Below are 98,624 nucleotides of genomic sequence, written 5' to 3' on the forward strand. Positions count from 1 at the left end.
AAATGGTTGATAAACTAATCTCAGTTGCACTCAATTTAATAAATCCTCAACATTTAAGAAACTGGTTTGCTAGTTGCTGCTACTGTACCTCATAAAAGCCGTAAATGCTGTAATATTTTTATTTTCATATATGAGGCGATCGCTCAGTTCGCCCCCGTATCCACAAAGCTAGTACACTCATTAACAACACCCCCATCACTCCTTGTAGGGGATTATTATTCACACCAGTTATCCAATCAGGAACCTGACCAGAATATTTCACTAATTTACCCACATTAATAATGTAGTAACCCCAAACTAAACCACCATGTAGACCAATTGGAAAACCCAAGCGTCCCCTACGCCAACGCTTTCCCCATACTTGCGTTAACCCCAGCAGTACTAAAGCTGGAAATTGCGGCAGTGTATGAATAATTGCCTCCAAGGGTTTAATAAAGTGCAATGTAGCAAACGCAGTTGCATCTGTCCACAGTGCCACACGCGGGCTGTAATCTCGTTGTAATTCATCTAACAACCAGCCTCGGAATAACAACTCCTCAGCAAATCCAACACCTAAGCCAACAAGTGAACCCTCTAAAACAACTTTCAGCAAAAAAACTTTCGGTTGTTGCCACACCAACCAACCCAACAAACTTTCTACCCCAAAAAGTATCAGAATATTAATTATCCCCAGAGCCAAGCCACGCAGTAAATTCACACCGTTTTGCCGCGTAAATTCTAAACCATAATGCCGCAGAATTTGGGGCTGCTGGTAGATATATTTACCCCATAGTCTCAGGAGGAAAATAAATATTGCATATAACAATACCAATGTCAATATACTTTCTAAGTTTGAATCATGCACTAGTAAGTATATTGGTGTAGCCAATGGCAACCATAGCAACAATAAAGTCAAAATAAAACAGCCCAGCCTAATGGGGGCAGGGCGTTCGGCTAAACGGAGAAAGTTTTTTTTCATACCAAGTAAGTCACCAATCACCAGTCAATGCTCTATATTTCGACAAATGACCAATGACAAATGACTAATGACTATTCATCAGGTTCAATTGTGCTACTTAAACCGTGACTTATCAATGTTTCGCAATAGAACTCAGCGTGTTCCAGAGCGCAAGTAATGACTAAAGCTAGCCCGTTAGTATGGGCTTCCATCATGATGCTCACAGCTTGGGGTTGGGTAAGGCTTGGTACAGTAGCGATTAGTGACTGTACAACATGCTCCATCGAGTTGTAGTCGTCGTTATGGAGCAAAACGCGATACCGAGGCGCGAGCTTGCGGGTTGTGGAAGGCTTTTGAATAGTTTCAACTGACACGGCTCTTTGCTCTTTTCTCGTTACTTCACTACAACAAAGTCTCTGTTTTGCGATCGCTCAACAGTTGTTTACCTATTCTATAGTATTTCTGCTCAGATACTATGCGAGGAAAACCCTTTGCTGGCAGGGATTGGTTGTATTAGTTTTGCGTAGCCACTTGATAAGGCACACGTCTAAGACATGGCTGCCGTAAGAGTGCTACCCTAATCTTACAGAAGCTTTCCTTAAACGTAGCGCATTTTCACTTTTAAGATTAAAGAAGTTGCAAGCAAAATAATCCTTGCCCCTGCCCAAGATGGACATGAGCCTAGATTTTCTTCAACCGGGACAAATTGTGTCTCTAGAGTATGGCGACAGGAACCTGTATGCAGAAGTCATTCAATTTGTAGTTTCCCGCCAGTTGTGCTGGGTGCGTCCTTTATTAATGGTTACTTTCATAGAAGAATCACCCCTAATTACTGATTTGCGAGATGCATCTGACTTACTTTGGCCTGCAAATTTATTTCGCCCAGCATTAGACACAGAAGTAATTACCTTCTTGAGCCAACTTTTAGCGAAAGAACCAAAAACTGAACCTGATTCAGTCGCAAAGCAGCAACTGAATCAGTTTATTCACCAACTTTGGCAAGCCTATCAAGAGGGATTGGTGATTGGGGATTAGGATGGGGCATTGGAAATAGACAACATAGAGACTTCTTGAATAATTCTTCCTTATCTTCCTTGTCCCCCTTGTCTTCCCAGTCCCCAGTCCCTAATTCCCAACATTTTTCATGCGTTGAAGACTGTGAAATTCGATTGCTACATCCTTCGCACCCGAAATTATTTTGTCCCTTCGTAAGGTGGATAATTCTGGTTAGCAGCGTGGTCAATCGCCTCATCCATCACCTGAAGGATATGACTATAAATCAGTTTCTCTGGCTCGTCAGCAGCCATATTGATGATATCAACTCCCTTAGCAACAAGTTCATTCCGCTTGTGGACAATTTCAGCAAACAGATTGGGAGGAATTTTTTTAGGCGTTTAGCGAACTGTATGGAAATTTTCGATGAATGCATAATGTAGAGGTTCACCAGCACAGTTTACGCCACCTTAAGTATTTAAATAATCAACCTCATAGAAAAAGACTAGCAATCATATCGCTCTTGTATCCCCCTGCTAAATTTAATTACGAATTACGTTAAGGAGTCATTGTAACCTTACAGAGAACCGAGCTACACACAACTTCTGTCTACGACACGCTGTTCGCGTTCGTAGAAAGCGTCATTATGAATTATTTTAAAATCCCAGGCTAGGAACCAACTGGATTCGTCCAGCATCCATCTCTGCCATTAATAATTCTAGGGCTTCGTAATCAACATCAGAAATGTAACCTAGTTCCGTCAGTTCTGAGTTGATTTCATTCTCTATCTCAGGAGTTAGTTTTTTAATGTCAAGAGCTTTTTCTACCAATTTACGAATAGCATACTGAGTTCTCATAAGTAATAACCCAACTGTAATATGACACTAATCATCCCAGATCAGCCTCAGTATAAAGAGTGATCCAAATACTAACTTAGTAGTGATATATATCACAATTTAACTAGTTAGATAGATAATTCACTATGACTTTGCCGTATGCCATCAGCAACGCTAAAGTGGGAGACTTAACCTAACGTTAAGGCTTGGCTAAATTAGCTTTAGTTATAGACTAAGCAAGGTTTATCAGCATAGTTACTGATAATTTGTCTGCTCTATGGCCGTCTATAGTTGATTGTTTTTGAAGTGACATAAAAAAAAAGTATATATAAACACATTTTAACCTGGAATTATAACAATCTTTAAACAGACATACTAAAGCAATAAAGATTCAGCAAAGAGAGCTCAGACGTATGGTCGATGCAACAAAATAGAGTTTATGTTCAAATAATCCTTAGCTTGACGCTTCAAAATTCTTAATAGGATGTAAATATGCAGGCAGTGCTTAACTATCCCAAAATTGCAGTTATTCGCCCCCAAGGGTGCTTAAATGCTGCAAACGCCTTGGAATTTGAACGAGATATGGCTACAGCGTTGGCGCAAAATGGTATTTCCACCTTGGTAGTAGACCTCGCAGCAGTAGAATCGTTAGACAGCGCGGGGTTGATGGCATTGTTATCTACACACAAGCTGGCTCTTACTTTAGGAAGAAGTTGCCAACTTAGCGCTGTTGCCCCACAAATTAGAATGATTTTTGAACTGACGCAACTTGATAGGGTATTTGAAATATTAGACGCTGAAGCCAAATTGGCCCAAACATAACTTTATGTAAAAGCACAAAGGTTCGGGCAATAATAAGTCGACTTTATGTAAAGGAGTTGTAAGTTGCAACGATAAAATCTGTTAGAAGACCTAATTCAATGCTAATGTTGGGTTTAGGTAGCTGTAATTAAGGTAGCTAGAAGATAGCACAGTGGTTGTTGCAGTTGAAAAATTAATAACGTCGGATATTTTAAAACCAGCACGTTACCTGGGTAACGAGCTATTAGCGGTACACAAACCTTGGGATACGGCAGCAATACGTTGGGTTTTAACCTACCCAGAAGTATATGAAGTCGGTGCATCTAATTTAGGGCACATAATCCTTTATAACGTCTTGAATGCCCAACCGCGTCAATTGTGCGATCGCGCCTACCTCCCAGGAAAAGACCTGGCAGCCAAACTACGCGAGACTAATACGCCATTGTTTGCGGTAGAGTCAAAGCGATCGCTGACAGAATTCGACATTTTAGGCTTTAGCCTCAGTTACGAACTGGGTGCAACTAATATCCTCGAAATGTTGGATTTGGCAGGAATTCCTTTGACGTGGCGAGAGAGGCAAGGGAGCAGCACTTCTCTACCAGAGGCTGCGCTCTGTTACCGAGGGGCAGAGGAGCAGGAAAGCAGAGAATCTACTGATACCCAGTCATCCTTTCCGTTGATTTTCGCTGGTGGGCAAACAGCGACATCAAATCCTGAGCCTTATGCTGACTTCTTCGACTTTATCGCCCTTGGAGATGGAGAAGAACTGCTGCCAGAAATTGGTTTGGTATTAGAAGAAGGCAAACAAGCAGGATTAAGTCGGGAACATCTGTTACTTGACTTGGCACAGATACCAGGCGTATATGTGCCTCAGTTTTACGATATGGCAGAGGATGGCTCAGTTCACCCTAATCGCCCAGATGTCCCGAAACGAATTCTGCGACGGGTTGCAACTCCCATACCAGCATATTCTATTGGTTTGGTTCCCTACGTAGAAACAGTGCACGATCGCTTAACCATTGAGATTCGGCGTGGTTGCACTCGTGGCTGTCGCTTCTGTCAACCAGGAATGCTGACTCGACCAGCACGGGATGTAGAACCTGAAAAGGTTGTAGAAGCAATTGAACAAGGTATGCGGGCAACTGGTTACAATGAGTTTTCCCTGCTATCTCTGAGTTGTTCTGATTATTTGTCCCTACCAGCAGTGGGGATGGAAATCAAAAATCGCTTAAAAAATGAAAACATTTCTCTGACTCTACCAAGCCAACGGGTAGACAGATTTGATGAGAATATTGCCAACATCCTGGGAGGTACAAGGCAAGGTGGACTGACTTTTGCTCCAGAAGCTGGTACTCAGCGGATGCGAGACATTGTGAATAAGGGGTTGACGAATGAAGAATTGTTGCGGGGAGTAAAAACCGCTTGGGAGCAAGGCTGGGATAAAATCAAGTTGTATTTTATGATTGGCTTGCCGGGTGAAACGGATGCTGACGTTGTGGGCATTGCGGAAACGGTAAGCTGGTTACAGCGAGAATGTCGAGGTAAGGGTAGAAAACCCCTAAACTTTAACCTGACAATTTCTAACTTTACGCCCAAGCCCCATACACCATTCCAGTGGCACTCAGTTTCTACCACTGAATTTAAGCGAAAACAAAACCTGTTACGGCAAGAATTCCGCCGAATAAAGGCAGTGAAGGTAAATTTTACCGATGTCCGCATTTCGGCAATGGAAGATTTTGTGGGACGAGGCGATCGCAATTTGAGCAAAGTAGTCCGCCTTGCCTGGGAATTGGGTGCAGGTATGGATTCTTGGTATGAAAATTTAGATCGAGCTTTTGGCGCTTGGGGATCTGCGATCGCCCAAGCTGATTTAGATTGGAAATACCGCCAAGTAGAAAATGGCGAATGGAATTTGTTTCACGCAGAAGCGTCCAAGGGCATAGAAGTAGAGGAGAATAGCCCACTCAGTACTCCCCACTCCCTCGATATTCCCCTACCTTGGGATCATATTGATACCGGGATTGACAAAAAGTGGCTCCAAGAAGACTTGCAACGCGCTCTAGAAGCTGCAATTGTACCAGACTGCTCTTTTGAAGGTTGTTCTCATTGTGGCGTCTGTGGCACCGATTTTGGGCATAACGTGGTGATTGAATCACCTGCTATCCCAAAATTTGCTGGCGAATTTGTCCCCAACACAACTAAGGCGCAAAGACTGCGAGTTTGGTTTGGGAAACAAGGTAATATGGCTTTAATGAGCCATCTTGATTTAATCCGTCTGTTTGACCGAGTTGTGCGACGAGCAGGCTTACCAATTGCTTTTACTGGTGGGTTTCATCCAATGCCACGCATTTCTCTAGCAACTGCTTTGGCTTTAGGGGCTACTAGCAGCGGTGAAATTGCAGATTTTGAGTTAACTGTGCCAGTGGAAGTTGATACTTTCCAAGAAAAGTTGGCTCGTGAAATGCCCACAGACATACCTATATATAATGTGGAGCAGATAGATTTAAAAGCTAGTGCCGCTACCCAACTGCTAGAGTCCGCAGAGTATTTAATTACTGTAGCAGCACTTGCAGAAACAACACCCATACAATGGCAAAACTGGATTGATACAATCAAAGCAAAAGAGGAACTTTGGTACGAGCAAATAACTAAATCAGGCAAGAGCCAGTTAATAAATCTGCGCGATCGCTTATTTGAACTGGAATTAGTAGAAAACTACAATTGCGTTGCAGAATCTATGTCATCTGTAATCCGTTATTTAGGTAGTTATCGTCAGGACGGTTTGCTGTTGCGTCCCGAACAAATCCTGTTTATGCTAGAGACAGTGGCTGGTGTAGAATTCCAACTTCTGCACATCCACCGCAATCGGCTAATTTTAGGGGTATAATCCCTGTAGGACAACTTGCTAGTAGTTGTCCTAAGATGGCAGCTCACAGGAATTGATTTTTAGCAAGGTTGCGTTAGAATAGGGTGAAGAGAAATTTTCTGGCGCTGCATTGAATTAGCTGGTTCACTACCCTGGTATTCAGGGGGCGAAAGCAAAGATATTAGAGTGCAACTTCTAGGATTTTATCCTAGACAAACAAAAAGCAGATTAAAGAATGCACACTCTCTCTATAGCTACCTTGTGAATCAGTAACTAACAGCAGGCTCGGTTAGCTTCTCTAAATCCATGCTTTTAAACAACTGCTGAATGTCTAATCCAGGTAGTGCCCAAGAGCTAGTGCATTACTTTTTTAGAGTTAAAGCAACGTACTGTCGGTTATGCCGACTTGTTGTAGACGTTCACGAGACGCGCAAAGCACTGTTTGTCTTAGGCTAGAGCGGCTCAAGGCAGGTTAGCAACTGGCGCAGCTGAGTATAACCCTAAGATAAATCCGGGGAATGGAAAATAGAAATAGTTTCTTTTTCTTAACCAATTCAGTAGGTTACTCTCAAATAAAGCATCCTGAGTTAGAATGCTCACTCAGGATTTAGAACTTTCAACTCAGAACTCTCAAGATTTGAGGGTATTGCATCACAAATCAACCACGGACGGTTGATTTAATTGCTTAAACGATATACAGCAGTTCTGGAATAATCAGCCGTAGAAACGCTCTTAAGAGCGCCAATAGCTATTTAACTTAGAAGCTCAGATTTGCGATTTTTATTATCAGTAGCGCCTTTTGAGGGTTGCGAGGGCAGCAAAAGTATAATATCAAACCGAGAAAACACTGGTAATTAAAACTGACGCGGAGACGCAAGTAGTTTTGAATTATTAAGTAATTAACCGGACTTGATACAACAAACCTCAAACCTGTAAGTGCTGCCAATTTTTGAGGAAATTGAATGCCGAAACAAATTATCATCGCGGAGCAGCACCAAATTGCTGCGGTTTTTTCTGAAGATCAAATACAGGAACTCGTTGTTGCTACGGGGCACCATCAAATAGGTGATATCTACTTAGGAGTAGTAGAAAACGTATTGCCTGGGATAGATGCAGCTTTTGTCAATATTGGCGACCCAGAGCGCAACGGTTTTATTCACGTTACCGACTTGGGGCCATTGAAGCTCAAGCGTACCGCAGCGGCAATTACAGAACTACTTGCACCACAACAGAAAGTTTTGGTGCAAGTAATGAAAGAGCCAACGGGGACAAAAGGTCCCAGGCTCACGGGTAACATTACCTTACCAGGACGCTACGTAGTACTGATGCCCTACGGTCGGGGCGTAAATTTATCCCGACGGATTAAAAGTGAAAGTGAGCGCAACCGCTTGCGAGCGCTGGCGATTTTGGTCAAGCCGGCGGGAATGGGTTTGCTTGTGCGTACAGAAGCAGAAGGCAAACCCGAAGAAGCGATTATGGAAGATTTGGAATTGCTGCAAAAGCAATGGGAGGCGATCCAGCAGGAAGCGCATTCCACCCGCGCTCCAGCACTGCTCAACCGAGACGATGACTTTATCCAGCGCGTATTGCGGGATATGTACGGCGCGGATGTAAATCGGATTGTCGTGGATTCCAGTACTGGTTTGAAGCGCGTCAAACAGTACTTGCAGAATTGGAGTGGCGGCCAAACACCGCAGGGATTGTTGATTGACCATCATCGCGATCGCTCTCCAATTTTAGAATACTTCCGCATCACTGCCGCGATTCGAGAAGCCCTGAAACCAAGGGTAGACCTACCTTCTGGCGGTTACATTATCATCGAGCCGACGGAGGCATTAACCGTAATCGATGTTAACTCAGGTTCGTTTACGCGATCGGCAACAGCTAGAGAAACAGTTTTGTGGACAAACTGCGAAGCGGCAACAGAAATTGCTCGCCAGTTGCGTCTGCGAAATATCGCCGGGGTGATCGTGGTTGATTTTATCGATATGGAATCGCGACGCGACCAACTACAAGTTCTGGAACACTTTAATAAAGCACTCAAAGCAGACAAAGCTCGTCCCCAGATTGCCCAACTTACCGAACTGGGTTTAGTAGAACTGACCCGCAAACGTCAGGGTCAAAATATTTATGAATTGTTTGGTGAAACTTGTCCCACCTGTGGCGGTTTAGGACATACTGTACGTCTGCCTGGAGAAATTGAAAACCGATTGCCAATACCGGCAGAGACACCAGAGCGCGAACGTTTTGTATCCTTACCTCACCGAGAACCACGTCAGCCATCTGCTCGTATCCCGGAACCACGAGAAACTTATGATGGATTTGGGGAAGCATTTGAGGGCGATTCGGAATTGAGCAACCTAAATCTGATCAATCATCCTAGTTATCAAGAACTTAATGATAAGCGCCGTACCCGCACTCGCCGCAGTCGAATTGGTGTCAATGGGTTAAACGGGAAAGATGAAGCTCGGATTGTTCCCAGCCCCCTAGCTTTTGTCAACGAGCCAGATTTAGACCTGGATGTAGAACCAGAACTAGGAGTTGCACCAGAAATTCCCTCACCCACCCTTGGTAAACCAGGCTGGAGTGAAAGAGTAGAGCGCACTAAAATTATCAAGGCAGAACCAATTAAGCCAGTGGTAGAACCACCGGAGATTAGAACTGTAGAAATGAGCCTCCAAGAACAGGATATATTTGCCTTGATGGGAATATCTCCCTTGGTGAAGTTAGAGCAAGAGGTGAAAAATACCAAGTCTGTGATTATTAATGTGATTCAGCCCGGTCAACAGCCAACGGCCCCAATTGAATCAACCTCAGAATCAACTATTGTCCAAAAAGCAACACCTGAAATAATCACTATTGCCCAAAAGGCAACACCTGAAATAATTGCAAGCAAAATACCGACACCAAAAGTTATTGAGCCAGAACAAAAATCTTTGATCGAAGAGACAACTGAACCACCATCGGAGTTAACTGTGAATCCTTCGGGACGCTTGTCTGCGAAAGCCGCCGCGAACGAGATCGCAGATGAAAGTGAAGCTAATAGTAGCGCCACAGCCAGCCGCCGCCGCCGCCGCCGTTCCTCAGCAATCGAAGATAATTAATTTGCTTTATGGTAGAAACATCACCAACGCCTTTGGAACAATCCACTTGGCTGGAGTTTTCTACCTTGTCAGAGATTCTAGGGTTGGTTGCAGGTGTGGATGAAGTAGGGCGAGGTGCTCTATTTGGGCCGGTCGTGGCGGCAGCAGTGATATTACCAGATCGGGCTTTGCCAATACTGATGGCAGCTAAAATCAAAGACAGTAAAAAGTTGTCTATTTCTCGGAGAACTGAGCTAGCGCAGCTAATTTGTGAGCTGGCTATAGACTGGAAAATTGGGTTTGCTTCTACTGCCGAAATTGACAAGATAAATATTTTGCAAGCGACGTTGTTAGCAATGAAGCGGGCTGTGCTGAAGTTAAAGGTACAGCCTGCACTTTGCTTAATTGACGGCAATCAGTCAATCAAAGATTTGCTATTACCGCAACAAACAATAGTCAAAGGGGATGAGCGATCGCTCGCTATTGCCTCTGCTAGTATTGTTGCTAAGGTTTGGCGTGACGATCTGATAATGCGTCTAGCATTAAAATACCCTATGTACAACCTGGAGTGTAACAAGGGTTATGGTAGCCAGCGACATTTGCTGGCTTTGCAACAATATGGGCCGTCGCCTCTGCATCGTCAGTCTTTTCGTCCTTGCCAAATCAAAGGTCTGAATGTTGAGTGATTGAAGAAGAATTCAGAATTCAGAATGAATTAGTGGGAATTCAGTCGTGCCACTAATTACAGAATTCAATTCTGTAGCTTGCTTCCCTGAAAGGGTATTCTGGCTCTTGAATTCTGTTTGTTAAAATAATTACTCAGCATTCAGAATTGGGAATTCAGTACTATCACTGTCAAGTCCTCTATCTTTGGTTTGTGATATCACCCAGTAGCGATAATCCGTCAAAAGTTGATTCAATAACCGTTGCTTGACCGACAACAGTACGCTTTTAAGCAAACCATTGCCAGTAGCTTCTAAAATCGGCTTAGGAGTAAAGGAAAATGGCGGTGGGAAATCCACCACCACTTCTAAATCAGCTTTTCCTTGCAGGCGAGTGCCAGTGCTAAACTCTTTGGGAGACAAATAGCCTTTTAAATTGAGAGCAAAGCGCTGGTTAATATACTCGAAACCTAAAATTTCACAGTTTAGCGATCGCAAATAAATTATTCCATTTGATTCGGCCCAGACTCTCATGTCTACAGTAGGTTGAATACTCAGTGACATAAAAGTCAGCGGACGCATTTTCAAGCGAAATACTTCTTCAGAAAGCTGCTGAATTCGGCTATTATCAACCAAGGCCTTAACCAGGCGTTGAGGCTGACGCAAGTAGTGCTGAATGGGAATAGGCTGCTCTGGAACAGCGATTTCCACTGATTGGGAGGCAGTAAACTTGGTAGCCATGAATTGAAGGAAGTAATTGTTTGATACTTCTATTATTGATTAATTTATTATGTTTATTTTTTTTAATTTAGTTTACATTTGGCTAGCAATTTCAACAATAATTCCATCCAAATCACGGACATAAGCTACTGTTTGTCCCCAAGGCTTAACTTTGGCATCTACAACAATCACAGCACCAGCTTCTATGGCACGCGATAAAGCTGCTGTTATATCGTCTGTTACAAAAGCAATCTCCATACCAGCAGGTAGATTTGAGAGACTGTTTTCTTGGAATCCTTGGGGAAGGTTAGATTTTGCAAGTTCATTTGAGGCGAAAGCAAGAGTTGTTCCACCCGTTTCCATCTCGGCGTATTGTTGACTCTCGTGAATAAACTGCTGTTTCAGTCCAAACGCCTTTTCATAAAAAGCGACCGATTGAGCAACATCCTTTACATAGAGAATTGTGTAGAGAACTTCATAATCTTTATTTCTCACTGAAATCAAGCTAGTACATTTGCTCTACTTAGTCAAGTACCCACAGCGTTGTACAGGTATAAAGTGTATAATTACACTATCTAAAAGATTGATACTTAATTAAATGAATCAAATTAAACTAATATTCTTGGTCAATAAAGAAAGGCTGGGTCTACTCACGATATAGTCTATAAATTGAACAGATAGCTACTAAACACATGACTATATCGATCGCACATTTAGGACCTCCCGGCACTTACACAGAGCAAGCAGCTGTTTTTTATGTCAACTGGCTAACTAGAACTACGGGAGTTGAAGCTAGGTTATGTCCCTATCCCACCATCCCTCAATCACTGCACGCCGTTGCTGATGGTCAAGCTCACTTGGCTGTTGTGCCAGTAGAAAATTCTATTGAAGGAAGTGTGACTACAACAATGGATACACTATGGCAGTTGGACAATTTGCGAATTCAGTTGGCTTTGGTATTACCCATTGCCCATACATTAATTTCTTGCGCGTCTAATTTAGATAAGATTAAAACTGTTTATTCTCACCCGCAAGCTTTGGCACAATGTCAGGGATGGTTAGAGCGGTTTCTCCCAACTGTACAGATTATTCCCAGCAATTCCACAACCGAAGCACTACAGCGATTGGAGCAAGAGACAACAACAGCAGCGATCGCTTCTAGTAGAGCTGCTCAACTCTACAATCTGCCGATACTTGCTAGTGGTATCAACGACAATCCAGAAAACTTTACTCGTTTTTGGGTAGTAAGTCAGGGTGAGGTGGACGCTGGATACCAAGCAACAAAAGCACCTGCTAGTCACACATCGCTGGCTTTTAGTATGCCTGCCAACACACCCGGAGCATTGGTCAAACCTTTGCAAATATTTGCTCAACTAGGGATTAACCTCAGCCGGATTGAATCTCGTCCTACGAAGCGATCGCTAGGCGAATACTTGTTTTTCATGGATTTAGAAGCGGATGCCAAGGAAGCACAAATGCAATCTGCTTTAGCAGAATTAACTATCCACACAGAGATTTTGAAAATTCTTGGCGCTTACAATGTTTTACCGATCGGCACCGTTACTTAAGAAGTTAGGAGTTCTCATTTAGGATTTACAAATTATCAGCCAGGAAATATAAATTATAAGTTGTCGATCTTTTATTTTTGTTTTTTCTTCCTAACTCCTCACTTTTAACTCCTAACTCTTAACTCCTCACTTTTCACTAAATGTATCTTTGAGAACAGCGCGAGCTGCCAAGTGATTCCGAGTAGAAGTTAAAATTTCTGCTTCTCGCTCTAGACGAGTTACAGTATCTTGCATTTCTAATAATAATTGCTGCTCTGCGGCGACACCATAAAGGTTACTGGCTACCCAATAAGATAATTCTGTAGGTAGATCGGGCAAATCTTCTGGCAATTCGATATTTTGTTCGGTTAATTTAGCTGATAGACGCACAACATCTCGCAGTAGTTGTTCTACTTCAGAAGATAAAGGTCGCAAGTCTTTAGTTGGTGGTTGATCTTCAATCCACTCCACTAAACCAACGCGGTATGGCTTTTCACGAACATACTCTAAGACACGAAATCTTTGCTGCCCTAAAGTCATCATCTTGATCCGATCGTCTGGCAGCCTTTGGTGATGAATGATTTCGGCACAGCAACCAGTGTTTGCAATTGTACCTTTGACTGGATCAAACATTAAAACACCAAACCTGCGATCGCTCTCCAAAATCGTGTTCATCATGATTCGGTAGCGAAATTCAAAGATGTGCAGGGGTAATGGCCTGGTAGGAAACAGAACTACTTCGGGTAACGGGAACAGAGGTAGTTCGCGAACTGCAATTTTAGAAGATGATGTCATTGTTACTTTGGTATAAACTTAATCTTTAAAATTTCTTTTTCTCTGCTTTTCCCGTACTTTATCTACATTCTATCATTTGTTTTCTAGCTAAATAAAAGCCCTGAGATATATTTCTTCAGGGCTGTGTAAATATTCATACTAATGTCCTTTGTCCTTCGTCCTTTGCTAATGACAAATGACCAATGACTAATGACTAAATTAAAGTTTGACTTCAATATCTACGCCTGATGGTAGATCCAATTTCATCAGGGCATCAATAGTCTTAGAGGAGGGCTGGTAAATGTCAATAATCCGGCGATGAGTACGGGTTTCAAAGTGCTCCCGTGAATCTTTATCTACGTGGGGCGATCGCAGTACACAATAGATTCGGCGTTTTGTTGGTAAAGGAATTGGGCCTATGGCTGTAGCGTTAGTGCGGTTAGCGGTGTCTACAATCTTCTCGCAAGATGTATCTAATAAGCGCCTGTCAAAGGCTTGTAAGCGAATTCTAATCTTCTGCTGCTGTAGAGTTGCCATCTTTAATTTTCCAGGTTCTGCGTAATTAGGGGAGTATTTATTGGTTAAAGGTTACAAGTTATAGGTTACAGAAAACTATGACCTGTCCCCTGTAACCTATTACCTTATTTATAGAGGGAAGAGAAAAGAGCAGAGAGGCACAATAAATACCATCTACTGCTCCTTTGTTATGAGCAAAAAGGTGCTACTTGATAATTTTGGAGACGACACCAGCACCGATGGTGCGTCCACCTTCGCGGATAGCGAAGCGCATTCCTTGTTCAATCGCGATCGCGTTGATCAATTCTACTGTCATCTTGATGCGATCGCCTGGCATCACCATTTCTACTTCTTTGCCTTCATCGGAGGTGTAAGCTTTGATGGTGCCAGTTACATCAGTTGTCCGCACGTAGAACTGGGGACGGTAGCCAGCGAAAAATGGAGTCTTACGACCACCTTCTTTTTCTGTTAGGACATAAACCTCACCTTCAAATTCATTGTGAGGTTTAATCGAACCAGGTTTGGCGATGACCATACCCCGTTCAATATCAGCCTTCTGGATACCCCGGAGTAATACACCAGCGTTATCTCCAGCCATACCTTGGTCGAGACTCTTCTTGAACATCTCAATACCAGTTACGGTAGTGGCGCGAGTATCTCTGATACCCACTAGTTCAACGTTATCGCCAACTTTGACTACACCGCGCTCAATCCGACCGGTGGCGACAGTACCACGACCTGTAATTGAGAAAACGTCTTCTACAGCCATCAGGAAGGGTTTATCAACATCCCGCTCAGGAGTGGGGATGTAAGAATCTACAGCATCCATCAGTTCATAGATTTTGTCTACCCACGGATTTTCACCGCGTTTGGTCTTGGGATTCTTAGTCATTGCTTCTAGAGCTTGCAAACCAGAGCCTTTGACGATGGGGATATCATCGCCAGGGAAATCATAGCTGCTTAACAGTTCTCTCAGCTCTAGTTCTACTAGTTCCAAGAGTTCTGGGTCATCCATCAAATCTTCTTTGTTCAAGAAGACAACCAGACTGGGAACGCCTACCTGTTTTGCCAACAGGATGTGTTCGCGGGTTTGGGGCATAGGGCCATCGGTAGCAGCAACTACGAGGATACCTCCGTCCATTTGGGCAGCACCGGTGATCATGTTCTTCACATAGTCAGCGTGTCCTGGACAGTCTACGTGAGCATAGTGCCGACTTTCGGTTTCATACTCTACGTGAGCCGTATTGATGGTAATACCGCGTGCCTTTTCTTCTGGGGCATTATCAATTTGGTCGTAGCCCTTAGCTACAGCTTGACCAAGAGCTGCCAATGTCAGGGTGATGGCTGCTGTCAAGGTAGTTTTACCGTGGTCAACGTGGCCAACTGTACCGATATTAATGTGGGGTTTATTCCTTTCAAACTTTGCGCGTGCCATGAATGCTCATTTCCTTATTTTAACTAAGCGTTCCCTTTGCTTTTTGCAATGATAGTTTCAGCTACGCTGCGAGGCACCTCTTCGTAGTGGCTGAACTCCATCGTGAAGGTACCCCGACCTTGCGTTTTTGACCGGATATCAGTGGCGTAGCCAAACATACTCGCTAGTGGAACTTTTGATGTTACCTTAGCAAGTCCCTTTTCGGTGCTTTGGCTTTCAATCTGCCCTCGACGGGTGTTGAGGTCGCCAATGACGTTACCCATATAGTCTTCAGGAACTTCAACTTCAACTTTCATCATAGGTTCTAAGATGACAGGTGAAGCTTTTAGCACAGCCTCTTTCATCGCCATTGAGCCAGCGATTTTGAAAGCCATTTCTGAAGAGTCTACATCGTGGTATGACCCATCAATTAGCGTCGCTTTAACGTCAATCAATGGATATCCAGCTAGAACACCGGATTCGCAGCTTTCTTTCATTCCTTGTTCTGCGGGGCCAACGTACTCTTTAGGTACTGTACCGCCGGCAATTTTGGAAACGAATTCAAAGCCAGTACCGGGTTCTCCAGGCTCCAAATTGATCACAACGTGACCGTATTGACCTTTACCACCACTTTGGCGGATGAATTTGCCTTCAACTTTGTTCACAGCTTTCCGAATTGTTTCTCGGTAAGCTACTTGTGGCGCACCTACATTCGCTTCCACCTTGAATTCTCGTAACATCCGGTCTACTAGAATTTCTAGGTGTAGCTCTCCCATTCCCGCGATCACGGTTTGGTTTGTTTCGGGATCGACGCGGACACGGAAGGTGGGGTCTTCTTCTGAGAGAGATTGCAGAGCCTTGGACAGCTTGTCCATATCGTTCTTGGTTTTGGGTTCAACCGCCACCGAGATCACAGGCTCAGGAATGAATAGGGATTCCAGAATTACTGGCGATCCATCATCACAGAGCGTGTCACCTGTCAAGGTGTCTTTCAATCCCAGAGCTGCTCCCAAATCACCCGCTCGCAGTTCATCAACATCTTGCCGATCATCTGCCTTCATTAGAACTAAGCGGGAAATCCGTTCTTTTTTATTCTTACTAGCGTTGAGAACGTAGCTGCCCTTTTTCAGGACACCAGAATAAACGCGAACAAATGTCAGGCGACCGTAAGGGTCAGCCATAATCTTGAATGCCAGAGCCGCTAGGGGTTCGTTGTCATCAGCCCGCCGCTCAATAGTATCGCCATTGGGCAGTAAGCCTTGAATTGGCGGTACTTCACTTGGCGCTGGCAGGTAATCTACAACGGCATCCAGCATCAACTGTACGCCTTTGTTTTTGAATGCCGAACCGCAAAGTACTGGTACAATTGTCCCCGCAATTGTGCCTTTACGCAGGGCAGTCCGAACTTCCTGTTCTGTAAGTTCTTCGCCCTCGAAGTACTTAGCCATCAGAGCATCATCGGTTTCTGCCGCAGCCTCTATTAGCTTGGTACGGAATTCGTCTACCTGCGCTTGTAGTTCTTCTGGGATATCAGTTTCCTGAATATCGGTTCCTTGGTCATTAGCGTAAATATACGCACGTTGCCCTACTAGGTCAACGATACCTCGGAAGTCGTTTTCACTACCAATTGGTAGTTGAATGGCGATCGCATTCGCCCGCAGGCGATCGCGAATTTGCTCGTGAACTTTATAAAAGTTCGCTCCGGTGCGATCCATCTTGTTGATAAAGGCGATCCGAGGAACTTTGTAGCGTTCTGCTTGCCGCCACACTGTCTCAGACTGCGGTTGCACGCCGCCCACAGAACAAAATACTGCGATTACGCCATCCAACACGCGCATGGAACGCTCAACTTCAATCGTGAAGTCTACGTGACCCGGAGTATCGATAATGTTAATTTGATGATCTTTCCAGCTGGTACTGATAGCAGCCGCAGTAATGGTAATTCCCCGCTCCCGCTCTTGCTCCATCCAGTCTGTGACGGCAGTTCCTTCATGAACTTCGCCAATTTTATGAATTATCCCAGAGTAAAATAATATTCTCTCTGTTGTTGTTGTTTTGCCCGCATCTATATGCGCCGCAATACCAATGTTGCGTACTTTGTCTAGCGGGATCGTGCGTGCCACAGCTACCTCCTATAGTTTTTGCCTCATGATATCTTGTATATTACTCTTTGTTAAGATTCTATACTTTTACGGAAAACCGTCTTTGTTTTTGTAAATCCACGATATACCGCTTCGGCAAGACGATATATCGCTTTTTTACTTAATAACGATAGTGAGCAAATGCTTTGTTAGCTTCTGCCATCCGGTGCGTTTCTTCGCGTTTCCGAATCGCATTGCCAGTTTCGTTAGCAGCATCCATTAACTCATTTGCCAATTTACTTGCCATTGTCCGCCCTGGTCTAGACCGGGAATATTGCACTAACCAACGCAGTGCTAGGGTAGTGCCCCGTTCTGTACGCACTTCCATTGGTACTTGGTAGGTTGCTCCACCTACTCGCCGAGCTTTTACTTCTACTAAAGGCGTGGCATTTCGCACTGCTCTTTCAAAGGTTTCTAAAGCACCGTTACCAGTGCGTTCCTCAATAGTTTTCAATGCTTCATAAACAATTCGGGCGGCAAGTGATTTCTTGCCATGACGCATGATCCGCCTGATAATCATGCTCACAAGGCGACTGTTATATACAGAGTCAGACGGAACTGGGCGCCTTTGAATAACACCACGACGAGACATACTTCACCTTTAATTCGGAATTTGGCAACGAAATTATATGCTATCAGACACCGGAAACCAAAAGCTGTGGAACCCAACCCTCAGACTTTTTCAATTTTGTTTTCGACTGTTGCAGTAAGGCTGACCTATTGACTGCCAATTTTGGATTAGAATTTTTGGTAGACGTTCCGACCACAAGGATTGGAAAAAATCAAAAGTCTGTAAGCCTCATCCCTTGTGGGTTCGACCAATCCAAAATTGCAAATCTAAAATCTAAAATTCATTGACTTGCTACTTGCAACTAAATACTCACGGTGACAAGATTCTAAACCTTAATGTTCAGATGAGAATTATGCTGTGGGTTACAGCCTTCTCCTCAGAACTTCTACACTTGCTCGCTTAGTGTAGGTGTAGCTTGCTTGATTTTTTTTAACAGACTTGAGCAGCTTTCATAACTGCTCTTAGAACACAGACCCTGATAGTTTTGTTTTTGTCCTTGAGCGTTTTTAAGGTAAACGATTAATCGTGTTGGGTGCGATTAATCGCCTAATCCTATTTTTTCGCTGCTGCTTTTGGACGCTTGGTTCCATACTTGGAACGCCCTTGCTTGCGGTCTTTGACTCCGGCTGTATCTAGGGTGCCACGGATAATGTGGTATCTCACGCCTGGTAGATCCTTAACCCGACCGCCACGAATCATCACAACTGAGTGTTCTTGTAAGTTGTGACCAATCCCTGGAATGTAAGCTGTGACTTCAAATCCAGAGGTAAGTCTGACTCTTGCTACTTTACGTAGGGCTGAGTTAGGCTTTTTTGGTGTGGTCGTGTATACTCTGGTACAAACTCCCCGACGTTGGGGACATTGTTTCAGAGCAGGGGACTTGGTTTTCTGACGCGCTTGTTCGCGCTCATTTCGTATTAGCTGCTGTATTGTTGGCATGAGTTACAGCGCGTAAAGCTGCTTATGGTCTAAGTTTTAACAAATCCTGATTATATCTTTTTTTACGGCTTTATGTCAATTGTTATTTTTACTTAGGGATCAAACATCTGTTTTTTGACTAATTGTTCAATCATTAAGGACTCAAGGAGAAGGAATTGCCACAGCCACAGGTAGCGATCGCTTGGGGATTGTGGAAGCGAAAACCACCACCCATTAAGTCTTCTGAATAATCAACTCTCAAACCGTTGAGGTAATTTAAGCTTGCGGCATCTATGACCACTTGAATCTCATCCAAGTCGAAAACCTGGTCGTCTACTTTTATTGCTTCATCGAAGGACATATCATAAAAGAACCCGGAACAACCACCTGGTTTTACTGCCAATCGAAACAAAACATTTGACTGCTTGGACTTTATTCGCCCAATCTCACTTACGGCTGCTTGACTCAGATGAATCATGGAACTCGTTTTTTGCAATTGAATACCCCATCTTCCATTTTACAGATAGGTTGACCCTTGCTTGTGCAAAATTCCAAATCACCAAAGGCATGAGCGCGATCGCTATTACTACATTTATAACACTAACATATTTCAGTCCCCACCTTAACTAGGTAGGGACTTCTGGGGTGTAGTAGTTGGTTTACAAAGATGGTTTACACAAAAATGTATTCAGCTTTGGGATTAGAACTTTAATAGCTTTCTTTTGGTTTTAATCTTTGGTACGGGCATAGTCATCTTGGTAGCGAATAATATCATCTTCTCCCAAGTATTCGCCATTTTGGACTTCAATCAATACCAAGGGGATCACGCCAGGATTCTCTAAACGATGAGATGTACATTGGGGTACATAAGTTGACTCATTATTGCTCAGTAGTACTTCTTTCTCACCACAAACTACTCTAGCTGTACCAGAGACAACAATCCAATGTTCGCTGCGGTGATGGTGCATTTGTAGACTGAGGCGGTGTCCAGGCTTAACTTCGATGCGCTTAATTTTGTATCCGCGCCCTTCTTCTAAAACTGTAAAAGCACCCCAAGGACGTAATTCAGTTGCAGCAACGCCCCTGGAAGTTATGGTTGGAGGGAGGTGTAGAGTTTCAGTCTGTGTAGTTTCTTGATATCGAGCCATAGTTACCTCATTTGAAGACATAACAAACCGTTGGTACTCTTAATTATTGATAAAAAATCTGGCGCTATCTTGCAACCTTGAAAATCAGCAATTTTGTCGCACTTTGATAAACATAGCAAAATCAAACCTTATGGTGTAAACCATCACTACTAAAATTCTGATGTCTACACCAAGTCTTCATCAAGCAAAATGACAGCTTGTTCTAAACTTTAAAAAGTGACTGGGGATTTGGGACTGGGGATTGAGTTTTTTTCTATTACCTCATTTTCGTGGTTGTAGGAAAATACCAATTCCGTTGTGAACACGAGCAGCGGTACTGGGCGATCGATCGAGTAGTTGCCCTCCTAAGTAGAGGCTGGTAGAACTACCACCATCCAAATTTAGGGCATCTACACAGCCCATCTGTTGCATCAATTGGGCGTGTTCTGCCAAATTAGGCCCATAACCGCCGACACGATTATGTGTGGCAGTAATCATCAGCGTGCCTGTTGCCGTTGTGCAAATACCGCTACGAATAGCTTTTTCGGCAATAAAGGCATTGCTGAATTTTTCGGTTTTGGCATCAAGGACAACTTGACGATTTTGGATTAGTAGCGGCCCAGCCCCGATAATGTGGGGATAACGACTAAAATCAGCTGGAGTAGTGGCGCTGGAAATGCTTACTGTGTTTCCAATAGGTAGCTGGGAGGCAGCACTAGTAGCGTTAGCGCGTAAAGTTAGCAGGTAGCCATCCTGGGGAATGGGAACCGCAGCTGCACCAACTTTGCCGCCTGGTAACTGTTGAGTAATTTGGTCTTTCTGTACCACTAAAATAATTTCGTTATCTGTTAGGGGCGTGTAAGTTGATCCCCAAGCTTGGGTATAACGAGCAATGCCACTCTGGACGTAACCACTATTGAGAAACAGAATTGGTAAGCGCTGGTCATTTGCCGTGATTAAAGTTTCTTCTAAGGTGAGACGACCGAAGTAAAATTGGCCTGAATCATTCCAAGCGATCGCACCCCGGTTCAGAATCGGGCCTGATAACCATTGACTATCTCGACGAATCGCACCCAATGGCAATTTATTATTACGGTTAAAATAACCACCATTAATTCCAGCGACAGCTAAGTAACGTTGTGCTGTTTGAATTAAGGGAGCAGTACCCGCAAGCCCATCAAGACTAGCCCACATAGGTTTCAAGGTTAGCCCAAATTTGCGGGGATTAACTTCTAACCAGACCACTGGAAAACGTTCTGTGCCTAAGCTGACATAATGCTGTCGCCAGCGCAATCCTGGGGCCCAAGTAATATCCCGTTCTTCTAAAGGATCGGGTCGAATATCGATAATCAGGCGATTGGGGTTAGTGACAGTACTAACTTGGGGCGATAGACCAAAGGGAACGCTCAGACTGATAATCGTTTGGTTTTTCACCACCTCCACTTTTTGAATCAGTGGTTCAGGGGCTGGTGGTATTGGTTCTGTTGGTGTAGCTGGTGATAGTTGTTTGAGCAGGTTTGGCAGTAATGTTGGTGGTGTTACTGGTGGCTGGGGGGTATAGCGTTCTATCAAAACGGGATCGGCTATTCCATCCAGGGTAATTGTCCACTGTCTATTTGGCGGTGTGGTGGCTTTGGGAGTTGGCGTGTCTGGATCGGAAGATGGAGTTTGCAATTTTGCGATCGCTGACCCTTGTGCAACTTGCCAGGGAGTAGGACGATCTAAATCGACAAGAATCCGAGACTGTTGCAAAGGGGTACTCGCTTCTGGAGGTTCCTGACTCTGAACAATATTTGTGATTTGTGTTTTTGGGGTAGCAATCACCAAAGTGTTGCCATTAGCTTGAATTTGCCAGCCAGATGTTTGAGCAAAATTAGTGATATCCAGATAGCGATATGCTCCTAGTAGGCTGGTGGTCAGTACCAGTGGCTTTGTCGCCGATGAAAACCACTGTATTGGTTGCTTCGCTGAATTACTACTGTTTAAGAAATTTACTCCAATTAATTGCCTAAATGCCCCATCACTAATATTGGTTGTCACTTGGCCAGATTTTCCAGGTCGCTGTAACCAAGTTCCTGGTAAAGTACGACCATTGAGGAAAATTTGATTCCCAGAGGATGCTACACCTGTTAAAGGAGGTGCAGGTGACTGTGAGATCAACCTGGGTATAAATTTGGTGGTTTTCGGGGACTCTTGGGCGTTGGTAGCAAAAGTAGTCGTTAAGCACAGTACTGTTAAAAGTATTGGTGACACAGTAGCCCGGAAAAATCTGCAAACGCCAAGGGCGATCGCAGAGCCATCGCTAATCTCTGATTGGCAACAATTCGGCATTTTTACCATAATTTACTAGGTACTTTGGAAAACTATTACCCAAGGTTTAAACTAACCAATTATTTGGAAATATAAAGGAAACATGACTTTATTTTTGAATAAATATGGTAATCTATATATTGGCTAGTTATCTCTTTTAGACACACACTAATTTATTTAGACGCTAAAGCCACTGCAACCAAGCTTTTTAACTCTCACTAATTCTAACCACACTATATACGGTAGTTTTAGTTATCAAAATTGGATTAAGATATTTAATCCTAACTGAATTTTGCTACTGTTATTACTTAAGAAATGTCTAGTTAATAGTAATACATGCGGCAACTGGTAAGCGGCAAAATTCTAGACAACAACAATATTTGGGAATTGTCAAATGGGTATATATTGTAATACGCTGATTTTATTGCTGGATCGGGATAACTTTGGCTTTAGAACATAGTACAGCGTTTAGTTTTAGTTTTGTTTGTTTCAGGTGAGCCAAGAAATAGGCTCTATGAGTAGCTAGTGTGCATCTGGAAAAAAGGGATTGAGAAAATACTTAACTTCAAAATATAAAAAAGAAACTGTCAGGGCAAAAATAATGTCTTGGCGGAGGTAACTTGTCTAACACCGCATAAACACATAAAAACACGCAAGTATTTTAACACGGGGTAACTGATAAAGTAAAACCGAAGTTAAAATTTTTTTTCCCTAAATTTCGGTGCTTATATATTTTTCCATCGCTGAATTTAGAAATTTTTTCCCACAATGTAGTGGCAAAATTGGTAACTCAATACTTCAGGAACAGGGTATGAATAATAAACCGATGAATCAAGGCCAGAAAATCACAGCGGATATCAACTCAAGAGATACCTATCAAGGGCAAAAGTGGTTAGTAGAAGAACGAGATGCCTGTGGTGTAGGTTTTATTGCTCATCGCCAAAATCATACCAGCCATGAAATTGTCGAAAAAGCCTTAGCTGCTTTAACCTGCTTAGAACACCGAGGAGGTTGTAGCGCCGATCGCGACTCTGGTGATGGTGCTGGAGTATTGACAGCAATTCCTTGGGAGTTGTTCCAACAAGACTTTGCCCAAAGGGGGAAGGAATTTCCATCTAGCGATCGCATAGCTGTGGGGATGATATTTCTACCACAAGACCAGCAAGCTGCACAACAAGCGAGGGTGACTGTCGAGCAAGTAGCTGCTGAAGAGAAATTAATTGTATTGGGTTGGCGAGTAGTGCCAGTGCAATCTGATTTGCTGGGGGTACAAGCAAGAGAAAATCAGCCCCAGATTGAACAAGTTTTGTTAGCTTCCGTTGACAAAAGCGGTGATGAATTAGAACGACAGTTGTACATTACCCGCCGCCGAATTAGTAAAGCTGCAACTAACATCTCAGAAGAATTTTATATCTGTTCGTTGTCAAGTCGCACAATTGTCTACAAAGGCATGGTGCGTTCCGCTGTCTTGGGCAGCTTTTATGACGATTTAAAAAATCCAGCTTACAAAAGCGCCTTTGCTGTTTATCACCGCCGCTTTAGTACCAATACCATGCCCAAATGGCCCCTAGCGCAACCGATGAGGCTTTTGGGTCACAACGGCGAAATCAATACCTTATTGGGTAACATCAACTGGATGATGGCACGAGAAGCTAGCCTGAATCATCCTGTATGGGGCGATCGCATCCAGGAACTTAAACCATTAGTTCACATTGATAACAGCGACTCAGCTACCCTAGATAACGTAGTGGAATTGCTGGTTTGCTCTGGACGCACCCCCTTGGAAGCTTTAATGATTATGGTTCCAGAAGCTTACCAAAATCAGCCTTCTTTACGTGAATATCCAGAAATTGTTGATTTCTACGAATATTACAGTGGTTTGCAAGAAGCTTGGGACGGGCCAGCACTTTTAGTATTCAGCGATGGCAAAAAAGTTGGTGCAACACTAGATCGTAATGGTTTAAGACCAGCTCGCTACGCGATCACCAAAGATGATTACATTGTTGTAGCTTCGGAAGCTGGTGTGGTGGATTTCCCAGAAGCCGATATTGTCGAGAAAGGTAGACTCGGCCCAGGGCAAATGATTGCCGTGGATTTAGAAAATCATGAAGTGCTGAAGAATTGGGATATAAAGGGGCGCATCGCCAAGCAGTATCCTTACGGGGAATGGTTGCAACAGCACCGTCAAGAACTCAAAGAAATTGTCAGTAGTCAATCGTCAGATGTGAATGGAAATGGACATTTGGCTGCTGAAAATGGTAACGGGCATAGTCCAAGTGGCAAAATTGACAAGCAAACCTTACTTCAGCGTCAAACTGCCTTTGGCTACACCACAGAAGATGTAGAAATGGTGATTCATCCAATGGCGATCGCAGGTTCGGAGCCGACTTTCTGCATGGGTGATGATATTCCCTTAGCGGTGCTGTCACAAAAGCCCCACCTGCTTTATGACTATTTCAAACAGCGCTTTGCTCAGGTGACGAACCCAGCGATCGATCCCTTGCGGGAAAAGCTAGTGATGTCTCTGAAAGTCGAACTGGGTGAACGAGGTAACTTATTAGAACCCAAGCCAGAATATGCTCGGAGATTGAAACTCGAATCGCCAGTGTTAACTGATAGTGAATTAGAGGCGATTAAGCTGTCAGGATTTGCCACGGCTGAGTTGTCAACCCTATTTGCGATCGCCAACGGTCCAGAAGGATTGAAAGCCGCAGTGCAGTCTTTGCAAGCACAAGCAGCTGAGTCAGTGCGGGCAGGTGCAAGGATTTTAATATTAAGCGATCGGGATCGGGTCAATGACAGTATCAACACAGAATATACCTACATTCCTCCCTTGTTAGCAGTGGGTGCGGTGCATCACCATCTGATTCGTGAGGGGTTGCGAATGAAAACATCCCTGATTGTCAATACCGCCCAATGCTGGAGTACCCATCACTTTGCTTGTCTGATTGGCTATGGTGCTGGCGCAGTTTGCCCGTACATGGCTTTAGATACGGTGCGTGATTGGTGGTCCGATCCCAAAACTCAAAAGTTAATGGGTGTGCAAAAAATTCCCACCCTCACCCTAGAACAAGCTTTAGGAAACTATCGTAAAGCAGTAGAGTCGGGTTTGCTGAAAATTCTCTCCAAAATGGGAATTTCTCTGCTTTCCAGCTATCAAGCAGCCCAAATATTTGAAGCTATTGGCATCGGTGGAGATTTAATCGATCTGGGATTCCGTGGGACGACTTCCCGCATCGGTGGTTTGAGTGTTACCGAACTTACTGATGAAGTGCTTTCCTTCCACGTCAAAGCTTTCCCAGAACTAACGACCAAAAAGTTAGAAAACTTGGGTTTTGTGCAGTACCGTCCTGGCGGCGAGTACCACATGAATAGCCCCGAAATGGTTAAGGCGCTGCATAAGGCTCTAGATGGCAAAAACTACGACCACTACGAAGTTTACAAAAAGCACCTCCAAGGTAGACCAGTAACAGCTTTGCGAGATTTACTAGATTTCCAAGGCGATCGCCCGTCGGTTCCTCTAGAAGAAGTGGAATCGGTATATGAAATAGTCAAACGCTTCTGCACAGGCGGTATGTCTTTAGGCGCTTTGTCAAGAGAAGCCCACGAAACTTTAGCGATCGCCATGAACCGCATTGGCGGTAAATCAAATTCTGGAGAAGGTGGCGAAGATCCAGTGCGCTACACAGTTTTAGATGATGTAGACGAGTCTGGTCACTCGCCAACCCTACCTCATTTAAAAGGTTTACGGAATGGCGATCGAGCTTATAGTGCCATTAAGCAAGTTGCATCGGGACGCTTTGGTGTCACCCCAGAGTACCTAGTTAACGCCAAACAAATTGAAATCAAAATTGCCCAAGGTGCAAAGCCTGGGGAAGGTGGACAACTGCCAGGGCCGAAAGTGAGCCAATACATTGCGATGTTAAGACGCTCCAAACCAGGTGTGACGCTGATATCGCCACCACCGCATCACGATATTTATTCGATTGAAGACCTAGCACAACTGATTTTTGATCTGCACCAAATTAACCCCAAAGCAAAGGTGTCGGTGAAACTAGTTTCAGAAGTTGGCATTGGCACGATCGCGGCTGGTGTAGCGAAAGCAAATGCTGATATTATCCAGATTTCTGGACATGATGGTGGTACAGGTGCATCGCCACTCAGTTCGATTAAACATGCTGGTTCACCGTGGGAACTGGGTTTAAGCGAAGTGCATCGCGTCTTGATGGAAAATAGCTTGCGCGATCGCGTGATTTTACGCGTAGATGGCGGACTCAAGAGTGGTTGGGATGTGGTAATAGGTGCATTGATGGGCGGTGAAGAATTCGGTTTCGGTTCTATTGCCATGATTGCCGAAGGCTGTATCATGGCGCGGATCTGCCATACAAATAATTGCCCCGTCGGTGTTGCCTCTCAGAAAGAAGAACTCCGCAAGCGGTTTACGGGAATACCGGAACAAGTTGTCAACTTCTTCTACTTTATTGCCGAAGAAGTGCGGAGTTTGTTAGCCCGACTTGGCTACCGTTCTATGTCAGAAATCATTGGACGTGCAGATTTGTTAAAACTGCGCCCAGAGGTAAATCTTGCCAAAACGCGATCGCTAAATCTCGACTGTTTACTTCAGCTACCAAATAGCAGAGACAATCGTAGCTGGTTGGTGCATGAACAAGTCCACAGCAACGGCGTAGTTTTAGATGACAAGTTCCTTGCCGATCCTGACATTCAGGCTGCTATTAGGGATCAATCTACTGTCACCAAGACTTACCCAATTATCAATACTGACAGAACAGTAGGCACAAGATTAGCGGGTGCGATCGCTTCTCAATACGGTGACAGTGGCTTTGAAGGACAAATTAATCTCAACTTCACAGGTAGTGTTGGGCAAAGCTTTGGTGCTTTCAACCTCCCAGGCATAATTCTGAGCCTAGAAGGAGAAGCAAACGACTATGTAGGTAAAGGGATGCATGGTGGTGAAATAATCATCAAACCTCCAACGGATGCTACCTATAACGCATCACAAAACGTGATAGTTGGCAATACCTGCCTCTATGGTGCTACTGGCGGCATATTATTTGCCAATGGTCTAGCAGGAGAACGCTTTGCTGTGAGAAACTCCAAAGGCATCGCAGTGATTGAAGGCGCTGGGGATCACTGTTGTGAATACATGACTGGTGGTGTAATTGTCGTCCTCGGCAAAGTAGGACGTAACGTAGCTGCTGGCATGACTGGTGGACTGGCATACTTCTTGGATGAAGACGACTCATTTCGTGAGTTAGTCAACCCAGAAATTGTCAAAATTCAGCGGGTGATTACCGAAGTAGGTGCAAAACAACTGCAAGAATTAATCCAAAATCATGCAGAACGCACTGGTTCACCAAAGGCGAAGAAAATTCTGCAAAACTGGCAAGAATTTTTGCCGAAATTCTGGCAGTTAGTTCCGCCTTCTGAAGCTGATAGTGCAGAAGCTAATCCTGAAAAAACAACTGAGTTCAGTTTAGTGACTAGTCATTAGACATCGGAATTAAAATGAAGTAGGCACAATTCATTAATTGTGCCTACCAAGGATTTACGGCAGCGTATGCTTGATAATTTTAATTAAAAACACTCCTGTAATAGCTCCGTCGAACATCCCAAAGAATAATCCAAAATATCCATAATAATGAATTTTAGTTTTTAGCCGCTTACTATTAACTAATTAACCATAATTAATAATTATTGCTTTTTGTTAGCAATCAACTTTTGGTCTGCATCTTCTATTTCTAAAAGTTCTGGAATAGTAACAAAGCGATAGCCTTGCTTTCTAAAGTTGCTAATAATTTCTGGTAAAGCTTGCACAGTTCTAGAACGATTACCACCACCATCATGCATTAGCACAATTCCACCAGGTTTAGAATCTTTAATGACGTTATCGATCAATTTTGGTACAGTTGGTAACTTGTAGTCTGTGGAATCAGCCGACCACATCACCACAGCATACTTTTGCCCTTTAGCATAACCAGCTAATCCATTGTGCATGATGCCACCAGGCGGCCGGAATAGATTTGTTTTGACACCTGTAACTTGATAAATTAAGTCTGTTGTGCGCTCAATTTCAAAAGCAGCTGCTTGTTGATTAAAGAAGTGATACCAGTGATGCCAAGTATGGTTGGCAATGACGTGACCTTGAACGACAATCTGCCTTCCTAACTCTGGATAATTTTTTAGGTTCTGCCCGACTACAAAAAACGTCCCTTTGATATTATTTGATTTCAGAATACTTAGCACTTGCTCTGTAGTCTCAGGCCAAGGGCCATCATCAAAGGTGAGAGCAATCACTTTCTCACCCTGAGTAAGTTTTGCAGCCTTAATGATTTCCCCTTGAAAACGTGATGGTATAGGGTAGGCTAGACCCTTCGTTTGTGCTTCTTGCTGCCAACTTGTAAGCATCGCCGCCTTTAATTTCTCAAGCCGCTGCTGAGTTCCTACGTTTGCAGATACATCCTTGATATTTATAGGTCTACTCTGAGCATCCGAAGCATTTGGTCTTAGAAGCATCATAAACGCAAGACTAAAAACACCACCTAAAGCAAGTAGTGCAATTAATATTCCTTCTGGCCACAGAAATGACTTATTGTTTTCCACCTCAAAGCTCCTTCAAAGATCGAACCATCACCACGGTTATGACGGTACGTTATAGCACATTTTTATTAGATATTTAGATACCAGTTGCTTTCTGGTAATCATGAAAATTAGAATTGGTACTAACGGGAATTCAGAATTGATAAGACAGACTATATTGCTTTAACTAAAATCTATATTCTCTAGATTTGGACAGCGTTGAATATACAATACTTGGTACTGTTTAATTTCAACCCAGTCACAAAAGGGAAGCTCTGCGCTTCCACATTCTTACCGCTAGCTCTAAGAAGGAGAGGAACACAATCAGATAATTAACCACACCCCAAAATCCTCTTAAATAGGAGTTATGAATTAGTTGCTGTTTTTCAGTTCACCGCTAAGGCAGCATTACAGCGCTTCCGGCTATTATGCAATATAGTTTTATTCTCGCCCCTCTCCTATCATCGCTTTCAGCTTTTAGGACGTACCTCATAGCTGCCGGAAGTGCTGTATCTTTTCAAGTTTTATAGCTTTTCAAATAAGATGAACTCAGTTGTCATACCTATAATTTGCACTTTTAGCCAGACTTTCTGACAGTAAAACTGTATAATTTACAACTTAAGCGAATTGTTTGATTAACATACAAAACTACTTAAAAGGGCGGTATCTCTTTAAAAAAGAGTCTGGTAAACTATTAGTTCTATTCTTGATAGGATATATTTTACTGCCTGTTGCCATTGTTTCCTTTTTAAGAAAAAGTTAAATTTTAAACTGACAGAATGTTACCTTGTACCTTCTATGAAATAGAGCAGACGAAAATTGATTCAATATAGTTTCTTCTTGCCAAGGGGCATTTATTCTTTAAATCTAGTCACCTTTGACTCATTCAACAAAAATAATTCTATCAGCAGCTTACTTCTCTTTCGGATGCTGATACTTTAGCCGAAATTGCTAGTAGCTTTTTATCTGTGAATGTTTTTCTCGATCGTTAAGTATGTTTATATCTTAATTAATAGTACAGTTTAATATGCACTGTCACCGTGTAATTACGGAAATTAATTTCGTATATATAGGCCAGTGATTAAAATCACAATAGCATGGCATCTATCTATTGAACAATAAAGTCTATATTTCATCTTTAAAAGTAGTATATTTTACTAAAAATGCTTACTTTAAGCAAATTTGTGCATTTAAACATACATTTATATTTTGGTTAAATTTATGTAATATCACTTAAGAATACAGACCACAATATATTTTTTTGCAACTCAATCTCCAGCAAGACTGCCTCTGCCTTTTTTCAGTAAAGTGAGGTACATACTGTCAAACATGAGGTATATCTATTTTGCAACTCTACGACCAATTTTCTGTTTAAAGAAAAAACCTACTGCTTGTATCGCTCTAGCAGTCTGTAACTAGCTTCTTTAGCAGTAAAAAAAATTATAATCGTCTCATAACTTGCCTTATAATTACAGCAATTAGAATTTTTATTTTTAATAATCTATTTAGCAATCCTAATTATTAGCTTATATTACCTTAGACAAGTCATAGTTTATTTACAGTACTTTTGCTTATCTTTGGTAAATGGATAAGTGTATTATTTAATGTCTGTATAGGTTGAGCCTAAACCCTGTTTTCCTATTAATATACCTTTTGAGTCAAAATAATCAAAGTATTTGTCTCACTTCTGAAACTGGCTAGAAACTTTTATGATTCCTCACGAAAGTGATGCAAAAGAAGAGCGTGCGTCGTTAAAAGTATGGCGTAGTTGGCAAGAAAATCTGATTTTAATTGCGATCGCACTGTCTTTGGCATTCTTAATCAGGACTTTTATCGCCGAACCGCGCTATATACCTTCTGACTCGATGTTACCCACCTTACATACTGGCGATCGCTTGGTAGTTGAAAAAATCTCCTACCATTTTCACCCTCCCATAACTGGCGATATTATTGTTTTTCAGCCACCCGTAGAACTACAACGTCGAGGATATCCTAAAGACCAAGCGTTTATCAAGCGAGTTATTGGCCAGCCTAGTGAGGTAATTAGTGTTGCTTCTGGCAAAGTCTACCTTAACGGTCAACCCTTGGCAGAAGACTACATCGCGGAACCTCCAAATCAGCCATACCAACCGGTAAAAGTCCCAGAAGACGAATTTTTTGTTATGGGAGATAATCGCAACGATAGTAATGACTCTCGCTATTGGGGCTTTTTACCCAGAAAAAATGTCATCGGTCGGGCAACGTTTCGCTTTTGGCCTCTCGATCGCATTGGGTTCATTTAATCAGTTTTAGATTTTGGATTTTTCTTTCAATCCAAAATTGCCAGAGTTAGGAGTTATTTTAAGACTTCTAACTTAAAATCTCAAATAATACATTATCTGGGCGATCGCATCACCAGTTAACTCCAGCCGCCGCTGGAAATCAGCCAGGTTGCGGTAAGGCCCGGCTGATTGCCGATTTTGCACCACTGCTTCCGCTAAAGACAAATCTATAAATGGAATTTGTGCTAATTTTTCAACGGTTGCTGTGTTCGGGTTGAGTAAATGGGTAGGATTTTCTAAAGATTCGTGGTCATAGTAAATAAAATTCAGCAGAGGCTTTAATGGCTCTAAGCGCGGCGCTGGTATACCCAAAGCCGCAGCGATATCTTCAATACAGTAAAATTTCACACCCGAATGTGAAAGTTCCACAAGCGATCGCGCTTGGTGAATTGACAAACCTGGTAGGCGTAACCAATCATCTACAGTCGCTTGATTGGCATCAATGCGGATACCTAATTGAGCCGCTATTTGAATTTCTTCCCCAGATTGTAGGCGATAGTAGGGATCGTTGAGAAGCTTGGCGCGAAGTTTTTGCAGTCTGGAATTTAAAGGTAGCCAATTATTCATGATTGTTGCTTACCTCAAGAAATCTGGTCTAGCAATTGGCGGCGCTTTTGCTCAAATTCATACTCTGAAATCAGTCCATCCTGGCGCAGAGCATCTAATTCCCGCATTGCGTCAGCGATCGCTCCTACCTGATTAATCGCTTTTTGTGAGTTTCTTGCCGCTGACTTGCCTAGATTAAAATTACGATCGAAAGCTTCTTCATCCTGAGCTAAATACCAAACTCCCTCAATCGCACTAGCTACCTTGGGAATCGGCGTCCAGGAAAGCAACACATACAAAACACCCCACAAAGGCTGTCCCAGGTAGAATTTATGTAATCCTGAAATTGTTAGCGTCCCAGAAAAAGCTAAAACAGCGGCAACACTTCGACTTTTGCGCTTAGTTAACATATTTCTAATAAATATACGAATACCATAGTTCCTACAATAAGACAGCCAAAAGGCACACAGACAATTCAAAACTCACTCATTTTAGTCAACCACCCTGTTTTGTCCTTCCGACTTTTGGGTGGTAAGCCCCACAATTTAATATTTGAAGAAATTTGAGTAAGTTTCACATGACTGTGCATTGAGCTTTGATGTTAATTTTAAGTTTTTAACGGATCAGATTACTGCAATGTCACAGACCTTCCTACCGCCAGAATGGTTTAAACAGCTTTGCGATCCTTACGCTGTGCTAGGAATTTCTGTGAGTGCTGACGATCGCCAGATTTTTAAACGCTATCATACTTTAGCGAAACTGCTACATCCCGATCGCTATGCTAAAAGCTGCAATCCAGACCAAGAATTAGCAACGGCAATACTTAGCCATTTAATCAATCCAGCTTACGAACAAGTCAAAAATCGACACAAGCGTTTAATTGCCATAGCCATGCTGCGATCGGACGCAAGAGTATTACAGCAGGAAGCTTTGTGTGGGAAAAGTGCCATAGCTCAAGAACTTAGAGAAATGTCTGCACCCCAAGCAGAATTGTTTTATGAAGAAGCGATCGTCTCCTATGCAGAAGCTCAATACAAATCACTCCATCAGTTTTATCAAGTTACACAACAAATTAGTATACTGAATTTAGTTTATTTACAGTTGCATAAACCTGACCTGTTTCTACCGCAAAAAGCTGTTCCCATCATCCCGGAAGTAGAAGTCAAGCCAGTTGAATTGACATTAAATGAAAAAACTAATGTCGAACCAGTTTTGACAAACTACGCTCAACGTCACTACCAGCGAGCGATTGAGTACGTCAGGCTAGCCAATTGGGCCCTAGCTGTGCAAGAACTGCGCGATGCTATCAAGTTAGAGCCAAATAATAGCGACTATTATGCCTTATTAGGTTTAGTACATCTCAAACAGAAATTTATTGGGATGGCCAGGGTCTACATCCGTCAAGCATTAAAACTTAACCCGCAAGATTCACTAGCTTTGAAATACGCTATCAGACTGAAAATTGAACCGGGTGAAAATACCAATCCGAAATCAATGGCTAAAGCTCTGAGTATTGCGACTTTATTAAGTCGATTTAACAAGGGGAAAAGTTCTCAAGTCAAGTGTTGAAATTTCGGTAACAAACCGTACCAAAACCGAAGCTTCGTGACTAGATTACTCCCCTAGACTAAAATAATAAATAGAAGTAAAACTATTAAGCTACTGAGTCTGGGCGCTCAGTTTAATATAAGCAATATGGGATTCTTCGATTCTGAAATAGTTCAGCAAGAAGCAAAACAGCTGTTTGAGGATTATCAAGCGCTGATCAAGCTTGGCAACAGCTACGGCAAATTTGACCGCGATGGTAAAAAGCTGTTTATTGAGCAAATGGAAACCATGATGGATCGGTACCGCATCTTTATGAAGCGCTTCGAGCTATCAGAAGATTTCATGGCACAAATGACAGTAGAACAACTGAAAACGCAATTAGGTCAGTTCGGTGTCACCCCGCAACAAATGTTTGACCAAATGCACCTCACTTTAGAACGGATGAAAGCCGAGCTAGAAAAACAGCCCTAGTCAATTTTAGATTTTGCGGAAAGTCAGATCGCCGGAAATCGACGTTCCAACTTTCCCAGACAGATATTGGATTCATTGGCAATCCAAAATTCAAAATCTCAAATTAAATTATTGTGACTTGGGGCGAGAAAACTGGGAAGGTGGCTTGAAGTTTTCTACTGGCGTGTTCTTAAGCGCCTTCTCCATAAAATCTTTCCAGATGGGAGCGACCATAACACCACCTGTTGCATGGTCAGCTAGTTGTCTGTTGTCGTCTCTTCCTACCCAAACCGCAGTTGTTAACTGTGGCACAGTACCAACAAACCAAATATCTTTTTCTGATGATGTTGTTCCCGTCTTACCCGCAGCTGGACGACCGATAGCAGCACCTTTACCAGTACCTTCAGAAATTACCGATCGCATCACATCTAGAATTGCGGCTGATGCCCAAGGATCGAGAACTAGCTGTGGTTTAGGCGTATTGTCTAGCAATACGTTACCACTACTATCGGTGACACGGGCAATTACAGTTGGTGGTGACTGCCACCCATAATTAGCAAATGTGGCATAAGCACTAGCCATTTCCAGAGGTGTAACACCAATTGCACCAAGAGGCAAGGAAGTAACAGGTTCCATCGGACTCATAATACCCAAGGTACGACAAGTTTCGATCACTCTATTCATCCCCACAGCCTTACCAATCTTGATTACAGGAATGTTTCGTGACTGGGCTAAAGCTGTACGAATTGCCATCGATCCCCTAAAACTCCCATCATAATTTCTGGGGAAGTACCAACCGTTACCATCTCGATAGCTAACTGGAGAATCATCCACCGTTGAGTCTGGCGTATATTTACCAGTAGCGAAAGCAGTATAATATACAAATGGTTTAAAAGAAGATCCAGGCTGACGTTGAGATTGAGTCGCACGATTGAATTCACTGATCTTTGGATCTATACCGCCCACTAGTGCTTTGATAAAATGTGTGCGCGGATCGATAGACACCAGAGCCATTTGGTTCTTAGATAATCCTTGATCTAAAAGTGTTTTATGCCACTTAGTGACGGTTTCTTCTGCCATTATTTGGAACTTGGCATCAACTGTCGTTTGCACGCGCATCCCACCTTTGAGTAGTGTCTCACGCCCAAACTTTTTAGCCAATTCCTGCGCTACGGTGTTGGTTACATAAGGTAGGGCACTACCTTGAAAGGATTTGATTCTCCCAAGTTTGATTTCCTGCTTGAGGGCATTGTCATACTCTGACTGGTTAATCCAGTTTAATTCCAGCATCCGCCCTAGCACTTCTTTTTGTTTCTGTTTTGCCAGCTTCATGCTCACAAAGGGGCTGAATTCTTCTGGTGCTTGAATCAAACCCGCCATCATTGCTGACTCGCCCAAGGTTAAATATTCTGATGACTTATTAAAGTAACTGCGGGCTGCCGTTTGTACACCATAATTGTTATGACCCCAATAAACTTGATTGAGGTACATTTCTAAAATTTGGTCTTTGGTAAGAATTTGCTCTAACCTGATTGCTAGCACTGCCTCCGCTAACTTGCGGGTAAAGGCACGCTTTTGAGATAAAAACAGGTTTTTTACCAATTGCATAGTAACAGTAGAGCCACCCTCTTTGACTCCACCTGCTACAGCGTTAACTACTATAGCGCGGCCAACACCAGTGGGGTTAATACCGTGGTGATCGTAGAAGTGACTATCTTCACTTGCTAATACTGCCCGTTTTAGGTTCGGGGAAATTCTATCCAGGGGTACGACTTCTCGGTTAGCTTCCCCGTGGATACTCGTTAAAAGTTTACCCTTAACGTCATAGATGTAAGTTGTTTCTGAGGGAAAGAAGTTACGTAGCTGTCTTACATCTGGCAAATTACGGAAACTAATGGCTAAACCAACCAGTCCTCCGGCTACAATGGAACTTGCCAACATGGTAATTGAGAGCAGAGTACCGCCAGTTACCTGACCAACTCCTTTCAAAAACTCAAAACCTGATGAAGCCCGACGTTGTGGCTGTTTATCTTCAAAAGTCCTAGAAGACGACACGGCGATTTCACTTCCTCACTTATAAATTTAACTGTAATTGATTGGACGAAGCAAGGCGGTTAATTTTTTGCAATTATAGTAGTTTGGCAGATGAGAAAGCGGATAAATTGCAAGTGTTTATAACCAACTTAACTTCTAGTGTGCAAAACATAGCTAATAATGAGTCTCTTAGTATGACGCAAGATTTTGCTTGGTTGCATCGTGGTGTAGTAGAAGTTTTCCCACAATCAACTGATGTTAACAGCGAAAGTCTAGAAAGGCTCTTACTAACTACAGACAAACCTTTAAGGGTCAAATTGGGAATTGACCCTACAGGTACTGATATTCATCTTGGTCATAGCATACCAGTACGAAAACTGCGAGGATTTCAAGATGCAGGTCATACAGCAGTTTTAATTATTGGCGATTTTACAGCCCGTATTGGCGATCCAACTGGTAAATCTGAGGTGCGCCGCCAGCTTACAGAAGCAGATGTCGCCCAAAATGCCCAGACTTATCTTGACCAAGTACGTCCTATCTTGGATTTTGACACACCAGGAAGGTTAGAGGTGCGCTATAACTCCGAATGGCTCTCTAAGCTCAACTTAGAGAAAATTTTAGAGTTACTCTCTACGATGACGGTGGGGCAGATGTTAGCTAAAGAAGGATTTGCCGATCGCTATAAAAAAGAGAATCCGATTTTTATCCATGAGTTCCTGTACCCGTTAATGCAAGGTTTTGATTCGGTTGCAGTTGAGGCAGATGTGGAATTAGGTGGCACCGATCAGAAATTTAACATTGCTGTAGGTAGAGATTTGCAGCGCCATTTTGGTCAAAAGCCCCAATTTGGTATGCTGCTGCCAATTTTGATTGGCACAGATGGCGTGCAAAAAATGTCTAAGTCTTTAGGTAATTATATCGGATTGTCAGAACACCCAGGACAGAAGTATCAAAAGTTGCAAGGAGTTCCCGATCAACAGCTGGAACAGTATTTTGAATTGTTGACAGATTTACCTTTGGATAAACTGCCAGAAAATCCTCGCGATCGCCAAACACTCTTAGCATGGGAAGTTGTCAAACAGTACCACGGTGAAACCGCAGCCCAAGAGGCAAAAGTTGCAGCCCAAAGCGGCGGTAAGGAAGGTGCAGTTCCAGAATTCTCTCTAGCTGGCGTGCAGCAGTTCCCTACGAAGTTAGCGTATATTCTCAATGTCACTGGCTTGTGCAAAAGTACGGGAGAAGGAAAGCGGAAAATTCAAGAGGGTGGAGTGCGCCTAGATGGCGATCGCATCACTGATGTTGATACTACTTTCGCTGCTCCTAGTGAATTACAAGGTAAAGTTTTACAAGTTGGGAAAAATAAGTTTGTGCGCTTAGTGCCTTAAATGGGGAGTGGGGAGTAGGGAATGGGCAATAGAGAACAGTTAGAACAACGAGTTATTGTGGCTTTGGATGTGCCGGATGAGCAAAGTGCGATCGCTCTTATAGATCAACTCCCGCAAGTGGTTTGGTGGAAAGTCGGTTTAGAGTTGTTTACCAGCACTGGCCCGAAAATTCTGGAAGTGTTAAAGTCTCGGCAAAAGCGCATTTTCTTGGATTTAAAGTTTGATGATATCCCCAATACCGTTGCTGGTGGTTGCCGGAGTGCAGCTAGATACGGAGTGGATTTACTGACAATTCATGCTACTGCTGGTAGAGATGCCCTGAAAGCCGCAACTGAGGCGGCACAGGAAGGGGCTGCAAAAGCAGGTGTACAGCCACCAAAGTTAATTGCGATTACTTTGCTAACGAGCATTTCTGCTCGGCAGTTGGCATTTGATTTAAAGATTCCCCTAGAATTGCCAGAATATGCTCTAGAAATGGCCCTGCTGGCTCAGGAATCTGGTTTAGATGGGGTAGTTTGTTCGCCTCAAGAGGTGGCACAGCTACGACAAACTTGTGGAAATGACTTTTTACTTGTTTGTCCGGGAGTTAGACCAACTTGGGCTGATATTGGCGATCAAAAGCGATCGCTCACTCCAGCCCAAGCAATTATTGCTGGTGCAGATTATTTAGTGATTGGGCGTCCCATCACCACTGCTACTGAGCCTGAGTTAGCCTGGAAGAGGATTTCTGAGGAGTTAACCACGGTGGCATGAAGCTAAGAGTTAGTGAGACACTCAGAGTGCAGGGCGCAGGGGAGAACAATCTTGCCTCTTCGCTCAGTCAGAAAAATTATAGTTTCCTGTTTGCTTGTGGCTTCTGGGTTGTAGTATCAAATAGCTTTGCTTACCCAGCCTTCTCGATAAACCCCACCCCTAAACCCTCGACACTAGCAGAAAGGGAAAATGTCAAGAGTGGCGCGAGGTCTTTGTGTTCTGAGCAAAATTTAGAAACATTAACTATACAGCTACTACAAAAATTACCTAGTTATACCAATCGTGCTACTCAACGCGCCCGCCGCCTCAGTAGAAGCAGTCAGGTTTACAGTTATATGTTAGTGGCAGGAAGACCTGAGTTTATTCCTCTGCCCCTTAACCTTGAAGAATATAGTGCAGATGCATTTAAAAGCGCTGCATCAGGAGTTGAGCAAGTTTTCTTTACTACCTTGGAGCGGCAGTACATAAGTAAGAAAGTTGTAGAATTGCAACAATTTCACTGGCTGTTATTGACTAAAACTCAAAGTGGTTGGCAACTAGTAATGATGTTTTCTCAAGTTGGTTCCCATTCAGAACAGCAGCCACTATCTCCGCCACGCGATAGTAGTAACGGCACTGTTGCCCAAGGAGTTAAAACTTGGTTGCGCGATTGTGAAGCTGGAAGTTTACGTCAATAAAACCTAATTCCAAATCTTCGTAAATTAGGAGAATATTAAATAATGTCTAAAATACTTACTCAAATTCTCTATAAACAGGATTACCACTTGTGGTTAGAAACTACATTGAAACAATTGCAAGAAAGAGATTTAGAGTATCTTGATTGGGATCATTTGATTGAGGAGATTGAAAGATTGGGTAATGAACAGAAGCACAAGCTCGAAAGTTATTTACTGCAACTTCTCAAACATTTGCTTTTGTATCAACATTGGAGCCTGCCTGAATGTAAAAATCATTGGGAAGTGGAAATTGATAATTTTCGGGTGGAACTCAGGAAATTAACTAAATCTAAAAACCTCTACAACTATCTGCTCACAGTGCTTGAAGAAGTCTACATTGATGCGCTACGACAAGCAAAAAAGAAAAGTGGATTGAATTGTTTTCCGCAAACTTGTCCTTATAGCATTGAGCAAATTTTAGATGTAGATTATTTACCACCATTTGAATTTTGAATTCCGTTTTGCGGTACTAGTCTCTTTACATAAAGATAAAAATACATCATCTAACTAGCTTGGATCAGCCGAATTACACCTGTATCTTTAGGAATATTTTTAGGAAAAATAGCTGATAAATAGCTAAAAGAAGGAGACATTATTTAAAAACCTACACTGGCTTGAATTTAAGCGTTGTAACTCCTGTTTTTTGGCGATAACATGGAAAGAAGTTTATTTCAAGCTTTATCAAACCGCGTTTAGCGTCAGTTTTTTTATGGACATTCAGTTAATAAACATCGGCTTTGGTAACATCGTGTCTGCCAACCGAGTAGTTGCCATTGTCAGTCCAGAGTCTGCCCCGATTAAGCGGATTATTACCGATGCACGAGACAGAGGTCAACTGATTGATGCAACTTACGGTCGTCGGACTAGAGCTGTAATTATCACCGATTCGAGCCACGTAATTTTGTCAGCGATTCAGCCGGAAACGGTAGCGAATCGCTTTGTGATTTCTCGCGAGCATCAAACTGTAGATAATTGACTAGCAGTGGATTTTTCCCACTCCTCTTTGCACCGTATCGGTAGTACTATGTGAATTAGACAAATTTTCTGTCACTCTTGCTACAAATTCTTTAGTCACTAGTGCACTAGACCAGGAACACAAGACTAATGAATAATATGTATTGATTGATTCACAGGTTGAAGGGATGATGCCAGTTTTACCCATCCAGAGTAGTGCGACTACCGAAGAATGCTTACATTTAGGCAGGTTAATTGTTTTAACTGGCCCCAGTGGGGTCGGTAAAGGCACTTTAATGCGATCGCTCCTAGAGCGTCATCCAGAACTCTATTATTCCGTATCCGTGACAACTCGTTCTCCCCGTCCAGGGGAAATCGATGGCAAAAGTTATTACTTTATCAGCCGCAGTAAGTTTGAGCAATTAGTTGCTGAAGGTGAATTTTTAGAATGGGCAGAATTTGCTGGTAACTATTACGGCACACCCCGTGAAGCTGTACTTAACCAAATTCATTCTGGTAAGTTGGTGGTGCTGGAAATTGAACTAAAAGGGGCAAGACAAATTCGTGCTTCTTTCCCCAGTGCCCTCAGCATTTTTATTTTACCGCCTTCCTTTGATGAATTAGAGAAACGAATACGCTCTCGTGCCCAAGACTCTGAAGAAGCGATCGCCCGTCGTCTGCTCCGCGCCCAAGAAGAAATTCAAGCCGCAGATGAATTTGATATTCAAATCGTTAATGACGATTTTGAAACTGCTTTAAATGATATTGAAGCTGTTTTGTTTAAATAAGTTAGGAGTTAAGAGTTAGAAGTCATGAATTTAAACTCCTAACTCCTAACTCCTAACTCCTAACTCCTAGTAATTAACCAAATAGACCTTGAATTAGTGCCAAATTACTAGTCAAAAAGTAAGCAACTACTGCACCACCAATACCACCAATCAAGAAAGAACTACCGAAGTTGTTCCAGCTTTCTTTAGAGTTAAAAGCATCTGCTGGAGGCTTGGGTACGGTAACACTGGGAAGTGCTTTGGGTGGATTGCTATTTGCATACAGCGATAGAGCGCCTGTGAGAACTACAACCAAGCCAATGGCTGACAGTAACCCAGCTAAGTTAGCATTATCTGTGTCCCGCAGTGGACCTAATTTGGCAAAGGGGCCAAATAGCCAGTAACCATGAGCCATACCAACTTCTAAACCGCGTCTAGCAGGAGCCAGACCTGGGCGATAAGCAGGTAAATTATTAATAAACCCCTTGACCAAGGGAGAAGAATTAACCGGGGTTTCTAGGTTGCCTATCTGTGGATCGCCAAATGCTGGAAAAACAACTTCCCGATTTCTAGGATCGCTAGGAAGATTCTTTGATGCATCTACTGCTTGTGCCATATTTTATGTTCGCCTCTAAATTAAAATGGTGGCATTTTTATATTAATAATAATTGTCGCTCAAGAAGCATTTTGTTTAGGAAGTTTAGAAAAATTAATTTAGCTTATTTTAAAACCGTGAAACTCGCGATCTGTAAACAGTATCACGAGTTTCAAAAAACTATTTTTGCCGGCTATTTTAGTGATAATTCTGCCTAACTAAGCTGAAAAAATCAACTACACAATATTAGGCAAAAAACAAGACATTGATTCAACAGTCCTAAATTCCATTTGACACTTATGGTAGTGGGTGGAAAAGTAGGTCGGGGAAAAAGCGGTTGAATTCAATCAATATACCTGCTGTGATGAACAGCCATATCGTAGCGGCCACGGGCGCTGTGGAAATGAATTTAATCAAATAAGCTGATTGATCGCCTTTGTCTGCCATGAATTTAGTCTCCAAAACGAATGAATTAGTTAAGCTGATTTAGCGTGGGGAAATGGGGATTTCTGTATCCTTGGCTGCTAATTTTCCAGAGAGAAGTTCTTGGACTGCTGCTACTGGCCAAGTAAAGCCTGACGCTATGATAGGTAGTGCCAAACCAAGATCGATTTGGATTTCTTTTAGTTCAGTGTCAGATTCCTTTTTAATTGCTTGCAGATAGGCACGACCTACCCAACCAATCCAACCAGCAATATATAGAAACAAAATGCTAGGGATCAGGAAGTCACCAGCATGATCTAGACGACCATCAACAATCAAGTGGGGATATCCCTCAGGACCACACAGTTCTTGAGAATAACGCTCAAACCGCTTTTTCCCTGATTGGGGATCGGCGGTGGTGTTACGGGCATTAGCTGCTAGCTCTTGAAAAGCGGCATTGTCTTTACACGGTGTCAAATTAGCCCCTAAAGCTTGTGCTGGGGGGGCAAAGTTGAACCAAAGACTAATCGCTAACATCAAAGCAAACAATCGTCGCATAGAGTTGTTTCCTTTTATTACAAAACAAGAAGTTCTTTGTACAAAACGAAGCGGCTTGTACAGTTGTTTATTTGCATAACTAGGAAGTCATCATACTCTTGGGTGGGAACCGAGTAAAGTTTAAGTCAATAAAAGTTAAAGCTTCTCAACCAAAATTAGTGCTGAGTGCTGAGTTATGAGTGCCGAGTATAAGAATTGTTGTTGTAGGGTAGTAAAGAAGCAAGATTTTTTCTCTACTATTCAGGACTCAGAACTCAGCACTCAGAAACTCAGAACTCTCAATGACAACCGTTTTAGCAATAGAAACCAGTTGTGATGAAACAGCCGTCGCAATTGTTAACAATCGTAAAGTTTGCAGTAGTATCGTAGCCTCGCAAATTCCAGTCCACCAGCAGTATGGCGGGGTAGTGCCAGAAGTAGCCTCTCGCCAACACCTGGAAACCATCAATGAAGCGATCGCACAAGCCTTAGAGCAAGCCCAACTAGATTGGGGACAAATTGACGCAATTGCCGCAACTTGTGCCCCTGGACTTGTAGGAGCGCTATTGGTGGGGTTAACTGCTGCCAAAACTCTAGCGATGGTACACAACAAGCCATTTTTGGGAGTTCATCACCTCGAAGGTCACATTTACGCAACTTACTTGAGCGAATCAACTTTAAATCCCCCTTTTCTTAGCTTACTGGTTTCAGGCGGACATACAAGCTTGATTTATGTCAAAGATTGTGGTATCTACGAAACTCTGGGACAAACCCGTGATGATGCTGCGGGTGAAGCCTTTGATAAAGTGGCGCGATTGTTAAAGCTGGGTTATCCGGGTGGGCCAGTGATTGACAAGTTGGCACAGCAGGGTAATGCTCAAGCCTTTGCTTTACCGGAAGGAAGAGTTTCTTTACCCGGTGGAGGGTTTCATCGTTATGATGCGAGTTTTAGTGGGTTAAAAACGGCTGTATTACGTTTAGTGCAGCAGTTAGAGAAAGATGGGGGACAAGTACCAGTGGCAGACGTAGCAGCTAGCTTTCAGGATACGGTAGCGCGATCGCTAACCAAAAGAGCGATCGCCTGTGCCCTAGACTATGGTCTAGATACAATTGCCATTGGTGGCGGTGTAGCAGCAAATAGCGGGTTGAGAAAAAACCTCCAAGCCGCCGCCGTTAAACATAACCTACGCGTCCTATTCCCACCTCTAAAATTCTGTACCGATAACGCCGCCATGATTGGCTGTGCCGCCGCTGACCATCTATCCCGTGGTCATACATCCCCCCTTACACTAGGTGTTGAGTCTAGGTTAGGGCTTACTCAGGTAATGAAGTTGTATCACTCTATTGAGTAGTCATTGGTCATTGGTCATTTGTAATTACCAATGCCCAATGGAACTCAGTAGTGCTGAGTGGGGAATTTTACTTCCTTACTCAGCACTCGGAACGGGCTAAAGGCCCCGCTACCGCTAACGAAACTCAGAACTATTTTGCCCTATACCCTATAACTATTGACTATCGCCCGGATGTGATCGGCCACTGCATCCGGCTGTTCCAACATAGCCAGGTGTCCACAATTAGGAATTTCCAGAACATTGTCACCACAATATTGAAAAAGCTTGTGAAAGCTGGCTAAATGGCGCACATACTTGGGTTCCATAACCTTGTCTTCCGCGCCAGCCAAAAAATAAACTGGCTGCTTCAGTTGTGATACTAGCTCAGGTAAACGATTGATTTCTTCTTCAGTTGTGGAGTCTAACAGAGTTCCCAGAGCCGCTTCTGGGTCAGCCACAACGAAATCTATTACTCGCTGACGTGCCCAATAGCGCTCTAAAGGACGAGCCACACTAGCTCTGGTAAACAGCAAATCAATCAAAGGCACTTGGGACAGCCAGCGCGGACGGACTTGCAAAAATTTCTGACCCGCCGAGCGAAACTGCTCAAAGGCTTCTTTGAGGTAAATACCACCGCCAGCGTTGATACAGATAACTCCCTTAACACACTCAGGCATTTGATCTGCTCCCCAAAGAGCGATCGTCCCGCCTAATGAGTGACCAATTAGCCAAGCACTCGTAATATTTAGCTGTTTCAGGAGAGCTGCTAAATCCTGAGTATACGCAGCAGGAGTATAAAGAGAATCGAAAGATGAGTCAGCCGCACTACTGGAGATGGGCGTCAGACTCAAAGACGTTTGTGCTCGACTAAAATCAGTTTTTACCTGGGATTGGGATTCACCAAAACCCCGCAAATCATAGGACAGGCACTGCAAATCATCTGATAGGCGGGAAATCACAGGTTGCCAATATCCACGGCTATTGAGCCAACCGTGGATAAATACTAAAGCATGGGGGCAGGAAGTGGGAGCCGTTAGCTCGTATGCGTGTGGAACGCCCAAGATTTCGATAGTTGCCATACTTGTATCGTACCCTTAAGGACGGGTGCGACTAAATACTAAAGTGGAAAGAGTTAGAAGTTAGGAGTGAGGAATTTTTAACTCATAACTCATAACTCATAACTCATAACTTCTCACTTTTTTCATTTACCCAGCAACCTCTGTCGCACCCCTTCAGCAATTTTGTGACCCAGATATTCAGGAATCAGACTTTCATTTGGCCCCAACAAGTAGAGAATTAGCCGTGTACGTCCGCGCCAAACCAGTAAATTGGCATTGACTACCAGCAGGTCTTCCTGCCAGATAGCGTACATCACTTTGTAGAATAATCCTGGTTGATTATCAGCTTCAATCACTAAGGCAGGGAGATGAAAGACCGGATCGACATAGAACTCAGTTTGTACCTGCTCTAAGCCAGTGTCAAGATTGAATTCTACTGCCAGCATCTCTTCTACCTCAAACCGACCTCCTAAAGCCTCGCGAATGGCGCGACAAACATTTTCTGCGGTTTTCTCGGTCAAGGCTTTACTACCACGAGATACCAACAGTTTGATAAAAACTAACATTGGCGGACGGATTTGACCGTATAGACTTAAACCGTGGATAGTCAACCCATAAGCTGCTAGTACACCAAAAATATCGCTGAGGAGAAAAGACTGGTTGCGGTAAGCAAAATGCAGGGCACTTTTGCTACCTTCCGGTTTCAGCTCAATAACAGCGCGTCTAGTTTTATAGAGACGGTAGGCTAACCGCAAATTTTGTAGTTGAATTTCACTACTGACGAATTGCTCATAAAACTGGGGAAACGCTCGGTTAAAGCGCTTTAGGAGTTCCAGTGTCGAAGATTTTAAACCAGAAGCCATTGTTAAGGGTAAAACTCGCTTGCTTTCGTCATCTGGGGGCTGGGTGTTGGGGGTTGGGTGTTCAGGACTGGGGACTGAGGATTGGGGACTGAGAGGAGGGAGGAGGGAGTAAGGGAGAAGAGTAGTTTTACCCTCTGCCCCCTACACCCCGCCCCTCTGCATCAATGTCCAATCCTGTGTATACAATTCATTCCTAAGCTAACGTGCATTTAAGCTCTATACGAGCAATTGCCAGGATTAGGTTTTTCCATTATGAATTTTAAATTTTGAATTGTTTATATCCTTACCCTTTTAGTGAATTTCTCCTAGCCTTTACAACAAAATGCTAAAGTTGAAAATGATTGGTGTGAAACACGCTCTAACTGGCTGCTACCATTGCAAATCCCGAAAACAACCGAAAAACTTTGAGTGTAAAGGGTAGTAAATGGGGGTAGCGATGTTAAAAGTGAATCAACACTCCTGAGAGTGGAAACCAATTCAGTTATACTACCCGAACCGCGTTGGCATGGGTTTTTGGAAATCTTGGTTTAGTACTCCTGAATCTGTAGGGACAACTAGGACAAACCTCTTTGAAGAGCATACAGCGGAAACTGCGGGCAACTCCAGCCCCAGTAGTATTAGCGAAGCTGCTTCAAAGGAGGCTCGGATCGTCTTCAGTACGGAACGAGATATTGACCTATATGAGCTAGAAGAACTCTGTGATGCAGTTGGTTGGTCGCGTCGTCCTCTAAGAAAAGTAAAAAAAGCTATTGAGCATAGTTTTCTCGTTGCCTCAATGTGGCAAGTGAGAGGAAACCAAAAGCGGCTCATTGGTTTTGCCCGTGCTACCTCAGATCACGCGTTTAATGCCACTATCTGGGATGTAGTGGTTCACCCAGACTTTCAAAGTCAAGGACTGGGCAAGGCGCTGATGAAATACGTTCTCAAAAAACTTAGGAGTGAAGAAATTAGTAATGTCACTCTCTTCGCTGACCCCCATGTTGTAGATTTCTACCGAACTATGGGGTTTATGGCTGATCCAGAAGGCATCAAAGGTATGTTCTGGTATCCTCACTAATGCTCAATCCAAATAAAACCCGATTCGCACAATAAAATCAGGTATAGTAGTACAAATCTATTATTTAAATTTGGTTTGACAAGGTTTAGCCGACGAACGCACAAGTAATATCTCTTGTAAAACTAAGTCGGCAGACAAACCTTTAACCTTTATCAGTTTAAATATCTAATGTAGCTAGTATTTGCAGAAGATATAAATATATTAGGCATGAGCGGTGTTATGTGATATGATTGCCTTAACGCTTTTGTGAAAGCGCGATCGCTTTGATGGAAACTAAAACTAAACCCAAAAAAGCGGATGAGTATAACGGGATGTAGCGCAGCTTGGTAGCGCGCCTGCTTTGGGAGCAGGATGCCGCAGGTTCAAATCCTGTCATCCCGATTTAATTAATATAGTTAACAGTTAGGGTAGTTAGTTAAGTTTTATTTACTAATATCTGCAATTTAATTGGATATTTTTATGGAGAAGACCAATTAAGCTGTTCTGCTGTTGAAGCTTAACAGGTAAATTTAGTAATTAAGTAGTAAGGTAATTTTTAACACTGAGCTTTGTATAGATTTGAGAAGATATTAAACCAATCGCAGATGGAACGATTGATTAACTAATAGCGTCAACTGATATTAGCAAAAGCCGATAAAATGGCATTTATCATCTCCAAGGTTGGAGAGATGTAGAGACTTTTTGCTGTTTGAGAAGACATATAATAAGCATCTACGGCATTTCGCGGTCAATAGCGAAGCGAAACCTAGAATAACACAACGTTAGCACAGCCAATTTGTGAAAACGATACTACAGCAACTCTCAATAGTTAGGGAACATTGGATTTTGACCGTTGACCCTCCGGGTTCGGCAGTCCCTCTTTGTTGGAACAACAAGACCGGGCTGTCTCACGCTTAACACTCAACCTCAACGCGCACAATGAATTTTTCACAACTGAAATAGATTGCTATATAACTAAAGCTAGTTGGTGCTGTGCAAATCCAACCATTTGTTTAATTTAATTGGACTATTGATGCGAGGAGCAGTCATGAAATCATTTATTCGCTTAGGCGCAACATTGGGTATAGCTGGTAGTGTATTTTTAACGGGGCTTTCAGGAATAGGCAATCTACCAGGAATGGGTAATCTAGAGGCGATCGCTCTGCCACAAGATCAGATAGTGAAAAAGCTCCAAGAAGTACCTGTATTCACGCTCACCAATCCTAAAGGCGAATTCGTAGTTCTTTCGAGAAACAACGCATCCAAGCCAGTATCACAAGTGGGATTTTTTATTAGCAAGCAAGATGCTCAAAAATTCCTTGACAATCGACTCAAAAAAGAAAATCCCCAGTTGGCAAGCACTCTACAGGTTAGACCTTTGTCCTTGGCAGACTACTATAAAATAGTCCAAGAAAGCAAAAAGAAATCAGATTCTGTGATTTATACTTTAGTTCCGACGCAACAGCAAGTAGCTTCGGCAACAAGTATGCTCAATCAAAATGGTAAAAAGGGAGAGCAATTCAATGGTATTCCCTTATTTGTACCAAAATTTAAGAAAGATAATAGCTATCTGACTATTCCCCTTGCTAAAGGTAATGAGCGATACATCCCTTTCTTTTTTGAGAAAGAACAAGCAGTGGCTCTGTTAGAGGAATTCAAAAAAGCCGTGCCAAAGGAAGGAGCCAATACTGAAATTCAGGTGGTAGATTTGTACGGTGTTATGGAAGCTCTCAATAGCAGCAGCGACCCTAGTATCAATAAAATTGTTCTATATCCATCACGGGAGTCGATCAATTTTATTCGCTCCCTGGCGCCAAATCAATCACCAGGGGCCAAGCCAGCTCCTGCCGCCGCTCCGAAAAAATAACGGATATGCGCTCCAAGGTTGAGCTATGGGGGAGAAACATCTGATAGTCTCTGGTTTACAACTTTGGCAGTGGCGGAATGCAGCTCTCAAAGCAGCGATCGCCACTGATGTCCCAGCAATAGAGGTAGATTGGCTACTCCTGGAAGTTGCTGGGTTAGACCGTTTGGCACTACGTTTGGAGTCTTTTAAAAACTGGCCGCAAATTCAACTGCAATTGCCGCTACAAGAGTTAGAAGAGTTATGGCAGAGGCGATTAAACGATCGCTTACCAGTGCAGTATATTGCGAGAGCTACAACTTGGCGTCAGTTTAAAATTGCGGTGTCGAGTGCGGTTTTGATTCCTAGACCAGAGACAGAGTGTTTAATCGATTTAGCTGAAGCATCTGCTAGCAATGCTTCAGGACATTGGGTAGATTTGGGTACTGGGAGCGGTGCGATCGCCATCGGATTAGCAGATGCCTTGCCAAAAGCCACAATTCATGCTGTCGATTACAGTTTAGAAGCTCTAGCGATCGCTCGAACCAACGCTGATAATTTGGGTCTTGCTGACCGGATTCAATTTTATCAAGGTTCCTGGTGGGAGCCACTGACATTGTTAAAAGGTCAGTTCAGTGGCATGGTGTCGAACCCCCCTTATATCCCCACCAGCATCTTACCGACTTTACAACCAGAAGTAGTTAACCACGAACCACATCTGGCTTTGGATGGTGGCGCTGATGGCTTAGATTGCATTCGCCATTTGATCGAAGTCTCCCCTAGTTATTTGCAATCGGGTGGCGTGTGGCTAATTGAGATGATGGCTGGACAAGCGGATGCAGTGCGAGAACTTTTACAAAATCAAGGTAGCTATTGTAAGATTCAAATTCACGCTGATTTAGCTGGAATTGAACGTTTTGCCTTGGCCTACAAAAGTTAGGAGTGATGAGTAATGAGTTATGAGTTATGAAATTCCTCACTCCTAACTTCTAACTCCTATTTTTGTAAACATGACCCAAGTTTCTCTAACAAATCTAATTAGTGGCGCACGCGCTGGTCTTTTGGTAAGCTTTCCTACTGATACTGTTCCGGCACTTGCAGCGATACCAGAAAAAGCAGCATTAATTTTTGCAGCGAAGCAACGCAGTCAAGATAAACCTTTGATTTTGATGGCGGCTAGTGCTGAAGATTTGTGGCCGTATGTCAAGGGTAGTGAGAATGAATATAAAGTTTGGCAAGAAGTAGCAGATAAATATTGGCCAGGAGGGCTGACATTAGTTTTGCCAGCGAGTGAACGCTTACCAAAAGTTATGAATCCCATCGATCCAACAACAATTGGGATTCGAGTACCAAACAGTGCGATCGCTCAAACTATTTTGGCGCAAACAGGCCCTCTTGCCACCACTAGCGCCAATTTTTCTGGTCAGCCACCTTTGCAAACAATGACAGAAATTGAGACTCAGTTTCCCCAGGTTTTGACTTTAGCAACGACAGAATGCCAGGGTGGAATGCAGGCGATAGGTGTACCTTCCACCGTTGCAAAATGGACAGGGAGAAATTGGCAAATTTTGCGACAAGGTGCGATCGAGTTAGAGATTTCGAGTGATAACCAAGTATAGGTAGCTATAATGTTGTTTTCGTGGTGTTAACAACAGAGAAATCTGAAACTTTAGTTTGCGCTGTTGTACTTAATTAGCAAATTAATAATTGCCAGATATGAATTGGAGCAACTGGATATATCTAGGAGCAGGAATAGCACTAGGTATGGTTTTCCGTCAGATATTTGGGCGGTGGCTACGCCCAAAGCAGGCATCGCCAAATGTTTCATCTAGCTCATCCCCAGTAGCGCCATTAGCTCAACAGGATATGTCACTAATATTACAACAGCTACAGCAAACGCAGCTGGCATATCTGATGGCAAGGGAAATGAGCCAGTTTAAAGCTGGTTTTTTGGCGCGGACTACCCATGAATTGCGATCGCCTTTTAATGGTTTGATTGGCTTACATCAATTAATTTTGTCAGATTTGTGTGAAAATCCAGCTGAAGAGCGAGAATTTATTGCCCAAGCTCACGAGCGAACGCTGAAGTTGCTGAAGCTAATGGATGAAATTCTCAATGTTGCTAGAGTTGAACACGGCACCAATAAATTAGATATTCAGCCCAGACCCTTAGCCCAAATTTTAGATGAGGTTCATGACTTAACTTATATGCTGGCGGCAAATCGCAATTTTCCCTTAAAATTATTACCCGCCGACTCAGAAATTTATGTTTTGACAGATTACCTCTGGCTCCGCCAAGTATTGATAAGTTTAATAGATACTGCCATTACTCAGATGGAGGAAGGGAGCATTTGTATTTCCACTAGCACCCTACCTACAAATAATTTTGTAACCATTTGGCTAGATTTACCGACCCATGCTGTATCTTGGAGCGAACCGATTGATTTGCTCAAATTTGAAGATCGGTTGGCCCAGATTGAACAAAAGAAGGCTGCTCTTTCCCCAGGAATGAGGCTATTAATCAATCAGACTCTGGTGGAAGTTATGGGAGGAAAGTTAGAAATCTTGCCTTTGACCATTGTGAAGGAACCACTTCAACAGCTTACCAGACTACAAATCTCTATCCCCCTAGTGAGTAGTGCTGAGTGCTGATGAGTAGTGCTGAGTGCTGTTAGCGGTAACGGGGCGTTTAGCCCGTGCTGAGTAGTAGAGACGAAATCTTGGTTCTTGACTATTTTACTACTACAACAGTTCTTATACTCAGCACTCAGCACTCATTGCTCGGAACTGCTGCGGTGATTCTTGCAGATGAACTTCTGTAGCAGAAACGAAAGCACGATTAGCTTGATTGTGTAACACCATCGTAGTGGTAGTGTTGGTTTGAAAACCAATCTTTTCGTAGAAACCCTGCTGGTGAGTAGTCATCAGGTAAACACGCTCAACCGACCTCATGCGGGGATGTCTCAAAACAGTTTCTACTAAATTGCTTCCCAAGCCACTATGTTGATACTCTGGATGAATCACAACATCCCAAATTGTGGCGCGATAGATGCCATCGGATGTTGCTCTCGCAAAGCCAATGAGTCGATCGCGATCGCAAACAGAAATTACTGGCTCACTATTGGCAATCGCTATACCTAAATCCTCAATACTGCGTCCCTTTGCCCAAAAAGCGGAAATGTTTAACAGTTCTTGCAGTTGATAAAGGTCAATTTCAGACTTGTGTTCGCCTCCGGCGCAGCGCAGATGTTCGCTAAATTTAATCTGAAGATCGTTCATGTATGGCATCCACTTTTAGCAGTATCTTTGAGCAGACATTTGGTGTTAAATATGCACCTACTACATCTCTACATTCTTTTTCAGCAGATGTCTCGTACAATGTCTACAGCTAGTAATGAAAAGTTTGTAGTAAGCACTTTAGTGCTGAGAAAATTAAGAACTAAAGCCCTTACTACGAACTTGCTTACCCATCAATTTAAACTTTGAGTTAAGTCATATTTTGCTATAAATTACTGTACGTGTAGAGAAAGAAAATTTAATGACAAACCCATTTCCATAGAGGATGAGTTGCTCCCTGCTGACGTATCCGATAAACTTGTTTTTCTAAACGTTGTTTTTCCTGTGGTGGCAGTCCGAGTAGAATATTCCGACTTTGCCAAACTAAAACAGCAGCAGTCATCCCCAAACAAAAGGCGAGACCGAAGGTAGACAGTGGATGGTAAAATAATCCAAATCTCACTGCCACCCAGGTAAAATATTGTTGCCACAGAGCAATTTCTGTACGTAGACCCCACAAAGAGATAGGCGCAATGGTCAGCCATAAACAGCCCACAAATAGCCACCTGCCATATACTGTTAGCTGATGTAGCTTTTGTACTTGTTGAGCAAACGATGGGTCAAATTTCTCCGAGTCTGGGACAGAATTTAATGTTTCTTCTGGTTGATCCATAGGGGAATAAAATTGCAAGGCGTGGGTGAGCAATTCAAAATGCTTTCACCCAATTGTGAAATATACACTCTTTTTAACTATCCTGGGAACTGGGAGATGTATCAATCGAATCAGGGTTGTCTAACACCTGCGATTGCCCTTTACGCTCTCGCCACCAAGTTAGAAGAGTACTGGCGATGAAAATACTCGAATAAGCTCCCATTGTGAAGCCAATAATCAAAGCGAGGGAAAAGTATTTCAGTGTTTCCCCGCCAAATAGAAAGATTGCAGATAATGTCAGTAATACGGTTAAGGTAGTGTTGATCGATCTTGTCAATGTTTGGTTAACCGCATCATCTACAATTTCGGCAATCGACTGTTCGGGATGGATTTTAAGGGTTTCCCGAATGCGATCGTAAATTACCACTGTGTCGTTGACTGAGAAACCTGTGATCGTAAGTAAGGCAACGATAAACAGGCTATCGACTTCGATGCCCGCCACCAAACCCAAAAATGAAAAAGCCCCAACTGTGATCAAGATATCGTGGAATAGGGCAACGATCGCAAACACAGCATAATCCAACTGGAAGCGGAAACTCATATAGATAGTAATACCAATGAAGGAAACTATCAGAGCTAACATCCCAGATGTAAACAGTTCTTTTCCCAAGGTGGGGCCAACGGAGTCAATCTGGTTCTTTTGTGGGTCAAAAACGCCGATTTCTTCGCTCAAAGCGTTTTGTAATTTGGTACGCTGATCGACACCCAAATCTTTCGACCGAATTAGTACACCATTTTCTACACCATTTTCTGAGACAAGTTGGATACTGCTATCACCTAGTCCCTGTGCTTTTGCTACTTCCCGGACAGCGTTGATATCAATTGGTTTGTCGCAGTTACCAGGTTTGGTGCAATCTCGGACAAACTGCAACCGCGTACCACCGATAAAATCTAAACCGGGACGTAAGGGGGAATGAATATTCGGTTGTTGCCAAGAAATCACCATTGAGATGATACCAGCGATGATGATAGCGGCAGAAATACTCCACCAAAGCGATCGCGATTTATTAATACTTAGTTTCATGGAGTCACCTCTGCCTTATTTGATGCTGGCAGGTTTGGACAGAAAAGTTCTGTCTTCCGCAAGGAGTGAATTGAAATTGCCAAAAACAGCAATGTCCGACTACAGGTAATTGCGGTAAACATACTCACAGCTACCCCCAAAGCTAAGGTAAGAGCAAAGCCTTTGACTAAACCAGACCCCAGCCAAAACAGGGCAGCGCAAGCAATCCATGTCGTGACGTTGCTATCTAAAATACTAGAAAATGCCCGATAAAAACCAGATTCCACAGAACGATACAGAGATTTACCTGCCCGCAATTCTTCCCGCGTCCTTTCAAAAATTAGCACATTGGCATCAACTGCCATCCCAATACTGAGAATAAAACCAGCAATTCCTGGCAAAGTTAGGGTAACACCCAACAAAGCAAAGGTTGACCAAGTTAAGAGGGAGTAGATCACTAGTGATATATCCGCAATCAATCCTGGTAGTCGATAGTAAACCACCATGAATATTAATACTAAAGTCAAACCACCGACTCCAGCATAAATACTACTTTGAATGCTATCTTTACCCAAGGTTGCTCCGACTGTCCGCCTTTCTGCGATTTCTACTGGTACGGGTAATGCGCCACCGCGTAACTGCACGCCTAAGTCATTGGCTTGCTGGGCGGTAAAACGTCCTGTAATCACAGCAGAACCACCAGTAATGCCAGTAGCGGCAAATTCTATACCCACAGTGGGAGCGCTAATCACTTCATTGTCCAGAAAAACACCAATGCTACGCCCAGTACCAGCGAGATTTTTCGTCAAATTGGCAAAGAGTTCGCCACCCTTTTGGTCGAAGCGAATGGCAACATTCCAGTTGTTACCTTGAGTGGGTTCACCATAGGCATCCTTGAGGTATTTGCCAATTAGCGGTGGATCGGTGCTTTCAAACAATTCTGCGATCGCTTGATTATTTTTTTGTAAGTCTTCTTGATTCTTGACAATTGCCGCTTTGTCTGTATTCTTTCTTAATTCTTCTTGCTTGAATTTCAATTCGGCTCTTGATGCTTGAAAAGCCAGCAGTTGAGTTTCTGTATTCGCCTTTTGAGTCCGAAATTCTAACTGTGCTGTACCTCCTAGCACCCGTTCAGCTTGCTCTGGATCGTTGACTCCTGGTAGTTGCACCAATATTTTATCTGCGCCGACTGTTTGAATTACTGGCTCAGAAACGCCTAGACCATTAATCCGGCCTTCGACAACTTTCTTCACACCTTCCAATTCTCGGTCGGTGATTTTGGGAATATCCGCTGATGGTTTCACCTGAATTGTGAGCTGTGAACCTCCGCGCAAGTCCAGCCCAAGGGGTATCGGAATTGTGGCAATCACCGTAATAGCGGCGATTGTCAGGACTAAAATCAAAATTAATAGCGATCGCTGTCTTTGCATACCATAACTCGCAACTGACAAAGGCTATAATAGCGCTCTTTTATGGAGTTATGAGCAAGTATTGGGTACTGGGGATCGGGGATTGGGCATTGGTTATTTTCTTTGTACCCAGTCTCCAGTCCCCAATCCCTAATCCCTAAACTCGCAAGGCTACCATTTTTTCCACAGCTTCGACTATTTGCTCTGGTTGGATGATTGTTAGCCGTTCCAGATTGCCGTTGTAAGGTGTGGGAATATCTTGGGAAGAAAGCCGCAGTACTGGCGCATCCAATTCATCGAATAAGCGATCGTTTATTGAGGCGATGACTTCTGCTCCAATACCCGCAGTGCGCATCGATTCTTCCACAACAATAACTTTATGGGTTTTACGTATTGATGCACCAATGGTATCAAAATCTAATGGCTTGAGGGATATTAAATCGATAACTTCTGGATCGTATCCTTGTTTTTCAAGAGTTTTTACCGCTTGTAGCACATGATGGCGCATCCGCGAGTAAGTAATAATGGTTACATCTTTCCCTTCACGCACAATTTCTGCTTTATCCAGAGGTAGCAGATATTCTTCTTCTGGTAAATCTTCTTTCAAGTTGTAAAGCAAAACGTGTTCAAAGAACAATACTGGATTATCATCGCGGATAGCGGATTTCAGCAGTCCTTTAGCGTTTCTTGGTGTGGAGCAGGCAACAATCTTCAATCCTGGCACAGCTTGGAAGTAGGTTTCTAGTCGCTGGGAATGTTCTGCGCCTAGCTGCCGTCCTACACCTCCAGGGCCGCGAATTACCATCGGAATTTTAAAGTTACCGCCAGAAGTATAGCGCAGCATCCCAGCGTTGTTGGATATTTGATTGAAGGCGAGCAGTAAAAAGCCCATGTTCATGCCTTCAATGATCGGACGTAACCCAGTCATTGCGGCTCCCACAGCCATCCCAGTAAAGCTATTTTCAGCAATGGGGGTGTCTAGAATGCGGAGTTCGCCATATTTTTGGTACAGGTCTTTGGTAACTTTATAGGAACCGCCGTAGTGTCCAACATCTTCACCGAGAACGAATACGCTGGAATCACGCGCCATTTCTTCATCAATGGCTTCCCGTAAGGCGTTGAAGAATAGTGTTTCTGCCATTTAGACCTTTTAGTACGATTATGGTTTTAGAATTTTATCGTGCTGCTGTCGCAAATACAGTGAGCGATCGCACTAGTTAGAGTTTAGGTTTTTTAAATAAACGGCCCCTAGCATAGAGCGAGTGATTGCCATAACTATATCAAAGCTATTTAATTCCGATTTTAGATGTTTTATGAGCTTTGGTGTTTTCATTTAGATTACCGTAAGTAGTGGCGATCGCATCCCTAAAACACCCGCTCAAAAGGTTTTTTCCGATAACGCCGATAAATATCAAAATCACTGTCCAAAGTAGCGTAGGCGTAGCCCGCCGCAGGCATCGCAGCAATATCTAAGCGTTCTGAAATGACAATCAAGGATAAATCTGCAAAATCCCCTGGTAAATCTCTATACTGAGTATTCAACTCAGCAATGCGCGAAAAATCTTGCGGTAATATTTGCTCACACTCATAGAGTTGTTTAGCAACATCTAGAAGAAACTCGTTTTGTGTACGCCAATCAAAGTTGAGCAACCACACCACTTCTGCAATAAAAATGGGCGTAGTCACCAGCCTAGAAGTACAGTTTTCAAAGAAGCGACGCACCTGTTGGTGATACTGATCTCTGGCACTGTAGTACGCAAACAAAAACCCGCTATCTGCGAGTATAAGCGGATAATAGGTCATGAATGCCGCTTGTTGAGATATTGAGCGATCGCTTTTTTACGGTTTGAGCGTTCCGATAAATCCGTTGGTGCATCTTGTAGCAGATGTTCAGGGTGTCCACCCCGTCTCTCTAGCAAAGTTTTACCTGCTTGTAAGGTTAGCCAGCGTTCAGCAATCAAGCGTCGGATCAATTCACTCTTTTCCGTTTGCTCGTGAGCTAAAATATCGGCTAGCTGCCGTTCTGTTTCTTCATCCAGTCTGACACTGAGTATAACTTTTATTATCATTGTCATACATATATTACAAGGATAACGCGGATTAGTTAAATTTTGCTTGATTTCGCACCAGCCAAACCCAAAATACAAAGAATCTCACACCCAAACACCAAAACACAACTGTGCGTCTTCGCGCCTCTGCGTGAGATTTCCCCCTAAATTACTATTCAATATGCCTAGCCTACTTTAACCATCTCGCCGCATCTTTGGCATGATAAGTCAAAATCAAGTCTGCACCAGCGCGTTTAAACCCAGTTAAAGTTTCCATAACCACCCGCTCCTCATCAATCCAACCATTGAGAACCGCAGCTTTCACCATCGCATACTCACCAGAAACATTGTAAGCTGCAACTGGTAAATTACTCGCTTCCTTCACCCGCCAGATAATATCCATGTATGCCAAGGCTGGCTTAACCATGAGCATATCAGCACCTTCAGCGATATCTAATTCAATCTCTTTAATCGCTTCGCGGGCGTTACCTGGGTCCATTTGGTAAGTTCTTCTGTCCCCAAATTGTGGTGTCGAGTCTGCTGCATCCCGGAATGGGCCATAATAACCCGAAGCATACTTAGCAGCATAAGATAAAATCGGCGTATCTTGAAATCCTGCTTCATCCAAACCCTGACGAATTGCTTGCACAAACCCATCCATCATTCCCGAAGGCGCGATGATATCAGCACCAGCTTTCGCTTGAGAAACCGCTGTTTTCTTCAACAATTCCAGAGTTGGGTCATTTAAAACTCGTCCTGTTAAATCACCAGTTTGTAAATAACCACAATGACCGTGACTGGTATATTCACATAAACAAGTATCAGCAATTACAACCAAATCTGGCACTGCTGCTTTTACCGCCGTCGCTGCTTTTTGGACGATACCGCAATCATGCCAAGCGCCAGTGGCATCTACATCTTTATCAGCCGGAATCCCAAATAAAATAATCGAAGGAATTCCTAAGTCGTAAACTTCTTTTGCTTCTTCAACAATTTTATCTACCGAAAGTTGGTAGACTCCGGGCATCGATTTCACCTCATTAGCGATTCCCTCACCCGGTACAGCAAATAGTGGGTAGATTAAATCGCTTGTTGTTAAAACAGTTTCACGAACCATCCGGCGCAGTTGGGGATGAGTACGCAGACGACGGGGGCGATGTGTAGGAAACATAAAATTTTATGAAGAAAAACAACGCAAATAGACACAAAACAAAGCGTCACAAAAGCAGGTTAAAATTTTCCTGCCGTCAGACAGACTACAAACAGTGCTTAACTGTCCTTTGCCCTACTCTTAATCAAGTTGTGGGGCAATTTTGTATTCTACAGCTTGGTTGCACCTATCCGACGGACTGGAAAAAAAAACAACATTATGAAGCAATTCAAAATTATAAGACTCTCTGTTGGCAAAATTGTGGGTAATTGAGGGGTGAAATTTAAACGCAAAGTGGCGCATTCGCAAAGCGTCTCGAAGAGAAGGTAAACGCAGAGGTACGCAGAGAATTTGCTACGAATTAATTAAATTTTTTGTGTATTTGGTAGCAAATAACTGACAATTACCAATGCCGAATGCCCATACTCATAATCTATGCTAAAAAACTCGGAAAATATAGGGATAACGGAAGGGTATATCAGGATTGCTAAAAACTCCAATGAGCGCCCAAATTGTTAATCCCCAGTGTAATAGATATCCCAGACCGGCTAGTGGCCCCAGCAATAATAGAGGTAATACTAACCAACCGAATAGAAAAAATAACGCTCCCAGAACTGCACCATAAAGCCAGACATTAAAATGGAAATTGATGGATTCTTTGGCGTTTTCTTTAACAACAGGATCGTCAGATACGAGCAGTATGGCGATAGGTATACCTACAGATACCACTGTTGTGCTGAAAAAAATCGCTCCATGAGACAAGGCAGATAGAAGCTTTCGCTTGTCTGTGTCGTACATTGCTTTCTCCTATTTAGTCAGATTGTTGGTTATACTACGACCCTATCATGAGCATCGTTGTCTTAAGATTAAAAGACTTGCCAGAGTCAAAAAAATTAAGCTAGCTAACAAACAAATACATTTATGTCTACTGAACTTCAGTCTGAACTTATTCAAGCAGTTGAACTTCGCCGCAACTTTGCGATTATATCTCACCCCGATGCAGGTAAAACGACACTAACTGAAAAGCTACTCCTGTACGGGGGTGCAATTCACGAAGCTGGGGCGGTTAAGGCACGACGGGCACAGCGCAAAGCTACTTCTGACTGGATGGCGATGGAGCAACAACGGGGTATTTCCATTACCTCCACAGTGTTGCAATTTGAATACCGGAATTGTCAAATCAATTTATTAGACACTCCCGGACACCAAGATTTCAGTGAAGATACTTACCGCACCCTCGCCGCCGCTGATAATGCAGTGATGCTGATTGATGCGGCAAAGGGTTTGGAACCGCAAACCCGCAAATTGTTTGAAGTATGTAAGTTGCGGGGTATCCCAATTTTTACATTTATCAACAAGCTCGATCGCCCAGGAAGGGAACCTCTGGAACTGTTGGATGAAATTGAGCAAGAATTGGGATTGCAAACTTATGCAGTCAACTGGCCGATTGGTATGGGCGATCGCTTTAAAGGTGTTTTTGACCGACACAAGCAACAAATACACTTGTTTGAACGCAGCGCCCACGGTAGCCGAGAAGCCCGCGATACAATAGTGGAGTTAGGCGATCCGAGAATAGAAGAACAGCTAGAACAAAGCCTGTACCACCAACTGAAAAATGATTTAGAACTGTTAGAAGGAGTTGGGCCAGAGTTAGATTTACAGTTGATACACGAAGGCAAAATGACCCCTGTGTTCTTTGGTAGCGCCATGACTAACTTTGGGGTAGAGTTATTCCTCAAGTATTTCCTCGACTATGCCCTTAAACCCGGTTCTCATGTCAGCAGTGTTGGCGAAGTTCCCCCTACATACCCGGAGTTTTCGGGGTTTGTCTTCAAACTGCAAGCGAATATGGACCCGAAGCACCGCGATCGCGTCGCATTTATCCGGGTTTGTACTGGTAAGTTTGAAAAAGATATGATGGTGAATCACGCCCGCATTGGTAAACTCATCCGTCTCTCTCGCCCGCAAAAACTCTTTGCTCAAGAGCGAGAATCGATTGATGTGGCTTATCCTGGCGATGTGATCGGTTTAAATAATCCCGGTGTTTTTGCGATCGGGGATACAATTTACACGGGACAAAAGCTCGAATATGAGGGGATTCCGTATTTCTCGCCGGAACTGTTTGCATCTCTGAGGAATCCCAACCCCTCGAAGTCTAAACAATTCCAAAAAGGCGTTGCGGAATTGCGAGAAGAAGGTGCTGTGCAAATTATGTATTCAACTGATGAAGCCAAGCGCGATCCAATTTTGGCGGCGGTGGGTCAGTTGCAATTCGAGGTAGTACAGTTTCGCTTACAAAACGAGTATGGTGTAGAAACCATATTAGATGTATTGCCCTACAGTGTCGCCCGTTGGGTTGAGGGTGGTTGGGAAGCATTAGAAAAGGTGGGACGAATATTCAATACCACTACAGTTAAAGACAGTATGGGACGACCAGTGTTGCTATTCCGCAATGAGTGGAATTGTCAACAGTTATTGGGCGACCATCCAGAGTTAAAATTAAGCGCGATCGCTCCAGTATTTTCTAGTCAACAACCAGTGGAGGAATAATTCACTACGAATTTTAGATTTTAGATTTTAAATTTTAGATTTTTTTGTTCATGCCTTGCCCCTAGTGGGTAGAACAAATCTAAAATCTTTAATTTAAAATCCTTGAGCCAAGTAACCTTGTGGTCAGGCTCAATCCAAAATCCAAAATCCAAAATCCAAAATTAGTTGACAAACAAAACTTGAGCGCGGTTGATTTCCACGGCATCCGAGGTTCGCGCTTTTGCACAAACGTGGATCATTTAGAAGAGATTGGAGTGCCAGAATTTGTATGCCTTCACACGCCAAACCGTCTTTGGAGGCTGGTTTAGTTGCCCTCAAGCAGGGGAATTACCAAACAGCGATCGCCCAACTAGAACCTATTGCTAGCAGCCAAAATAATGGCACTGCTAGCTTACAAGCTCAGGTTGGTTTAGTGATGGCTTATGCTCGCACTGGCGAAGTTCCCAAAGCGATCGCTATTTCCCAGAATCTCATTGAGAGTAACAATCCGCAAGTTCAAGAGTGGGCAACACGCGCTCTCGAACACCTGACAAAACGTAAAAAAACCGAGCGAGAATCAAAAAAAGTCGAAACTGGATTTGTTCCCTTTGAAAATTCAACACCAGATTCAATACCAGATTCAACCCCCATTACTCCCCTGGAAACTGCTACATCAGAGGAAAAACCGAACGAGCAAGTAATAGAAACCAAAAGCGACGACATCCCGCCGATGGTGCCACTAGCTAGACTCAAAGCTACATTAGCGACACCGCCACCACCACTGGCTGCACCTTTAAGCGGCTTCATGGGTTCTGTTACGCGCACCCAAGCCAAATTATTCGGTGTTATTTACTGGCGACAAGCACAACGTGCCAGAGCATGGCAACCACTACGTAAACCAAAATTAATTCCCTTGCGGCTACTTTCAGCCGGAACATTTATCGCCCTGTTTTGGGCGATCCGAGAAATCCTCAAGTTAGCATTGGGATTAATCAACCAGACTTTAGTTAAACTACCTTATCTAGAGCCGATACAGTTTTTATACCAAGATCCTACTCAACTGTTGCTAATCGCATTGGTGATTTTAATCGGGGTATCACCTTGGTTGCTGGATTTGCTACTGGCGAATTTGTATGGTCAGCGAGAATTTCCGAAAGATGTATTGAATACCCACAGCCGCGAAGCTGTTCGGGTGCTACAACGTTGTTCTCAACAGCGGCACTGGCCGTTACCCAAACTGCGGGTTTTACCAACGGCTGCACCAATTATTCTGACTTATGGTAGTTTACCACGTAATGCCAGGATTGTTGTCAGTCAAGGGCTATTAGAGCAGTTAGCAGATGATGAAATCGCCATTATTTACGCCACGCAGCTAGGGCATATTGCTCACTGGGATTTTGCTGTAATGTCTTTGTTGCTGCTGGTGACACTACCAACTCATAAGCTATATCAGCAAATGTCGGAGTTGGGAGACAAAATATCAGCGAAAATTTGGCGCTGGCCGGTGACAGTTCTGGCGAGTCTAATTTATGGAATTTGGTGTTTGCTGACTGGAACTGCATTGTGGTTGTCGCGGTTGCGGCTTTATTATAGCGATCGCGTCGCCGCTGAAATTACTGGTAATCCCAATGCCCTGATTCGCGCTTTACTCAAAATCGCCATTGGCATTGCCGCTGATATCCAAAAACAAGAACACACCAGTTGGCAACTAGAAAGCTTAAATCTTTTAACACCAGTCAGCTACCAACAGAGTTTATCTTTGGGTACTATTGCCAGTAATTTATCTTTTGAATCCTTTTTGAACTGGGATACTGCCAATCCCTATCGCCGATGGTTTACGATTAATAATACCCATCCTTTAATGGGCGATCGCATCGAACGCCTCTGTCAAATAGCCCGTCACTGGCATCTAGATACCGAACTACATTTTGCTAGCGTTCCATCAAAGGTTAAGCGTCAGTCTTTTCTATTACAAGTCGCTCCCTGGTTGGGAATTCCTCTAGGGGTTCTGTTTGCAGCTTTCGTCTGGCTAACCTGGCAACTAGCATTCACACTCAAGTTTTTAAACCTAAAGTGGATATATGAAGATTGGTCTTTCATTACAGGCTGCCTTCTGATTGGCTTTAGCATCGGTACTGTGATGCGGATTAATTCTTTCTTCCCCGATATTAAACCTGCCACCGTACAAACTGACGACAGCTTACCCAACCTGTTAGCTGACCCTTCTGCCTTACCTATTGATAGCGTCAGCGTGCGTCTTGTGGGTAAATTATTAGGTCGTCAAGGTACTAGTAACACTCTAGCGCAAGATTTAATTTTGCAATCCAGCGCAGGTTTGGTGAAATTGCACCACATTTCTTGGCTAGGACAGTCAGTCAATCACCAGGATCTAATCGGGCGGCAAATTATTGTCACAGGTTGGTTCCGGCGAGGAGCAACACCTTGGATCGATATCCAAACCCTAGAAACTCAAAGTGGTAAAACCATTCATAGCCCTCATCCCATTTGGTCTACTTTTTTAGCTGTTGCAGCACAGGCTTGGGGCGCATACGTCTTTCTAACTGGTTAGTCATTGGTCACTTGTACTGAGTTTCGACTGCGCTCAACTACCGCGTAGTCGTTGGCGCAGTCTCTCGTAGAGAAGTATTAGTCACATTAGTCATTGACAAGGGACAAAGGACAAATTGGAATGTAAACAAAAGTTGCAGGTTTTCTTAAAAAGTGTTACATTTATTTACACAAACAATAGCAACCGACATAACTCAGTATCACCACTTAGTTATAGATTTAGGTGCTTTTTCCCCGCTCTATACCTTTTTATCCTCCCAACACAGCAGCAAATTAACCAGCCAGTGGCTGGTTTTTGTTTCAAAATATGCTCACTTGAATAAAAAAATGTGTTTTATGTTACGATGCAGTAATACTAATGCCAACAAGATATGCGCTAAACTAGCTACGTAGAAAATACCGTGGTAATGTAAGGAATGGTATTTGATTCTGCGAAAAAGGGCATAGAAGAAAGCGTGTACTTTAGCAGGCAATAGGCTATTAAATTTACAATTCTTAGAATTAAGGTGTTATTAGCTCACCATAGTGTGAGCCTTTGGATTAAACAAGCTTGATCCCGACGAAAAACTGTATTGTTGTATAAGTTGACAGTTTCGAGCAAAAAAATTGGTTTATGGCAGTCTTGGTCAATAGCATCTATTTAAAAGCCAAAGCTAAGTGATTGTTTTCTTGCCTTGCCATGTTCATTCAACTCTGGAGGTATAGTTCATGTCCGTTCGCCTATATATAGGTAATTTGCCTAAAGATGAAATAGATCGTCAAGATCTGCAAGCCGTTTTTGCAGCAGAAGGTGATGCTGTAACTACTAAATTAATTAAAGACCGCAAAACTGGCAAATGCCGTGGTTTCGGTTTTCTTACAGTCAACAATGACGAACAAGCTGACGAAATTATTGAAAAGTATAATGGTCAGATGTTCAAAGACACTCCCATTAAGCTAGAGAAGGCATTACCTCGGACAAAGGGTGAAGAGGGCGACGAGCAAGCTCCTAAACCAGTTACTCTTGCTAGTACTAGTAATAGTACCCCGACTCCTAGCCCTAACAGAGAAGGTAGCCGTCGTGAGAAAAGCTCTAAAAAGCCTCGTCGTGGCGGCGGTGGCGGAGGTTCTCGCGAAACCAGCACTACAACCACCGATTCAGACGCTATTCGTCCAGATCCTCGTTGGGCTTCGGAATTAGAAAAGCTGAAGCAGATGCTAGCTGCACAAACTACGAATTAATCCTTAAGGGAGAGAAGTTAAAAATTAAAAATCAGAATTTTTTTTTGATTTTTAATTTTTAATTGTTGATAATTATCTAGCTGCTTAGTTTAATGAACTTGCAGCTAATTTTGTAAATAAGTAGGTGCAGCTAGACGTAGGCATCGAATTGTCGAATCGTGGAGAATTGAGGGTTGAAATTTAAACGCAGAGGAAGGCAAAGGTAAGCGCAGAGGCACGCAGAGAATATGCTACAAATTAATAAAATTTTTACTTAGAAGAAAATTAAGTTTTTGTGATTAGACGCATGAAAAAATCTGGACGATGGGGATGCGATGCCTACGGCGGGCTACGCCTACGCAGTCATTATCTAGATTTGACGAGTTATAGTCAATAATGGCAATTATGGCTAGCTGAGATCGCAAGGTGAGACGGAGGCGCGATCGCTTTCAAGATAATCTACACTCAAGGTGATACCGATCGTTTGCAGCTTCTGTTATGTCCTCAATTCTAGATTCTTTGCCACCTGCGCTCGCTAAAATTGTCCAGCGCTTTCAACGCGCTTCCGAACCGAAGCGACGCTACGAACAGCTAATCTGGTATGCTCAGAAGCTCAATGAGTTCCCAGAAGTTGATAAATTACCCGAAAATAAAGTTCCTGGTTGCGTGTCTCAAGTTTATATCACAGCAGCCTTGGATGACGGTAAGGTTGTGTTTCAGGGCGATTCCGATTCCCAGTTAACAAAAGGATTAGTAGGGCTTCTGGTTGAAGGACTGTATGGACTAACGCCAACTGAGATTGTCCAACTTACCCCAGATTTTATTCAAGAAACAGGTTTAAATGTTAGCCTGACACCTTCCCGTGCTAATGGATTTTACAACATTTTTAAAACCATGCAAAAAAAAGCATTGGAATGTAAGTTAGATTTACCTAACTAAACTTGGTTATTTTAGTCATTTGTCATTAGTAATTGGTCATTAGCAAAGGACAAATGACAAATAAGGTACAACTACCAAAATTTAGTCTTATGTCAACAAATTTATTATCTACCCCTGCTACTGGCTTTGGTGGAGTGGTTCAAGAATATCTCTGGAATTGGGAAAATCAGCAATTGCGCGTTGTTTATGAAACCCTTGGTAAAGGTTCACCGTTATTGCTACTACCATCTTTCAGCAGTGTTTCGACGCGTTTGGAAGTCGGCGAACTTGCCAAGTTACTAGCTCCCAATTTTCAAGTTGTAGCTATAGATTGGCCTGGATTTGGTGAATCTTCTCGCCCTAGTTTGGATTACCGACCGGAAATATATCAGCACTTTTTGGAAGATTTTGTCAAAGCTATTTTTAATACTCCTGTTACTGTGATCGCGGCTGGTCATGCTGCTAGTTACGTTTTACAACTAGCTGTGAAGCGAGCTGCTTTTTCACAAATTTTGTTGTTAGCTCCTACTTGGCGTGGTCCTTTGCCGACAATGGGGGCAAGTCAGCAGATAGCTGGTTTTGTGAGAAGATTGGTGCGATCGCCTATACTTGGTCAAGCTCTCTACAAACTCAATACTGCCCCATCTTTATTAAGTTTTATGTATCGCCGTCATGTCTTTACTGACGCGGCTAACAATTACACCCAGTTTCATTGAGAAGAAGTGGCAAACAACTCAACAACCAGGAGCGCGATTTGCTTCTGCTGCCTTTGTAACTGGTAATCTTGATGCTGTACACGCACAATCTGATTTTTTGGAACTTGTGCAGTCTTTAACCGTACCGCTCATGGTAGTAATTGGGGAATCTAGCCCTCCCAAATCACGAGAAGAAATGAACGCTTTAGTAGCCTTACCAGGAGTGAGAAGCGTTGTCATTGCTGGTTCTCTGGGGCTGCATGAAGAATACCCAGCAGTTGTTTTAGAAGCAGTTCAAGATTTTTTGTTATCCCCAGAAAATTAAATTTTCACATTGCACTTTGATGCGAGACTAAGATTATATAACTAGCCCTTTCAAGATGGGTAAAAATATTGGTCAATAGAATTCTTTTAAACCGCAGAGGCGCAGAGGACACAGAGAGAAGCAAATGCAGTTATCGCACTTTTTGCTCTCTGCGATAGCCTGCGGCAAGCCGCTTTGCGTCTACGTAAAAAAATGACTTTGACAAAGAGTGCTAACTTTAACCCAACCGTATTGACCGCAGTGTGGGTTGGCTTGTATGCAATATTCCTATCAGGCTAGTTCAACTTGTGAACATTTATTACTTATTACAGATGCATAAAAATCAAATGTTTGGTGATTAAATTATGTGATTATTTTGCTGAAATCCAAAATAACAGCAAGTTCGCACAAAAATATAAAAAGATTTATCATAGGCGAAAATGATTATCCATAAGGTGAGACAAGAGGAATTTAGAGTATGGTGGCTGACGTAATCAACAATTCAGTTCCCGTTACTGTTCTTACAGGCTATTTGGGAGCAGGTAAAACGACTCTACTCAATCACATCCTCACCTACGAACATGGCAAAAAAGTTGCTGTGATTGTCAATGAATTTGGGGAAGTGGGTATTGATAATCAATTGATTATCGATGCAGATGAAGAAATATTTGAAATGAACAATGGCTGTATCTGTTGTACAGTGCGCGGCGATTTAATTCGCATCATTGGCAATTTGATGAAGCGACGCGATAAATTTGACCATTTAGTAATTGAAACAACTGGACTAGCCGATCCTGCGCCAGTGATTCAAACATTTTTTGTGGATGAAGATTTGCAAAGTCAACTGTCTCTAGATGCTGTGGTGACAGTCGTAGATGCCAAGCATATTTGGCAGCACTGGGATGCAGACGAAGCACAAGAACAGATTGCTTTTGCCGATGTAATTTTACTTAATAAAACAGATTTGGTAGCGCCGGAAGAGTTGGATGAATTAGAAAAGCGGATTCGGGCGATGAATGCGATCGCAAAAATTTACCGCACCCAAAATTCTGAACTAGGAATGGATGCTTTATTAGGTGTCAAAGCCTTTGATTTAGAACGCGCATTAGAAATCGATCCAGATTTCTTAGGCGAAGATGCCCACGTACACGATGAAACTGTATTTTCTGTAGCTTTAGTAGAAGCGGGTGCAGTTGATGAAGAAAAATTAAACGCTTGGCTTTCGGAGTTACTGCGTACTCAAGGGCCAGATATTTTTCGGATGAAAGGCATTTTAAATATTGCTGGAGAAGATAATCGATTTGTATTCCAAGGAGTACACATGATATTTGATGGCAAACCCGATCGCCCCTGGAAAGCAAGCGAAACCCCTAAAAACGAACTAGTTTTCATCGGTCGCAACCTTGATGCAGCCAAACTCAAGCAAGATTTTCTCGCTTGTCTAGTTTAAAAGAGTATTGGGGACTGGGGATTGGGTATTGGGTATTGGGAAAGATTCACCCCCTAGTTCCCGTCCCCAGTCCCCGTCCCCAGTCCCCGTCCCCAGTCCCTACGGTGTACACACAAGTCTGAAATAGCTGATTAACCAAGATTTTACCCCACCCTAACCCTCCCCTTATAAACCTATCCATTAGTCACATCTTTATTTACAATCTTGAAACGCTTGTTCTGTCGGCATCTTGAACACTGAGGTGTCAAACATACTTGACAGATTGGCTCTTAGCCTTATCGCTAAAATTAGGTTTTTATTGAGAATTGATGACGAACTAATCAGGGTTAGAAAAAGCGTGAGTGAATACTCTCGCAAATGTTAAGAAAGATCCGGGTAATGGATAGCCTTTATAAGGGGGGTAATTTGATTTGTGTGTACACCGTAAGTCCTTAGTCCCCAGTACCCAGTACCCAATAAATATGAACTCCACAACCAAATCTAAGGAATTTGAACAACACTATTCGGGGACACTTTCAGATTATGTAACTGCGATCGCTTGGTCGCCACAAGGTCAAACTTTAGCAGCAACTTCTGCCGTCGGCGAAGTAGTTCTGTGGAATGATGGCGAACTCACAAGCTTACAAACTGGTAATGGTAAATCAGTAGACTGTCTCGCCTTTTCACCAGATGGCAAATTTTTAGCCGTTGGTGGACAAGATGGACAGGTGAAAATTTGGCGCGATACTGAATTAATCGCCACGTTAGAAAATGCCCCTGCATGGGTTGACAAGCTAGCTTGGAATTACACCAGTAACCAACTGGCTTTTAGTTTGGGGCGTTACGTTCAAGTTTGGGATGCAGATACTCGTGAAATTGTTGTAACGCTGAATTTTGACAATTCTTCAGTATTGGGTATAGATTGGCGCATTGATGGACAATACTTAGCCATTAGTGGTTACAAAGGAGTCAAGATTTGGCATAGTCAAAACTGGGATGAAGAACCATACAGCTTAGATATGACTACTGTCAGTTTAGCGATGGCTTGGTCGCCCGATGGCAAATTCCTGGCTTCTGGCAACATGGATCGCAGTGTTACCGTTTTAGAATGGAACAACCCCGATCCTTGGGTAATGCGTGGCTTCCCCGGTAAAATTCGCCAATTGGCATGGTCAGAAGCTATGACCAAAGTAGGTGCGCCAATACTCGCATCTTCTAGCGTTGAAGGGATTGTCGTGTGGGAAAAGTTAGAGGATGATTCTTTAGGTTGGGAAGCACGAGTATTAACAAATCATGTGGGTGTAATCAATGCGATCGCCTTTGCACCCAAAAGCTTCCTTCTCGCTTCTGCGGCGGCTGACGGTTGGTTGTGTTTGTGGAACAAAGCCAAGGAAGTATCCCAAATTATCACAGGTGTCTCAGCAGGATTTTCTAGCCTAGCTTGGCATCCCCAAGGTAAGTTATTGGCCGCAGGGGGTGAACAGGGCGAATTACTTGTATGGTCAAAGGTTTTGCGGGGTCAAGGATTCGGGCGTAGTTAAGCAATATTTGGTAATTAAAATTGAAGCTGGGCAATTTATTAGCTATGCTGTATCAGCAAAGCTATCTTTGTGTGAATTATGAAAATTGTCAAACTGATTTTACTCGCCTGTCCCGCATTTCTGGTATCCATGCTGCTGGTAGTCAATCCAGCAAACGCATCTAGCCTAAAATCTACATACGCTACCCAAATTCTGATGGTAGTATCTACACAACAAATTCCCGATCTGGCAACACCAAATTTGATTCAAACATCTCATCCGATTATCGATCGAGTTGGTTGCAATTGTGCCAACTGTGTTCAGTCTAAATTTCAGTCGCTACAAGGCAAGCTGCCATCAGTCGGTTTTTAATAAAGTTAGGAGTTATGAATATTCTTGGGGCACAGCAATGCTGTGCCCTTATTAATTTTATAAGCTTTTTGTACGTAACTATTGCACTGGTTGCAGCATAATTATTGATCGTATTCGCTAAAGTTCACGCCTGAAAAACGAAGTAGGAAGGTTGTTAAGTGAATCCCTGGATACTGAGAAAGCTGCTGGTAAAGTAGTAAGGTTGGTGCGATAGTTATTTGCATCCAAGCTGTTAAGCTCTTGTTAAAAGAGCTAGTCCGGGGATTAGAAAACTTGCTAGAGTGAACAGAGTTAGCCTTAATGTCTAATCGCCAAAACCTATACATCTCATGGATTTTGCTAATATTGCATCCCAGCTAAACGCTGGAACGATTTTACCAGAGGGGATTGTTATTCTCACCCTCTTGGGGGTTTTGATAGTTGATTTGATTTTGGGGCGTACATCCGCACGCTGGATTGGATATCTAGCGATCGCAGGTTTATTTGCTTCGATTGTCGCCCTATATTTTCAATGGGACTCTCCTAATCCCATCGGTTTTACCGGTAGCTTTAACAGTGACGACCTGAGTATTGTCTTTCGCGGTATTATTGCCTTGTCTGCGATCGCCACTATACTGATGTCAATTCGCTACGTTGAGCAGAGCGGCACTGCTTTAGCCGAATTCATCGCTATTTTGCTGAGTGCTACTTTAGGAGGGATGTTTTTATCCGGGGCTAGTGAGTTGGTGATGATTTTCATCTCCCTAGAAACCCTGAGTATTTCCTCTTACTTGTTGACAGGTTATACCAAGCGTGACCCCCGCTCCAATGAAGCGGCGCTGAAATACTTGTTAATTGGGGCTTCCAGCACGGCAATATTTTTGTACGGTGTATCACTGCTGTATGGACTATCGGGAGGACAAACCGAACTTAGTGCGATCGCTAATGGTATTGCCACAGCGAAAGTCGGTCAATCTTTAGGTTTAGTGATTGCCCTGGTTTTTGCGATCGCGGGTATTGGCTTTAAAATCTCCGCTGCACCCTTCCACCAGTGGACACCAGACGTTTACGAAGGCGCTCCCACCCCAGTCATCGCCTTTTTATCTGTCGGTTCCAAAGCAGCTGGGTTTGCCTTAGCCATCCGCTTGCTGACAACAGCCTTCCCACTTGTTGCTGACGAGTGGAGGTTTGTCTTCACAGCTCTAGCCGTTCTCAGCATGATTTTGGGTAACGTAGTCGCCCTAGCCCAAACCAGCATGAAACGGATGCTAGCTTATTCATCCATTGCCCAAGCTGGGTTTGTGATGCTTGGCTTGATTGCTGGTACACAGGCGGGCTATGCCAGTATGATATTTTACCTACTGGTTTACCTGTTCATGAACCTGTGTGGCTTTACCTGCATTATCCTATTCTCACTACGCACCGGAACCGACCAGATTGCCGAATACTCTGGGTTATATCAAAAAGACCCACTCCTAACACTGGCGTTGAGTATCTCCCTGCTTTCCTTGGGTGGTATTCCACCATTGGCTGGGTTCTTCGGCAAAATTTACTTATTCTGGGCTGGTTGGCAAGCAGGACTTTATTGGTTAGTTTTGTTGGGCTTAATTACCAGCGTCGTCTCCATCTACTACTACATTCGCGTAGTTAAGATGATGGTAGTCAAAGAACCCCATGAAATGTCCGACGCAGTGAAGAATTATCCCCAAGTGCGTTGGGATTTGCCTGGGTTAAGACCTTTGCAGGTTGGGTTGGTGGTAACATTAATTGCCACCTCCATAGCAGGGATTTTGTCAAATCCACTGTTTACATTGGCTAACAATTCCATTTCCCATACCCCATTTTTGCAAGCAACAATCAACAGTAATGTAAAAGCACAAAATCTCCTGCTTTTACCAAAATCAGATTCGGTTAGTCAGTCTCAATCCTCAGTTGATTCTACTGCCAAGATATAACCGAGTATCAACCATACTTTGTACTCAAAAACACGCCTGTTTGCAAATTAGCAGACAGGCGTTGTCATATCTTTATAACTGAAATTTTATGAGACTAATTGAATAGGTATCTTAATTACAAATTCTGCACCTTTTCCTGGAACAGAAAAACAGTTAAGTTGCCCGTTATGTTTTTCAACTATAATCTGATAGCTTATATATAGACCTAATCCAGTACCTTTGCCCACAGTTTTAGTGGTAAAAAACGGATCGAATAGCTTTGAGCGAACTTGTTCATTTATCCCCAAACCATTATCAGCAATACTAACCACTATCCATTTTTCATCGAGTAGCTCAGTTTTAATTTGAATTTGGGGATTATTATTTATCAGTTTTTGACTTTCAGCTTTTTGTGTATTTACTTCTGAATACTGGCTGTTGAGTGCCGATGCTTCCAATGCATCAATCGCATTAGCAAGAATATTCATAAACACTTGATTGAGTTGACCAGGATAGCAAGTTACATTTGGTAGTTGACTATATTTTTTGATGACTTTGATTTCTGGATACTCATGCCTGGCTTGCAGGCGATGCTCCAAAATCATCAAAGTACTATCAATTCCTTCATGGATATTGACTTGCTTAAGTTCTGCTTCATCCAGCCTGGAAAAATTACGTAGTGATTTAACAATTTCCTGAATGCGTTCTGCTCCCACTTGCATTGATTGGAAGAGTTTGGTTATATCTTGAATCAAAAAATCTAAATCTATTTCTTCTACTTGCTGTTGGATTTCTGGAAGAGTATTTGGAAAAGCTTGTTGATAAACTTCCACCAATTTCAGTAAATCTTGAGTATATTTATGGGCGTGGTGAAGGTTCCCGTAAATAAAACTCACAGGGTTATTAATTTCATGGGCGATACCAGCGACCATCTGACCTAAACTAGACATTTTCTCAGCTTGGATAAGCTGAGTTTGAGTAAGCTGTAGTTCATTTAGTGTGTCTTGTAAAGCAGTTGTACGTTCCTCAACCCGAATTTCTAGCTCTTGATTCGCTTTCTTAAGCGCTTCCTCTGCTTGTTTTCGTCTCTGAACTTCTTTGGCTAACTCATCAATTTTTTCGTTCAACAGAACGAAATTACTACTGGCTAAAACTCTATTTTCCAAGCGTAAGAGAATTAAAGCTGAAGATTCAGGAGACCACGGTTGAATAACTGCTCCTTGACTACGACATATTAACGTTTGTCCATCATTCATTCGTAAAGTCAAAGAGCCAATCACCATTGCCCTACTACTAGAACAAGCTTGTAAATACTTTACAATATCGTTGCTAGACTCAGTTACGAGTTCAAAGAGCATTCTTCCCCGCAGTTCTTGACGGCGTAACCCCAGCATATCTGCTACTGGTTGATTCGTCGCTAACAACTGACCCTCTGCACTTACCAGAAGTAAAGGTTCTGGTAAAACTCTGGCAAATTCAAGAAATTGTTCAGGAGTCATGGAACTTCCACTTTCACGGTTTGACTCTACTTTACATATCTGCACTAAGCTTAATCCTGGAGTTATTTTGTTTGATGGTGAAGGATTTACACAGATTCTAGTCCCCTAAAGTATTCTCGACCTTCTGCATCTTCTGCTTCTTCTGTAAGTTTTAAGTAAACAATAACTCTACATCCAGGATCGCCCTGTGCTATGGTTTCTTGCAATTCTACTTTCGCATATCCCAGATTATTAGCTGCGATCGTTCCAAAAACGTTTGAAGTCATCATGCACATGGCGGGGCGATTAAGTACTTTGTCGCCAAATGGGCAAATACGGTTGCCAAAGACAATTTTTTCATCATTCTGCTCAATAACATAAAAATCGCCCTGGATTCGTTTTTTTAAATCAATCAAGACATCAGCTACCTGCTTACGAGAAAGGTGAGAGATTTCCAAGGCAGATTTATAATCTTGGTTAATCTGCCTTCCCATTCTTTCACCAACAACGCTAATAAATCCCGAAGCTTCTTCTAAACCAACTACATCCTGCAAAGTACCAGATAATTCTCTGATTAGTGTACGTAAAAATATATCGCGTTCTAAAGAAAGATTAAGCGTAGCTATTGACTGCTTGGGTACATCGATCATAAATTTGGAGGATACAATCTAAGAAGTACAGTTATAAGTAGAGCGGTGTGAATAATTCAAGGTTTGTAGTGTTCGGGAAGCGTCTCGCAGAGAGCGCTGCGCGAGCACTACGAACTAATCTCAATATTGTTTACATTACTTAATCTAGTTTGATTTATTCTCACCGACTTACTTAGAGTTCCCCAAAATGTCCCTAAAGTAACTACTTAATATTTTTAATATTTTTATTCTGAGAATTTAATGTTTCTTTTGGTTCTAATTAAAAATAATCTCCATAACAAATTCTGAGCCTTCTCGTTGTGACAGTTTACGGTTTTGCATACTTTCTTCTAGGTTAAGTCCCCATTATCCTTTCTAACCCTCCTTAAACAGTGGGGAATTAGCTCGATTCTTAAAAAGTTAGCCAGCAAAATATTAAGTGTTTTCCCCATGAATAGTTCGTCTGAACAAAACAACATCAATGTGATTGAGTCTTGCTGAAACTCTAAGACTGAATAAATTTCTCCATCTGTTATTCCACCAATCAACTCAATCCCTGAAAAAACCCGATCGATTTGCTGCAGAGAGAATGATCAAAATCAATTGCAGCAAAAATAATCCTAGCTTTTGGTATATCTCCTGCAAGAGAACTTCTTCAACTGCTGCTAGAGAATCTGGATCGTTACTGTAACCTACTACTGCCTTGAACATAAATTCATTTATTATGTTGATAAACGTAAATTACTATAATTATTAAATGGGAAGTTTAATGATAAACTCTGAACCTTGATCTATTGATGAACTTACCTCTAGAGTTCCTCCATGTTTTTCGACAACAATTTGACGAGCAATTGATAACCCTAATCCTGTACCTTGACCCACAGGCTTGGTGGTGAATAAATAGTCAAAGATTTTTTGTTGGACATCAGCCGACATTCCTACGCCATTATCTTTAATCCTAATCAAGATATAATTTTTATCTTCAGTAAGAGTAGTTTGAATCAAAATTTGATTAGGATTTGCTTCAATCTCCATATAGGTAAGTCCTACATTAGATTCCTCTAAAGCATCAATAGCATTAGCTAATAAATTCATAAACACCTGATTGAGTTGTCCGATAAAGCATTCTAATTCTGGCAATATATCATAATCTCTAATTACTTGAATATCGGGTCGATCTTCGGATGCTTTTAAACGGTGTTTGAGAATCATAATTGTACTGTCTATGCCATCATGAATATTGCAATAAACTTTGCGATCGCTATCTGCTCGAGAAAAGGTTCTCAAGCTGGTACTAATGTTACGAATGCGCTGAACTCCCTCTTTCATTGAGGAAATTAAATTAGGTAGATCGGCAAGTACATACTTCAAATCTATCGCTGCAATTTCCTCTTGAATTTCTGGAACTGGATTAGGATAGTGCTGCTGATAGAGGTCAATAATCTTAATCATGTCTTGGAAATATACTGAAGCGTGTCCAAGATTGCCATGAATGAAACCAACTGGATTATTAATTTCATGAGCAACTCCTGCTACTAATTGACCAAGGGCAGACATTTTTTCTGTCTGTACAAGCTGAAGTTGAGACTCTTGTAGGTCTTTTAATGCCCTAGATAATGCTGATGTCCTTTCTAAAACTCGTTTTTCTAAAGTTTTTGTGAGATTTCGTAATTGAATATGGGTTTTAATTCTAGCTAATAATTCTTCTTCATGAAAGGGTTTTGTAATGTAATCAACTGCTCCTATATTTAGACCCTTTACCTTACTATGAGTATCCGAATTAGCTGTCATAAAAATTACGGGTATATCACAAGTAGCTGAATTTTCTTTCAGTCTTTTACAAGTTTCAAATCCATCTATTCCAGGCATCATCACATCTAATAGAATTAAGTCAGGAAGCTGGAATTCGACCTGCTTAATTGCTCTTTCTCCATCATTTTCTGTTATAACTTTAAAGCCGATATTAGTTAATATATCAAAAACAATTTCTAAATTAGTAGTAGTATCATCTACCACTAAGATTAAACTATCTTCTGGGGTATAAAGCATTTTTACATCTGGTTGTTCATTCATATATTTAAATTAATTTTATTCATTGTTAGTTATTCCCTATTTGCCCTGCGATCGCAGCTAAGTCCCCTATATTTTATTGGCAGACTGACTGATAAATTTCTCGTGTGACAACCTTATAGTTCCCAAAAACCCTGATAACACCAACATTTTCAGACTAAATTGCCCTATGCAACCAACAGACCTATCTATCGCTACAGCATGGAAATTAACCACTCATCTGTACTTTCACTAAAGTTGAAAATCCTCTTTTATGAAGCGAGTGCTTTAAAATTAGTTATTCTTACCCTTGCCTTTTTATAAAAGTAGCGCTATCAAAGTTCAAGATTGTTGATGCCATAAGTTAATTTTTTCAGTTAGTCAACAGTATTTATCATGAGTATTTCTAGATATAAATTTTTTATCAAAAAATAGAATTCTGGATAATTTCAGTAAAGTTACGGTTATGCTTTTAAAGAAAACATTGAAGAATACTGTTTAAGTTAGGAAAGATTCAGATAGATTTATACACCACTAACAGTGATGCCAATATGATTTACACACTATATAGCATCTCGTGTTTTAGCTAATTCTTTTCAAGGAATTGTCATAGGCTCTCTATGAGTCTATTTATTTTTTCCTTTGTAATTCATGTTACTCACTTTTAACCAATATATTTCTATGAAGGAATTACTTTCCTCTGATTTATACTGTCCATTTTCATCCCATATCAATAAGCATGTTGATGTTTTGGAAGAGTATGCTTTTGAATGGGTACTACGCTTCAATCTGCTGGCAAATGAATCGTCTTATCAGCGTTTCTGCAAGGCAAAATTCTTTTTATTAGCCGCAGCTACTTACCCTTCCTGCCAGCTTGAAGAACTGAAGATTGCAAATGACTTATTGAGCTGGTTATTTATTTGGGATGACCAATGCGATTTGTCAGATTTAGGAAAACAACCTGAACTACTAAAGGGTTTTCATAATAGATTTTTGGAAATATTAAATGGGGAAGAACTTACAAATCAAGATGTACCCCTTGCTCATGCCTTAAGTAACTTAAGATATCGAATACTCGAAAGAGGAAATACGAAATGGTTTTATCACTTCCTCCATAGCTTTAAAGGCTACTTCCAAGGATGTGTCGAGGAAGCAACTAACCGTATACAGGGAGTTATACCTGATATTGACACTTATATGGCGATACGTATATTAGCCGGAGGGGTGGAGCCTGTTATCGAGTTGATTGAATTTTGCGACCATTTAATAATTCCTGATTTTGTCCGAGAACACGACATAGTGAAAGAACTAAAACTGATAGCAAATAAGGTTCTTTGCTGGGGTAACGATATTTTCTCGGCACTCAGGGAAATGGAAGATGGCGACGTTCATAATTTAGTCTTGGTACTGCATTATCAACAGAACTTGCCTTTAGTACAAGCAATCCAGCGTGCTGCTGAAATCCACGATCAAGATGTGCTAAGTATGATGAAATTAGAAGCATCTATTCCAAATTTTGGAGAAGAGGAAGATGCTGAACTCGCAAAATATATATCAGGATTGCATAGCTGGATAAGTGCCAACCTTGCTTGGTGTGCTCAATCTACTCGCTATCAGACTGCTGAAAAGTTAGAGGTAATTAAATGTTAAAAAAATTGCAAATTTCTAAGCAAAGTAGGAAACTGTTGCATTTTATTTGTACTTTTTGCTGCTTGTAGTTCTGAGATTTGAGCATTTGAACATAAAAGTGGAATAGCCACTTATTACTCTAAAAATAAGGGCGAAAAATTAGCAAATTTTCAGAATTAAACATTAAATGCAACTACCTAATCCTCTCAAAACTCCCTCTTTGCTACAAAAGCTTCAGTGGGTTACTGACCCTGTTAGCTATATGGAAAATGCAGCTCAACAGTATCCCGATATTTTTACTGGTAAAATAATCGGTTTTGGTGACACAGTAGTTTTTGTGAACCATCCCAAAGCAATCCAAGAAATTTTAACTAATGATAGAAAGAAGTTTGCTGCTGTTGGGGAACTCAACGAGATTTTGCAGCCGCTTTTGGGGAATTATTCAGTGGTAATGCTGGAGAGCGATCGCCACAAACGCCAACGACAACTGGTGACACCCTCTTTTCATGGAGAGCGGATGCAAGCCTATGGTCAGTTAATCTGTAATGTGTCTGAAAAAATCTTTAGTCAGTTACCACTAAATAAGCCCTTTTTAGCACGTAATCTAACACAGGATATATCTCAGCAAGTCATTTTACAGGCTATCTTTGGCTTGTATGAGGGAGAAAAAATTCAAAAACTTAGGCAACTATTGCCGTTGCTGTTAGAGCTTTTCCAGTCACCTTTCACTTCTAGCTTATTCTTTTTCTCATTTTTGCAACAGGATTTAGGAGCTTGGAGTCCTTGGGGAAAGTTCCTACGCAATCGAGAGCAAATTAATCAATTTCTCTACACTGAAATTGCCGAGTGTCAGCAACAACCCGATCCAGAACGCATCGATATTCTCTCTTTGCTGATATCATGTCGGGATGAAGCGGGCCAACCGATGACGGTTCAGGAGTTGCGCGATCAGTTAATAACCTTAATACTTGCCGGTTATGAAACTACAGCATCGGCAATGGCTTGGGGATTGTACTGGATTCACCAAAAGCCTTTAGTCTATGAAAAACTGCTCCAAGAACTGGACACTCTCGGTGATTCTCCAGACCCTATGAGCATTTACCGACTGCCATATCTCACAGCTGTCTGTAATGAAACCTTGCGAATTTACCCCGTTACAATGTTTTCGTTTCCCAGAGTAGTGCAAGAACCCGTTGAATTATTGGGACATCCTTTAGAGCCTGGAACTGTGCTACTTCCCAGTATTTATCTTACTCATCAGCGAGAGGATTTATATCCCCAGCCTAAGGAGTTTCAACCAGAGCGCTTTGTTGAACGTCAATTTTCTCCCTATGAATTCCTGCCTTTTGGCGGTGGTGCCCGTCGTTGTATTGGCGAGGCTTTGGCTCTATTTGAAATGAAGCTAGTATTAGCAACCGTTTTGTCACGCTATCACTTGGAGCTAGTTGATCAGCGTCCAGAGCGACCTCAGCGTCGAGGTTTTACCCTTGCGCCTTCCAGTGGAGTCAAGATGGTAATTACAGGGCGGCGGGCGCGTCAAGAGTCTTTAGTTAATATGACAACTGCACCCATACCCTAGTAGCTTGCCAGAGTTGTTTTGATCAGTCTTAGAAATCACCTAGTTTTTGTGACAAACTGGGTTTTTAAAATTGTATGTTGGGTAGAGCGGAGCAAAACTCGACAAACTTCCAAATGTTAGGTTTCGCTTTACTTAACCCAACTTTGTATTTTCAAAGAAGCGTTACTAGTCTAAATATCTGACTGTTGCATTGGGATCTCAATCACGAACTCAGTCCCCTTTCCTAATGAGGAATCACAGGTTAAACTACCCTTGTGTTTGTCCACAATAATCTGATAGCTAATCGACAACCCCAACCCCGTGCCACTTCCTACCGACTTGGTGGTAAAAAATGGGTCAAAGATTTTCTGCTGCACTGCTTTTGTCATACCAGAACCGTTATCGGCAATCCGAATTATCGCCGTATTAGAATCTGTTAGTTTAGTAAAGATGTGAATTTGTCCTACCTTAGGAGATGCTACTGAAGCGTCTATGTCGTTTGTTATTTGTTCTTTGTCATTTATCAATGATCGATGATCAATGACAAATGACTCTTCTAAAGCATCAATCGCATTACTCAGGATATTCATAAACACCTGATTTAGTTGACCAGGGTAACAATTAACTTCCGGTAATTTTCCGTATTCCTTAATAACTTCAATTTCAGCAAAATTGCTCTTTTCTTTAAGTCGATGCTGCAAAATCATTAAGGTGTTGTCTATTCCCTCATGAACATTTACAGGTTTCATCTCAGATTCATCTAGGCGAGAAAAGTTGCGTAAGCCTAAAACAATATTCCGAATCCGTGAACTCCCCACTTTCATTGAATCTAGAATCTTTGGCAAGTCTTCTGCTAGGAAATTTATATCAATCTCCTCAGCTTTCTCCTCAACTAAAGGCGAAGGAGAGGAATATTCCTGCTGGTAAAGAACTACCAAATCCAGCAAGTCTTGGACATACTCACTAGCATGATTAATATTGCCATGAATAAAGTTAATAGGGTTATTGATTTCATGGGCAATTCCCGCTACCATTTGTCCCAAAGAAGACATCTTTTCACTTTGAATCAATTGGATTTGGGTTCGTTGCAATTCTTGTAGAGCTTCTTGTAAAGAGTGATTTTTATCGTTGATTTCCTGCGTCCTTTCCTGGACTTTTTCCTCTAGCGTATGGTTGTATTCTTCCAAGCTTTCTTTAGCTTCTGCCAAATTTTTGTAGAGGATAGCATTCTCTAGGGATATTGCTGCTTGAGTAGTGAGGAGTTTGAGGACTTCCACGCGATCGCGTGTAAATGCTCCTGTCGTCAGATGATTTTCTAGGTAAAGAATCCCAATTAATTTACCTTGATTTAGAAGAGGTATAGACAATAAACTCTTAGGTTCTTCACTAATAATGTAGCTATCACCTACTAGAAAAGAAACAGCCATTGCATCATCAATAACCAAGATTTCTCTAGAGCGTTTAACATAGTTAATCAAAGTAATGGGAACATCGTAGCTTGACTCCAGACAAGTTGATGGAAACTCAGTGTAGGTATGTTCCAAATTTGAACTTGAACAAACAGCCGTGACAGTTAATGCTAAATTATCACCTTCGCTCAAAATTAAAGCGGATTTAGAGGCTCCTGCATTCTCCATAACAACTTCCATCAAAGTAGAAAGCAGTCGCTCAAGCTCGATTTCCCCAGAGAGTGCTTGAGATGCTTTGATGAATGCGGCTAAATCCAGAGAGTCAGAAATACTTGTCTTCGAGCCAATAACAGTTTGTTGATTACTCAGGGTAGATAAAGATGATATAGATGTACGATTGAAAGAAGTGCTTTCCTCGCTGGAATGGATACCCAGTTTTTCTTGCTTAAATATGGGAGCCAGTAATTGAGGATAGCGTTTTGCCAAATCGTCAACCTTGGCTAACGCTCCCCAGCGAACGTAGCTATAGTAGGCATCAGTTAGGTAAGTTTGGGCAATCTTATCTTTGTCCCACTCTAGATAAAATTTAGCCGCAAGTTCATTAGCCAGAGCTTCTTCGTTGATATACTCATGTTTTTTCGCGAGGGAGATAGCACGATCATACGATTCCATTGCTTCAATATATTGATCTCCAATTCGATGCCGTTCAGCTTCTACAAGATAATATTTATGTAAATAATTCATCGGGGCATGATGCGCCCATTTTCGCATCTTATTCTGATTGGCTTGTACTTTATCAAGAATAAGCTTTTGCTCAGAAGCAGATGCTTCAGAATACACCGCAAGTCTAGCCAATGAATCGTAAAAATGGAAAAGAGGGAAAACTAGCTGTCCTATACCACCATCTAAATACTTTTCTGCCAAAGTAGCATTTTCAACCGCTTGAGGGAACTCATGAAATGAGTAGCATAATTGCAATTTATTGTAATATAAATATAAAAGTCCTATAGCATCCTTCGTTTGAAGGTGAAGCGGTTGTATTATCTCTTCATTATATGCTTTCCCGATCAAATAACAGGGATTTACAACATTTCCTAGCAAGTTTAAAGTACTCTGCTGATATATGCTATTCCAGTTAAATACTGTTTCCTGCTTGATTTGTCTGATAGCATTGCTGTAAGTTCCTATCTCCCGTTCCAGCTCTGTCAATTCTTTACCGATGAAATATGTAGAGTAGCAATAATTGTTAAGACAGTAGGCTGCATATTCTAAATCTCCAGTTTCTAGCCCGACAGAATAAGCCTCAAGCAAAGGTTTTAATATTTCCCTACTATGCTCCTTCCAATGCCAGATAGATGTATAGAATACCATCATGATCTTAGTTTTAACTTCTTTAACATTGGATTTAACTAAAAGGTTCAAAGCTAATTTGCCAAATTGATAGCCAGATTCAATATCTCCCACTATCCCGCAGAGAATTACCCCGTAAGCAACATAGGCATAAGCAGACGAGGAAGTATTACCATATTTGAGTGACAAGTTGATTTGTTTAATAACAATCAGCGGAAATAGTTCAGGAGTGACTGAATAGGTAACAGCAGTTACAGCCGATAGAATACGCATAGCTGCTATCTGCTGGGATTGTGTCATCTCTGGTAGATTCATTAAGTCATCAATGGGTCTACCATTGAGATTTGATGTTAATTCTGCCATTGCTAACTGAATATCAGACTGACTTGGATGTTCAGGAAACTCCACTCCCAAAAGTTTCAAAAAGGTTAGGGCAGTATTTACAGCGTTCAGTGCTTGGTTCTGCGCCCCATAAGCCTGAATTTTGACTTCATAAACTTTTACTTTTTCTAGCAGTGGTTTACGTACCAACACCACTTCTGCTAATTTCTCCATCTGTTCAAAGTTGCCAGCTAAGTATGCTGCCTCTGTCGCAGTCTCATATAAAGCCAGGGTGAGATAATGTTTCGTCTCCCAACTATCACCTGCCAGCAGTTCGATGCCAGTAGTTAAATACTTCACAGCAGCGGGATAAGCTGTTGATGCTAAAGCTTTACGTCCAGCAATTAGATTCATCTGGGCTAGTTCATCTCGTTTAGCTTGAGAAAAGATGAATTCCACTGCGATATTAAACTGATTGACAAGCTCAAAAATCTTTTCTTCCTGTTCTGCAACTGGAATATTGTTCAATAACAGTAGCCCAATTTTTAAGTGAATTGGCTTTTTTTGTTCTTCGGGAATCAAAGAATAAGCGGCTTGCTGCACTCTGTCATGTACGAATTTATATTTAGGTAGCTGTAAATTAGAATTTGAAAATTGTGTAGATTCTATTCCATGAACAATGAATTCTTGATTAGTATTATCTTTTGAAAAGATGTTATAGTTCTCAGTCTGTGGTAAAACTAGCCCATCAAGTAATGCTTGCCACAAGTCTGATGCTGTATCTACTACAGATTTTTTATTGACGATCGCCAGAGTTTTTAAGTCAAACTGATTACCAATACAGGCAGCCAGCTTGAGAACTTTTTGGGTATATATTGGTAACTTTTCTATTTGCAGTCCGATAAACTCTACTACATCATCTGTAAGAACTAATTCTTTGATTTTTGAAATATCATACTGCCAATAACCAACATCTAAATTTAATACAATTAGCCCATCATCATATAAAGATTTAAGAAATTGAACGGAAAAGAAGGGGTTGCCTTTAGTTTTAGCAAACACCATCTGCGTGAGAGAAACAGCAACTACTTCAGGGCAATGAAGAGTATCAGCAATGAGATGATTCAAATCACCTTGATTTAAGGGTGCTAGAGCGATTGTATTAATAATTGCTCCTGCTTGCTCAATCTCCTGTAGTGTAAAATAAAGCGGATGTGCCTTGGAAACTTCGTTATCTCGATAGGAACCAATTAACAATAAACTCCCCTGAATTTCATACATTTGTTCTGTCCCTTCTGAAACAGAAGACAACGTGTTTTCACACATTAATAGCTGAATCAATTTCAAAGATGCCGTATCTGCCCATTGCAAGTCATCGAGAAATATAACCAGGGGATGTTCTTTCGTTGTAAAGATTTGGATAAATTTTTGAAACAGTAAATTAAACCGATTTTGGGCAGCACTGCCAGAGACTTCTGTAACCGGAGGTTGCTTGCCAACAATCTGTTCGAGTTCAGGAATGACATCAATAATCACCTGAGTTTGTGTACCCAACTCTTGCATAATTTTGACTTTCCACTGTTGAATTTGGGCATCAGTTTCTGATAGCAGTTGCCCGATTAAGTCCCGAAAGGCTTGCACTAATCCTGACAAAGGAATATCACGTTGAAACTGGTCAAATTTGCCTTTAATGAAGTAACTACGCTGCCGCACAATAGGTTTGTGGACTTCATTGACCACGGCAGTTTTGCCAATGCCAGAGAAACCTGCGACTAATATCATTTCTGTTGCCCCTTCTGTTACACGCTTAAAAGCAGCGAGTAGGGTTTCAACTTCACTTTGGCGACCGTAGAGTTTTTCGGGGATTATAAAACGGTCTGAGATGTCTCTCACACTGAGTTCAAAGGGTGCAATATTTCCTGTTTCTTGCCACTGGCTTTGGCACGCCTCCAAGTCATGTTTTAACCCCAAAGCAGTTTGATAGCGGTCTTCGGCATTTTTTGCCATCAGCTTGCTGATGATGTCAGACAAAATTGGCGGAATATTGGAGTTAATCTGACTGGCTCTTAGCGGTTGTTTGGCAATGTGAGAATAAACTAACTCCGTGGGATCTTTGCTGGTAAAGGGTAACTGTCCGGTGAGGAGTTGAAAGAAGGTGACACCGAGGGAATAAAAATCAGTGCGGTAGTCAATACCTCGGTTCATCCTTCCGGTTTGTTCTGGGGAAATGTAAGCCAGAGTGCCTTCTAGGATGTTGGGGTTCGTGAGAAACTGAATTTCTCTTGGCAGAAGGGTGGCAATACTAAAGTCGATAAGTTTGATTTCATCTGTGGTAGGGTTTATGAGGATGTTGGCAGGCTTGATATCTTTGTGAATGATGCGAGCGCGATGCAGTCTTTCCAAGGTAGAAGCAATTTTAATCGCAATGTGGAAAAACTCGTTCAGGGAAAGCCAGTTTTCCTTTTTTCCCTTGTCCTCTATTCGGCAGTTTTGGAGGGAAATACCGCCAAAATCTTCCATCACTAAGACATAGCTGTTACGGTAATTTTCTAAGCTATAGGTTTTGACTATGCCAGGAATATCGAGGTTTTTGGTGATGATATATTGATTTCGGAACTGAGCTATTTCCGCAAAGGTAGGATATTCATTCCGCATCAATTTGAGAACGACTGATTTTTGGTCTTCTTCTCTAATACCCCGATAAACCAGGGTTTTGCTGCCTGAGTAGATTTGTTCAGTAATGCGATAGCCAGGAAACGAATATAATGTATCCAATACTATTAACATTGCGGATTATGCTCATAATTATTGTTTCTATGGCTTATTATTCCCGCGCCAAGACTATCCTCATCATAAAATAGGATTTTTTGTTGAATTTGTTTGTATTATAAATATGACTTTTAATATATTTTTTTACTAAATATCTGAATCTTGAATTGTAGCGTTTCTTCGTCAAGTTAAGTACATATTAAAACCTCAACCAGAACCCCTCTCCGAACTTACGAAGAGGGAAGATAAAGTACAGCTTGACCTTAGCCCGGTAAAGCTGTACCTCACTAAATAATGATGATTTGTCAACATAAGTGTTTTTGAACTAACTATTTTTACCCGCTTTTAATCGGACACCAGGATATATGGTGTATTTTTGGCTGCGATAATAATAACGAGCACAAATACTACTTAATTTTTTGTTTAATAAAAGTCACAACCTGAGTTAGCTGTTTCTTCAAACCATCAATTTCTGCTTGCATTTTGACAATTTTCTCATTCAATGCATTAATTTCTGCCTCGGAGACTCCTCCAGTACTGGGGGTTGCGACGCTAGAGGTTGCGACGCTAGGGGCTACTACCGTACTATTGGCGATACTAGAGGTTGATAACGTGCCATTTTTGACAGTAACTCCTGCTCCTACTGGGACTAGTTCTGGGCGTGGCTGTTTCGCCTTAGCCATAGCTAACTTAATAGCGCCAATTAGTTGTTTCTGATCAAAAGGCTTGCCCAAAAATTCAAAATATTCAAATGGTTCTGTGATTTTCTCAGTCACCTCTTCCTTGCGACCAGACATGATCACTAAAGGAATTTTCCTTAACTCCGGATCGGCTTGAACTTTCTGGAAAACCTCCCAGCCACTCATTTTAGGCAACAGGAAATCCAGCATAATCAGGCTGAGTTTTTCCTGAAGAATGAAATTTAGTCCTTCCAAACCGTCTTTTGCTTCTAGTACCTCAAAATTGCCCGGAGGCAACATTTCTCGTACTTTTACCCTGACAACTGTAGTGTCATCGATAACTAAAATCTTGTTGCTTGCCACGACTGTTTGCTCTAACAGAAACTATAAGTGTAAATAGCGACTTTGCCGATTGTCCTTGAGAATCCTCCCACTATATACATAATTTCTAGCAATTGGGGGATAGTATATTTCGGTATAAATGACATTGTTAAAGGTGTTTTGCAAAACTTTTGCTTGCGCTCTTTTAAATTTGTGTCATTGTGATATTTAATCAACAGACCACTACATCTATATCCGCATCTTGCTTGGATGTCTATGATTTCGTCACAACAAGCCGAACTAAAGTCTGAAATTAAGGCAATGCCTAGCTGGTTACGTCGCCCAATTGGCAAAGCCAGTGAAATCTCTACCGTACAACGCATTATTAAGCAGCGCCAAATTCACACAATTTGTGAAGAAGGACGCTGCCCTAACCGTGGAGAGTGCTACGCCCAAAAAACTGCAACTTTTTTGCTAATGGGGCCTACTTGCACACGCTCTTGTGCTTTCTGTCAAGTAGATAAAGGTCATGCACCAATGCCTCTTGATTTAGAGGAACCTGAAAAGGTTGCCCAGGCGGTGCAGCTTTTAGGATTGCGTTATGTGGTGCTGACTTCTGTAGCCCGTGATGACTTGCCCGATCAGGGTGCAGGGCACTTTGTAGAAACGATCGCGACTATCCGCCAATTAAATCCAGAGGCTCAAATTGAAGTGCTGACCCCCGATTTTTGGGGTGGTGCTGGTGTTGGAGAGTCAGGTCAACGCCAGCGGATAGCGATGATTGTCAAAGCCAAACCAGCTTGTTTTAATCATAATATTGAGACAGTGCAACGGTTAACTAGTCCAGTGCGCCGGGGAGCCAAGTACGATCGCTCGCTCTTGGTGCTGGCTATGGTTAAAGAAATCGATTCGACAATTCCCACCAAATCAGGTTTGATGCTGGGACACGGAGAAACAGTTGATGAAGTTATCGAAGCAATGGCTGATTTAAGGGCTGTGGGATGCGATCGCTTGACTATTGGGCAGTATATGCGTCCTTCTTTAGAACATTTGCCAGTCCAAAAATATTGGACTCCAGAGGAATTCGATCGACTTGGCAGATTAGCATGGGAAATGGGATTCAACCACGTTCGTTCTGGGCCTCTGGTTCGCAGTTCCTACCATGCTGGAGAGGAGTGAAAAAGGGAATAGGGTAAAGGTTACAAGGTACAGATTATTCCCTGTCACCTGTCACCTCTCACCTCTCTCCTAATCCCAATTCCCAACTTCACACAAATATTCTTAAAGAATTTGAGTATTTGGTACACCAGTTTGGTATTTCTTTAAAAGTCATGACATAAGGAGAATCGCATTATGACCGCTAAAAACAAAGATTTACCAGTTGCAGACAGTGGAGCTAAACCTCCCTACGCCTATCGCACAGGCTGGGCACTGTTCTTGTTAGCTATCAATTTCCTGGTAGCAGCCTGGTATTTCCACATTATTGAATAATTAGAAGTGGAATGGTGCTGCTCAAATCGTTCCTTTGAATAAACCTTTGGGGCGAATGAGCAGCACCAAAATCATGATCAACAGTGCGACACCTTGTTTATACTGGGAACCCAGCCAAGGAGTACTGATTTCCTGGACGATGCCAATGATAAAAGCTGCTGCGATCGCACCGTAGGGGTTGCCAATCCCACCAAGTATTACTGAGGCAAATAATGGTAATATTAGGAACCATCCCATGTTTGGGCGCACAGCTGTAATTAATCCATACATACTGCCGCCCAAAGATGTAAGAGTACCAGCTATTAGCCAAGTCCAGAAAATTACTCGGTCAACATTAATACCTGAAACCCTGGCTAAGTCCAGATCGTCCGCAACTGCTCGCATCGCCTTACCAATTTTGGTATTTTGCAGCAGATAATGCAGCGCCAAAATTGCTAGTACTGCCAACCCTAATACCAATAATTGATTTTGCGGTATCTTTAAACCCAAAATATCTAAAGCCGGAGTAACAGGTAAATTATAATTTTGGTTCTTGCCACCCCAGATAAAAATAATCCCATTGCGAAGAAATAAGGCAAGTCCGATAGAAATAATAATCAGCGTAGTGGAAGTAGCACGGATAGAGCGCATCTTTGACCACAGTAACTTTTCCGATAACAGCATTGCTGCTACTGTTCCCGCCGCCGCTAGGATCATCGACAGCCAAATATTGACTCCAATGGTGTTTATCAGCCAAGTCAGATAGGCTCCTAAAGTGAGAAAGTCACCATGAGCAAAGTTAGATAGCCGTAAAATTCCATAAGTAAGAGTCAGTCCGACTGCGGCTAAAGCAATAATGCTCCCCACCGCAATCCCATTGACGATTAGTTGGGCGAATTGTGTATCCATAAGTCTTAAGTTGGGTTTAAAAAATTTTAGGTTAGTGGTTCATACAATAATTTTTTTTGGAGTAGCTGCTAAACTCGACATCATAAGTTATGGTTTATAACAACATAAGTTGTAATTTAAAAATAAAAAAGAATTGTCCGCTAATATACATAAAATCCTGTTGGGATTTTTATGCGTAGCTAAACTTGTTCAACGGTCTAGTTGACCATGCAGCAGTATTCAAGCTTACCAGACCAGAACTCACTGATAGATGCAACGCCAAAACTTTTGACAACAATTGAGCAACTTCGCGCGCAACTGTGGCTGGAGAGCAGCTTAAACCAGTTGCAAAGTCGCCTTAATGATTGCTTGCTTTCTGCTTGTAACACTGTCCCACAGCCAGAAGCAGCACAAGCGGAAATTTTCCAAGCCGTGGTTAACGAGATTAACAGTGCTGTTCATAGCAGTAATCTGGCACTTACAGAATGTGCCGTAGGCATCGCTATGTGTCAACCACAAGAAACTGTTGCCACAGTTTGCTATGTTTCCCGTTCTTCGTCCCCAAATTCAGCGCCTTTATTTCTAGAAGTGCTGACAGCAGAAAACAAGCTGCTGTTGAGATTGCAAGAGGTGATAAAACTTGAAGATTTGCAACAGCTTGAGAATCAACAACTACCGAGCGCTTGGCGGTTAGCGGATGATTCTGGCAGCGTTATAGGCTGGCTAATTATCGCCACAGCGCCCCTAAGTTCTCATCATGAGTCACTCATAGAATCGCAAGCTCAACTCAGATCGCAATTGATGGCAAGGTCTGCCAAGCAGTGTACTACAGCCTTGGTACAACTTAGACACATCTTGTCTTGGCCGCAACGGTGTCAACAGTTAAGTAACTCTAATCAAGAATTGGAGCGCACTAATCAACTGAAAAATCAGTTTCTGGCAAACACCAGCCACGAAATTCGCACACCGCTTAGTTCCATTATTGGGTTTACCCATCTGCTTTTAGCTCCAGGGTACGAACCAAGTAAAGAACGTCAGCAAGAGTATTTAAATATCATTCAGTCTAGCGGTAAACACTTACTAGCTTTGATTAATGATATTTTGGATCTCTCTAAAATTGAAGCAAATCAGCTAGAAGTACAGTGGGAAAAAGTAGATGTGCCACTGTTGTGTAACAATGTTTTGGCACTGGTGAAAGAGAAAGCCGCTAATAAGGGCTTGAAACTGTGCCTAGAACTTGAACCCGATATTACAACCCTAGTAGCTGACCCCTTACGACTCAAGCAAATGTTGTTGAATTTACTCTTCAACGCCCTAAAGTTTACTACTAAAGGAAGTGTTGGCTTACAGGTTGCTTCCAAAGATGTATTTGTGCATTTTACAGTTTGGGATACTGGCACTGGCATTTCCCAGGAAGACCAAGTTCAACTGTTTGAGCCATATTTCCAAATTGCTAAGGCTGTAGCAGATGGTATTGAAGGTACTGGTTTGGGTTTAGCAGTGACTCAGAAACTCGCCCAAATTCATGGTGGTTCGGTGAAAGTTGAATCTGAAATGGATCGTGGCTCCCGTTTTACTCTTGTACTTCCCCTTAAGCAAGAACTGGGAGTAGGAGGACATGAGGGTGGAGAGCAAGATGAGGAAGCAGGGGAAGCAGAATTTTCCTCATTTCCTCTGCCTTTGACACCTAGTTATTCTGTAGAAGTTTTGCTGGTAGAAAATGATTTACCCAATGCCAATTTGATGCAAATTTATCTACGTAATTTGGGATATCAAGTGACTTGGGTTAAGAATGCTGCCGAGATGTGGGAGGCTCTAACTGTGTTAGAGCCAGCGGTGATTTTAATGGATGTTTGTTTGGCAGATGAAAATGGTCTTAACTTGGTGCAACAACTGCGAGAAAATCAGCAATATGGGAAGATTCCGGTAATTGTTCAAACAGCAATGGCGATGAAAGGCGATCGCGAAACTTGTCTAGCTGCTGGAGTAAATGACTATATTTCTAAACCGATTGATTTACCGCTTTTAGCTAGTCTGGTGGCCAAGTACAGTAAACCGCCAATAGCAACTGAAGAGGAAATAGAGTAGGGAACATCTCAGTAAATATATTTAGAAATTAGAAAGCACGGCTATAAAAACGTAAGCGTTCACTTAGCGTTTCCTAGTTTGCTTACCGTACTCCTACGGGGAAGCAAGCTATGCATAGCGTGGTTAGTCTGTTTCCTGAACTCTAGGAATTTGAAACCCGCCTACGCGGGTTTTGTCTGTATAGCCGCGAATTCCATGATTCTGTTGGTGAATTCATGGAAACCACATTTTACGCAGTCAGTTGCTACGAACTTTCAAGACTGTCTAAAGCTTAAGCAAATTTACGTATAATGTGAGTTAGTGCAACAAAGCAAGTCATGAATAATGCTGATCCTCAAGCAAGAGCAGTTGAAATTGAAAACTTAGTCGCCTCAAATGAACTCAATCAAGCAACAAAGCGATTAATGGATTTTGTAGCAGACTTTTCCAATAGTAAAAAGCATAGGCGAAACATTATTAATATTAGAGCTTCATACACTAACTTAAATGACGAGCAACGTCGTTTGGGAAAAACAAATGCTAGCGAGATTAGGAAACTCAGAGTAGAAATTTTGGAGTTTGCCGACTTAATTTTACAGGAGTATCAACCAATAAAAGAAGAAATTATTAGACCAGAAGATACCAATTACAGTAACTTAGAGCCTTTAAAAGTTCCAATTGATGTTTATGTTCCGCCGCAAAAGATCCATAAGATAGACGAAACTAAAACTAAATATGAAATAGCTAGAGATAACTTTAAAAAGCAGCGAGAATTAGTTATAAATTCTACTTATTCAAGCGTATTTGAATGTAACGGAATTTTTAAGAGCTATAAAAGCCGCGCTGTCAAATTTCAACTGTCTAACATTGATATAAATTTAAAATTAGGTGAAATAACGGCTGTTGTTGGTGAAAACGGAAATGGGAAAACTACTCTCTTGAAAATAATAGCGGGAGAATTGGCAACAAATACAGGAAAAATAACTTATCCATGTTTGTATTTAAACAGTAAACCAGATTTTTATTATATAAAACAACAAATCGCCTATATTCCTCAAGAATTACCAAAATGGTCTGGTTTATTGGCTGATAATCTACATTTTGCAGCATCAGTTCATGGCATTACAGGTGAAGATAATCAAGATATAGTGGATTTTACTATTAGTCGGCTAGGACTAGAAAAGTACAAAAAAGCGTCATGGAATGAAATATCTGGTGGTTTTAAAATGCGATTTGTACTAGCAAAAGCAATTATCTGTAATCCTAAACTAATTATTTTAGATGAACCTTTAGCAAATCTTGATATTAATACTCAAGTTCTTTTCTTGCAAGATTTAAAAGATTTTTCTCGGTCTAAAAAGAATCCTATCTCAATTATTATAAGTTCACAGCATCTATATGAAGTTGAGAAGATTGCTGATAATATTCTTTTTCTTAAAGATGGGCTAGCTGAATATAATGGCTCAGTTAAAGACTTAGGTAAAGATAGAGATAATAACTCTTATGAAATAAATTGCAATTTATCGAAAGAACAAATAACGGATTTACTTGAAAAGCTTAATTATAAGACAGTCGAGCAAGCAGGTAATAACTTTATTATTCATACATCTAAAGATGTAACTAATAATGACTTGCTAAAACTTTTTGTAGAACATAATATTTCGTTGGAATACTTCAGAGATATTAGCCAATCTACTCGCAATTTATTTGAAACACAATTATGATAAAAAAAGTAATTGAGAAAATCCAAAAATGGTTGTTCAAGATATTACTTCCTGAATTTTTAGATAAAATAAACCATTCTTGGTTGCTTGAGCGACCAAGACTATGGTTACTCAGACTACATTATATTACTTATTATGCACTGGTAGTAAATGTAATAATTTTTTTTATTGTTTTTATTTTTCCGATTAAACTATATCATTTATCTAGTTTTTTGATAGGAGGAATTGTTATTATTGCTATTTGTGAACTAATAGCGCTTATTTATTGGTTATACAAGCAATCTTCTTATAATATTGAAAAACAATATGGTAATCTTTGTAAGAGTAAAGGTTTTTTAGAGTTATTTGGTTATAGTGTCTGTATAATGCTAATTGCTTCAGCAACATTAGTATTCTATTTATCAGTGGCTTTGAAAAGCGCAATTGTTATTCCTCAAACCGACTTAAGTATTGATTTATTAATATTAAACTCAATTAGTCGTAATTTTAATAAAAATTCAATTTATATAGATATAGAGGGAGCTAAAGATTTTGCAACATAAATAGAACAAAATCAATTTAAAACATTAAATGAATATTTAGAATTATTAATTAAGTATGAGAGTCGCCTCATGCAAAAACAGGGAAGAAAGAGCATTTTCTCTAGTAATATTCAAGAGTATTCAAGAAAGGAAGAAATGCGTATTTCCTACTCAAAAAGAGAATTTTTGTATATTCAATCTTTGCAAGATTTGCACTTATTTTTCTTAAAGAATGAAAAACTAAAAGATTTTTTAAAAAGTTCAATTAGTCTCGAAACTTTGAAATTTATAGAATATGATGAAACACCTTCTCTTGATCGAACAGCAAAGATATTTAATTATTTACTAAATAAAAAAGAATTTAAATCTATTAAAAATAGTATTCTTGCAAATTTAGTAGAATCAATAAACAAAGGCAATACACAAGATATTACTCTTCTACTAGAAAATTATAGGGGATCAAATATATCTAATCAGCAATCGAAATCTCCAGATACTACAGATATTTTTGGTATACAAAAAGCTGAAGATATTGCCTATGATATTTATCAAAATTTTTATAGCAATGATTTTATTATAGTAATTTCATTAATTAACTATTTAATTTTGGATTTAGTTGTTCTACTTTTATTTTTATTTAAAAATACCTATTGGCTTGACTTTATACTTGCTATAATTTATCTTTTTATTCTTATAGTAGTACTTACTTTTACTGCTTCTTTGTCATCAGTCAATGACTTATCCTTAATAAAAAAAATAATGATTTTCGTCTTTTTACCAACTCTATTTTCTTATTTTCAAACACTAAATTTTATCAAACCAAATAAATATTCACGCTTTAAGACACTTAATATTATAATTTTCCCATTTGCATTAATTATTGTTGCTTACTTTATTTTATACATTTTATATGATAAAAAAATACTTGTGAGTGAAGACGATAATTATATGTCTAATTTTATAAAAATTACCATTATTAGTTTAATATATCTACCGTTTATCCCTTATATAAAAAGTCAGTTAACTAAACAATTATCTTTACCCAAGGATTAAATTATGAATAGCAAGTTTACTAGTATTAGAAACCTAATTCAGCAAGGTGATTTACAAAATGCTATTTCAAACCTCACTGAAATTACTAATGAATACTCATCTCGATATCATAATGAAGCGATTTTACACACAGCTAATTTAAAGGAATTACTAGAAAATGAGCGTAAAGGTATCCTCACCACAGAAGAAATCAGACGTGAGAAGAATCGAATCAGATATGCACTACTAAATTTAAATAATGAAATTGAGCAAGAAAATGCCACAAAAAAGATTATTAAGATTCTGTTTCTAGCTGCAAATCCTTTAAAGACTACTCATCTCAAATTAGATCAAGAGAGCCGCTCAATAGATCAAGCATTACGTAAATCAGAATTCCGCGATAAATTTGAGATAATTCAACATTGGGCTGTTCGTGTCAGTGACTTACAGGAAATTTTGTTACGTCATAAGCCTGACATCATACATTTTAGTGGTCATGGAAGTCCATCAAGTGAAATTCTTTTAGAAGATAACTCTGGTAACAGTCATCCTGTTTCAGTTAGAGCATTAAGTCAACTATTTTCTGTATTAAAAGATAATATTCGATGTGTTGTTCTGAATGCCTGTTATTCGGAAGCACAAGCAAAAGCGATCGCACAACATATTGATAGCGTGGTTGGGATGTCTAAAGCAATTAAAGATGATTCAGCTATTAGTTTTGCAACCTCATTTTATCAAGCCTTGGGCTACGGGCGTGATGTAAAAACAGCCTTTGACTTAGGTTGTGTACAAATCGATATGGAAAATTTAGATGAGCAAGACACGCCACAACTACTCGCTTTAAAATACAGCCCAACTACCATTTTTTTTACAAACAATATTTGAATACCACAATCTGTATCTTGATATATTGCACCATTCTCAATAACCGTAGGATGGACACTACCTACAATGTAAAAACAATAGTTTGAGCGAACGGTAAGCAGTACCCACGCTACAAAAATTGTTTAGCCGCCTACAATAGTATTTGTTGGGTGCTGTAAGGTTTTGGCAGGATTGGGAAATGATGCTGACAGAAAAATTTGAGCAATTAAGAGCTTTATTTAGAGAAATGGAGCAGGCATTGATTGCCTACTCTGGTGGTGTTGATAGCACTTTGGTTGCCAAAATTGCTTATGATGTGTTGGGCGATCGCGCTTTGGTTGTCACGGCTGTTTCTCCTTCACTGTTACCAGAAGAATTGGAAGACGCGAAAATTCAAGCTGCAACCATTGGGATTCCTCATAAAATCGTCCAGACTCACGAGATGGAAAATCCCAATTACACTTCTAACCCGGTTAATCGCTGTTATTTCTGTAAAAGTGAGTTGCACGACACTCTCAAACCCTTAGCTTTACAGTTGGGTTATCCTTATGTAGTTGATGGGGTGAATGCTGATGATTTGCATGATTATCGCCCAGGAATTCAGGCGGCTAAGGAAAGAGGAGCGCGATCGCCTTTAGCAGAAGTGGGTGTCACCAAAGTTGAAGTTCGCCAACTTTCGCAACAACTTGGTTTACCTTGGTGGGATAAACCTGCTCAACCTTGCCTCAGTTCCCGGTTTCCTTACGGTGAAGAGATTACTGTCGCTAAGTTGCAACGAGTCGGCAGAGGAGAAATTTATCTGCGAAAGCTAGGTTGGCAGAATTTACGCGTGCGATCGGAAGGAGATACAGCACGTATTGAATTACCACCAGAAGAAATCAAAGAGTTTGTGTTAACTAACGATTTACAAACATTAGTTTCGGCATTTCAAGATTTTGGATTTATCTACGTAACCTTAGATTTAGAAGGTTATCGTAGCGGTAAGTTAAATCAGGTTTTAAATAGGGAAGCCTTGGGCGTTAAAGTATCGGATTTTAGTTTTATAAAATAGAGTTTATTTACCTTCTAGAGCAACTAGAAAGCAACCGTTAATTCTCCAGATATGATTGGCCTGTTTTTCCATAAAATATAAAGCCCTCAAGGGAACTCCATCAGGAGCAAGTAGCAACACTGGTTGAGTTATGTTTCCCTGGATGGTTGTTATTTTTTCAAAAAAGACAGAACGAGGACGGTATACTGCTGGATAGCTTGTCTTTACCATCTGGATAAAATTTTCTGGGGTTACGAATTGCGCCTGAATTGCTGGACTGGCAAAGGCAAAAGCGCCTTGGGCATCATCTTTTTTAAAAGCTGCCAATTGGTATTCAATTACAGAACGTATGTTGATGGCATCAGTATGAGTAACTTCCATAAATTTAAAAATTGCGTAGGCGCAGCCCGTCGTAGACATCGCTCCAAGTGTTGGCAAAGCGATCGCTCAATTCTCACGCTGAGTGAGTGTGTATTCTATCTGCTGTAGTGCCGTTCGCCACACATCATATCCCTCTTGAGACAGGTGCAACCCATCTGTGGTTAATTCTGGGCGCAAATTGCCTTCCATATCCGTAAACCAGCTATAAATATTGAGATAATTAGCGCCTTCTTGTTTGGCAATCACGGTTAGTTGGATGTTGAGATGACGAATACGGCTATTAGAAATTTTTGGTAGACGAGTAGGCAAAATTGATTGGACAATGATTTGAGCTTTGGGGTGAGTCTGGCGTAAACGCCGGACAATCCGGCGATAATTATACAAAATTGTTTCATCACTAGCGCCTTTTCGTAGGTCGTTAATTCCAGCCATGATGTAAATAACATCTGGGCGCGTTGCTGAAAATGCTCCCAATCTTTTTAAAACGCCACTAGAAGTATCTCCAGATATGCCTTGATTCAGCCACAATTTACCAGCAGGCAGTTTTTCTCTCGGAAACCACATGCTCAAAGAATCACCAACTAAAATACTTAGATGATTGGCGCCTTGACCTTGAGCGATCGCTCTAGCTTCTAAAGTTAATAAACTTTTCCAGTCATCATAAGTTAGCTGACGTTTCTTGATCGACTCCCACAATGATTGCAAATTATCACTATTTACGCGTGTATAAATCTGACCTGTTTTCAGAGCTGCCAATCTTTGGTAGTAAAGTTGATTTCCAGATGTCAATAAGAGGCTAGTTGCTTGGGTGCTGGGGTTGAGTGATGACTCTGTTGATACTGGTAATCCCTGACTGCTGAATTCTGGTACGCTAGGGACGCTTTTCTCACTTACTATTGGCTGCGAACTTTTTAGGGATTGGAACGCTTGGCCGCTGAGTTCGGGTAAGGAGAGATCAACGCTCTTGATAATTTTTGTACTGACTATTGTCTGCGAACCTTGTTTTAAATCCCACAGGAATCTAGAACTTTCTGGCAGGACAATTGACAGATGTGGAAGAGCCGATGCTGGTATTGCTAATCCTGTTAACAAGCCTGCTGCCAACAGATAAGGGTCCCTCATCGCTTTCTCTCTCCTCTACTCACTGCTTTTCCTTATGACGGCATTAATTGCCTGTATTCAGGAAAATTTTACTTCGGTTAAGTTATTATTCTTATTTACGCTGTATAGTTCTGTAAAGCGTGTTCATGAGATTATATTTGACAATTTACGATCTCTTTAAAGTACGGTTTTCCCGCTGGTATACAAGTCTCGTTTATGCGAATACTTCTACTGAGGGCACTGTTTTCTTTAGCCGACTACTTTTCATAACTCAGTTGTCACAAATATTGCAAGTTTGCAAACTAGGCGATTAGTGAGTGATTTTGAGGCTCTCAGGACAAAGGTTTTTGCTTTTGATGTTGCTAATATGTGAAATAAGCATCAAATTTTAGGTTTCTAGATTTTAGTCAATTGTCGCGATCGCGTGAGAGTTGATCGACAAGCCGTTTCTCTACAAGACACTACGCGAACACGTCTACATTTTTCACTTTGTAATGTGAAATTAAGCAGTGCAAATGCACCAGTTATTAAAAGATGTGATTAGTTCAGATTAACGATTGGAGAACTAGCACAAGTAAAATGATGGTCAAGCAAAGAACTTTCTGACCGTTCTGGGATAATTTGCAGCCCAGTTATAAGTTATAAGTGTCGTCGTAAAATGGCAACAGTTGACTTTACAGTTATATACAAATTAGCTCATGCCTTTAATTTTACAATTGAGGACTTGGTGGAAATTTTGGAGAAATAGGCAAAATTATAACTGTTGAGAATATTGATATCATACGATGATATGTCTTCAATGAGCAAGTACGACGTTTGCCATACTGAGAATTTGAGAACTCACTATACATAATTCAAAATTTATGTTTACTCATTGAAGTATGAGTTGAAACACATTTAAATTAAGTTTTAACTCTAGAAAATAACCTCATTGAAAGTGCTAAGATTTAGGCTTAATCATTAGTGTTTTCCTTTTCTTCTGTGGCTAGAGCTAGTACAGCGATTGGTGTCAGTCCCATTATTAAAGAGATTGTGCAAAAACAGGCACATTCCACACGTTTGACCCTGAAAGAAGTTATTCTCATGGGGATGTTAGCTATTGATAAACTAGATGATCGAGGTCGTCAAGAGCTAGCAGATCAAGTTCATCAAATGCAGGTGAATGGAGAAATTTAATTGAGTAGTTATGAGTTAAAAGTTATAAGCGATGCCCTGAGCCTGCCGAAGGGTTATAAATTTTAACTTTTCACTCCTGACTCTTTACTTAATTTGGTTATTGGCTAAATCTATAACGACTTCCCATTACATAATTTTCATTAATTTCAAAAGATATCCATCGGCGTTGCAGAGTTTCAGCAACAAAGCCTGTTGTATTAGAACCCGCAAATGGATCTAATACTATATCACCTTCATCAGTTAAGAATTTGATGAAGAACTCGGCGAACCCTTGAGGAAAACGTGCTGGATGAGGTTTAATTTCTGCTGTTTTGCAGCGTCGTAAATAAGCACTATTCGATTCAGTATTAGCAATTTCTAGTAAATTTGGTGGAATTGCGCCTTGGTTATCCTTTTGGAATTTATCAGAAATATCATGTCCGCTAGGACGTATTTTTGCTTTATAGCCATTTTTGAGTAATTGTTTCATACTTTGGCTATATGGCTTTAAAACTTTTCTGTTATCTGCTTTAGGATTCGGTGTTTTAGACAACCACCAAACTGTGTTTACTGAGTCTTTCACACGAATTCGCCTAATTGTCACCCACTCAGCAGGGGTTGGCAGTCGAGCCGGATTATAGTGGTAAAATTCTTGAGCAAGAAAGAAACCTACTTCTTTGCATAAGCTCACTAAAAGTTCGTATTGGTAGATACTCCGCACTGGATTACCAGGCAGGTAAGCGCCGCCTAAATCTAATACGAATGAGCCATTATCTGCGAGAACTCTTTTAAATTCATAGGCAAAAGGTAGAAACCAATCAATATATTTTTCAGCGGTTTCATTACCGTATTCTTTTTTTCGGGTTAGTGCGAATGGAGGTGAGGTGAGGATGAGATTAATACTGTTGTTTTCAATAGACTTAATTAGTTCTAGGCTATCACCTAGATATATTGCGCCGTGATTTTGGGTGTAATATGATTTTAAATTTATTTGTTGTAAGTTCAAGAGTTATAAAATTATTCCGGCTTTGGGGACTTCCAAATCAAAAATAGTATCCAATAATTTCTTGTGGGGTGGGCATCTTGCCATTGGTGTCAAGTTAAGAAAATTAGAGTTTTGTCAAGTGGGTAAAACTCAATGGTTAAACTGAACACAATGGTGTTGAGAATAGCCATGAC

Annotated in this window: 82 protein-coding genes, 1 tRNA gene and 3 pseudogenes; 44 read left to right on the forward strand and 42 right to left on the reverse strand. The window is 41.7% G+C overall.

Annotated elements, in window-relative coordinates; genetic code table 11:
• Nucleotides 1-124 precede the first annotated feature (124 nt).
• A complete protein-coding gene (locus tag V7K44_RS30280; protein WP_334937348.1) occupies nt 125-958 on the reverse strand; it encodes a CPBP family intramembrane glutamic endopeptidase in 834 nt (277 codons plus the stop codon).
• Between the two features lie 71 nt (nt 959-1,029).
• Nucleotides 1,030-1,311 (reverse strand): ATP-dependent Clp protease adapter ClpS, encoded by a 282-nt coding sequence (clpS, locus tag V7K44_RS30285; RefSeq protein ID WP_012410249.1) that lies wholly within the window; start codon nt 1,309-1,311, stop codon nt 1,030-1,032.
• 295 nt (nt 1,312-1,606) lie between these two features.
• On the opposite strand from clpS, the gene V7K44_RS30290 reads away from it, so the two are divergent.
• Nucleotides 1,607-1,972: a hypothetical protein gene (locus tag V7K44_RS30290; protein WP_334937468.1), complete on the forward strand. Its 366-nt coding sequence runs from the start codon at nt 1,607-1,609 to the stop codon at nt 1,970-1,972.
• Nucleotides 1,973-2,586: 614 nt separating this feature from the next.
• On the opposite strand, the gene V7K44_RS30295 is transcribed toward V7K44_RS30290, so the two are convergent.
• Nucleotides 2,587-2,787: a hypothetical protein gene (locus V7K44_RS30295; protein ID WP_094349495.1), complete on the reverse strand. Its 201-nt coding sequence runs from the start codon at nt 2,785-2,787 to the stop codon at nt 2,587-2,589.
• Nucleotides 2,788-3,258: 471 nt separating this feature from the next.
• Here V7K44_RS30295 and V7K44_RS30300 point away from each other — a divergent pair, with 471 nt between their 5' ends.
• From V7K44_RS30300 to V7K44_RS30315, 4 genes are all read left to right on the forward strand, one after another.
• Entirely contained in the window at nt 3,259-3,588 is a 330-nt protein-coding gene (locus V7K44_RS30300; protein WP_334872143.1) for an STAS domain-containing protein, read from the forward strand.
• Nucleotides 3,589-3,739: 151 nt separating this feature from the next.
• Nucleotides 3,740-6,454, forward strand: a complete 2,715-nt coding sequence (locus V7K44_RS30305; protein ID WP_334937351.1) for a TIGR03936 family radical SAM-associated protein — start codon at nt 3,740-3,742, stop codon at nt 6,452-6,454.
• A 941-nt stretch (nt 6,455-7,395) separates the two neighbouring features.
• Nucleotides 7,396-9,537, forward strand: a complete 2,142-nt coding sequence (locus V7K44_RS30310) for an Rne/Rng family ribonuclease (protein WP_334937353.1) — start codon at nt 7,396-7,398, stop codon at nt 9,535-9,537.
• Nucleotides 9,538-9,545: 8 nt separating this feature from the next.
• A complete protein-coding gene (locus tag V7K44_RS30315; RefSeq protein WP_334937355.1) occupies nt 9,546-10,202 on the forward strand; it encodes a ribonuclease HII in 657 nt (218 codons plus the stop codon).
• Nucleotides 10,203-10,331: 129 nt separating this feature from the next.
• Here the strand turns inward: V7K44_RS30315 and V7K44_RS30320 are convergent, their stop codons facing one another.
• Nucleotides 10,332-10,919: a DUF1997 domain-containing protein gene (locus tag V7K44_RS30320; protein WP_334937357.1), complete on the reverse strand. Its 588-nt coding sequence runs from the start codon at nt 10,917-10,919 to the stop codon at nt 10,332-10,334.
• 72 nt (nt 10,920-10,991) lie between these two features.
• On the reverse strand, nt 10,992-11,393 hold the full coding sequence (locus V7K44_RS30325) for a VOC family protein (RefSeq protein WP_334937359.1): 402 nt from the start codon (nt 11,391-11,393) through the stop codon (nt 10,992-10,994).
• A 197-nt stretch (nt 11,394-11,590) separates the two neighbouring features.
• Here V7K44_RS30325 and pheA point away from each other — a divergent pair, with 197 nt between their 5' ends.
• Nucleotides 11,591-12,466, forward strand: a complete 876-nt coding sequence (gene pheA / locus V7K44_RS30330; protein ID WP_334937361.1) for a prephenate dehydratase — start codon at nt 11,591-11,593, stop codon at nt 12,464-12,466.
• A 126-nt stretch (nt 12,467-12,592) separates the two neighbouring features.
• Here pheA and V7K44_RS30335 read toward each other — a convergent pair whose 3' ends face one another.
• The 9 genes from V7K44_RS30335 to V7K44_RS30375 all read right to left on the reverse strand — a co-directional run bounded on the left by V7K44_RS30335 (nt 12,593) and on the right by V7K44_RS30375 (nt 22,246).
• Entirely contained in the window at nt 12,593-13,240 is a 648-nt protein-coding gene (locus V7K44_RS30335; protein ID WP_099099764.1) for an LON peptidase substrate-binding domain-containing protein, read from the reverse strand.
• Nucleotides 13,241-13,438: 198 nt separating this feature from the next.
• Entirely contained in the window at nt 13,439-13,756 is a 318-nt protein-coding gene (rpsJ, locus tag V7K44_RS30340) for a 30S ribosomal protein S10 (RefSeq protein ID WP_008232935.1), read from the reverse strand.
• Nucleotides 13,757-13,940: 184 nt separating this feature from the next.
• On the reverse strand, nt 13,941-15,170 hold the full coding sequence (tuf, locus tag V7K44_RS30345; protein ID WP_322726971.1) for an elongation factor Tu: 1,230 nt from the start codon (nt 15,168-15,170) through the stop codon (nt 13,941-13,943).
• A 23-nt stretch (nt 15,171-15,193) separates the two neighbouring features.
• Complete coding sequence (gene fusA / locus V7K44_RS30350) at nt 15,194-17,272, reverse strand: elongation factor G (RefSeq protein WP_334937364.1); 2,079 nt, start codon at nt 17,270-17,272, stop codon at nt 15,194-15,196.
• 139 nt (nt 17,273-17,411) lie between these two features.
• On the reverse strand, nt 17,412-17,882 hold the full coding sequence (gene rpsG, locus V7K44_RS30355; protein WP_094331156.1) for a 30S ribosomal protein S7: 471 nt from the start codon (nt 17,880-17,882) through the stop codon (nt 17,412-17,414).
• A gap of 531 nt (nt 17,883-18,413) precedes the next feature.
• Nucleotides 18,414-18,800 carry a 30S ribosomal protein S12 gene (gene rpsL / locus V7K44_RS30360; protein ID WP_334937366.1) on the reverse strand — a complete coding sequence of 129 codons (387 nt, stop codon included), beginning with the start codon at nt 18,798-18,800 and terminating at the stop codon, nt 18,414-18,416.
• 133 nt (nt 18,801-18,933) lie between these two features.
• Complete coding sequence (locus tag V7K44_RS30365) at nt 18,934-19,257, reverse strand: HesB/IscA family protein (protein ID WP_334937368.1); 324 nt, start codon at nt 19,255-19,257, stop codon at nt 18,934-18,936.
• A gap of 250 nt (nt 19,258-19,507) precedes the next feature.
• Nucleotides 19,508-19,927, reverse strand: a complete 420-nt coding sequence (locus tag V7K44_RS30370; protein WP_099099760.1) for a cupin domain-containing protein — start codon at nt 19,925-19,927, stop codon at nt 19,508-19,510.
• 261 nt (nt 19,928-20,188) lie between these two features.
• Nucleotides 20,189-22,246, reverse strand: a complete 2,058-nt coding sequence (locus V7K44_RS30375; RefSeq protein WP_442940726.1) for a phosphodiester glycosidase family protein — start codon at nt 22,244-22,246, stop codon at nt 20,189-20,191.
• A gap of 781 nt (nt 22,247-23,027) precedes the next feature.
• Here V7K44_RS30375 and gltB point away from each other — a divergent pair.
• Nucleotides 23,028-27,728: a glutamate synthase large subunit gene (gltB, locus tag V7K44_RS30380; RefSeq protein WP_334937372.1), complete on the forward strand. Its 4,701-nt coding sequence runs from the start codon at nt 23,028-23,030 to the stop codon at nt 27,726-27,728.
• Nucleotides 27,729-27,928: 200 nt separating this feature from the next.
• Here the strand turns inward: gltB and V7K44_RS30385 are convergent, their stop codons facing one another.
• Nucleotides 27,929-28,837, reverse strand: a complete 909-nt coding sequence (locus V7K44_RS30385) for a polysaccharide deacetylase family protein (RefSeq protein ID WP_334937374.1) — start codon at nt 28,835-28,837, stop codon at nt 27,929-27,931.
• Between the two features lie 1,685 nt (nt 28,838-30,522).
• Between V7K44_RS30385 and lepB the strand changes: the two genes are divergently transcribed.
• Nucleotides 30,523-31,095, forward strand: coding sequence for a signal peptidase I (gene lepB, locus V7K44_RS30390; protein ID WP_334937376.1), 573 nt, complete (start codon nt 30,523-30,525; stop codon nt 31,093-31,095).
• Between the two features lie 72 nt (nt 31,096-31,167).
• Here lepB and V7K44_RS30395 read toward each other — a convergent pair whose 3' ends face one another.
• Nucleotides 31,168-31,701 (reverse strand): helix-hairpin-helix domain-containing protein, encoded by a 534-nt coding sequence (locus V7K44_RS30395; protein ID WP_194042369.1) that lies wholly within the window; start codon nt 31,699-31,701, stop codon nt 31,168-31,170.
• Between the two features lie 14 nt (nt 31,702-31,715).
• Nucleotides 31,716-32,090 (reverse strand): NINE protein, encoded by a 375-nt coding sequence (locus V7K44_RS30400; protein ID WP_194042368.1) that lies wholly within the window; start codon nt 32,088-32,090, stop codon nt 31,716-31,718.
• A 226-nt stretch (nt 32,091-32,316) separates the two neighbouring features.
• Here V7K44_RS30400 and V7K44_RS30405 point away from each other — a divergent pair, with 226 nt between their 5' ends.
• Together V7K44_RS30405 and V7K44_RS30410 are read left to right on the forward strand one after the other, a co-directional pair.
• Nucleotides 32,317-33,249, forward strand: a complete 933-nt coding sequence (locus V7K44_RS30405; protein ID WP_334937379.1) for a J domain-containing protein — start codon at nt 32,317-32,319, stop codon at nt 33,247-33,249.
• A 126-nt stretch (nt 33,250-33,375) separates the two neighbouring features.
• Complete coding sequence (locus V7K44_RS30410) at nt 33,376-33,699, forward strand: DUF1825 family protein (protein ID WP_094349476.1); 324 nt, start codon at nt 33,376-33,378, stop codon at nt 33,697-33,699.
• A 108-nt stretch (nt 33,700-33,807) separates the two neighbouring features.
• Here the strand turns inward: V7K44_RS30410 and V7K44_RS30415 are convergent, their stop codons facing one another.
• Nucleotides 33,808-35,733, reverse strand: coding sequence for a transglycosylase domain-containing protein (locus tag V7K44_RS30415; RefSeq protein WP_334937381.1), 1,926 nt, complete (start codon nt 35,731-35,733; stop codon nt 33,808-33,810).
• A gap of 173 nt (nt 35,734-35,906) precedes the next feature.
• Here V7K44_RS30415 and tyrS point away from each other — a divergent pair, with 173 nt between their 5' ends.
• The 6 genes from tyrS (at nt 35,907) to gmk (ending at nt 40,308) form a co-directional block, all read left to right on the forward strand.
• Nucleotides 35,907-37,097, forward strand: a complete 1,191-nt coding sequence (tyrS, locus tag V7K44_RS30420; RefSeq protein ID WP_334937383.1) for a tyrosine--tRNA ligase — start codon at nt 35,907-35,909, stop codon at nt 37,095-37,097.
• A 21-nt stretch (nt 37,098-37,118) separates the two neighbouring features.
• Nucleotides 37,119-37,850, forward strand: a complete 732-nt coding sequence (pyrF, locus tag V7K44_RS30425; protein WP_334937385.1) for an orotidine-5'-phosphate decarboxylase — start codon at nt 37,119-37,121, stop codon at nt 37,848-37,850.
• Complete coding sequence (locus V7K44_RS30430) at nt 37,847-38,527, forward strand: hypothetical protein (RefSeq protein WP_334937387.1); 681 nt, start codon at nt 37,847-37,849, stop codon at nt 38,525-38,527. The genes pyrF and V7K44_RS30430 overlap by 4 nt, the downstream gene beginning before the upstream one ends.
• Nucleotides 38,528-38,569: 42 nt before the next feature.
• The gene (locus V7K44_RS30435) at nt 38,570-39,019 is read left to right on the forward strand and encodes a DUF29 domain-containing protein (RefSeq protein ID WP_334937389.1); all 450 of its coding nucleotides are present in this window, start codon (nt 38,570-38,572) and stop codon (nt 39,017-39,019) included.
• 256 nt (nt 39,020-39,275) lie between these two features.
• Nucleotides 39,276-39,542: an extracellular matrix/biofilm regulator RemA gene (remA, locus tag V7K44_RS30440; RefSeq protein WP_041233849.1), complete on the forward strand. Its 267-nt coding sequence runs from the start codon at nt 39,276-39,278 to the stop codon at nt 39,540-39,542.
• A gap of 166 nt (nt 39,543-39,708) precedes the next feature.
• Entirely contained in the window at nt 39,709-40,308 is a 600-nt protein-coding gene (gmk, locus tag V7K44_RS30445) for a guanylate kinase (RefSeq protein WP_334937470.1), read from the forward strand.
• A 73-nt stretch (nt 40,309-40,381) separates the two neighbouring features.
• Here the strand turns inward: gmk and V7K44_RS30450 are convergent, their stop codons facing one another.
• The 3 genes from V7K44_RS30450 to V7K44_RS30460 all read right to left on the reverse strand — a co-directional run bounded on the left by V7K44_RS30450 (nt 40,382) and on the right by V7K44_RS30460 (nt 41,863).
• Complete coding sequence (locus tag V7K44_RS30450; protein ID WP_322671975.1) at nt 40,382-40,903, reverse strand: photosystem I reaction center protein subunit XI; 522 nt, start codon at nt 40,901-40,903, stop codon at nt 40,382-40,384.
• Between the two features lie 276 nt (nt 40,904-41,179).
• The gene (gene psaJ / locus V7K44_RS30455; protein ID WP_094349471.1) at nt 41,180-41,329 is read right to left on the reverse strand and encodes a photosystem I reaction center subunit IX; all 150 of its coding nucleotides are present in this window, start codon (nt 41,327-41,329) and stop codon (nt 41,180-41,182) included.
• 39 nt (nt 41,330-41,368) lie between these two features.
• Nucleotides 41,369-41,863, reverse strand: coding sequence for a Photosystem I reaction center subunit III (locus tag V7K44_RS30460; protein WP_334937392.1), 495 nt, complete (start codon nt 41,861-41,863; stop codon nt 41,369-41,371).
• Nucleotides 41,864-42,144: 281 nt separating this feature from the next.
• On the opposite strand from V7K44_RS30460, the gene tsaD reads away from it, so the two are divergent.
• Nucleotides 42,145-43,194 (forward strand): tRNA (adenosine(37)-N6)-threonylcarbamoyltransferase complex transferase subunit TsaD, encoded by a 1,050-nt coding sequence (gene tsaD, locus V7K44_RS30465; RefSeq protein ID WP_334937394.1) that lies wholly within the window; start codon nt 42,145-42,147, stop codon nt 43,192-43,194.
• A gap of 140 nt (nt 43,195-43,334) precedes the next feature.
• Here tsaD and V7K44_RS30470 read toward each other — a convergent pair whose 3' ends face one another.
• Entirely contained in the window at nt 43,335-44,252 is a 918-nt protein-coding gene (locus V7K44_RS30470) for an alpha/beta fold hydrolase (protein WP_334937396.1), read from the reverse strand.
• A gap of 122 nt (nt 44,253-44,374) precedes the next feature.
• Nucleotides 44,375-45,094: a hypothetical protein gene (locus V7K44_RS30475; RefSeq protein ID WP_012410214.1), complete on the reverse strand. Its 720-nt coding sequence runs from the start codon at nt 45,092-45,094 to the stop codon at nt 44,375-44,377.
• Between the two features lie 505 nt (nt 45,095-45,599).
• Here V7K44_RS30475 and V7K44_RS30480 point away from each other — a divergent pair.
• The 6 genes from V7K44_RS30480 (at nt 45,600) to V7K44_RS30505 (ending at nt 50,625) form a co-directional block, all read left to right on the forward strand.
• Nucleotides 45,600-46,151, forward strand: a complete 552-nt coding sequence (locus V7K44_RS30480) for a GNAT family N-acetyltransferase (protein ID WP_334937398.1) — start codon at nt 45,600-45,602, stop codon at nt 46,149-46,151.
• 307 nt (nt 46,152-46,458) lie between these two features.
• Nucleotides 46,459-46,532: transfer RNA gene (locus V7K44_RS30485), tRNA-Pro, on the forward strand.
• Nucleotides 46,533-47,178: 646 nt separating this feature from the next.
• Entirely contained in the window at nt 47,179-47,997 is an 819-nt protein-coding gene (locus tag V7K44_RS30490) for a Tic22 family protein (protein ID WP_334937400.1), read from the forward strand.
• 25 nt (nt 47,998-48,022) lie between these two features.
• Nucleotides 48,023-48,913 (forward strand): peptide chain release factor N(5)-glutamine methyltransferase, encoded by an 891-nt coding sequence (gene prmC / locus V7K44_RS30495; RefSeq protein WP_334937402.1) that lies wholly within the window; start codon nt 48,023-48,025, stop codon nt 48,911-48,913.
• A 70-nt stretch (nt 48,914-48,983) separates the two neighbouring features.
• Nucleotides 48,984-49,592, forward strand: a complete 609-nt coding sequence (locus tag V7K44_RS30500; protein WP_334937404.1) for an L-threonylcarbamoyladenylate synthase — start codon at nt 48,984-48,986, stop codon at nt 49,590-49,592.
• Nucleotides 49,593-49,689: 97 nt separating this feature from the next.
• On the forward strand, nt 49,690-50,625 hold the full coding sequence (locus V7K44_RS30505; protein WP_334937406.1) for a sensor histidine kinase: 936 nt from the start codon (nt 49,690-49,692) through the stop codon (nt 50,623-50,625).
• 108 nt (nt 50,626-50,733) lie between these two features.
• Here the strand turns inward: V7K44_RS30505 and V7K44_RS30510 are convergent, their stop codons facing one another.
• The 9 genes from V7K44_RS30510 to V7K44_RS30550 form a co-directional block, all read right to left on the reverse strand.
• A complete protein-coding gene (locus V7K44_RS30510; protein ID WP_334937408.1) occupies nt 50,734-51,252 on the reverse strand; it encodes a GNAT family N-acetyltransferase in 519 nt (172 codons plus the stop codon).
• Between the two features lie 256 nt (nt 51,253-51,508).
• Entirely contained in the window at nt 51,509-51,922 is a 414-nt protein-coding gene (locus V7K44_RS30515; RefSeq protein ID WP_334937410.1) for a hypothetical protein, read from the reverse strand.
• Between the two features lie 73 nt (nt 51,923-51,995).
• A complete protein-coding gene (gene secF, locus V7K44_RS30520) occupies nt 51,996-52,985 on the reverse strand; it encodes a protein translocase subunit SecF (RefSeq protein ID WP_334937412.1) in 990 nt (329 codons plus the stop codon).
• Complete coding sequence (secD, locus tag V7K44_RS30525) at nt 52,982-54,394, reverse strand: protein translocase subunit SecD (protein ID WP_334937472.1); 1,413 nt, start codon at nt 54,392-54,394, stop codon at nt 52,982-52,984. The genes secF and secD overlap by 4 nt, the downstream gene beginning before the upstream one ends.
• Nucleotides 54,395-54,530: 136 nt before the next feature.
• Entirely contained in the window at nt 54,531-55,514 is a 984-nt protein-coding gene (locus V7K44_RS30530; RefSeq protein ID WP_099100369.1) for an alpha-ketoacid dehydrogenase subunit beta, read from the reverse strand.
• A gap of 224 nt (nt 55,515-55,738) precedes the next feature.
• A complete protein-coding gene (locus tag V7K44_RS30535) occupies nt 55,739-56,176 on the reverse strand; it encodes a type II toxin-antitoxin system VapC family toxin (protein WP_334937414.1) in 438 nt (145 codons plus the stop codon).
• Complete coding sequence (locus V7K44_RS30540) at nt 56,173-56,442, reverse strand: hypothetical protein (RefSeq protein ID WP_334937416.1); 270 nt, start codon at nt 56,440-56,442, stop codon at nt 56,173-56,175. The genes V7K44_RS30535 and V7K44_RS30540 overlap by 4 nt, the downstream gene beginning before the upstream one ends.
• A 169-nt stretch (nt 56,443-56,611) precedes the next feature.
• Nucleotides 56,612-57,592 (reverse strand): porphobilinogen synthase, encoded by a 981-nt coding sequence (gene hemB, locus V7K44_RS30545; protein WP_334937418.1) that lies wholly within the window; start codon nt 57,590-57,592, stop codon nt 56,612-56,614.
• Between the two features lie 417 nt (nt 57,593-58,009).
• A complete protein-coding gene (locus tag V7K44_RS30550; RefSeq protein WP_334937420.1) occupies nt 58,010-58,369 on the reverse strand; it encodes a DUF4870 domain-containing protein in 360 nt (119 codons plus the stop codon).
• A gap of 123 nt (nt 58,370-58,492) precedes the next feature.
• Here V7K44_RS30550 and prfC point away from each other — a divergent pair, with 123 nt between their 5' ends.
• The 9 genes and pseudogenes from prfC (at nt 58,493) to V7K44_RS30595 (ending at nt 71,040) form a co-directional block, all read left to right on the forward strand.
• Entirely contained in the window at nt 58,493-60,121 is a 1,629-nt protein-coding gene (gene prfC, locus V7K44_RS30555; RefSeq protein WP_334937422.1) for a peptide chain release factor 3, read from the forward strand.
• 268 nt (nt 60,122-60,389) lie between these two features.
• Nucleotides 60,390-62,669 (forward strand): M48 family metalloprotease, encoded by a 2,280-nt coding sequence (locus tag V7K44_RS30560; protein WP_334937424.1) that lies wholly within the window; start codon nt 60,390-60,392, stop codon nt 62,667-62,669.
• Nucleotides 62,670-63,376: 707 nt separating this feature from the next.
• Nucleotides 63,377-63,889: an RNA recognition motif domain-containing protein gene (locus tag V7K44_RS30565; RefSeq protein ID WP_289795357.1), complete on the forward strand. Its 513-nt coding sequence runs from the start codon at nt 63,377-63,379 to the stop codon at nt 63,887-63,889.
• Nucleotides 63,890-64,366: 477 nt separating this feature from the next.
• Nucleotides 64,367-64,807: a SufE family protein gene (locus tag V7K44_RS30570; protein WP_334937427.1), complete on the forward strand. Its 441-nt coding sequence runs from the start codon at nt 64,367-64,369 to the stop codon at nt 64,805-64,807.
• Between the two features lie 89 nt (nt 64,808-64,896).
• Nucleotides 64,897-65,806 (forward strand): annotated as a pseudogene (locus V7K44_RS30575) (alpha/beta fold hydrolase).
• A gap of 457 nt (nt 65,807-66,263) precedes the next feature.
• Nucleotides 66,264-67,235, forward strand: a complete 972-nt coding sequence (locus V7K44_RS30580; protein ID WP_334937429.1) for a CobW family GTP-binding protein — start codon at nt 66,264-66,266, stop codon at nt 67,233-67,235.
• Between the two features lie 461 nt (nt 67,236-67,696).
• Nucleotides 67,697-68,755, forward strand: coding sequence for a WD40 repeat domain-containing protein (locus tag V7K44_RS30585; protein ID WP_334937431.1), 1,059 nt, complete (start codon nt 67,697-67,699; stop codon nt 68,753-68,755).
• A 78-nt stretch (nt 68,756-68,833) separates the two neighbouring features.
• The gene (locus V7K44_RS30590) at nt 68,834-69,106 is read left to right on the forward strand and encodes a hypothetical protein (protein ID WP_334937433.1); all 273 of its coding nucleotides are present in this window, start codon (nt 68,834-68,836) and stop codon (nt 69,104-69,106) included.
• Between the two features lie 329 nt (nt 69,107-69,435).
• Complete coding sequence (locus tag V7K44_RS30595; RefSeq protein WP_334937435.1) at nt 69,436-71,040, forward strand: NAD(P)H-quinone oxidoreductase subunit N; 1,605 nt, start codon at nt 69,436-69,438, stop codon at nt 71,038-71,040.
• Between the two features lie 86 nt (nt 71,041-71,126).
• Here the strand turns inward: V7K44_RS30595 and V7K44_RS30600 are convergent, their stop codons facing one another.
• The 4 genes and pseudogenes from V7K44_RS30600 to V7K44_RS30615 form a co-directional block, all read right to left on the reverse strand.
• Nucleotides 71,127-72,518, reverse strand: coding sequence for an ATP-binding protein (locus tag V7K44_RS30600; RefSeq protein ID WP_334937437.1), 1,392 nt, complete (start codon nt 72,516-72,518; stop codon nt 71,127-71,129).
• 86 nt (nt 72,519-72,604) lie between these two features.
• Complete coding sequence (locus tag V7K44_RS30605) at nt 72,605-73,147, reverse strand: methanogen output domain 1-containing protein (RefSeq protein ID WP_334937439.1); 543 nt, start codon at nt 73,145-73,147, stop codon at nt 72,605-72,607.
• A gap of 434 nt (nt 73,148-73,581) precedes the next feature.
• Nucleotides 73,582-73,837 (reverse strand): annotated as a pseudogene (locus V7K44_RS30610) (FIST N-terminal domain-containing protein); the annotation flags it as partial.
• 42 nt (nt 73,838-73,879) lie between these two features.
• Entirely contained in the window at nt 73,880-75,199 is a 1,320-nt protein-coding gene (locus tag V7K44_RS30615; protein WP_334937441.1) for a hybrid sensor histidine kinase/response regulator, read from the reverse strand.
• A 657-nt stretch (nt 75,200-75,856) separates the two neighbouring features.
• On the opposite strand from V7K44_RS30615, the gene V7K44_RS30620 reads away from it, so the two are divergent.
• Together V7K44_RS30620 and V7K44_RS30625 are read left to right on the forward strand one after the other, a co-directional pair.
• A complete protein-coding gene (locus tag V7K44_RS30620) occupies nt 75,857-76,825 on the forward strand; it encodes a terpene synthase family protein (protein ID WP_334937443.1) in 969 nt (322 codons plus the stop codon).
• 166 nt (nt 76,826-76,991) lie between these two features.
• Complete coding sequence (locus tag V7K44_RS30625; RefSeq protein ID WP_334937445.1) at nt 76,992-78,383, forward strand: cytochrome P450; 1,392 nt, start codon at nt 76,992-76,994, stop codon at nt 78,381-78,383.
• A 170-nt stretch (nt 78,384-78,553) separates the two neighbouring features.
• Here V7K44_RS30625 and V7K44_RS30630 read toward each other — a convergent pair whose 3' ends face one another.
• Together V7K44_RS30630 and V7K44_RS30635 are read right to left on the reverse strand one after the other, a co-directional pair.
• Nucleotides 78,554-84,229 carry an ATP-binding sensor histidine kinase gene (locus tag V7K44_RS30630; protein WP_334937447.1) on the reverse strand — a complete coding sequence of 1,892 codons (5,676 nt, stop codon included), beginning with the start codon at nt 84,227-84,229 and terminating at the stop codon, nt 78,554-78,556.
• Between the two features lie 389 nt (nt 84,230-84,618).
• Nucleotides 84,619-85,254, reverse strand: a complete 636-nt coding sequence (locus V7K44_RS30635; protein ID WP_334937449.1) for a response regulator — start codon at nt 85,252-85,254, stop codon at nt 84,619-84,621.
• 234 nt (nt 85,255-85,488) lie between these two features.
• Between V7K44_RS30635 and lipA the strand changes: the two genes are divergently transcribed.
• Both lipA and V7K44_RS30645 read left to right on the forward strand, forming a co-directional pair.
• Entirely contained in the window at nt 85,489-86,391 is a 903-nt protein-coding gene (gene lipA / locus V7K44_RS30640; protein WP_334937451.1) for a lipoyl synthase, read from the forward strand.
• A gap of 174 nt (nt 86,392-86,565) precedes the next feature.
• Nucleotides 86,566-86,703 carry a photosystem I protein PsaX gene (locus V7K44_RS30645; RefSeq protein WP_322649390.1) on the forward strand — a complete coding sequence of 46 codons (138 nt, stop codon included), beginning with the start codon at nt 86,566-86,568 and terminating at the stop codon, nt 86,701-86,703.
• 21 nt (nt 86,704-86,724) lie between these two features.
• Here V7K44_RS30645 and V7K44_RS30650 read toward each other — a convergent pair whose 3' ends face one another.
• Nucleotides 86,725-87,591 carry a branched-chain amino acid ABC transporter permease gene (locus V7K44_RS30650; protein ID WP_322717901.1) on the reverse strand — a complete coding sequence of 289 codons (867 nt, stop codon included), beginning with the start codon at nt 87,589-87,591 and terminating at the stop codon, nt 86,725-86,727.
• 207 nt (nt 87,592-87,798) lie between these two features.
• Here V7K44_RS30650 and hrmK point away from each other — a divergent pair, with 207 nt between their 5' ends.
• The 6 genes from hrmK (at nt 87,799) to larE (ending at nt 94,829) form a co-directional block, all read left to right on the forward strand.
• A complete protein-coding gene (hrmK, locus tag V7K44_RS30655) occupies nt 87,799-89,658 on the forward strand; it encodes a hybrid histidine kinase/response regulator HrmK (protein WP_334937454.1) in 1,860 nt (619 codons plus the stop codon).
• A gap of 317 nt (nt 89,659-89,975) precedes the next feature.
• Nucleotides 89,976-91,361, forward strand: coding sequence for an ABC transporter ATP-binding protein (locus V7K44_RS30660; protein WP_334937456.1), 1,386 nt, complete (start codon nt 89,976-89,978; stop codon nt 91,359-91,361).
• Nucleotides 91,358-91,903 (forward strand): hypothetical protein, encoded by a 546-nt coding sequence (locus V7K44_RS30665; protein ID WP_334937458.1) that lies wholly within the window; start codon nt 91,358-91,360, stop codon nt 91,901-91,903. The genes V7K44_RS30660 and V7K44_RS30665 overlap by 4 nt, the downstream gene beginning before the upstream one ends.
• Nucleotides 91,904-91,972: 69 nt before the next feature.
• Entirely contained in the window at nt 91,973-92,935 is a 963-nt protein-coding gene (locus tag V7K44_RS30670) for a hypothetical protein (protein ID WP_334937460.1), read from the forward strand.
• A gap of 3 nt (nt 92,936-92,938) precedes the next feature.
• A complete protein-coding gene (locus V7K44_RS30675; protein WP_334937462.1) occupies nt 92,939-93,799 on the forward strand; it encodes a CHAT domain-containing protein in 861 nt (286 codons plus the stop codon).
• Nucleotides 93,800-93,980: 181 nt separating this feature from the next.
• Complete coding sequence (gene larE / locus V7K44_RS30680) at nt 93,981-94,829, forward strand: ATP-dependent sacrificial sulfur transferase LarE (RefSeq protein ID WP_334937474.1); 849 nt, start codon at nt 93,981-93,983, stop codon at nt 94,827-94,829.
• A gap of 3 nt (nt 94,830-94,832) precedes the next feature.
• On the opposite strand, the gene V7K44_RS30685 is transcribed toward larE, so the two are convergent.
• Entirely contained in the window at nt 94,833-95,189 is a 357-nt protein-coding gene (locus V7K44_RS30685) for a DUF4864 domain-containing protein (RefSeq protein ID WP_334937476.1), read from the reverse strand.
• A gap of 66 nt (nt 95,190-95,255) precedes the next feature.
• Nucleotides 95,256-96,311, reverse strand: coding sequence for an SGNH/GDSL hydrolase family protein (locus V7K44_RS30690; RefSeq protein ID WP_334937464.1), 1,056 nt, complete (start codon nt 96,309-96,311; stop codon nt 95,256-95,258).
• Nucleotides 96,312-96,888: 577 nt separating this feature from the next.
• Between V7K44_RS30690 and V7K44_RS30695 the strand changes: the two are divergent.
• Nucleotides 96,889-97,038, forward strand: a pseudogene (locus V7K44_RS30695) (helix-turn-helix domain-containing protein); the annotation flags it as partial.
• Nucleotides 97,039-97,253: 215 nt separating this feature from the next.
• Complete coding sequence (locus V7K44_RS30700) at nt 97,254-97,466, forward strand: hypothetical protein (protein WP_099099566.1); 213 nt, start codon at nt 97,254-97,256, stop codon at nt 97,464-97,466.
• 97 nt (nt 97,467-97,563) lie between these two features.
• Here the strand turns inward: V7K44_RS30700 and V7K44_RS30705 are convergent, their stop codons facing one another.
• Nucleotides 97,564-98,451, reverse strand: a complete 888-nt coding sequence (locus tag V7K44_RS30705; protein ID WP_334937466.1) for a DNA-methyltransferase — start codon at nt 98,449-98,451, stop codon at nt 97,564-97,566.
• Nucleotides 98,452-98,624: the final 173 nt, after the last annotated feature.

Source organism: Nostoc sp. (assembly GCF_036917235.1).
In the GTDB taxonomy this organism is placed as follows: domain Bacteria; phylum Cyanobacteriota; class Cyanobacteriia; order Cyanobacteriales; family Nostocaceae; genus Nostoc.

What these genes read in the sequence shown, in the direction of transcription:
- rpsG (WP_094331156.1), bottom strand. Translation starts at nt 17,882, where the DNA reads ATGTCTCGTCGTGGTGTTATTCAAAGGCGCCCAGTTCCGTCTGACTCT.
- tsaD (WP_334937394.1), top strand. Translation starts at nt 42,145, where the DNA reads ATGACAACCGTTTTAGCAATAGAAACCAGTTGTGATGAAACAGCCGTC.
- V7K44_RS30505 (WP_334937406.1), top strand. Translation starts at nt 49,690, where the DNA reads ATGAATTGGAGCAACTGGATATATCTAGGAGCAGGAATAGCACTAGGT.
- lepB (WP_334937376.1), top strand. Translation starts at nt 30,523, where the DNA reads ATGATTCCTCACGAAAGTGATGCAAAAGAAGAGCGTGCGTCGTTAAAA.
- V7K44_RS30300 (WP_334872143.1), top strand. Translation starts at nt 3,259, where the DNA reads ATGCAGGCAGTGCTTAACTATCCCAAAATTGCAGTTATTCGCCCCCAA.
- V7K44_RS30600 (WP_334937437.1), bottom strand. Translation starts at nt 72,518, where the DNA reads ATGACTCCTGAACAATTTCTTGAATTTGCCAGAGTTTTACCAGAACCT.
- V7K44_RS30580 (WP_334937429.1), top strand. Translation starts at nt 66,264, where the DNA reads ATGGTGGCTGACGTAATCAACAATTCAGTTCCCGTTACTGTTCTTACA.
- prfC (WP_334937422.1), top strand. Translation starts at nt 58,493, where the DNA reads ATGTCTACTGAACTTCAGTCTGAACTTATTCAAGCAGTTGAACTTCGC.
- V7K44_RS30665 (WP_334937458.1), top strand. Translation starts at nt 91,358, where the DNA reads ATGATAAAAAAAGTAATTGAGAAAATCCAAAAATGGTTGTTCAAGATA.
- V7K44_RS30510 (WP_334937408.1), bottom strand. Translation starts at nt 51,252, where the DNA reads ATGAACGATCTTCAGATTAAATTTAGCGAACATCTGCGCTGCGCCGGA.
- hemB (WP_334937418.1), bottom strand. Translation starts at nt 57,592, where the DNA reads ATGTTTCCTACACATCGCCCCCGTCGTCTGCGTACTCATCCCCAACTG.
- V7K44_RS30650 (WP_322717901.1), bottom strand. Translation starts at nt 87,591, where the DNA reads ATGGATACACAATTCGCCCAACTAATCGTCAATGGGATTGCGGTGGGG.
- V7K44_RS30660 (WP_334937456.1), top strand. Translation starts at nt 89,976, where the DNA reads ATGAATAATGCTGATCCTCAAGCAAGAGCAGTTGAAATTGAAAACTTA.
- V7K44_RS30615 (WP_334937441.1), bottom strand. Translation starts at nt 75,199, where the DNA reads ATGAATGAACAACCAGATGTAAAAATGCTTTATACCCCAGAAGATAGT.
- prmC (WP_334937402.1), top strand. Translation starts at nt 48,023, where the DNA reads ATGGGGGAGAAACATCTGATAGTCTCTGGTTTACAACTTTGGCAGTGG.
- V7K44_RS30460 (WP_334937392.1), bottom strand. Translation starts at nt 41,863, where the DNA reads ATGCGACGATTGTTTGCTTTGATGTTAGCGATTAGTCTTTGGTTCAAC.
- V7K44_RS30480 (WP_334937398.1), top strand. Translation starts at nt 45,600, where the DNA reads ATGGGTTTTTGGAAATCTTGGTTTAGTACTCCTGAATCTGTAGGGACA.
- V7K44_RS30565 (WP_289795357.1), top strand. Translation starts at nt 63,377, where the DNA reads ATGTCCGTTCGCCTATATATAGGTAATTTGCCTAAAGATGAAATAGAT.
- V7K44_RS30500 (WP_334937404.1), top strand. Translation starts at nt 48,984, where the DNA reads ATGACCCAAGTTTCTCTAACAAATCTAATTAGTGGCGCACGCGCTGGT.
- gmk (WP_334937470.1), top strand. Translation starts at nt 39,709, where the DNA reads ATGATGCCAGTTTTACCCATCCAGAGTAGTGCGACTACCGAAGAATGC.
- hrmK (WP_334937454.1), top strand. Translation starts at nt 87,799, where the DNA reads ATGCAGCAGTATTCAAGCTTACCAGACCAGAACTCACTGATAGATGCA.
- V7K44_RS30645 (WP_322649390.1), top strand. Translation starts at nt 86,566, where the DNA reads ATGACCGCTAAAAACAAAGATTTACCAGTTGCAGACAGTGGAGCTAAA.
- V7K44_RS30310 (WP_334937353.1), top strand. Translation starts at nt 7,396, where the DNA reads ATGCCGAAACAAATTATCATCGCGGAGCAGCACCAAATTGCTGCGGTT.
- V7K44_RS30535 (WP_334937414.1), bottom strand. Translation starts at nt 56,176, where the DNA reads ATGACCTATTATCCGCTTATACTCGCAGATAGCGGGTTTTTGTTTGCG.
- secD (WP_334937472.1), bottom strand. Translation starts at nt 54,394, where the DNA reads ATGCAAAGACAGCGATCGCTATTAATTTTGATTTTAGTCCTGACAATC.
- pheA (WP_334937361.1), top strand. Translation starts at nt 11,591, where the DNA reads ATGACTATATCGATCGCACATTTAGGACCTCCCGGCACTTACACAGAG.
- V7K44_RS30550 (WP_334937420.1), bottom strand. Translation starts at nt 58,369, where the DNA reads ATGTACGACACAGACAAGCGAAAGCTTCTATCTGCCTTGTCTCATGGA.
- secF (WP_334937412.1), bottom strand. Translation starts at nt 52,985, where the DNA reads ATGAAACTAAGTATTAATAAATCGCGATCGCTTTGGTGGAGTATTTCT.
- V7K44_RS30370 (WP_099099760.1), bottom strand. Translation starts at nt 19,927, where the DNA reads ATGGCTCGATATCAAGAAACTACACAGACTGAAACTCTACACCTCCCT.
- tuf (WP_322726971.1), bottom strand. Translation starts at nt 15,170, where the DNA reads ATGGCACGCGCAAAGTTTGAAAGGAATAAACCCCACATTAATATCGGT.
- V7K44_RS30395 (WP_194042369.1), bottom strand. Translation starts at nt 31,701, where the DNA reads ATGAATAATTGGCTACCTTTAAATTCCAGACTGCAAAAACTTCGCGCC.
- pyrF (WP_334937385.1), top strand. Translation starts at nt 37,119, where the DNA reads ATGGGCAATAGAGAACAGTTAGAACAACGAGTTATTGTGGCTTTGGAT.
- V7K44_RS30585 (WP_334937431.1), top strand. Translation starts at nt 67,697, where the DNA reads ATGAACTCCACAACCAAATCTAAGGAATTTGAACAACACTATTCGGGG.
- V7K44_RS30595 (WP_334937435.1), top strand. Translation starts at nt 69,436, where the DNA reads ATGGATTTTGCTAATATTGCATCCCAGCTAAACGCTGGAACGATTTTA.
- V7K44_RS30625 (WP_334937445.1), top strand. Translation starts at nt 76,992, where the DNA reads ATGCAACTACCTAATCCTCTCAAAACTCCCTCTTTGCTACAAAAGCTT.
- larE (WP_334937474.1), top strand. Translation starts at nt 93,981, where the DNA reads ATGCTGACAGAAAAATTTGAGCAATTAAGAGCTTTATTTAGAGAAATG.
- V7K44_RS30490 (WP_334937400.1), top strand. Translation starts at nt 47,179, where the DNA reads ATGAAATCATTTATTCGCTTAGGCGCAACATTGGGTATAGCTGGTAGT.
- remA (WP_041233849.1), top strand. Translation starts at nt 39,276, where the DNA reads ATGGACATTCAGTTAATAAACATCGGCTTTGGTAACATCGTGTCTGCC.
- tyrS (WP_334937383.1), top strand. Translation starts at nt 35,907, where the DNA reads ATGACGCAAGATTTTGCTTGGTTGCATCGTGGTGTAGTAGAAGTTTTC.
- V7K44_RS30450 (WP_322671975.1), bottom strand. Translation starts at nt 40,903, where the DNA reads ATGGCACAAGCAGTAGATGCATCAAAGAATCTTCCTAGCGATCCTAGA.
- V7K44_RS30630 (WP_334937447.1), bottom strand. Translation starts at nt 84,229, where the DNA reads ATGTTAATAGTATTGGATACATTATATTCGTTTCCTGGCTATCGCATT.
- V7K44_RS30430 (WP_334937387.1), top strand. Translation starts at nt 37,847, where the DNA reads ATGAAGCTAAGAGTTAGTGAGACACTCAGAGTGCAGGGCGCAGGGGAG.
- V7K44_RS30570 (WP_334937427.1), top strand. Translation starts at nt 64,367, where the DNA reads ATGTCCTCAATTCTAGATTCTTTGCCACCTGCGCTCGCTAAAATTGTC.
- V7K44_RS30605 (WP_334937439.1), bottom strand. Translation starts at nt 73,147, where the DNA reads ATGATCGATGTACCCAAGCAGTCAATAGCTACGCTTAATCTTTCTTTA.
- V7K44_RS30295 (WP_094349495.1), bottom strand. Translation starts at nt 2,787, where the DNA reads ATGAGAACTCAGTATGCTATTCGTAAATTGGTAGAAAAAGCTCTTGAC.
- V7K44_RS30435 (WP_334937389.1), top strand. Translation starts at nt 38,570, where the DNA reads ATGTCTAAAATACTTACTCAAATTCTCTATAAACAGGATTACCACTTG.
- V7K44_RS30405 (WP_334937379.1), top strand. Translation starts at nt 32,317, where the DNA reads ATGTCACAGACCTTCCTACCGCCAGAATGGTTTAAACAGCTTTGCGAT.
- V7K44_RS30515 (WP_334937410.1), bottom strand. Translation starts at nt 51,922, where the DNA reads ATGGATCAACCAGAAGAAACATTAAATTCTGTCCCAGACTCGGAGAAA.
- V7K44_RS30475 (WP_012410214.1), bottom strand. Translation starts at nt 45,094, where the DNA reads ATGGCTTCTGGTTTAAAATCTTCGACACTGGAACTCCTAAAGCGCTTT.
- gltB (WP_334937372.1), top strand. Translation starts at nt 23,028, where the DNA reads ATGAATAATAAACCGATGAATCAAGGCCAGAAAATCACAGCGGATATC.
- V7K44_RS30400 (WP_194042368.1), bottom strand. Translation starts at nt 32,090, where the DNA reads ATGTTAACTAAGCGCAAAAGTCGAAGTGTTGCCGCTGTTTTAGCTTTT.
- V7K44_RS30540 (WP_334937416.1), bottom strand. Translation starts at nt 56,442, where the DNA reads ATGATAATAAAAGTTATACTCAGTGTCAGACTGGATGAAGAAACAGAA.
- V7K44_RS30335 (WP_099099764.1), bottom strand. Translation starts at nt 13,240, where the DNA reads ATGACATCATCTTCTAAAATTGCAGTTCGCGAACTACCTCTGTTCCCG.
- V7K44_RS30320 (WP_334937357.1), bottom strand. Translation starts at nt 10,919, where the DNA reads ATGGCTACCAAGTTTACTGCCTCCCAATCAGTGGAAATCGCTGTTCCA.
- V7K44_RS30670 (WP_334937460.1), top strand. Translation starts at nt 91,973, where the DNA reads ATGCAAAAACAGGGAAGAAAGAGCATTTTCTCTAGTAATATTCAAGAG.
- V7K44_RS30620 (WP_334937443.1), top strand. Translation starts at nt 75,857, where the DNA reads ATGAAGGAATTACTTTCCTCTGATTTATACTGTCCATTTTCATCCCAT.
- V7K44_RS30685 (WP_334937476.1), bottom strand. Translation starts at nt 95,189, where the DNA reads ATGGAAGTTACTCATACTGATGCCATCAACATACGTTCTGTAATTGAA.
- V7K44_RS30375 (WP_442940726.1), bottom strand. Translation starts at nt 22,246, where the DNA reads ATGGTAAAAATGCCGAATTGTTGCCAATCAGAGATTAGCGATGGCTCT.
- lipA (WP_334937451.1), top strand. Translation starts at nt 85,489, where the DNA reads ATGATTTCGTCACAACAAGCCGAACTAAAGTCTGAAATTAAGGCAATG.
- V7K44_RS30410 (WP_094349476.1), top strand. Translation starts at nt 33,376, where the DNA reads ATGGGATTCTTCGATTCTGAAATAGTTCAGCAAGAAGCAAAACAGCTG.
- V7K44_RS30560 (WP_334937424.1), top strand. Translation starts at nt 60,390, where the DNA reads ATGCCTTCACACGCCAAACCGTCTTTGGAGGCTGGTTTAGTTGCCCTC.
- V7K44_RS30590 (WP_334937433.1), top strand. Translation starts at nt 68,834, where the DNA reads ATGAAAATTGTCAAACTGATTTTACTCGCCTGTCCCGCATTTCTGGTA.
- rpsJ (WP_008232935.1), bottom strand. Translation starts at nt 13,756, where the DNA reads ATGGCAACTCTACAGCAGCAGAAGATTAGAATTCGCTTACAAGCCTTT.
- V7K44_RS30690 (WP_334937464.1), bottom strand. Translation starts at nt 96,311, where the DNA reads ATGAGGGACCCTTATCTGTTGGCAGCAGGCTTGTTAACAGGATTAGCA.
- V7K44_RS30280 (WP_334937348.1), bottom strand. Translation starts at nt 958, where the DNA reads ATGAAAAAAAACTTTCTCCGTTTAGCCGAACGCCCTGCCCCCATTAGG.
- V7K44_RS30530 (WP_099100369.1), bottom strand. Translation starts at nt 55,514, where the DNA reads ATGGCAGAAACACTATTCTTCAACGCCTTACGGGAAGCCATTGATGAA.
- V7K44_RS30675 (WP_334937462.1), top strand. Translation starts at nt 92,939, where the DNA reads ATGAATAGCAAGTTTACTAGTATTAGAAACCTAATTCAGCAAGGTGAT.
- psaJ (WP_094349471.1), bottom strand. Translation starts at nt 41,329, where the DNA reads ATGGCAGACAAAGGCGATCAATCAGCTTATTTGATTAAATTCATTTCC.
- V7K44_RS30365 (WP_334937368.1), bottom strand. Translation starts at nt 19,257, where the DNA reads ATGATTCATCTGAGTCAAGCAGCCGTAAGTGAGATTGGGCGAATAAAG.
- rpsL (WP_334937366.1), bottom strand. Translation starts at nt 18,800, where the DNA reads ATGCCAACAATACAGCAGCTAATACGAAATGAGCGCGAACAAGCGCGT.
- V7K44_RS30315 (WP_334937355.1), top strand. Translation starts at nt 9,546, where the DNA reads ATGGTAGAAACATCACCAACGCCTTTGGAACAATCCACTTGGCTGGAG.
- V7K44_RS30290 (WP_334937468.1), top strand. Translation starts at nt 1,607, where the DNA reads ATGGACATGAGCCTAGATTTTCTTCAACCGGGACAAATTGTGTCTCTA.
- V7K44_RS30470 (WP_334937396.1), bottom strand. Translation starts at nt 44,252, where the DNA reads ATGGCAACTATCGAAATCTTGGGCGTTCCACACGCATACGAGCTAACG.